Annotated in this window: 97 protein-coding genes and 3 pseudogenes (2 of these 100 running past the window's edge); 58 read left to right on the forward strand and 42 right to left on the reverse strand. The window is 49.0% G+C overall.

The window, feature by feature from the left end; all coding sequences use genetic code 11:
- The 4 genes from ACGHM3_RS18710 to ACGHM3_RS18725 all read left to right on the forward strand — a co-directional run.
- A protein-coding gene (locus tag ACGHM3_RS18710; RefSeq protein ID WP_345422272.1) for an ATP-binding protein crosses the window boundary here: on the forward strand, positions 1-838 show its 3' portion. Its footprint begins 617 nt before the window's first position; only the last 838 of its 1,455 coding nucleotides appear in the window; the start codon falls outside the window, past its left edge; its stop codon occupies positions 836-838.
- Complete coding sequence (locus ACGHM3_RS18715; RefSeq protein ID WP_345422269.1) at positions 831-1,298, forward strand: response regulator; 468 nt, start codon at positions 831-833, stop codon at positions 1,296-1,298. The genes ACGHM3_RS18710 and ACGHM3_RS18715 overlap by 8 nt, the downstream gene beginning before the upstream one ends.
- A complete protein-coding gene (locus ACGHM3_RS18720; RefSeq protein WP_345422267.1) occupies positions 1,295-3,211 on the forward strand; it encodes a response regulator in 1,917 nt (638 codons plus the stop codon). Before ACGHM3_RS18715 ends, ACGHM3_RS18720 begins: the two co-directional genes overlap by 4 nt.
- A 689-nt stretch (positions 3,212-3,900) precedes the next feature.
- Positions 3,901-4,143 (forward strand): hypothetical protein, encoded by a 243-nt coding sequence (locus ACGHM3_RS18725; protein ID WP_390517415.1) that lies wholly within the window; start codon positions 3,901-3,903, stop codon positions 4,141-4,143.
- A gap of 98 nt (positions 4,144-4,241) precedes the next feature.
- Here the strand turns inward: ACGHM3_RS18725 and ACGHM3_RS18730 are convergent, their stop codons facing one another.
- Both ACGHM3_RS18730 and ACGHM3_RS18735 read right to left on the reverse strand, forming a co-directional pair.
- Positions 4,242-4,664 carry a response regulator gene (locus ACGHM3_RS18730; RefSeq protein ID WP_345422264.1) on the reverse strand — a complete coding sequence of 141 codons (423 nt, stop codon included), beginning with the start codon at positions 4,662-4,664 and terminating at the stop codon, positions 4,242-4,244.
- 10 nt (positions 4,665-4,674) lie between these two features.
- Positions 4,675-6,807: an ATP-binding protein gene (locus ACGHM3_RS18735; RefSeq protein WP_345422261.1), complete on the reverse strand. Its 2,133-nt coding sequence runs from the start codon at positions 6,805-6,807 to the stop codon at positions 4,675-4,677.
- Positions 6,808-7,048: 241 nt separating this feature from the next.
- On the opposite strand from ACGHM3_RS18735, the gene ACGHM3_RS18740 reads away from it, so the two are divergent.
- The 4 genes from ACGHM3_RS18740 (at position 7,049) to ACGHM3_RS18755 (ending at position 14,564) form a co-directional block, all read left to right on the forward strand.
- Entirely contained in the window at positions 7,049-7,444 is a 396-nt protein-coding gene (locus ACGHM3_RS18740; RefSeq protein ID WP_345422258.1) for a hypothetical protein, read from the forward strand.
- Between the two features lie 138 nt (positions 7,445-7,582).
- Positions 7,583-10,240 (forward strand): EAL domain-containing protein, encoded by a 2,658-nt coding sequence (locus ACGHM3_RS18745; protein WP_345422256.1) that lies wholly within the window; start codon positions 7,583-7,585, stop codon positions 10,238-10,240.
- Between the two features lie 30 nt (positions 10,241-10,270).
- A complete protein-coding gene (locus ACGHM3_RS18750) occupies positions 10,271-13,375 on the forward strand; it encodes a CheR family methyltransferase (protein WP_345422254.1) in 3,105 nt (1,034 codons plus the stop codon).
- Between the two features lie 106 nt (positions 13,376-13,481).
- Complete coding sequence (locus ACGHM3_RS18755; protein WP_345422251.1) at positions 13,482-14,564, forward strand: substrate-binding domain-containing protein; 1,083 nt, start codon at positions 13,482-13,484, stop codon at positions 14,562-14,564.
- 29 nt (positions 14,565-14,593) lie between these two features.
- On the opposite strand, the pseudogene ACGHM3_RS18760 reads toward ACGHM3_RS18755, so the two are convergent.
- Together ACGHM3_RS18760 and ACGHM3_RS18765 are read right to left on the reverse strand one after the other, a co-directional pair.
- A pseudogene (locus ACGHM3_RS18760) lies at positions 14,594-14,818 on the reverse strand (hypothetical protein); the annotation flags it as partial.
- 205 nt (positions 14,819-15,023) lie between these two features.
- A complete protein-coding gene (locus ACGHM3_RS18765) occupies positions 15,024-15,242 on the reverse strand; it encodes a LysR family transcriptional regulator (RefSeq protein WP_345422248.1) in 219 nt (72 codons plus the stop codon).
- 252 nt (positions 15,243-15,494) lie between these two features.
- Here ACGHM3_RS18765 and ACGHM3_RS18770 point away from each other — a divergent pair, with 252 nt between their 5' ends.
- A complete protein-coding gene (locus ACGHM3_RS18770; RefSeq protein WP_390517419.1) occupies positions 15,495-15,617 on the forward strand; it encodes a heme-binding protein in 123 nt (40 codons plus the stop codon).
- Positions 15,557-15,751: a hypothetical protein gene (locus ACGHM3_RS18775; RefSeq protein WP_345422245.1), complete on the forward strand. Its 195-nt coding sequence runs from the start codon at positions 15,557-15,559 to the stop codon at positions 15,749-15,751. Before ACGHM3_RS18770 ends, ACGHM3_RS18775 begins: the two co-directional genes overlap by 61 nt.
- Before the next feature lie 57 nt (positions 15,752-15,808).
- Here ACGHM3_RS18775 and ACGHM3_RS18780 read toward each other — a convergent pair whose 3' ends face one another.
- The 3 genes from ACGHM3_RS18780 to ACGHM3_RS18790 form a co-directional block, all read right to left on the reverse strand.
- Positions 15,809-16,051 (reverse strand): DUF6316 family protein, encoded by a 243-nt coding sequence (locus ACGHM3_RS18780; protein WP_345422244.1) that lies wholly within the window; start codon positions 16,049-16,051, stop codon positions 15,809-15,811.
- Positions 16,052-16,548: 497 nt separating this feature from the next.
- On the reverse strand, positions 16,549-17,949 hold the full coding sequence (locus ACGHM3_RS18785) for an aromatic ring-hydroxylating dioxygenase subunit alpha (RefSeq protein WP_345422241.1): 1,401 nt from the start codon (positions 17,947-17,949) through the stop codon (positions 16,549-16,551).
- A 176-nt stretch (positions 17,950-18,125) separates the two neighbouring features.
- Complete coding sequence (locus tag ACGHM3_RS18790) at positions 18,126-18,764, reverse strand: flavin reductase (protein ID WP_345422238.1); 639 nt, start codon at positions 18,762-18,764, stop codon at positions 18,126-18,128.
- A 127-nt stretch (positions 18,765-18,891) separates the two neighbouring features.
- On the opposite strand from ACGHM3_RS18790, the gene ACGHM3_RS18795 reads away from it, so the two are divergent.
- Positions 18,892-19,281, forward strand: a complete 390-nt coding sequence (locus ACGHM3_RS18795; protein WP_345422235.1) for a DUF393 domain-containing protein — start codon at positions 18,892-18,894, stop codon at positions 19,279-19,281.
- A 44-nt stretch (positions 19,282-19,325) separates the two neighbouring features.
- On the opposite strand, the gene ACGHM3_RS18800 is transcribed toward ACGHM3_RS18795, so the two are convergent.
- From ACGHM3_RS18800 to ACGHM3_RS18900, 21 genes and pseudogenes are all read right to left on the reverse strand, one after another.
- Positions 19,326-19,796, reverse strand: coding sequence for a DUF2721 domain-containing protein (locus ACGHM3_RS18800; protein WP_345422232.1), 471 nt, complete (start codon positions 19,794-19,796; stop codon positions 19,326-19,328).
- Between the two features lie 180 nt (positions 19,797-19,976).
- Positions 19,977-22,580 (reverse strand): alpha/beta fold hydrolase, encoded by a 2,604-nt coding sequence (locus ACGHM3_RS18805; protein WP_345422229.1) that lies wholly within the window; start codon positions 22,578-22,580, stop codon positions 19,977-19,979.
- Between the two features lie 664 nt (positions 22,581-23,244).
- Entirely contained in the window at positions 23,245-23,646 is a 402-nt protein-coding gene (locus ACGHM3_RS18810; protein ID WP_345422226.1) for a response regulator, read from the reverse strand.
- 37 nt (positions 23,647-23,683) lie between these two features.
- On the reverse strand, positions 23,684-24,823 hold the full coding sequence (locus ACGHM3_RS18815) for a PAS domain-containing sensor histidine kinase (RefSeq protein ID WP_345422223.1): 1,140 nt from the start codon (positions 24,821-24,823) through the stop codon (positions 23,684-23,686).
- Between the two features lie 135 nt (positions 24,824-24,958).
- Positions 24,959-25,177: a hypothetical protein gene (locus tag ACGHM3_RS18820; protein ID WP_345422220.1), complete on the reverse strand. Its 219-nt coding sequence runs from the start codon at positions 25,175-25,177 to the stop codon at positions 24,959-24,961.
- Positions 25,178-25,189: 12 nt separating this feature from the next.
- A complete protein-coding gene (locus ACGHM3_RS18825) occupies positions 25,190-25,501 on the reverse strand; it encodes a hypothetical protein (protein WP_345422217.1) in 312 nt (103 codons plus the stop codon).
- Positions 25,502-25,770: 269 nt separating this feature from the next.
- Entirely contained in the window at positions 25,771-26,166 is a 396-nt protein-coding gene (locus ACGHM3_RS18830; protein ID WP_345422215.1) for a c-type cytochrome, read from the reverse strand.
- Positions 26,167-26,927: 761 nt separating this feature from the next.
- The gene (locus ACGHM3_RS18835) at positions 26,928-27,233 is read right to left on the reverse strand and encodes a transcriptional regulator (RefSeq protein ID WP_345422212.1); all 306 of its coding nucleotides are present in this window, start codon (positions 27,231-27,233) and stop codon (positions 26,928-26,930) included.
- Positions 27,226-27,599 (reverse strand): annotated as a pseudogene (locus tag ACGHM3_RS18840) (type II toxin-antitoxin system RelE/ParE family toxin). Before ACGHM3_RS18840 ends, ACGHM3_RS18835 begins: the two are co-directional and overlap by 8 nt.
- Positions 27,600-28,243: 644 nt before the next feature.
- Positions 28,244-28,636 (reverse strand): hypothetical protein, encoded by a 393-nt coding sequence (locus ACGHM3_RS18845; RefSeq protein ID WP_345422209.1) that lies wholly within the window; start codon positions 28,634-28,636, stop codon positions 28,244-28,246.
- Between the two features lie 23 nt (positions 28,637-28,659).
- Positions 28,660-29,817: an RHS repeat-associated core domain-containing protein gene (locus ACGHM3_RS18850; protein ID WP_345422206.1), complete on the reverse strand. Its 1,158-nt coding sequence runs from the start codon at positions 29,815-29,817 to the stop codon at positions 28,660-28,662.
- 518 nt (positions 29,818-30,335) lie between these two features.
- A complete protein-coding gene (locus ACGHM3_RS18855) occupies positions 30,336-30,851 on the reverse strand; it encodes a hypothetical protein (protein ID WP_345422203.1) in 516 nt (171 codons plus the stop codon).
- A 103-nt stretch (positions 30,852-30,954) separates the two neighbouring features.
- Positions 30,955-31,308, reverse strand: coding sequence for a hypothetical protein (locus ACGHM3_RS18860; protein ID WP_345422200.1), 354 nt, complete (start codon positions 31,306-31,308; stop codon positions 30,955-30,957).
- The gene (locus ACGHM3_RS18865; RefSeq protein WP_345422197.1) at positions 31,305-36,251 is read right to left on the reverse strand and encodes an RHS repeat-associated core domain-containing protein; all 4,947 of its coding nucleotides are present in this window, start codon (positions 36,249-36,251) and stop codon (positions 31,305-31,307) included. Before ACGHM3_RS18865 ends, ACGHM3_RS18860 begins: the two co-directional genes overlap by 4 nt.
- 56 nt (positions 36,252-36,307) lie before the next feature.
- Positions 36,308-37,033: a PP2C family serine/threonine-protein phosphatase gene (locus tag ACGHM3_RS18870; RefSeq protein ID WP_345422194.1), complete on the reverse strand. Its 726-nt coding sequence runs from the start codon at positions 37,031-37,033 to the stop codon at positions 36,308-36,310.
- Positions 37,034-37,084: 51 nt separating this feature from the next.
- Positions 37,085-37,807 carry a type VI secretion system-associated protein TagF gene (gene tagF / locus ACGHM3_RS18875; protein WP_345422191.1) on the reverse strand — a complete coding sequence of 241 codons (723 nt, stop codon included), beginning with the start codon at positions 37,805-37,807 and terminating at the stop codon, positions 37,085-37,087.
- Positions 37,807-41,334 carry a type VI secretion system membrane subunit TssM gene (gene tssM / locus ACGHM3_RS18880; RefSeq protein ID WP_345422188.1) on the reverse strand — a complete coding sequence of 1,176 codons (3,528 nt, stop codon included), beginning with the start codon at positions 41,332-41,334 and terminating at the stop codon, positions 37,807-37,809. Before tssM ends, tagF begins: the two co-directional genes overlap by 1 nt.
- Positions 41,335-41,336: 2 nt before the next feature.
- Positions 41,337-42,764: a type VI secretion system protein TssL, long form gene (gene tssL / locus ACGHM3_RS18885; protein ID WP_345422186.1), complete on the reverse strand. Its 1,428-nt coding sequence runs from the start codon at positions 42,762-42,764 to the stop codon at positions 41,337-41,339.
- 33 nt (positions 42,765-42,797) lie between these two features.
- Positions 42,798-44,135, reverse strand: a complete 1,338-nt coding sequence (tssK, locus tag ACGHM3_RS18890) for a type VI secretion system baseplate subunit TssK (RefSeq protein ID WP_345422183.1) — start codon at positions 44,133-44,135, stop codon at positions 42,798-42,800.
- A gap of 40 nt (positions 44,136-44,175) precedes the next feature.
- A complete protein-coding gene (gene tssJ, locus ACGHM3_RS18895) occupies positions 44,176-44,769 on the reverse strand; it encodes a type VI secretion system lipoprotein TssJ (protein WP_345422180.1) in 594 nt (197 codons plus the stop codon).
- Positions 44,756-46,090, reverse strand: a complete 1,335-nt coding sequence (locus ACGHM3_RS18900) for an FHA domain-containing protein (RefSeq protein WP_345422178.1) — start codon at positions 46,088-46,090, stop codon at positions 44,756-44,758. The genes tssJ and ACGHM3_RS18900 overlap by 14 nt, the downstream gene beginning before the upstream one ends.
- 698 nt (positions 46,091-46,788) lie before the next feature.
- Between ACGHM3_RS18900 and ACGHM3_RS18905 the strand changes: the two genes are divergently transcribed.
- The 14 genes from ACGHM3_RS18905 (at position 46,789) to ACGHM3_RS18970 (ending at position 65,209) form a co-directional block, all read left to right on the forward strand.
- Entirely contained in the window at positions 46,789-48,846 is a 2,058-nt protein-coding gene (locus tag ACGHM3_RS18905; protein WP_345422175.1) for a serine/threonine-protein kinase, read from the forward strand.
- 2 nt (positions 48,847-48,848) lie between these two features.
- Positions 48,849-49,982 (forward strand): type VI secretion system protein TssA, encoded by a 1,134-nt coding sequence (gene tssA / locus ACGHM3_RS18910; protein ID WP_345422173.1) that lies wholly within the window; start codon positions 48,849-48,851, stop codon positions 49,980-49,982.
- A 55-nt stretch (positions 49,983-50,037) separates the two neighbouring features.
- Complete coding sequence (gene tssB / locus ACGHM3_RS18915; protein ID WP_345422170.1) at positions 50,038-50,544, forward strand: type VI secretion system contractile sheath small subunit; 507 nt, start codon at positions 50,038-50,040, stop codon at positions 50,542-50,544.
- Position 50,545: 1 nt separating this feature from the next.
- Complete coding sequence (gene tssC, locus ACGHM3_RS18920; protein WP_345422168.1) at positions 50,546-52,018, forward strand: type VI secretion system contractile sheath large subunit; 1,473 nt, start codon at positions 50,546-50,548, stop codon at positions 52,016-52,018.
- Between the two features lie 82 nt (positions 52,019-52,100).
- Positions 52,101-53,627 carry a type VI secretion system contractile sheath large subunit gene (tssC, locus tag ACGHM3_RS18925; RefSeq protein ID WP_345422165.1) on the forward strand — a complete coding sequence of 509 codons (1,527 nt, stop codon included), beginning with the start codon at positions 52,101-52,103 and terminating at the stop codon, positions 53,625-53,627.
- A 43-nt stretch (positions 53,628-53,670) separates the two neighbouring features.
- Positions 53,671-54,447, forward strand: coding sequence for a type VI secretion system accessory protein TagJ (locus tag ACGHM3_RS18930; RefSeq protein ID WP_345422162.1), 777 nt, complete (start codon positions 53,671-53,673; stop codon positions 54,445-54,447).
- 11 nt (positions 54,448-54,458) lie between these two features.
- A complete protein-coding gene (gene tssE / locus ACGHM3_RS18935) occupies positions 54,459-54,956 on the forward strand; it encodes a type VI secretion system baseplate subunit TssE (RefSeq protein ID WP_345422159.1) in 498 nt (165 codons plus the stop codon).
- Entirely contained in the window at positions 54,949-56,781 is a 1,833-nt protein-coding gene (tssF, locus tag ACGHM3_RS18940; RefSeq protein ID WP_345422156.1) for a type VI secretion system baseplate subunit TssF, read from the forward strand. The genes tssE and tssF overlap by 8 nt, the downstream gene beginning before the upstream one ends.
- Positions 56,782-56,788: 7 nt before the next feature.
- A complete protein-coding gene (gene tssG, locus ACGHM3_RS18945) occupies positions 56,789-57,739 on the forward strand; it encodes a type VI secretion system baseplate subunit TssG (RefSeq protein WP_345422153.1) in 951 nt (316 codons plus the stop codon).
- 9 nt (positions 57,740-57,748) lie between these two features.
- A complete protein-coding gene (gene tssH / locus ACGHM3_RS18950; RefSeq protein WP_345422151.1) occupies positions 57,749-60,379 on the forward strand; it encodes a type VI secretion system ATPase TssH in 2,631 nt (876 codons plus the stop codon).
- A gap of 119 nt (positions 60,380-60,498) precedes the next feature.
- Entirely contained in the window at positions 60,499-60,987 is a 489-nt protein-coding gene (locus ACGHM3_RS18955; RefSeq protein WP_345422149.1) for a type VI secretion system tube protein Hcp, read from the forward strand.
- Positions 60,988-61,290: 303 nt separating this feature from the next.
- Positions 61,291-63,057 carry a type VI secretion system tip protein TssI/VgrG gene (locus tag ACGHM3_RS18960; RefSeq protein WP_345422146.1) on the forward strand — a complete coding sequence of 589 codons (1,767 nt, stop codon included), beginning with the start codon at positions 61,291-61,293 and terminating at the stop codon, positions 63,055-63,057.
- Between the two features lie 19 nt (positions 63,058-63,076).
- The gene (locus ACGHM3_RS18965) at positions 63,077-64,924 is read left to right on the forward strand and encodes an RNase A-like domain-containing protein (RefSeq protein WP_390517432.1); all 1,848 of its coding nucleotides are present in this window, start codon (positions 63,077-63,079) and stop codon (positions 64,922-64,924) included.
- A gap of 9 nt (positions 64,925-64,933) precedes the next feature.
- Positions 64,934-65,209: a contact-dependent growth inhibition system immunity protein gene (locus ACGHM3_RS18970; protein ID WP_345415918.1), complete on the forward strand. Its 276-nt coding sequence runs from the start codon at positions 64,934-64,936 to the stop codon at positions 65,207-65,209.
- A 410-nt stretch (positions 65,210-65,619) separates the two neighbouring features.
- Here the strand turns inward: ACGHM3_RS18970 and ACGHM3_RS18975 are convergent, their stop codons facing one another.
- Positions 65,620-65,823, reverse strand: a complete 204-nt coding sequence (locus ACGHM3_RS18975) for a hypothetical protein (protein ID WP_345415921.1) — start codon at positions 65,821-65,823, stop codon at positions 65,620-65,622.
- A 102-nt stretch (positions 65,824-65,925) separates the two neighbouring features.
- On the opposite strand from ACGHM3_RS18975, the gene ACGHM3_RS18980 reads away from it, so the two are divergent.
- From ACGHM3_RS18980 to ACGHM3_RS18990, 3 genes are all read left to right on the forward strand, one after another.
- On the forward strand, positions 65,926-67,047 hold the full coding sequence (locus ACGHM3_RS18980) for a hypothetical protein (protein ID WP_390517434.1): 1,122 nt from the start codon (positions 65,926-65,928) through the stop codon (positions 67,045-67,047).
- Positions 67,047-67,439 (forward strand): DUF6911 family protein, encoded by a 393-nt coding sequence (locus ACGHM3_RS18985; protein WP_345417011.1) that lies wholly within the window; start codon positions 67,047-67,049, stop codon positions 67,437-67,439. The genes ACGHM3_RS18980 and ACGHM3_RS18985 overlap by 1 nt, the downstream gene beginning before the upstream one ends.
- Before the next feature lie 73 nt (positions 67,440-67,512).
- Complete coding sequence (locus ACGHM3_RS18990) at positions 67,513-67,743, forward strand: hypothetical protein (protein WP_345417008.1); 231 nt, start codon at positions 67,513-67,515, stop codon at positions 67,741-67,743.
- Positions 67,744-68,093: 350 nt separating this feature from the next.
- Here ACGHM3_RS18990 and ACGHM3_RS18995 read toward each other — a convergent pair whose 3' ends face one another.
- Positions 68,094-68,297: a hypothetical protein gene (locus ACGHM3_RS18995; protein WP_345417005.1), complete on the reverse strand. Its 204-nt coding sequence runs from the start codon at positions 68,295-68,297 to the stop codon at positions 68,094-68,096.
- 90 nt (positions 68,298-68,387) lie between these two features.
- Between ACGHM3_RS18995 and ACGHM3_RS19000 the strand changes: the two genes are divergently transcribed.
- From ACGHM3_RS19000 to ACGHM3_RS19015, 4 genes are all read left to right on the forward strand, one after another.
- Positions 68,388-69,644 (forward strand): hypothetical protein, encoded by a 1,257-nt coding sequence (locus tag ACGHM3_RS19000; protein ID WP_390517437.1) that lies wholly within the window; start codon positions 68,388-68,390, stop codon positions 69,642-69,644.
- Positions 69,641-69,862 (forward strand): hypothetical protein, encoded by a 222-nt coding sequence (locus ACGHM3_RS19005; protein WP_345426155.1) that lies wholly within the window; start codon positions 69,641-69,643, stop codon positions 69,860-69,862. Before ACGHM3_RS19000 ends, ACGHM3_RS19005 begins: the two co-directional genes overlap by 4 nt.
- 315 nt (positions 69,863-70,177) lie before the next feature.
- Positions 70,178-71,253, forward strand: a protein-coding gene (locus tag ACGHM3_RS19010) for an IS3 family transposase (protein ID WP_390517440.1) whose coding sequence is annotated in 2 segments (ribosomal slippage) — positions 70,178-70,427 and positions 70,427-71,253 — 1,077 coding nt in all. Because the reading frame shifts where the segments join, the coding sequence is not laid out codon by codon here.
- 274 nt (positions 71,254-71,527) lie between these two features.
- Positions 71,528-72,550: an amidohydrolase family protein gene (locus tag ACGHM3_RS19015; RefSeq protein ID WP_345424095.1), complete on the forward strand. Its 1,023-nt coding sequence runs from the start codon at positions 71,528-71,530 to the stop codon at positions 72,548-72,550.
- A gap of 141 nt (positions 72,551-72,691) precedes the next feature.
- Here the strand turns inward: ACGHM3_RS19015 and ACGHM3_RS19020 are convergent, their stop codons facing one another.
- Positions 72,692-73,429, reverse strand: coding sequence for an AraC family transcriptional regulator (locus ACGHM3_RS19020; protein WP_345424092.1), 738 nt, complete (start codon positions 73,427-73,429; stop codon positions 72,692-72,694).
- A gap of 396 nt (positions 73,430-73,825) precedes the next feature.
- On the opposite strand from ACGHM3_RS19020, the gene ACGHM3_RS19025 reads away from it, so the two are divergent.
- The 8 genes and pseudogenes from ACGHM3_RS19025 to ACGHM3_RS19060 all read left to right on the forward strand — a co-directional run.
- On the forward strand, positions 73,826-74,572 hold the full coding sequence (locus ACGHM3_RS19025; RefSeq protein ID WP_345424089.1) for an SDR family oxidoreductase: 747 nt from the start codon (positions 73,826-73,828) through the stop codon (positions 74,570-74,572).
- Between the two features lie 66 nt (positions 74,573-74,638).
- The gene (locus ACGHM3_RS19030) at positions 74,639-75,895 is read left to right on the forward strand and encodes an acetyl-CoA C-acetyltransferase (RefSeq protein ID WP_345424086.1); all 1,257 of its coding nucleotides are present in this window, start codon (positions 74,639-74,641) and stop codon (positions 75,893-75,895) included.
- 10 nt (positions 75,896-75,905) lie between these two features.
- Positions 75,906-77,132, forward strand: coding sequence for a CoA transferase (locus tag ACGHM3_RS19035; RefSeq protein ID WP_345424084.1), 1,227 nt, complete (start codon positions 75,906-75,908; stop codon positions 77,130-77,132).
- The gene (locus ACGHM3_RS19040; protein ID WP_345424082.1) at positions 77,133-78,764 is read left to right on the forward strand and encodes a GMC family oxidoreductase N-terminal domain-containing protein; all 1,632 of its coding nucleotides are present in this window, start codon (positions 77,133-77,135) and stop codon (positions 78,762-78,764) included.
- Between the two features lie 148 nt (positions 78,765-78,912).
- Positions 78,913-80,043 (forward strand): sulfotransferase, encoded by a 1,131-nt coding sequence (locus ACGHM3_RS19045; RefSeq protein WP_345424080.1) that lies wholly within the window; start codon positions 78,913-78,915, stop codon positions 80,041-80,043.
- Positions 80,044-80,494: 451 nt separating this feature from the next.
- Entirely contained in the window at positions 80,495-80,902 is a 408-nt protein-coding gene (locus ACGHM3_RS19050) for a Rap1a/Tai family immunity protein (RefSeq protein WP_345424077.1), read from the forward strand.
- Positions 80,903-80,942: 40 nt separating this feature from the next.
- On the forward strand, positions 80,943-82,202 hold the full coding sequence (locus ACGHM3_RS19055) for an MFS transporter (protein WP_345424074.1): 1,260 nt from the start codon (positions 80,943-80,945) through the stop codon (positions 82,200-82,202).
- Positions 82,203-82,287: 85 nt separating this feature from the next.
- Positions 82,288-82,786: pseudogene (locus ACGHM3_RS19060) on the forward strand (hypothetical protein); the annotation flags it as partial.
- Positions 82,787-82,883: 97 nt separating this feature from the next.
- On the opposite strand, the gene ACGHM3_RS19065 reads toward ACGHM3_RS19060, so the two are convergent.
- Positions 82,884-83,651, reverse strand: coding sequence for a LexA family transcriptional regulator (locus tag ACGHM3_RS19065; protein ID WP_345424071.1), 768 nt, complete (start codon positions 83,649-83,651; stop codon positions 82,884-82,886).
- A gap of 295 nt (positions 83,652-83,946) precedes the next feature.
- On the opposite strand from ACGHM3_RS19065, the gene ACGHM3_RS19070 reads away from it, so the two are divergent.
- Positions 83,947-84,348, forward strand: coding sequence for a response regulator (locus ACGHM3_RS19070; protein WP_345424068.1), 402 nt, complete (start codon positions 83,947-83,949; stop codon positions 84,346-84,348).
- Between the two features lie 222 nt (positions 84,349-84,570).
- On the opposite strand, the gene ACGHM3_RS19075 is transcribed toward ACGHM3_RS19070, so the two are convergent.
- Entirely contained in the window at positions 84,571-84,981 is a 411-nt protein-coding gene (locus tag ACGHM3_RS19075; RefSeq protein ID WP_345424065.1) for a hypothetical protein, read from the reverse strand.
- Positions 84,982-85,190: 209 nt separating this feature from the next.
- On the opposite strand from ACGHM3_RS19075, the gene ACGHM3_RS19080 reads away from it, so the two are divergent.
- Positions 85,191-85,427 carry a hypothetical protein gene (locus ACGHM3_RS19080; RefSeq protein ID WP_345424062.1) on the forward strand — a complete coding sequence of 79 codons (237 nt, stop codon included), beginning with the start codon at positions 85,191-85,193 and terminating at the stop codon, positions 85,425-85,427.
- A 38-nt stretch (positions 85,428-85,465) separates the two neighbouring features.
- On the opposite strand, the gene ACGHM3_RS19085 is transcribed toward ACGHM3_RS19080, so the two are convergent.
- The 4 genes from ACGHM3_RS19085 to ACGHM3_RS19100 form a co-directional block, all read right to left on the reverse strand.
- Complete coding sequence (locus tag ACGHM3_RS19085) at positions 85,466-86,425, reverse strand: sulfotransferase (protein ID WP_345424059.1); 960 nt, start codon at positions 86,423-86,425, stop codon at positions 85,466-85,468.
- 173 nt (positions 86,426-86,598) lie between these two features.
- A complete protein-coding gene (locus tag ACGHM3_RS19090; protein ID WP_345424056.1) occupies positions 86,599-87,498 on the reverse strand; it encodes an alpha/beta hydrolase in 900 nt (299 codons plus the stop codon).
- Between the two features lie 41 nt (positions 87,499-87,539).
- A complete protein-coding gene (locus ACGHM3_RS19095; protein WP_345424053.1) occupies positions 87,540-88,139 on the reverse strand; it encodes a DNA-3-methyladenine glycosylase I in 600 nt (199 codons plus the stop codon).
- A gap of 24 nt (positions 88,140-88,163) precedes the next feature.
- Positions 88,164-89,459 (reverse strand): MFS transporter, encoded by a 1,296-nt coding sequence (locus tag ACGHM3_RS19100; RefSeq protein ID WP_345424049.1) that lies wholly within the window; start codon positions 89,457-89,459, stop codon positions 88,164-88,166.
- 472 nt (positions 89,460-89,931) lie between these two features.
- Here ACGHM3_RS19100 and ACGHM3_RS19105 point away from each other — a divergent pair, with 472 nt between their 5' ends.
- From ACGHM3_RS19105 to ACGHM3_RS19130, 6 genes are all read left to right on the forward strand, one after another.
- On the forward strand, positions 89,932-90,954 hold the full coding sequence (locus ACGHM3_RS19105) for a GGDEF domain-containing protein (RefSeq protein WP_345424046.1): 1,023 nt from the start codon (positions 89,932-89,934) through the stop codon (positions 90,952-90,954).
- Between the two features lie 249 nt (positions 90,955-91,203).
- Positions 91,204-91,686: an adenosylmethionine decarboxylase gene (speD, locus tag ACGHM3_RS19110; RefSeq protein ID WP_345424043.1), complete on the forward strand. Its 483-nt coding sequence runs from the start codon at positions 91,204-91,206 to the stop codon at positions 91,684-91,686.
- Positions 91,686-92,531 carry a polyamine aminopropyltransferase gene (speE, locus tag ACGHM3_RS19115; protein WP_345424040.1) on the forward strand — a complete coding sequence of 282 codons (846 nt, stop codon included), beginning with the start codon at positions 91,686-91,688 and terminating at the stop codon, positions 92,529-92,531. The genes speD and speE overlap by 1 nt, the downstream gene beginning before the upstream one ends.
- A 13-nt stretch (positions 92,532-92,544) precedes the next feature.
- Positions 92,545-93,705 carry a type III PLP-dependent enzyme gene (locus ACGHM3_RS19120; protein ID WP_345424037.1) on the forward strand — a complete coding sequence of 387 codons (1,161 nt, stop codon included), beginning with the start codon at positions 92,545-92,547 and terminating at the stop codon, positions 93,703-93,705.
- Between the two features lie 176 nt (positions 93,706-93,881).
- Positions 93,882-94,685 (forward strand): universal stress protein, encoded by an 804-nt coding sequence (locus tag ACGHM3_RS19125; protein ID WP_345424034.1) that lies wholly within the window; start codon positions 93,882-93,884, stop codon positions 94,683-94,685.
- Positions 94,686-94,870: 185 nt separating this feature from the next.
- Positions 94,871-98,386 (forward strand): PAS domain-containing hybrid sensor histidine kinase/response regulator, encoded by a 3,516-nt coding sequence (locus ACGHM3_RS19130; protein WP_345424032.1) that lies wholly within the window; start codon positions 94,871-94,873, stop codon positions 98,384-98,386.
- An 18-nt stretch (positions 98,387-98,404) separates the two neighbouring features.
- On the opposite strand, the gene ACGHM3_RS19135 is transcribed toward ACGHM3_RS19130, so the two are convergent.
- Complete coding sequence (locus ACGHM3_RS19135) at positions 98,405-99,079, reverse strand: response regulator transcription factor (protein WP_345424029.1); 675 nt, start codon at positions 99,077-99,079, stop codon at positions 98,405-98,407.
- Between the two features lie 346 nt (positions 99,080-99,425).
- The gene (gene acs, locus ACGHM3_RS19140) at positions 99,426-101,384 is read right to left on the reverse strand and encodes an acetate--CoA ligase (RefSeq protein WP_345424027.1); all 1,959 of its coding nucleotides are present in this window, start codon (positions 101,382-101,384) and stop codon (positions 99,426-99,428) included.
- A gap of 347 nt (positions 101,385-101,731) precedes the next feature.
- Between acs and ACGHM3_RS19145 the strand changes: the two genes are divergently transcribed.
- From ACGHM3_RS19145 to ubiG, 9 genes are all read left to right on the forward strand, one after another.
- Positions 101,732-103,069: a DcaP family trimeric outer membrane transporter gene (locus ACGHM3_RS19145; protein ID WP_345424024.1), complete on the forward strand. Its 1,338-nt coding sequence runs from the start codon at positions 101,732-101,734 to the stop codon at positions 103,067-103,069.
- A 198-nt stretch (positions 103,070-103,267) separates the two neighbouring features.
- Positions 103,268-103,534 carry a DUF4212 domain-containing protein gene (locus ACGHM3_RS19150; protein ID WP_345424021.1) on the forward strand — a complete coding sequence of 89 codons (267 nt, stop codon included), beginning with the start codon at positions 103,268-103,270 and terminating at the stop codon, positions 103,532-103,534.
- Between the two features lie 14 nt (positions 103,535-103,548).
- Positions 103,549-105,279, forward strand: coding sequence for a sodium:solute symporter family protein (locus ACGHM3_RS19155; RefSeq protein WP_390517450.1), 1,731 nt, complete (start codon positions 103,549-103,551; stop codon positions 105,277-105,279).
- Between the two features lie 290 nt (positions 105,280-105,569).
- Positions 105,570-106,067: a hypothetical protein gene (locus ACGHM3_RS19160; protein WP_345424018.1), complete on the forward strand. Its 498-nt coding sequence runs from the start codon at positions 105,570-105,572 to the stop codon at positions 106,065-106,067.
- Between the two features lie 4 nt (positions 106,068-106,071).
- Positions 106,072-107,931 carry a DUF294 nucleotidyltransferase-like domain-containing protein gene (locus tag ACGHM3_RS19165; protein WP_345424015.1) on the forward strand — a complete coding sequence of 620 codons (1,860 nt, stop codon included), beginning with the start codon at positions 106,072-106,074 and terminating at the stop codon, positions 107,929-107,931.
- A gap of 134 nt (positions 107,932-108,065) precedes the next feature.
- Positions 108,066-108,584, forward strand: a complete 519-nt coding sequence (locus ACGHM3_RS19170; protein ID WP_345424111.1) for a 3'-5' exonuclease — start codon at positions 108,066-108,068, stop codon at positions 108,582-108,584.
- Positions 108,585-108,655: 71 nt separating this feature from the next.
- A complete protein-coding gene (locus tag ACGHM3_RS19175; protein ID WP_345424012.1) occupies positions 108,656-109,189 on the forward strand; it encodes a chalcone isomerase family protein in 534 nt (177 codons plus the stop codon).
- Positions 109,189-109,758 (forward strand): DUF3833 family protein, encoded by a 570-nt coding sequence (locus ACGHM3_RS19180; RefSeq protein WP_345424009.1) that lies wholly within the window; start codon positions 109,189-109,191, stop codon positions 109,756-109,758. Before ACGHM3_RS19175 ends, ACGHM3_RS19180 begins: the two co-directional genes overlap by 1 nt.
- Before the next feature lie 30 nt (positions 109,759-109,788).
- Positions 109,789-110,514, forward strand: coding sequence for a bifunctional 2-polyprenyl-6-hydroxyphenol methylase/3-demethylubiquinol 3-O-methyltransferase UbiG (ubiG, locus tag ACGHM3_RS19185; protein ID WP_345424006.1), 726 nt, complete (start codon positions 109,789-109,791; stop codon positions 110,512-110,514).
- Here ubiG and ACGHM3_RS19190 read toward each other — a convergent pair.
- Complete coding sequence (locus ACGHM3_RS19190; protein ID WP_345424003.1) at positions 110,511-110,969, reverse strand: DUF3429 family protein; 459 nt, start codon at positions 110,967-110,969, stop codon at positions 110,511-110,513. The genes ubiG and ACGHM3_RS19190 overlap by 4 nt on opposite strands.
- 607 nt (positions 110,970-111,576) lie before the next feature.
- Here ACGHM3_RS19190 and ACGHM3_RS19195 point away from each other — a divergent pair.
- Positions 111,577-114,144, forward strand: coding sequence for a membrane-bound PQQ-dependent dehydrogenase, glucose/quinate/shikimate family (locus ACGHM3_RS19195; protein WP_345424000.1), 2,568 nt, complete (start codon positions 111,577-111,579; stop codon positions 114,142-114,144).
- 83 nt (positions 114,145-114,227) lie between these two features.
- Here the strand turns inward: ACGHM3_RS19195 and ACGHM3_RS19200 are convergent, their stop codons facing one another.
- On the reverse strand, positions 114,228-114,593 hold the full coding sequence (locus ACGHM3_RS19200; RefSeq protein WP_345423997.1) for a PH domain-containing protein: 366 nt from the start codon (positions 114,591-114,593) through the stop codon (positions 114,228-114,230).
- 16 nt (positions 114,594-114,609) lie between these two features.
- Positions 114,610-115,343, reverse strand: partial view of a Na+/H+ antiporter NhaC gene (gene nhaC, locus ACGHM3_RS19205; RefSeq protein WP_345423994.1) — the end only. It continues 736 nt past the right edge of the window; only the last 734 of its 1,470 coding nucleotides appear in the window; the start codon falls outside the window, past its right edge; it ends in the stop codon at positions 114,610-114,612.

Here is a 115,343-nt window from a genome sequence, read left to right on the forward strand (position 1 = left end):
GTACCGAGCGCTGGTTCGTCACCGGCAAGAAAACGATCGCCTGGAAAACATGGTGCAAACGCGTACTGAAGAACTACAACACTACTCCAACGAGCTACAGCGCAGTAACCGCGAACTGCAGGACTTTGCATTCGTGGCGTCCCATGATTTGCAAGAACCACTGCGTAAAATTCAGGCCTTTGGCGGGCGAATTAAAACCATTTATCAAGGCAAGCTGGGCGACAAAGAAGACTACATTGACCGTATGCAGGCTGCCGCCGAGCGCATGTCGCGTTTAATCGACGATCTGCTAGCCTTCTCCCGAGTCTCCACTCGTAAAGAACCTTTTATCGAGGTTGATTTAAATCAGGTACTGGCCGATGTTACAGAATTGCTGGAGCTGAAAATTCAAGAAACCCACACTGCGGTGAGTATTGATTCATTGCCAACTATTGATGCAGACCCCTCGCAGATGCGGCAGCTATTCCAAAATCTGCTGACCAATGCCATCAAGTTTGTTTCGCCAGGTCAAACACCGGCCATTAGCATTAGTTGCGACACTACCGACGACGAGCAAACCGTTATCCGCATTAAAGATAACGGGATTGGAATCGAGCCGCAGTATTTAGAAAAAATCTTCACGCCGTTTCAGCGTCTTCACGGCCGCGACCGCTACGAGGGTAACGGCATAGGCTTGGCGATTTGCCGCCGCATAGTAGAGCGGCACCAGGGTTCAATAGAAATCCACAGTGAGCCCAGCTTGGGCAGCACATTTGTGATTACACTGCCAACTAAAATCAAAGAACCGCTCTGGGGCAACGACGACGCGTTAACATTCCAGGAGAGTGAGGATGAATGAATCTATGCTGATACTCATGGCTGACGATGACAAAGACGACCAATTACTGGCCAGAGATGCCCTACTGGAAGGCAATGTGCGAAACGAAATTCGATTTGTACAAGACGGCGTAGAATTACTCGAATACCTGCGCGGAGAAGGCAAATTTGCCGGTGACAATCCATGGCCGGGCATAATCCTGCTGGATTTGAATATGCCGCGCATGGACGGTAGAGAAGTGCTGAATGAAATTAAAAAAGACCCTTGCCTAAGGCGCATACCCGTGGTGATACTAACCACATCTAAAGCTGAGGAAGATATGCTCAAAGGCTACGAGCTAGGTGCGGCATCCTACTTTACCAAACCGGTTACCTTTCAAGGGCTGGTGGAGTTAATGTCTGCACTGGGCAAATATTGGATTGAGTTCGTGGAAATCCCAAAACACAGCACCGCGCAAAACCTGCTAAGAGACTCACCATGAGCCCCGCCAACAAAAAGATCAACATTTTACTGATCGAAGACGATGAAGACGATTTTATCATCACCCGCGATCTGCTCGAGGACATCGAAGGTGGCGACTACGAGCTGCACTGGGCCCCAGACCTCGGCCTAGCCCGCAAAGCCCTGGCTCTAAACGAGCACGATATCTGTTTGATGGACTACTCCTTGGGCGCAGTTGATGGTGTGACGTTACTTAAGGAAGCCAAAACACTGGGCTTTACTGCGCCTGTTATTATGCTCACTGGCCAAGACGACACTCGCCTGGACACAGAAGCCTCTCAGGCTGGGGCCGTAGATTACCTTGTAAAGTCACAGTTGAGCGCCTCACGTTTAGCCCGCGCCGTACGTTACGCGGTAGCCCGCAAACAAATTGAAGCCGAGCGTGTTGAGCGCATGCGGGCTGAATCGGCCAACCAAGCCAAAAGTAAATTTTTAACGCATTTAAGCCACGAACTGAGAACACCCCTCACCGCCATCCTCGGCTATGCCGATTTACTTCTGCACGAAACCCAAACACCTTCCTCGGTGGAAAAGCTGGGTATTATTAAACGCAATGGGAATCACCTGTTAAGCCTACTCAATGACGTACTGGATTTATCCAAAATCGAAGCTGGCAAACTCGACGTAGACAAAACCGAGACCTATTTAACACCGCTGTTGACCAACTTAATAGAGCTGTTGCAGGTTAAGGCCAACGATAAAGACTTAACATTGGCGTTTGTTGCCACTGGCAAAATACCGGAGCAAATAACTACGGATCCACTGCGTTTACAACAAATACTGCTGAACCTACTAAGCAACGCCATTAAGTTTACCAATCAAGGCAGTGTTACTCTGCGCATAGACCCAAGCCCCGAAGAAGAAATCATTCGTTTTACCGTGATCGATACCGGCATTGGTATTGAAAAACGGCAGATCAATAAACTGTTCCAGCCGTTCTCTCAACTACACCCTAGCCAGGTTGGTCAGGAGTCTGGCTCGGGACTTGGTTTAGCCATCAGCGCACAATTAACGCAGAAGCTGAATGGCGACCTCAGCGTAGAAAGTGCCCTGGGAGAAGGCAGTCGATTTACCGTCAGCTTACCCATGCAAGCGAAGAACACCCATTGGGTGGATTTAAAGCTAAAACACAATACCAGCTATGAAGCACCAACCCCGGCACCACAATTACAAGGTCGAGTACTGGTAGCGGACGACATTCCGGAAATTCGGGCTCTGGTATCACAAATTATTCGCATGACCGGTGTGCATGTGGATTCGGCTGAAGATGGCCAAGCGGCCTGGGATATGATTCAACAGCACGGCCACGACAACCCCTACGATTTGATCTTTCTCGACGTACAAATGCCTCGCTTAACCGGCCCAGAACTGGCACAAAAGCTACGCGCTGCGGATTACCCCAACCCCGTGGTGGCACTCACAGCCCAGACCATGGATGACCAAAAACAACAGTGCTACGACGTAGGCTTCAATGCTCACCTGGGCAAGCCCATTGACCGGGACCTTGTTTGGCAGTTACTGAAACATTACTTAAAAGCCAAGTCCAACACCAAGCGAGTCTTAATCGTAGAAGACGATCGCGATGCGTTGGAAGTAACAAGCCAAATCTTGGAGTTATTGGGAGCCGAAGTAGACTGCGCCAGCAGTGCCCAAGAAGCCTTAAATAAGGTAAATGATAGCCTTGACGGCATACTCCTGGACATCAATCTACCAGACATGCGCGGCGACGAGCTGGCCCCTAAACTGCGCAGCAAGTTGCATGACTCAGCTAAGATTTTAGCCGTCAGTGGTGAACAACTCTCCAAGGCCGACCTGTTTAGTTGCGGCTTTAATGACAGTTTTATCAAACCACTGGACATGCAAAAAATTCAGGCCCTTATGGATGCACTATAGCCAAGCAGACGCCGCGTAGGTGAATGGATCCTGCATCGACAGAAGAACACACTACAGACAGGTGCACGCGTAAGAGGTGGCTGACAAGGGTCAGCCCCTGTACCCTACTCTGCTTTTTCATGCTCAGCTTTTCTCCGCTTTTCGCTCCTCTAGTCTCATTTGAAGTGCTCTTTCCTAACATGCCAAGACGGTGTCTATGTACCTTACGCAGTTGGTTCATTTTTTAAAAGCAGCCCGCCAGATTAACAGAATGTAATGTTTACAGCTGAAACCAGCGTTTTTTTCCTTTCTACTATCATTCAAATCGAAAATTTCAACCATACAAGCGGTAGGCCAGAGATAAAGCGCACTTTGATTGTTGGCACAGCATTCGCTTAGTAACACGGTAGGTTATTAGAAGTAACTAGATAGGCGACTATCAGACAATGAACACCAACCACGGTAGTGGTTGCAAAAAAAGGATTGATTGAATTGTGAGGTTTAGCTGGTCGATGATTTTTCTATCGTTAATCGCGTTCGGATTCCTATTCGCACAAACTGGAACTCCAAGCACGGTAATGATTGGAAAAATTATTTTCACGGCCGGGGTGCTGCTTTGGATAACGCAACTCTCGCAGCTAGTGCCCAAACCGAAACAACAGCCATAACACAATTTTTCAATTGCCAATTCCACCCATTAGGAGACGATCATGACAATGAATCAAAACAAAACCATTAAACGCGTATCTATGGCCGCAGCCGCAGTAGTTTTCACTGCCATGCTTGCAGCCTGTGACGACGGCCCAGCGGAGGACGCCGGCGAAAAAATCGACGATAGTGTTTCGGAGATGAAAGATAGCACCAAAGACGCCATGAACGACGCCGGTAACGCCATTGAAGACGCCTGTGAAGACGTTAAAGATGCAGCCGACGCCGAAAACTCTAATTGCTAACCTTAACAACTGGTAGCTACTAAAAGTCACCCAACGCAGCGCTTCTGGCGCTGCGTTGGGTTTGACTCCTTATAGTTACACGTCAAGTTCTCGCTTGATTATCGAGGCAGCACCACAGCCTCAAGCCAAAACTCTTGCACTCGCGCCATCAAATCACGGTACCCACTGGCGTTTGCCGGCTTGATCAAATAAGCATTAATACCGTTTTTGTATCCAGACATCACCTGGCTTTGTTTATCGTTTGCGGTTAAAAACACAACCGGTATATGGCGAAGTCGCTCACTTTGTCGTATTTTGGTGAGCGCTTCATCTCCAGTCATTATGGGCATGTTGACGTCCATAATAATCACGTCCGGCAACTCTGAGGTAGGGCTTTTCAGCAGATGTTCCAGTGCCTGAGCGCCATCCTCTGCTACGTCCAAAATGCTGCTTACTTGCAAGCTCCTCAGCGCTCTGCGCACGCTTTCACGGTCGGCTTTGTTGTCATCTACCAGCAATAATCTTTCCACATTACTCTTCATGCTAGCTCCACTATCGCTCTTTGGGTATCACCAGGGTAACGGTTGTACCCTCATTCAATTGTGACACCAGTTCGATGCTACCACCATGTTTTTCGATGACCTTAGCGACAACCGCCAAGCCAATACCTGAACCACCATAGCTTTCTTGGCTATGTAGCGTTTTAAACGGTTTGAACACCTCCGCTTGATGTTTTTCAGCAATGCCAATGCCGTTGTCGGAAATACCAAGTGCTATAGAGTCGCCTAAATCGGTACTAGTAATCGTTAATTGAGCTTGCCGCTCTGGGCTTTTGAATTTAATCGCATTCTGTAGGATATTTTGTACCGCTAATCCAAGCCGCGTACTATCGCCTTTTATTCGTCCCAAGGTATCAGCGACGGTGACCCGTGCCCCTTCATCTTCAACTAGGGTTTTTAGTCGCGCCACTGCATCATTAATAAGTTCATTTAAATCGATCTCCGTTTCATCGATTTCAGCCGCCCCCACTCTAGCCAAACGCAGTAAATCATCAATCATAACTGACATTCGTTCGCCAGCAGACTCGATAAAGTTTAAATCTTCTTTCACCAATTCATCATCGCCTGTGGCCAAATCGCTCTGCAAATGTTCGGCAAAGGTGCGCATGGTTCGCAACGGCTCTTTTAAATCATGGGACGCCTGAAACGCAAATTGTTCTAATTCCAGATTCGAGCGCTGCAACTCCTCCTGAAGCCTTTTTAGTGGGTTGATGTCAGAAATTGACCCCGCCAATTCATGCCTATTATCAACGCCCACGGTATAGCTTCGACCTCGAATCCGATACCAGCGAAACTCATTCGATGCGTGAAGTAACCTAACCTCTAAGTCGATATCTTGGCCGCGCTCTACGGCAGCTAACAATGCCGCTCTTGCAGCATCATAATCTTCGATATGCACTAGCTTTTCTAAGTGCTCGCAGCTAAAGTCAAAATCTTCACTGGTGTAACCCAGAAGTGCCAACGTCTGCTCGCTGCACTGAAAGGAAGACTCATCAGCCAGATTCATACTCCAAAAGCCATCGCTACTACCCTCAGTAACCCGAGACAGCTGATTTAACGCATCTTCTAGTTTAGCCTCTTGGACCAATGTCTCAGTGATATCTCGACACACCAATGAATAGTGGCTGACCGCATCCTTGTTATCACGGTGCACCATTAAAACTGCACGCAATGGAATCTCGCGCTTGCCATTGACTTTAAAGTCCCCGGACCAACTGCCATCTCGCAAAGCTATGGCAAATTGGGAAGCACCGAAATCTGAACTGCCTGGCGACAACCATTCTTCTTTGCTATAGGTATCCGTGAAGATGCCTTGATGTTCAAACGTTCGGTTGCTGTAAATGATCTTTTGCTCAGCATCAAACTGAAAAATGTACAGTAAGGGATGGTCGATAATGCTTAATAGCCGCGCTCTCTCTGTTTGCAATCGCATCTCGCGGTCTATGTCCAACAAAGATCCAACCACGCGCATCTTGCCGTGTTGGTCGCGCTGACTTGTGGCATTCATGGTAAACCAGCGATAATCTGAACCAGACCCTACCGCTATTCTCACACGCACTTCAGCCGCATGACCGTTGGCTCGCAATTGAGCCACGTTTTCGACCAAACCGGGCTTATCCTCTGGGTGAACGCGCGCCAATAATCGACTAAAACTCGCGGGCTCGGCATCCGGTGCTACGCCCAACATATGATAGAATCGTTGCGACCAATACATGTCATCGGCTTCGTTGCTCTCCAATTCCCAAACTCCGCCACCATAGGCCGATACGGCCAAATCGTAACGGCGCTCACTCTCAGACAGCGCTTGCCGTGTATTGTGGGATACTAAGAGAAGATAAACGGCAATGGCCACCGACAACACAGCGATAACAATTGCCACGGTTTGCCACAACAAGCCACCGCCAGAGCCATTTAACGCGACGCTCTCCAGTTCAGCAGCCACTAGCAGCGCGCCCACAACACCCGCAGTGACCATTGAGTACCACGCCGGCGGTAACCCTTTGGCTGAGCCAAGCTCAACCCTACATAAAAGTAGCAATACACCACTTAACATGATGAAGGCGGAGGCCGTGTGAATCGCCATGCCGGATAGATTCGGCAATACCCTGGCATACTCAAGTGACATCAAATATCCAAAAAAGGATGTCAGTGAAATAATCAGATTGACAGCGCCAAGATAGAGCACCAACAGCAGCAATGATCGTTGTTGTTTTCTCTGCCGACCTAAAATAAATAGGGCTGCGGCTGAGGCAATAAAACAGAATGCCGTTGTAATTCCCATTCGTCCAGGATAGGGCGTTAGCACAGCTACAAATGGCTTAATGAAAAACTGATCTAAAAATATTTCAACATTAAGCCAATAGCCTATGATTGCTGTGCAGGCAAGCCCAGCTATTAGCGCTGCAAAAAGGATGACTACCGGGCCTTGTCCAAAGCAAATCAATATTAATGCCAACGCCAGCAGAAAAAAACACAAAGCAGTATTGAATTGCATCGGCACTGAGTTGGGAATAACTTGTACTAAAAAATGGTTTTCTCGCAGCCAACCATACATAACGAGGAGAGATAGCAACACAATAGAACTGGATAAACCAATAGCCAATCGAAATTTATTTTTATTGTCGCCCAAATCCCGCCCGAACATTGCTTTCCTCTTTAAAATTGTTTACGTTGTATCTTTTTATACAGATACGAACATAAAGTTCTTTCCTGCGCCTCAATTGTGGTACCTCACAAGGCTGCATCTCAATCAAATACATTAACCCGATGTTTTTTTTACTTTTAACTTTAGTGAGACGCTCGAACGGAGATTTGGCCACTAAACAAGTTGATAAGTAAGTATTAAATAGCTATACCTGTATATTCATTGCAGCAGCAGACACCTCAAATAAGGAAGTCGCATGACCCGCCGATCCGATACCGCGTTACGGAAGTCTATTTCCCAAATCGAGGAGATGTTACTGGCTAACCCCAGCAAGGAAACCGTATTTTCGCGCTGCACGGCCCTACTGATGCAATTGTTCGACGCGCGCTACGGCTACACTTTTCGATGTCGTGATTCCGATAGCCAAGGCATCCCCTGGGAAATGGTGTCCTGCCAGGAATATAACGGCCATACTCTACACACGTTATCAGATATCAACACTAGCACTTACCTGCCCACGGCCGATAAAGAACTATTCAAAGCGGGCAAATGTTACTACGCTAATCTACAACCCTTTGACCATCTTATCTGCTTACCCCACGACCACCCTGAAATTAACAACCTGTTGTGCATACCCTTGAGCGATGCTCGTTACATACACGGTGTCATCTACTTATGTAATAAACCCGGTGGTTTTGATGAAAGCATGGTAAGCCGAATTCGTCCCTTCACCGCTGCAGCGAATTGCATACTACGCGCCACTCAACCGCAATGCCAGCAGACATTGCTCGCCAAGGCCGACATCTCCCCCGCCAGCATAAGCAGCCTGCCAACCTCCACATCACTGATTAATTGCCTGGAGGCTTTTTTTAACGCAGTCCTTTTTGTCGATGAAGATCACACTGTTGCCTCCTGTAACCAGGCCTCTGCAAAGATGATTGGGCTGCCGCGTCGTGAGATTATCGGAGTTCATATTGGTAAGTTCTTAGTAAAGGGCATACCGCAGTCCCACCGCGCTAAGCTCTTCGACGCTTCCACAATAAGCGACAACTTTAACTACAATTCTCTTTGGCGTGGCGTCTCAATCGTCACCGCTAAGGGCACCAACACCCTAGTGGATCTATCCACCTTTGATATCGTGGTGGGTAATCGCCGGCTCAAGGGCTTGGTGATGGACGACATCTCAGAGCGCTTAAAATCGGCCAACGATTACCAAGCATCCTTACAGCGGTTCGACGTGCTAACCAGCTTGGCCCCGGTAGGCATTGTCCAAATTAATCACCAATGGGAATGCACCTACGTCAACGATAAGTGGTGTGAATTTACCCAATCGACGCCGGATGAAAGCTTTGGCGTCACTTGGATGGACGGTATCCACCCCAGCGATGCAGAGCAGGTATTGCTAGAGCTGCGCGCCCAAACCACCAATAGTGGCGAATATGAAGGTGAATTTAGGCTGGTAACACCCCTGGGCAAGATCACCTGGGTTAAAGCCAATGGTATGAGTTTGTACGATTCTAAAGGCAAAATTGCTGGCCTAATTATGACCTTTAGCGATGTCTCTGCCCACCGGTTAAACGAACAGCGGTTGGAGCATATAGCCAGCACCGACCAACTCACAGGATTAGTCAACCGCACTTTTTTTAATGATCGCATAGATCAGGCTCTCAAGGGCGTACCACGCTACGGCAAGGTCGCAGTGATGTTTATTGACTTAGATGACTTTAAGCACATTAATGACTCACTCGGCCATGATTTTGGCGATACGTTGTTAGTAGAGGTGGCACAACGCCTAAAGCGAACACTACGCGACGTTGACACCATAGCCAGAATCGGCGGAGACGAATTTACCGTTATACTCACCCACGCCGACAGCGCCGCCGTAATATCCTCCGTGGCCGATAAACTGCTGAAAGCCCTGGCCAGACCATTTGAAATAGAACATCGGCGCTTATTTGTAACCTGCTCCATCGGTATTGCACTGGCCGAACAACCGGACACCGAAGCCAAGGCGCTATTAAAGCAAGCCGATATTGCTCTTTATAAGGCGAAAGAGGCGGGCCGCAACCAATACCGGCATTACACCAGCGACCTAGATAAAGAAGTTAATTACCACATTCATCTACGGCACAGCCTACGCGACCCTAAGCGCCACGATTTTTACATCCACTATCAACCCCAATATGACGCCGAAAGCCAAAAGCTTATTGGCTTCGAGGCCCTGTGCCGCTGGCGACACGAGGAAGTTCAACCCATCGGGCCAGATAAGTTTGTAGCAATGATTGAACAATTTGGGTTAATCAATGAATTTTCACAGTTGATTCTGCAGCAAATCTTTGCCGACTTAAAACTGTGGCACGCCGATTACCCTGAATTCCAGCAGCTCAAAATCTCAATTAACCTGTCCGCCAAGCAATTCAAAAACCGAGAGCTGGCCACCAGCATTAATAACCTTTGCATCACCCACGGCATACGACCACACAACATCACCTTGGAGATTACAGAAACTGCGTTGATTGAAGACCCCACTCTGGCACTTAAAACATTGTACAAACTGAAACAATGGGGCTTTGGATTGTCGCTAGACGATTTCGGCACAGGCTATTCTTCTTTGGCCTATATGCACAAGCTGCCGTTGGATTCGGTAAAAATTGATAAATCTTTTATTATTGACTTGGAAGACAACCCCGATGACGCCAAAATCGTCACCGCCATTATTCAACTGTCTAATTCACTAGGCTTAAGTGTTATTGCAGAGGGTGTTGAGAGCGAACAAACCAGCCGCTGGCTACAAAAAAACGGCTGTAACCTGCACCAAGGGTTTTATTTTGGTAAACCCATGGAATTAAAACGCGCACAAGAGCTTCACGTTTACTGCCAAGCAGGTGATAATACCGATGCCGCTCTAATGTAAAACAAAGCAGTCACCCTAAAGGAGTTAAACTTGGACAGCACAGAAGCGCACGACACTAACGATAACAATTTAGAAACCGCTTCCGCCTCCCCTGCGCAAACATCAGACAAACCCAAATATGTGGTTGCCATAGGCACGTCCGCCGGCGGCCTAGAGGCGATGATGGAGTTTTTCTCCAACCTCCCCAACAATACCGGGGCTGCTTACATCATCATCCAACACCTTTCACCCGATTTTAAAAGCCTACTGCCAGAGATTCTTAGCAACGCCACGGATATGCCAGTGATCACCGTGGGAGATGGCATGATTTTACAACCCGATAAAGTCTACGCTACTCCACCTCGTACCTCCTTAATGCTTGCCGAGGGCAAGCTTATACTTAACGAGCAAATCAACGACGGGCAACTGCACTTGCCGATCGACAGTTGTTTCCGATCCTTGGCAGAGGAACAGAATCACAAATCCATCTGTGTTGTGTTATCCGGCACCGGATCCGATGGATCACGCGGGGTGCGCTCGGTGAAGGAAGTGGGTGGTCTGGTCGCGGTCCAGGACCCAGAATCCGCAAAGTTTGACGGCATGCCTAAAAGCGCCATTAATACCGGCTTTGCGGATTGGGTGTTAACGCCTAAGGAAATCGCGTTACGATTGACTGAGTTTTTTAATCACCCGCTGGCCGCTGGGGGCGCATCCTCGATACAACAGGCCATTGCCAACGAAGACACCACGCTGGAGAAAATCTTTGCTGCCATTAAAGGCCATAGCTCACTGGATTTTTCACAGTATAAGGCGTCCACCATTGCTCGCAGAATAGAGCGGCGTATCAGTATTAACCAGCTGAGCAGCCTAGAGGAATATCACGATCTTCTGCTTAAATCACCAAGGGAGCTGCAACGCCTTAGCAAAGAGATGCTGATTGGCGTGACTAGTTTCTTCCGAGACTCAGAAGCCTTCGAGATACTGCGCAGCCAGATTATCCCGCAATTGGCAAAAGCGGCTGTAAAAGAAAAGGATTCGCTCCGTGTTTGGACTCCAGGCTGCTCTTCCGGCGAGGAAGCCTATTCAATGGCAATGCTGATCGCGGAATACACCAAACAGAATAATCTGAATTTGGATGCTAAGGTGTTTGCCACAGATATTGACCAGGATGCCATCACCCGAGCCAGTGCCGGGCGCTACAGCAAAGAAACTATCCAAGATATACCCGAACATTTAATTCAGACCTATTTTACTGAGCACGAAGACTATTACGAAATAGATACCGAAATAAGAAAGAAGGTTATTTTCGCTACTCATAACTTAATAGAAGACCCGCCCTTTTCCAATATCGACTTGGTGTCTTGCCGCAATGTTTTGATTTATTTCCAGCACGGAGCACAGAAAAAGGTACTGTCTTCGCTATTTTTTGCACTGCGCAAGGAGGGGGTACTATTCCTAGGTAGCTCAGAAAGCCTGGGCATTTTGAGTAACCACTTCGAAACGGTGGATGAGCGCAGCAAAATTTATCGCAAGGTTTCAAACCAACGTATCCCGCTTGGCGACAGAAAGTCTTTGGACAAATTGCACCCCGCCACCGCCTATGCCATGCCAAGCCTGCCGTTCAATACGATGATGGGCTCGCGCTCACATCGCCAGGGGCCGCAAAATCACTTCAGTGCTGTGCAGGAGCGGCTTATTAACGACTACGCCCCACCCACCATCGTAGTTAATGAAATATTCGATGCCATCCACGTTTACGGTAATGTTTCGGAGTATATTAACGGCTTTACCCCCGGCAAAATCACCAACAACGCTAAGGATATTGTCGTCCCGGATTTACGAGTGGCAGTGTCTACCGCCCTCTTCCGCTGCGAGCAAGAAAGCGAAGACATCTACTATAAAGACGTCACCTTTAAAGACAGTACCGGAGAGACAAAAACCATTGATCTCTCTATTGTTAATATCTTCCCGTCTGAGATAAGCCATAGCCCGCGCTTTATGGTGCTGCAATTTATTAACAAAAAGGTAATCGAAACCCAGGACAACTCTCCCACTGCAATTACCTTTGACGTCTCCAAGCAAAGCCAACAGCGCATCCAAGATTTGGAAAAAGAACTGTTGCGAAAGCAAGAGCATTTGCAGGTTACCGTTGAGGAATTAGAAACCACCAACGAAGAGCTACAATCGGCCAACGAAGAATTAATGTCTGCCAACGAAGAGCTGCAAAGCACTAACGAAGAGTTGCAGTCAGTAAACGAAGAGCTCTACACCGTTAATAGTGAGTACCAAGAGAAAATCATCCAACTCACCCAGGCTCACTCCGATCTAGATAGCGTAATCAACGCCACGGACATCGGCATTATATTCTTGGACCGTGAACTCACCATTCGTAAATACACACCTACGGCACGGGACTATATTAACCTACGTTTTGAAGATGTGAACCGCCCATTCCATCATATATCGCACGAACTCAATTACGATGAATTCCTCAGCGACATCGCTTTTGTTCTTAGTAATAACCAACCCAAAGAGAAAGAAATTTCCAGTAAAACAGATCAGTCACTATTGGTGCGTATCATCCCCTATACCAACAACGACACGCGCACCACCGAGGGCGTACTGATTACCATTACCAATGTTTCCAGGCTAAAATTTGTAGAGACCGCACTCCACCGTGCCCAAGAACAACTGCGCAATGCCCTGCTCGACCGGGCTGAACGGTTACAGAAACGATTAAAAACCAACCCCGAAATCAAGGTCGGCTTATTGGAAGACAACCCGGCAGACAGACGCAACATCACCCGTCTGCTAAACAATGTAACCGATCGTAAATTACATGTGGTTCCCTTTGCCACGGTGGAAGACGCACTACAAACTACAACCTCAGACGAGTATGATATTTTTTTAGTGGACTATAATCTTGGCGACGCCACCGCAAGAGATTTTGTTGAAGGTATGCGCGCCCAGAGAGTCGACATCCCGGTGGTACTGATGTCGGGCTACTCTGAAGCCGGTATCGACGTGGACTTTATTAATTCGGATATCTTTGACTTTCTCAATAAAGACGATTTAAGCAGTCAATTATTAGTGCGCAGTATTGATTACGTGCTAGAACGACGCGATATGAGCAAGGTTGTAGAAGCTATTCGCTAGATTAGATTCGCCACCACCCGGCTTACAGCGCCCCCCAATGAAGGCATAAACTCTGCTCTGAGACAAACAAGGCACGGTCTCGGAGCAGTCGTGACCGAGAAGCGATATGAAAAATACGAACTATCTCGTTGCTGTTCTGGCTTTTTTCCTCGTCAACTTTAGCGGCAATGTGGCTAAGGCAGCCAAGTCTGATAACACGCTCTACAATTACGTAAAAAGTGAGCACCAGTCTGGTAAGCGCGTTTACGGTATTGTGCCTAAACAAACAGGCGGGCCCTTTTTCAGCGAAATAGAAAAAGGCTGTATGGATGCAGCGGAGCAAATAGGCGTAACTTGTTTGTATTTTGGCGAACAGCAAAAAGATGCTCGGGCTCAACTAAAGGCCATTCAGGCTTTAATGGATGCGAACGTAGACGGTTTAGCCATCGCCGGCCTGCGCACCGACTGGATCCATAAAACCATTGGCAAACAACTGAAAGACTGGGGCAAGCCCATCATCGGCTTTGATTCACCGCTTTCCATGGAGCTCGCCCGCGCCTACGTCGGCACCCATAACTACTTGCTTGGCCGGGCACTTGGACGAGAGATTGTTAAATTAAAGCCCAACGGCGGTAGCTATTGCATTCACGCCGAGCGCCCGGACTCGCCCAACCACAACGATCGCATTCGCGGTGTAGAAGATATCTTTCGAGAATCCAACAACCCTGGACACTGGCAAGGCATCGCCGCCTGCCCAATTAGGCATTTTGGCCACGCAGAGTTAGGCGCGAAGCAGATGAAACGAATTTTAAATAAATTCGCTCCCGATATATTTATCTCCACCGGCGGCGGAGCACAATTCGTACCGCAGACATACCGCAAACTGGTTTCGCCCTGGCGGGATAAAATTGCCTCCGGGGAGCTAGTGATTGCGAGCATTGATACCACCCCAGGACAAGTGGAGCTGTTGAAAGAAGGGTTGGCCACCATCAACGTTGGCCAAAAGCCTTATGAGATGGGCTACTGGGCCGTAACCTTACTCAATATGCACGATAACGGCCAGCCCATTCCTCTAGTAGTCAATACCGGCTTGACTTTGTGCGACCAGCGGAATTACGCTACCTGTGCGCAGCAGAAACCCATCACGTTTAAGGTTAATGAAGTTAAACAAAACTTGACGATAGGCCAAATTCGCCGACCACAAAGTTAATTAACCGCCGTACTTTAGCCGGCAAAAATTCACGGTGCGGGTAGAGAATTTGTATCGGCCATCTCCTCATTGGCGTTCTTGAATAACCCAGTAGGATTTCCGCGCGATAGCAACAACGGCATCTCAGATAACTCTGCCAAGCATGTTGGCCGTTGGAACCGCCGCAACTGGCTAGGTGCCGCGCATACGATAAAGTTGGCCGTGAACAATGGTCTCGCAACCCAATCCGAGATCTTAACGTCCCCAATCCGGAAAGCGACATCGTTACCCTCTTCTTTTAAAGTTCAATTTTTTATTAGTCGAAACAATATCCAAATTAAAGTTCGTACGCTGTGCCATAAAGTCAAACAACACCGGCTTTAGTACATGCTAAGCCAAACTGATGGGTACGGTTACTCTGATACGCCCTGCGGGTGTTTGAAGGTCGCCCTCCAGCTGCTGTACTGCTGTTTTTAGCTCTTAATACAGCGGTAAACGACGATGATAAAAACGGGCCCCGGCTTCGCTTAGCGATAACTTACGGGCCGAGCGATACAGCAATTGATAGCCTAGTTGTTGTTCTAACTGCTGAATTCTTCGGCTCAGGGTAGAGGCTGGTACTGATAGCTCCTGCGCGGCATCGGTGTAACTGCCCCGGGACACTACCTTAACGAATAAATACGAATTGTGATAATCCATCACCGCATTCCATATTTGGGATCATTGTTTGCAAATTTAATCCTAAACTTAGTAGTACCACCACTTTAAACTCATGCATCTTTGGTACTTTCGCTACGCTGAACCCTCAACCAATACCCAGGAAAAAAATGCAAACTTCGGCGGAACGAGCACACACAACAGTTAATCACACGAGCTTTGCAAAAAACCGATCGGATTGGGGTGGCTGTGTGCATAGCCGTGGTAGACAGCGGCAGTAACTAAATCGCATTTTTGCCTATAGATGGCGCCTTTCTCGGGTCTGTAGACGTTGCGATTCGCAAGGCGAAGACGGCATGCCTATTCCCATTGCCTACACGGCAATTTGGCGAGCTCATAAGAAAGAGCATCTGTTAGGAATGGAATTGACTCAGGGTTTGATTGGTTTTGCGGGCGGGGAGCCCATGTTTGTAGGAGACGAGATGCAGGGGCCATTGGTATTTTTGGCGGCACTGCCGAGTAGGATGCCGCCATTGCTGAATGCACATTAACCGCTGTCTGAGGCCCGTGGCTGCCAAGCCACCGATACATGCACCCTCAGGCTTGCATCAGTGATAATTAGTCCAAGACCACGCACCATTTACGGCTACGCTAGCGGCGGACTCCACACTAGATTGCGGGTGCTGCATATTTTCAACAAAGAGCGATAACCCTTGGCTCGCGTTCTCACGGGATGTAAACGGCCCAACATCGATTTTTTCACGAGTAGAAAAATACCACTCGCCGTTAACCTTAAAAAACCGGTCTGAACGGTACCAAGCTCGTTCTTGTTCACCTTCACGTACATTCATAACACTCCCTCACAAAACGTGATGTACATCACTAAGTGTACGCAAATTATTCCAAAAGGTAATACCGCTTATCAATAAGCACCCCTTTTGTTTATATCAAATGGCGATAAAGAGCACTCTTTGGCGCTTGTTTTAATAACAATAATTCAAATTAGCAAAACGTCAATTTTCCCACGCTAATGCAACAGCGAACTTTGCTGCTTCTTCCTTCTAAATTAGAGTAAAAAATATTAGAGCACCCTACTTTAAGCAGGCCGTGATGTTCGGCCACACATACAGATTTAGGGAATGTGGTTGCAATGGCTTAACACCAAGAAAACAGACGAAATTGGAAATCCCACGAGCAATAAAAGCGGAATAAATAGGCTGGTAGAAATATCGATTAAAGAGAATGAAGAACAGATCCTAGCGGCTCCTGTCACTGCTGCCCTTTGCAGGGTAGCAATGACAGGTATCTTACCTAGAATTGAAGGATCTAGAATTGAGGGGCCTGATATCTAAGGAGATTGGACGTATTTATCCAGCTCTTGGTGCATATTTAATATCAGCTTCTCGTTGTGGCTGGCAAGCCATATTTGCCGCATGGATTTAGAACGGAGCCCTTTTTGGATACGCTCCAAATTACCCAAGTCTTGTCGAGGTATTAAATAAACTTGGTCAGGGCTGTTGGGCTCTGTAACCACCTCGCAGGTGGCGCGTTCCCTGGGTGCATCCTCTGGCAACGTACGAGTGGAGAATATCTCAAAGGTACCTTTGTTTGGGTCTTCTGGGTCTGGCATTGCTCTGTAGATCATGGCATTGCCGGCTTGCGGGAACACTAAAACATTCGGAAAAAGATAAATCATCCCGCCCCATTGGCTAAGAATTTCCGGTTTAGCCTCCGGCATAGGCCGATTCACTTTAGCAGCATCTGAATACAGTACTTTTACATATTCCGCGCCTAGGTTGTCATCTTCCCCCAACTTTCCTCGAAGACTACGTAACAGGTCGACGTCATGCTGCAACACCTGAGCATCCATACCGTCCACCAATAGTTGCAAGCGATCCGCCATAGCGTCAACCGGGTCTTTATCCGGGCCAAAACGTTTTACGTTACCCTGATAATTACTGGCTCGGCCGGCGTAGAAGCGTCCATGGCCATTGGCGAAGGATTCGTAATCAACGCTGTGATGACCATAGGCTTCGTACTCATCTTCGATAGTTTCGCCATAAATAAAATCAGCGGCAGCAGTTTCTAATTGAGGGTGGGTAGCCGGAACATGATAGCCCTCAAAAAAGGCCTCCTGCGCGGCTTTCCAATTGGAAGGTACTGGTATTTTTTTCCACCAATAGTGACGCATGTCTTTAATAATGCAGTCGTCTAATAATTTTTTTACCGGGGCTATGTATTCTTCAAAGGGGCCACAGTCGCGGTCGAAATTGATAAACACAAAGCCTGCGTATTCTTCGCAGGGGAGGGATTTTAACGCGACGTCACTATTGCATAGCTTGCCACCACGGAACTCGTGCCGCTCCAATACGTATTGATTCTCGCCCTCTGTGTTCCAGCGCCAACCGTGAAACGGGCAAATAATATTGCCGTGTTCAAATGAGCCCTGATCTAGGGTTAGGGCCGTGCCTCGGTGCGGACAGACATTGTGATAGGCCTTGATGCTATCTTCCGAGGTGCGCACCAAAAACACAGACTGATCGCCAATATCGTAAGTGATGAAATCATTAACGTCGGGAATGGCGTCCACCCGGGCAGCCACCTGCCAGGTTTTCGACCAGAGTTTTTCGAACTCCAAGTCGAGAAATTCTCGGTCAATATAACGGCCGACGCGGATGCCATGGTCCAAGGTTTTCCAGCGCTCGGGCCATTCACCCTGCTCTTGGGTGGTGGGAATAATCTTACTCACGGCTACCTCCTGCTCTAATTATTTTCTGGTTCGTGTACCGGTGCCATCGCAGTTAAGCACGGGGCGGTTCAACCCCCATCAAGATGAGCTAGGTACTTAGCCCATGCTAAACCTAATCAACAGTGTTGTCTATATAATGAGAAGGCGGGCTTGCCGTGGATCAGGTGAGCAACGTTTTATTCACCCAGTAATTCAACAGGCTGGCCCACTTTGGCGTATTTGAAACGGGCAATTGGCTGGAGCTCGTGGTAGGTGTCTAGTCCAGTTACCGCCACACTGCCATGCTCCGTAATGGCTAGGTGGCCGTCATCCGCTACGGCATCTTCCGGCAGGAGCACGGTTTGTATCTCTCCAATCACTAAATGCGTTTTGTTAACGGCTAACTCCTGATGGTGAACCAGTTTTAATCCAAGCTTTATAGCACTTTCGGCCACGAAAGGAGCCGGGATATTGGCAACAAATTGCGATGTAAGCCCGGTGGCACCGAACTCACTTTCGTCTTTATCGTAACGTGCGGATGTCTGGTGGGCTGCACTGAGAATATCTTGGTTGACGTGGTTTAGAGTGTAGTAACCGGTTTCCAATATATTATGCAAGGTGTGCCGAGGCACGGGATCGGGCCGGATAATCAACCCCATCAAAGGCGGCGTTGCGCCGACATGAAAAGCAGAGCTCATGATAGAGAGGTTGGTTCTGCCCTGCTTATCTTGCGTGCCGATTAAATTGGTTGCTTTTGCGCCGCTCAAGCAGTTAATAAACGCCGCCCTTTTGCGACTCTCCATATCTAAAATATCATCGATGCCGATCGACTGCATTGCCTCATCCTACCGCAAAAGCAAACCATACGGTGTTGCCACCAAAATAGATTAACGATAATCCAGTCCTTAGCCATCGGCGTAGTTTATTGGGCAGTCTAACGTCTTTTTAACTATCGGATACATTGTGACCAACTCCCCAGAACTAACCCTGTTTTACGACGGCGCCTGCCCTCTGTGCAGCCACGAAATCTCGTATTTACAGCGACACAACACGGCAGCCAAAGTTAGGTTTGTGGATTTGAACTCACCGGACATAAGGCAGGAATTTCCAGTGGTGGATATTAAAGACGCCCAGCAGGTGTTGCTGGCTATTGATCACAACGGGCTAATGTTACGCGGTATCGACGCTACCCACGCTGCCTGGCAAGGCGTGGGCAAAGGCGCCTGGGTGGCGCCGCTGAGGTGGCGCCTCTCACGACCTTTGGCGCTGCTCGGTTACGCTTTTTTTGCCCGTCACCGGCAGCGTATTTCGAGCTTGTTTAAACCACGCAAAGAGCGTTGCGATTGCAAGTAAATCCGAGGCCCAGCAGCAGACGGCGCGGCGGAGAAGCTCTGCGGTCAGTTACGGTTGTTATCTTGTTCCAAAAACTCAGCAGCCAAGCGCAAAGTCCGGGTGGCCAAGTGGGTTTCTTTCAGGAACAATAGCAAAGCAACGATGAGAGAACACATGGCCAATACAAAAGCCAAAACAATGACTTTGTCCACTGGCACAGTCCAATAGCTCCCAGAAAACAAAGTTACAACCAGCATACACACCAACAGCCCGCTTAAGGTACAAAACCCCACCGCCCAGTTAATCAGGCGAATGCGCCGTTGCAACACTTTAAGTTCGCGGTTGCTCTGCTCCAGCATGTAATCATCGGTAAGCACCAATATGCGCCGCTGCAACGTTCTGTGGCGATCCACAATTCGCCCAAGGCGGCCTGTCATCACATTTAAGAATCCAGCGATACCCGCCAGTAAAAATACAGGCGCGACTGCAATTTGGATTAGACGAGAAATTTCTGTGAGATGGGTTAATGGTTCCACAGCCGGGGGGCCTTCAAGCAGCTAAAACAAGCGCCCTAGCATACCAGAAAGTTGGCCGGCATAAAGACGATTAGCCGGGCGTTGTGTAGCTGGACCACAGTTACCACGAGCCTCACGTACCAGCAAATACACCGGTAAAAGCTGACCCCCACTGGCGCCGTTGGCTTACCGAAAGCCGGCCTAGGCCGGCTCGGGACTTGCCCCCTCTGGCAGAGACTCTGGCAAATGGCGGATCATTTCCTCGCAAACCTGGGGCGCATGCTGCTTGGTAATAAGGCCCAAATGATCGCAGGCGATGCGGCAGGTTTTAAATTCACCTCTGATGAGGTGCCACCACTGCTGATAATCCACGGTAACCGAACGCTCTGCCGTGGCTATTACCAACAGGGCTTTAGTCAGTTGCTGGGGCTGGGGTTTGTACTTGTAAACCGCTTTAGTCAGTATGCGGTTGAGGTGATCATGGCGGGAGAACACGGCGTTAAACTCATCTTGCCTGCCAACCACTTTTTTGTAGATAGCCTTAAGCGGCTCGCGCACGCTGTCGAGTAGGTATTTGCGTTTAATGGATTTAGGCGTGTAGCAGTCCAAAAGCACTAGGCTATCCACCGGCCTGCCCGCCTCGGCCAACCTACGACACAACTCAAAGCCAATAACACCCCCGAGGGAATAACACACCAGCACGATATCGCCCACCGGATACACATCTTGGATTTCGTCAAAGCATATTTGGACAACGTCTTCCAGGGTTTCCATGGGCCGGCCCAGCTTTTCAAAGCCCGGGTATTCCATGGCGTAAATCGGCATGTCATCCTGGAAGCGATCCACTACCGCCCGAAACGAAAACGCATCGCCAAACAAACCGGGCAGGCAAATCATGGCCTTGGGGCTTTTGCCGGGAGCATCATCTACGGCTTTTTTGTTGTGCAAGCTGGCAATGACGCCGCTGTGGCCCTGGTAAAGTAGCCCTTCAATGGCTTGTGTGAGCAGCTTGGGGGTTGGCGCCTCAATTAACACCGATATATTAACCGGTGCTGATATGGCGTTTTCCAGCTCCAGCGCTAGTTCAATGGCTTTAAAGGAGTCCCCACCCTCAACAAAGAAGTTACTGTTAACGTGCAGATCTTTCTTGAGTACATCGCGGAAGCAATTAAGAACACGCAGCTCTAACATGGATGCCGGGGTCTCGATTGCTCCGGATTCAGCCATGTTCGGGCTAAATTGCCATTCACTGAGCGCTTTGCGGTCTACCTTGCCAGAGGCGTTCAGCGGCAGCGCGTCCATGCACACAAAATGCGAAGGCACCATATAATGGGGTAAGCGTTGCGCCAGGAACTTGCGCAACTCGTCTGCGGTTAACGCAGTGGCTGCGAAGGCGATAATTTGAGCCGGCTCCAAGGAAGGGTTAAAGCTTACTGCGGCGTTGCCCACGCTGGGGTGTACTACCAGGGTGGCTTCAATCTCTGCTAACTCAATACGCTGGCCATTCAATTTTATCTGAGTGTCGCCGCGGCCGAGATACAACAGATTGCCATCGGCCAGCATTTGTGCCCTATCCCCCGTGTAATAAGCCACCGAGCCAGGCTGCTCGGGTACGGGCTTAAATTTCTCGGCGCTCAGCTTGGGCTGACCCCAGTAGCCCTGGGCGAAGTTGTCGCACATAACAACCAGTTCACCGGGCTCACCTTCGGCCACATCAGCGCCGGATTCATCGATAAGACGCAGGCTAACATCATCGTAGGGGCGGCCCACGGGAACCTGGGAGCCGGTCAGCTCAGTACCAGCATTAATTTGAAATCGCGTTAAACAGGCGGTTTCTGAGGTGCCTAAACCGTTGTGCACCGTAAAGTGCTGGCTAAAATTCTGTTGGTAAAGCGCGACGTCGGAGGTAAACAGAGGCTCCCCTACCACGTGGATATCACGCAGGCTGACCAGCTGCTCGACACACTCAGCAGTGTTAATGACCCGACGAAACAAGGTGGCGGTGCTGTACAGTAAACTCACCTGAGAGGATTCAATCCAGCGAATTAAATCGGTGGTGCTGCCGGCTTTGATGTCGAATACACACAGGGTAGCCCCGCTGTACAAAGCCCCAAAAATACAAAATACAGCGGGGGTATAACTGCAGGGCAAGGCCAGGGCGATTTTATCGCTCTGACTAATATTTAAGTCTGCAAGATAGTGCCCGGTTGAGCGCATCATACTGGCTCGGGAGTGTACAATAATCTTAGGCGTACCCGTTGTACCCGAGGTTGTCAGTGCGTAGGCAGGCAGATGTTTTTCAATTTGCTGTGGGGAGAACGGCGCTGTAGCCCGGGCGTCCCCCCCATTGGGCAACTCCACACTCAGCACAGCCATGACTACGCCACTGGCATGGGCCGCCAAGGCCAGTGCCTCGGCCCGCTGCTGGTTGGCAGCATCGGCGATGATTATGCCCGGCTGAAGAGACTCTGTAATGGCAAGTAATCGCGCTTCCGGCTGGCTTGGGTCTAGCGGCAGGTAGGCTTTGCCGGCCACCACGGCGGCAACAATACCGGTGATGACCTCTGCACTATGGTTGGCTAACACCGCTACAAACTGGGAAGGTTGACCGCTGGAGTTGGCGGACGCCCGAGATTGGATTAAAGCACTAAGGTTACCAATGGTTGCCCCAAGCTCGCCGTAGGAGATTTTACGGCTACCGTCCTCGATGGCCATGGCCAATGGAGTTTGCAACACCCATTGCCAAAACCCTTGGTTGAACGGGCAATAGTCATTGTTTTGAATGTTTTGACTTGCATTTACCATCCGATTCCCCTTCCCTTGAGCATCGTGCAGCTGCATTGAGTTTATGTTTGTGTGCCTACTCTGCGTTCGCTATATAAGGTATTCGCTATATAAGGTATTCGCTATTTAGACGCTTACAGTTTCTGCGCCTAGCGCCTACCCATCGAGACACTGATCAATCAAAATCGACTGCTGTAGATCACGTAAACCAAAGCTCGACAGGAGCAGCTTTACATTGACAGAGCCTAATTACTGGCGGTGCCTAGGTTACTGGCAGTGCCGAAGCAACTGGTTGCCTACGTACTTATACGGCGACGCCGAGTTTTGGTTTGTAAAATTTTATTAAGATATTGCGGGTCTTCTGACACGCCAATTTTGCAAAAATTGTGCAAGCAGAGGCTGATAGTATAAAGTTTTCACCGTCAGAGCAAGCGGCTGCGCCAACTTAACTTAAATTAAATAATTACTAAAACTGCTTAAATACTAGTATTTTTGGCAATGACAATGAGGGGAAAGTGCTAAAACGCCAACAACACGTGGCAAGTGCAATACAAAGACAACTGCATAAAAGCACCACAACTAACCAAACAGTCAATCCACGGCTCGCAAACCCGAGATCGTAAAATCAAGGTAATAAATTATAGTTAGGAGAGGATTCATTTGGAGTTTGGTTTGGCAGAGGAACTTAGCCTTCTAACAAGCCCTTTTGCCGCAAGAACTCTAAAAAGCGCTCGCTGGTGAGAGGCTTATATTGATAATCGACACCAAACTCCTCCGCTCGGGTTTTATCCCGTTCATTCAAAGATGACGTTAAGAAAATCACCACGCACTCTGCCTGGTTAGCTTCGTTTAAGGATTGGTATTGTTCTAAAAATCCAAAACCATCCATGGCAGGCATATTGATATCGAGAAAGATAACGTGGACAGTTTCCGTTTGACATCTCAACCAATCCAAGGCTTCTTCAGCCATAGTGAAATCACTCAAGACGCGACCAACGCCGGATTTCTCAACCACCCGGCGGTGGATGTAGTTATCAGCAAGGTTATCGTCGATTAACACTACGTTGATTAAATTCGCTTTATTCATAGCAGCACTTTAATTGATGATTTCTAAAACATCATACCTAAACCAAGACGGGGAACAATAGCTCGATACGCATACCCTGACCAACCTCGGAGCTAGCGGTAACCTTCCCGCCATGTAACGTCATCACTCGGCGTACAATGGCAAGGCCGAGCCCCGTTCCGGCGTACTGGGCCGAGTCATGGAATTTAGAAAAGTAATCAAACATTTTTTGGCAGTGTTCTTTGGCCAAACCTACTCCGTTGTCAGTAACTGACACCTGGTAACCCTCAGGCAGCTTACGGTTCTGCACGGTTATGGTCAGCGCTGTATCTGGCGAGGCGTACTTCATACTGTTTTGAAAAATATTCAGGAAACAGCGATATATCAAAACGCGATCCCCGCGCAAGTTTTGCTCTCCATTAAATTCCACGCGCCACGCTTGGTCGATCTCACTAAACTGCAAATCTTTTTTAACTTGGTCAACCACGGTGGCCAGATTGAATTCTTTTGCCACCACAGATTGGCTAGCGGACTCGATACTGGATAGGTCTTGCACCGAATCGAGTAACCGCTGCATATTCTCTAGCTGTTGATCTATCAGCGGAAATACCGCTTGGGTATCTGCGCTATGGTCAATGGCATACTCCTGTTTAAGTATGTCAATCAGCCCAACGAGGCTACGCAGAGGCGCTTTAAGATCGTGGGAAGCCGCATAGGACAGCGTGGTTAAATCTTCGTTAACTTGTTGCAGTTGCTTGGCCCAGCGCTCCGTCTCCCTGGCTTCCATGATCTCTGTTACATCCGTATGTGCACCCAGCATGCGTATTGGCTTGCCGCTGCCATCTCGTAGTACGATGCCCCGGCAACGAACCCAGACCCATTTTCCGGATACATGCTTATAGCGAACGTATTGATCGTAGGGGTGATTGGGGTCGGCACAATGTTTTTCAAAATTACTCAGTGCTGTTTCTAGATCTTGTGGGTGAATTAGATCTTGCCACTCGGCACTCAGATGTTGCTTGGTCGACGGATCTATGCCCATGGTGAGCCAGAACCTTGGGCTCATCCACTCGTGCTCAGGATTCTCTAAATCCCAATACCACAAACCATCCAATGAACCCTGCTCAATAAAATCCACCACGGTAGAATCTGTTTTAAACAGCTTATAAAGCTCTGTTTGCAGGTAGTTCGTTGCCATTATTGGGTGAACCTTTTCGATTATCAGGAGGCCACTATACTACGGAATCACCACTGTGTAGCCATAATGGGCGCCAATGGCCGACTATCCCTCAACTATGAATTTGGTCAGCACCAAGAGATTCTATAGGCGTTATCAGCGAATTTCTAACCGGGGGTAGCCACGATTATTCAGCTCTATGGGCTCAATATCGTATTCCTGGAAGGGAGGAACAGAAAGGTCATCAGGCGGCGCCGCAAGTTGGTTAAGATCTACCGCGCGAGCAACTCCACGAATCACCCCTTCTGATTGTGTCAATTCGTAGTAAATGCCGTTGCGGAAATTAGTCCCAAATTCTTTTGGCTTTTTGTACATAAACAGTAAGTCTTAGGATAACCACCGCAAATCATCGGCACTTATTCTACGCGGTTGTTCATAGGGGTATTTTAGATGGCACCAGAGCTCCGAGGACTCAAGGCACTTCATCTCTTTCATGGACAGAAAGTAATCTGTGAAACCCTCATAATCGATTGCAACCAAAAACTCTGCACTACTGCTATCGGCGGTAAAATTAACTTCGCCAATAGTAACTTGGCCGCCTGCGGTATCGATTAAATAAATCGTTTTTTTACCCGCTGGAACCTCAGCGCACACAAATTCAGGGAGCAAAAAATATAAAAGATTATCAACTTCCAGCAACAACTAACACCGATGCGGGATTTGGCAGTAGACATAAAGTGGATCTTTAGCTTGGGTTATTATTGTTGTCCTTAGTTTTTTAGCAAAGCCGCCCATAGTCGCGCGTTACACATGGCTATGAGCTTTATTGGCGCTTTTTTAGGCAAAATCTACGTGGCTTGCCAAAACGCCACGTAGATTAATGGCTCAAGTATTATTGCTACGACGAATGCCGAGCAACCTTGCACAATCAGTTTCGGTTTGAGCCAACCATACCGTGTATCTGAGCTCTAGTCAGCTAAGTGTAATATCCAACCTACCAATTGATCGGCTTGCTCCTCGTTAAGCACTGCGGAGTTGGGTGGCATAGCAACACCACTTACCTCGCCTTTCCAATGGCTCTGGTAGGGGCTGGAACCTTTTAAGACCGTTTGTGTTAACTCCTGCTTTGCCTCCGGACGGCCCCGGTATTTCTCGGCCACCTTTTGCCATGCAGGACCAATGGGTTTAAGACCATTAGGGCCCTTGCCGCCAGCGGCTATTGAATGACAAGTGACGCAGCCACTGCTTTGCGCCAAGTTAATCATTTCTACATCATTGCTTGTTTGCTCGGCGCCAACGCCAACCATAGGCACCCCAGCCAATGCAATGCCCAACAAACCGTAAAGCGGTACCAGAGACTTCATGTCACAACTCCTTAAGACTATTACTGGGTGGTCACGTACCACCAGTGAAAGCATAAGAAGTTTCTGGCCGGGTTACCTATCCTTCTAAAGTACTGATACCAGGCTTTGCTGACTTACATCAAACCGTGCGGGTAAGAGAGAGCAAGGCTCAGCACAAGCAATTACCGCACCGGCCAGCGCTGGCTTGGATGTAACCGCCACTGCGGATGTAGTCATTGTGCGCGGCGCGTCAGATCAACTGGATTCCGAAACCGTCACCGGCAGCGCAGTAACGGATGAAATTGAGTTCGATACAAATCCTAATCTTTACCTTTGTCATACTTGTCGGACATAAATTGAATCTTACAGAGTTTGATTTAAGCAACTGGTGTCAAACCACTGTGTTCTATGTCCTCTTAATTTCCTTTTTCATAGCGGTTTACTTCAACTGCTCATAGCTAATCCAAGGATGTTACGCAGACATAGGAAAATGGTTAATAAAGCTATCAAAAAAATCTGAATCAACACAACGAAACGGACTCAGGCGCCTATCGTTTCTACTTATTGCCATTATAAAAAAAGACTTATCCCATGCATTGAGTTCACAATTTTAGTATTCTTCTTTCAGGTTCTTTTAGCCACGGCCATCACGAGTGCAGTATATTCCGCCTACAGCAAACTAAACATGAATCCCTGAAACCTAAATTCAACTTAGGTCCGAAAACATCTAAGGGGTAGTTTGCAACAACTTCTATTTTCTCACAGACCGTCGATAATTGTAGTTAAGCCAACACATCCAACCCCTTATCAGCCACTAAATTAAGCAGCTTTAGCGATGACCTGTTGGTTTTTATAGCACCTTGCTCCCACTTCTGAACTGTAGATATACTGGTGTTTAAGTAAGCCGCAAACACGCCTTGACTGGCGTGATTTTTCAAGCGAATACGCTTAATTTGCACAGCGGTATATTCTTTTACCGGAGGCAAATATAAGGCGTCGAACTCACGCAACGTGGCATCTTTCATAACACCGGCAGCGTGCAGATCTTGAGCCGTTTCATGAACAGAATTCAATATCGATTTACCCATTTTTCTCTACCTCTATCAACGCGCCATTCTTAATGGCCTCAGTTAATGCTTTGTCACTATAACTCAGCAATTCTTTTGCCAAGCGCTTCAAGGCATTAAGTTCGTCGACACTAATATTGGCGCGAGCATACTTGGCAAAACCGTAGACAAAAACGCTTTGTCGCCTAAGCGATAAGTCAATAAAGTGCGCACACCGCCGCTTTTACCGCGGCCACCCACTGCCATAAGCTTTTTGACAACGTGGCCGCCCAGATCGGCATCAATTAGGCCCCGCTCGATTTCATCAACGGCGGCCCGCAATGCATCGTCACCCACACCCTCTTTAACCGCCCATTTGCTATACGTTTTGTTTTTAAGTATTCGCATGAGCTACCCTTTCTAACACCGGCAAAGTGTAGCGCCTGGTGTTATACTTTGCCACACCCTCCAAGAACACAAAAACCGGCGCCAACGGGCGCCCTGCCTTACCGTCCGCCGAGGAGTGGGCAGCTTGCCTGCCCACCCGCAGGGGGATACGCACGGCGGTTGGTGCTGATAAGAAAGCTGAACATTTCCCGTGCGTGAGTTGCTCACTTTGTGCGGAGTTAAGCCCCTGGGGGGCTGCGCGGAAGGCGTGGGGGAAAACAGCCAAGCAACCAGCCCGACTGCCCGCCTTTAGCTGCTGACGTTGGCACTGGGTTAACTACAAAGCACAAACATATTAGCCGGCAATGGGTTTACCCGAGACGGCGGGCAGTTTTACTCGGGCGGGGAATGAGCGCAGCGAATGGGGGAGGCTTGGCTAGAAGAGAGGCCGCTTGGACTGGCACGGGGGTTGCCTGGTGGACGGCGGTATAAAGCCTGAATTTATTTTAGCGGCTAAAAAGGGATGATAATTTCTCGGCCACTCCAGCAACACCCGTGACAGGCTTAGCAGCCGCATTATTCTACTGTGCAGTGCGAAGCACTGCCCGCAGGCGCGTAGCGCCGGAGGTCGAACTGTCCAGGTGGCACGATGCAAGACCTTACCCTCATGCCTGCATTGACAAAACTGAGTCGCAAAAGTCTTGGGGTGGACTGTAATTGTGCTCAAGAATATAGTGAATAATTAAATCCGGAGCTGCATATAGAGTGTCACTTCCCATTGAAGGAACTCTAAATTCCGCCGACCCCAAGTTGAAATTTTGCCCTAACTCATTAGTTACTTTTACCAAACCGGAGGTTTCACACAAATCGCAATAATGAAACCCCCGCGTTTTTACCACCCTTCCATGCCATTTTGACAATAATTTTTCAGCCAATTCTACATGGGGATTCTCCGAGACATTGTAATCTTCCCCCTTACAAAGCCAGCCTATATTTTTAACGTTTTCGCCCAAACCGTCCGGGTGATAAGAGTAATCACTTAAATCTTCAAAATACATTTAACAACTCCAAACTCCATACTTCAAAATTTTGACTTCTCGCTAAAACACCAGGCGCATATAGTAGTGTCTTTGTTATCAATGATGCTTTTAATTTGGGAATTCGACATCTTTGAAACATCGTGGACATTTACATTTGGAGCGCCACCCCATCGAGCAAAATCTTCATCATAGAAGGCAGGCTTGTATACTAAGTCGCCATCAGGGGTGCCGTGTGTACCTGTCAAAATATCAACTTGTCCAGAACTGTTATCCACTATACGAGCAAAATCATTTTGCGTAATAGCATCTGTGGACACGTGGACACGCCCACCCTCAACTGTTGATTTGGAATAAAACTTCGAGCCTTCGTAAGAGTCGGTTAAGGGGTCGTAATCTGGTGGAATTATCTCTTTAGGTCTTGATATTGCTCTTACTTGACGATTTGGATCTTCTTTAGCAGCGGTTAGTCCGAGGGGATCTGTCCACTGTACAGGATTGACTACGTATTTATAATTATTTATCCCCCCCAACAACCCAATAGGATCCTGTTGGGTAAACCGCCCCACCTCCGGATCATAGTACCGAAACCGGTTGTAATGCAGCCCGGTCTCTTCATCGAAGTACTGCCCCTGGAAACGCAGATTATTCTCTACTTGTGGGTTATCCGCAAGGGCGAGGCTGCCGTAGGCTTTGTAGTTGGCGCTCCATACCAGCTTGCCTTGGGCGTTGCTGATTTCTTGTGGGGTGCCTAGGTGGTCTAGGTGGTAGTGATAGATCTTGCCTTGTTCTACGAAGGCTAGAGGCTTGAAGGTACCCGGCTCGAATAGGTAGGTTTTATCTGCTAAGTAAGGCTCTTTATCCGGGCTGAATTCTTGCTGCTCTCGCCCGCCTTGCCCATCTTCCCCCACCTCCTGATCCGCGATGTATCGCTCCGATAGCAGTACGTCGTCGTTCCATAGGAACTCGGTGCGGGTTGGGCTATCGTCGATAGTGGAGGTTTTACTCACGCGCCGGCCAAGGGCGTCGTATTCGTAGCGGGTGGTAGCTTCGCCGTTGTCTACCTGTATTAATTGGTTGAGGCAGTCGTATTGATAGTGGGTGACCAGCTTGCCGCCCTTGCCTCGGCGCTCACACACTCGGTTGCCACGCTGGTCATATTCGTAGTGGCTGTCGCCGTAGAAGCCATTTAAGACTTCCAAGCGGCTATTTGGGCTGGGCCGGCACGTCTGAAAACAGCCAAGTATTTAGCTCGCACTTAATCGCTGACATGGCACAGCGTTAACTACGAAGCACGAATAAATTAGACGGCAATGGGTTTACCCGAGCCGGCGAGTAGTTTTACTTAAACGCGGAATGAGTACCGCGAATGAGGGAGGCTAAGCTAGAAGACAGGTCGCTAGGACTGGCGCGGGGGTCGCGATGTGTAGGGAAAGCACGAATGCCGCGGGGGCATGGATGCCCAGGAGCGGCCTGGTGGGCGGCGGTAAAAAGCCTAAATTTATTTTAGCGGCTAAAAGGGAATGATAATTTTTCGGCCACACCAGCAACACCCGTGACAGGCTTAGCAGCCGCATTACTTTACTGTGCAGTGCGAAGCACTGCCCCCAGCCACGCGTGGCTGGGCTGAACGGACGGTTTGCAGTTGGAATCTGGCGCGGTGTGAGCATGGCGGGCGGGTTGCGCTTTTTTGCAAGCCGTGTGACATGCGGATAGGTGGTTAGAAGTCCAACCTCTCCTGTAGGTCTCCACGAACGTATTCAGTGAAAGAACCTATATTGTGCATTACCGTTGCTCTAACATAGATAAGTGAACCACCGTTCTGTTCTTCAATCCCAATAACCACCGAGCAATGGGTGCTTCTGCAATTCAATTTATCCCGTTCAAACTCTTTACGCAGTAGGTAATCAACGTATTTTCCAGCGTTTTTATATGGGATATACATCTTACTACCAGACTCGGCGACCTGCGGTGCGCCGTCAATCGTCGCCGAAACATAGTTACTCTTTGCAACGACAGGATACTCCTCGGCCAGCTTAGTTAAATGCTCTTTTGTGTCACCCTCAACAAAGAACTCCATTTCGCGAACGGTCTTCTCAGCTGGCCCATCATCAACTATCACGTCACGATGCTCTACCAACCAATTATCAAGCTTTCTAACGCTGGAACATGAGCACAATAAGACAACACTTAAAACAAGAAGAAATACTGGCTTTTGATTCTTCTCATATTTCACAATGTACGCCCCCAGATTTTACTACAAGATGCTGTGCGCAGCGTCGAAGACTGAACTGTCCGGGTGGCACAAAGCAATACCTGCCCGCCACCGCTTTTCCATACTACTTATCTAGCTTCACTATCCCGACTATTTCAGACCAATCACTTCGAAGAAATAAAATTAAGGTTTTATCATCCAATTCATAACTGACTAATAATAATTTGTCTTTAGCCGTTACCAAATAATCCAATAATTCTTTTACACCTGAAAAACTCGAATTTATTTCTAGCAAATGTTGGTATCTTCTGGAGTAAATTGTTTCCAGTTGTTTTGGCTCAATAGGGTTTTGAGAAGCCGCTTTTAACTTCCCGCACGAGACGTCTTGAGACAATCCATTTGCCAAAGGTTTGCACTCACTACTAAAACAACCTTTTTGTACTAAGCTTTCAACCAAATTTTCAACATGACTGATCATCGCACTTTAGCCCCTGTCACAGGCCCTAATCTCAGAACCTCACTCTCAACAAAGTTATCTGGAGACCAAATCAAATCTTTTCGTTTAACTTGCTGCTCAAGAATAATCGACTCTGGTTCCGACTTAGCAAATCTTTCTGCGATAGATCTATCGGTTGTCCAAGAAGTAAAGTCGCTTTGATTATCACCAAGGTTATGCAATTCAACATCTCGATGACCTCCCCAAGGCACAGCATTACCTTCTATTGCGTTCACATAGTCTGGATGATTTGGATGGACACCACGGTACACAATTACTAATTCTTCTTGATTCCCGTCTGGAGATCTAAAACCATGTGGGCCGATATGCGTATCAGTTAAAGGATCGTAATTTTCAGGTATTTTTTTGTTTCTATCTGGACAATCTTTACTACTCAATCCATAAGGATCAATCCAGCTTATTGGATTCGGAGCATACTGATAGTTGTTTATACCCCCCAACAACCCAATCGGATCCTGTTGGGTAAACCGCCCCACCTCCGGATCATAGTACCGAAACCGATTGTAGTGCAGCCCGGTCTCTTCATCGAAGTACTGCCCCTGGAAACGCAGATTATTCTCTACTTGTGGGTTATCCGCAAGGGCGAGGCTGCCGTAGGCTTTGTAGTTGGCGCTCCATACCAGCTTGCCTTGGGCGTTGCTGATTTCTTGTGGGGTGCCTAGGTGGTCTAGGTGGTAGTGATAGATCTTGCCTTGTTCTACGAAGGCTAGCGGCTTGAAGGTACCCGGCTCGAATAGGTAGGTTTTATCTGCTGGGCTAGGTTCTTTGCCTGGGCTGAAATCTGGCTTTTCGTGCCTCTCTTGCTGCCCTCGCCCACCCTGCCCATCTTCCCCCGCCTCCTGATCCGCGATGCATCGCTCCGATAGCAGTACGTCATCGTTCCATAAGAATTCAGTATGGGTTGTGCTATCGTCGATGGTGGTGGTTTTGCTCACTCGCCGGCCCAGGGCGTCGTATTCGTAGCGGGTGGTAGCTTCGCCGTTGTCTACCTGTATTAATTGGTTGAGGCAGTCGTATTGGTAGTGGGTGACCAGCTTGCCGCCCTTACCTCGGCGCTCACACACTCGGTTGCCACGCTGGTCGTATTCGTAGTGGCTGTCGCCGTAGAAGTTGACGCGGTTACCCGTTACTTGTTGGCTGGTATTGGTGTTTGGCTCGGCGCTGCCCAAAAGGTTGCCGGCCGGGTCGTGAACGAAGGTCTCTGGCTGGGGCCCAGTGACTTGTACTAGCCGGTCTACGCTGTCGTAATGGTAGTGGCTGGTGCCTCGGCGTAAGTCGTCGATTTGGCTGAGTTGGCCGGCCGTGTTATAGCCATAGCGTCGCTCGTTTACGGTGCTCCCGTGCTCCCCGGTAGATGTTAGCTTAAGCAATTTCTGCCGCTGCAAACGGCCCTGCGGGTCATAGCCCTGCTCGGTTTTTAATTGGTTGCCGTGTAGGCGATTGGTTTCTCGGCCAAGTTCGTCTCGGTCTATGCCTGCCACCAGGTGGCCATCGAGCGAAACTTCACTGAGCAAGCCAGCATCGCTGTATTGGTAGGCTACACGGTTGCCATCCGGTAGCTTACTGGCGATGCGGCGGCCCAGGGCATCGTATTGATGATAAATAGATTGGCCGCCCTGGCTCACTTGCGTTGGCCGGCCTACGGCATCGTAAGCCCAGCTTAACGTCTGCGCTGGGTTATTGGCTGCGGTTAAGCGGCCAGACTTGTCGTAATAGAATTGCTTAAGTTTTCGCTTAGTGGCTTTACCGTTATCCACCTCCAACCATTGCTCTAGCAACTGGCCGCGGTTGTTGCGTAAATAACTCAGCCGCTGCAAGCATTGGCCGGTTACTGGGCAGGTCTCCTCGCTGGCCGCCAGCTCACCCGCGCGGGAGTATTGATAACGCTGGGTTCTGCCATCAAAACCAATTTCTTCTATTAAGCGCTCGTTGAGGTCGTATTTGAGTTGGTATTGCTCACCGTTTTGGTTGGTTAGCCCAATTAGGTTACGCTCGCCATCGTACTGGTAGGCTAAGGTGTGGCCCAGTGAATCCACTCGTTTTACAACTTGCGAAAGCCCGTTGTAACAATATTGCGTTACATTGCCATCCGTGCCGGTATGCTCGGTTAATAACCCTAAGCTGTTGTAGCGGTAGGCTTGGCTTGCGCCATCAGCCGTGGTGACCTGCGTACAGCGGCCGGTTTCATCATAACGGTAGCTGGTTCTGGATTTATCCGCCTGGATAACAGCTTCTACTAAGCCTTCGCTGTTGCGCTTGTAACGGGTGTGCTGGCCCAGTGGATTGCGGATGGCGGTGAGCAGGCCTTGGTTGTCCCACAGGTAATGCCAGGTTTGGCCTAGTGGGTTAGTAATGCTTCTCGGTAAGCCCAGCGCATTGTATGCGTATTGAAAGCACTCACCCGCGGGGTTGGTTTGGCTGGCCAATAGGCCATTTGCGGTATACGTTTTGCGCCAGGGCTGGCCTAATTGATCCGTGGTTTCCAGCACGTTACCTTGGGCATCCCGCCGAAATCTTACGATCTCGCCGTCCCGGCCAACGGTTTTTACCAATCGCTGTTGGGTGTCGTACTCAAATGACTGTGCTCGGCCAAGTGAATCTGTAATTTGTGTAATATTGCCCCAAAGGTCGTATCGGTACCGGGTTTCGCCACCTTCTTGATCGCGATGTACCAGAGGCTGACCAGCGTCGTTGAACTGGTAATATTCGATACCGCCTCGGGTATCGGTTATTTCAACGGCTTTGTTTTCTGTTAGCCAGCGGAAACGATAGTCGTAAGTGGGCTGGCCATCGATGCTGTCTCCCCAGTTGCGAATGCAGCGGCCACGGTTACTGTTTTGCGTCCACTTAAAGTGAAAACTGTAACCACTTTTGAGTGTTCTTTTTTGAATAACGTGATTACTGTACTGGTAACGTTCGGCATTGCCTTGCGCATCGTAGGCTGCTACTAGGTCGTTATCATCGTTATAGTGGTAGGTAGCCAGGGTTTTTCCTTGCCCCGCCGCTGAATACCACTGTATTTTTTCTATACGAGGCCCGTTATACGCCAGTTGCCAACGGGCACCTTGATCGGAAACTACCTGCTGCAATTGGCAGTTGGCGTTGTAGACTAAATCTACGCCATTACCCATGCCGTCCTGAACTCGGGTTGGGTAAATACGATTACCATCGGCCAGTATGAATTGCTTTACTAAACGGCCGTCGTCTTCTAATAGCGTGTAGCTGTCACGTTTATTGCGAATTAAGGTGAGTTTTTCAGTTTTATTGGTGGTAGAAGCACCAACGGCAAGCCGAGCAAAAGGTACAATGCGAGCTTCATTGGTGTGCAACGCCACACCAAAATTGGTGCGCACTAATTTTTCCGCAAATGGGTGCGTCCAACCGTGGCCCATACCACAATCGATGGTATTACTGCTTTTGTATTTTCTAAGCCAGGGAATTGAAAACACCCCGGAGATGGTAAAATCGGTTAAGCCAAGAATTTCTTCACCGGTTACCAAGCTGATGGGCTCACCGCCGGTGCAGGTTTGCGAATCTTTTCGGCAGGCCTCGCCATTTTGGTTCGTGGCCGAGCTGTGATTGTCAGTGTCTTGCGCATTTTCGTCGTTGGCACCATCATCCTTGCCCGAATGTTGGCTATCTCGCCGATTTTCAACATTGGCTTCGGGGGGGACGTCTAATTTGGACTGCGATCCACCACCGCCTTTTGTTGCCAACTTAGAATCCATAAGATGTGCTAAATCCGCCAACAGTGTCATGGCTTTTTCGCTAAACGGGCCAAACCGAGCTTTGGCTAGCTTGCTAGCTTTACTGCCGGCTTGCATTGCCCTTTTAGCCACCACGGCTGTGCCCATGGTGCACAGCCCCAACAGAACATCAATACCGATTTCAAACACTAATGTGGAGATGACCTTTAAGCCGGTGAGGCGGCTGTCGGTGTATTTTCGGCTTTGAGCTAGGCTATCGATGTAATCGTATAATAGTTCTCGGGTCAGGTGATCGCTCATTAAAAGTCGAAATAGCCGCTCCCCTTCCTTAAGCTTTTCAACCACTTTGCGAGCAATATTTTTAGCCGCTGTAGCCACGGCATTGGCACTGGCGTTAACCGCATTGATATACCCCACGCCCAGGGATTCTAGCTCGTCCAACAGTGCCTTCTTGTTCCCCTTTAGAGCGTCCAGTACCGCGGATTCCATGCGGTTTTGAAACTCTACCAAGCCACTCAAGCCGGCTTTAACGGTTTGCACTGCAGCGGTGGCGGCATCGCATGCGAACTCTACCACGAACATCGCGGCATCTTTTAGCCCTACTATGGCACCCCATGCAGCATCTCCGACTACGGCAACCGTCTCGGACCACTCCGCGTACTCGCGGTCGAAATAGGACAAATTAAAGTGTACGGCGTCCGCGGCAATTTTATCGCGCCAGCGAAATTGAATTTCTTGGCCAAGGCTTTCGCTGAGTTGTAACCGTTTTTTCGCAATTGGTTCGTCCATGGCTGCCACAGGCAAGCTAGAGGAAGAATAAAAACGATCTTCAGGCTCTGCCAAACGATTAATATACTGCTCGCCCAGCTTATAGACTTGCAGCCGCTGGCTTAATACCAACTCTTCGAAATGATCCCAAATGGAGAAGGGGTTCCAGTAGTCATTGGGCTGACCATGGTAAAAACTGAGGACTTTCTTGATACTGCCCAGGCCGAGGTCATCTTGAAACTCGCTCAGCTCGCCGCTGGTTCTGATTAAATCTCCAGCGAAGCCCTCTCGCTTCAACAGTAACCAAGTGGAAGGTACAAAACTTTCGCGGGCAAACATCCATACGCTGCCGGCCGCTCGAATGGCAATTAATTGGTGTTGTTGCTGGTGCGGTATTGCCACCAATTTTGATGGATCAAATTCCCACATCGAGCGTAATCCTCTTCCTTAAAGATTGACTAAAGTTAAAAATTGACTAAAGACTTTTAGAGATTAACTAAAATACTACTCAAGTTGTCTGGGGCTCCGGCATCCAATGCACCCGAGAGAAAATCAATATTTATTTGATCGATATTGGCAACTGCCACACGTTGCGATAAAGCACGATGATCAAAGACTTTTGTTAGACCATCAGAGCAAAGTAAAAATCGATCGCCTTCATAAATGTAACCACTGATACCATCGTATAGCAGTTGATCTTCTATACCAATGGCGTGTGTTAGAGCCTGGCCCGCTGGATCGTTTAGAATTTGGTATTCACTAAATGATCCTTCATCAATCATCGCCTGGGCACGAGTATGATCGCGGGTTATTAGCGTTAATTTTTCATCTCTGTATAAATAACAGCGACTGTCACCCGACCAGAAACAATGATACCGGTCGGCTTCTAAAATTAATGCGACCAAGGTTGTACCAATAATGCGATCAACACCACCTTTTAAAGACTCCGCCAAAATTTCTTGATTTGCCGCTTTTAAAGCATCCGGAAATTGACGGACTAAATCAGCACCTTTAACTTTTTTTGCCAATTGATATATATGGCTAATAACACAATGACTGGCGTAATCTCCGGCGTCGTGGCCACCCATACCATCGGCTACGGCCCATATGCCCGATTTAGGCAGCGCCAACAACGCATCTTCATTGCGCTTACGCACACACCCGGTGTGGGTGAAACTACTGGTCTCTATATTTCCGGTGACAATGGCCATGTTAATTACTACTGTGCCCTAACGTAAATTCGTATTCGGCCAGTATCGCTCTTATCGCACGACTTGGGAGTGATTCCATCCCCATTTCTGCCACTGGCCATCGATCATGGCGGAGAATTGACCACTATCTGGCATGCCAGAACACGTCAACAAACACGGCAGCACTGCATCCGAGCCTTCCGTCCACCACAAGCTGTAATTGCCCAGCATACGCTCAGCGTTGTAATGGAGCAATTGTAAGGCATGGGGGACCGGATCATCGGTGGGTGTTTGATCAAATGCCATGTTCTGGGTTCTGGCCATAAAAGATAACTCAGTTGCCATGGCTGGCCAGGGTTGTGCAGCCGGCACCGGTAGCTGCTCAAAAAACTCTATAAACCGGCTATAGGCCAATTCGTCTTCTAACGCGAGTAGCGCGGTTTTTTCGGCTTCTTGATACCATCTGCCACCCTCTAAATACGCCTGCCAGGGTACGTGATCTCCTATGTGGGCTATTGTTAACGGGAAATATCGGCCCACCTCATCGACACTAGGAATCACAACGCCAACCACGGCTTGCTGATGTACTACATCAGGCATGGCGGCAAAACGCCAAATTGGCGCATTGAGGTAATATTCTTGCCACTGCTCCGCCAGCTGCTCTTGACTGATACTTAAGCAGCTTTGCAACCAGGCGTGCCAATACTCGGTATAGGTTGTAGGCAAAAAGTGGCTGATAAAATCGCTCTGCATTGGCAGTTTACCAAATATGCCGCAGGTATCTTGCTGGGCCATTACAACCGCTCCGGCAAACTTAATTCGCTCATTAATGCTGGGTCGAACGGATGCACCCGGGTTGATGGGTGTAGCTCTTGTGTGGTTTCAATTCCATTAACGGCAAAGGTAAGCATTACTGTGCCCGGCTCTGCCCCGGCATCGAAACTGGCGTATTGATCCAATAGCCGAAACCAACCCCAGTCTCCATCACCACGCACACTGATGGGGGTACCACGGCTCACTAAACTAAAACTCAGTTGATTGTCCGAAGGATCTTCACCGGGCCATTGGAAGCTTTGGCTTTTGGGTGGGCCGTGATGGTAATTTAAATTGGCACCGCTGATGTCCAAGGATAAATTGCTGGCTATTCTGTCCAAGGTGTGAGGCTTAAGCGAAAAAGCAACATTGAGATTTTCACTACCGGCGAAAAACGCTTGACGTACGGAGTCTGCGCGCTGGAAAAACTCCAACACTTTTGCGCTCATGCCCGTGGGCTTCCTCCAACGCCAGGGCTGGCTGCGGGTATCGACGTAGGGCGCCAAATATTGCTTAAAGTAAGAATCTAACACACCACCTGGGCCAAAAAATGCCACAAAGTCTGTTAATTTAATGTCTTCTTGGCTGGTTTTATCGAGCGGGTATCGGCCCTGTAGATGTTGCTCGTAAAACGCCAGTACGTCACTTTGCCAAGAAGTATTAATATGGCTTTGCGTAGCCACCTGAGCAACTTTTTGGGTATTTTTTCCAAGGCTTTGGAACCAACCCTGCAATTGAGGTGGCGCCTCATCTACCGATATTTGTAATTGCATTAAGGCCTGCTTTTGCGTACCACCACTGGTACTGGCAAACGCGGCTTGGCCTAGGTCTTCGGCGTAGAGCAATTTTTGCAGATAATTATTTAGGCCGTAAATCGCCTCCTGTAAGCTTAGCAAAGCGGCACTGCCGTCTTCGGCGGTGTAACTGTTTAGCTCAGAAAAATACCGATCTATGTCTTGGCCAGGTAGTTTTGCTTTTTTGGCAATTAATTCTGTAGGCACTAAGCGCTCTAAACGACTCTTTTGACTACTAGCGACGTTTTCGGCAACCCGCCCCAGTGCCTGCACCGTTTCTTTATCCACTCCAGGTGCCTCGGCTAGTGCGGTATGCTTTCGAATCGCCTTAAGTAACATGATTAACGGTTCATCGGCACTGGCCAACAGGCGCACCACGGTTTTGCCCCGCGTAACAGTGCCAAACGGCAGCAGTGATAAATCGTTTAAAAAATAATCCCAGCGTGTTTGGTACTCATATAGATACTGTTGATACACACTGCTTTTAATTTCTTCTAAATCGGTATCGGAAATGGATTTAGCCAAGGTATCACCGTAAATCCATTGTTCGTCGGCGAGCTTCTTAGCTAAGTTAACACTGGCCACATTAAACCCAGCGTGGAAGCCTTCGTAGGTAAAAAATGCTGGCACTCCCTGCGACAAAGGTAAGCCACTGCGCCGAGTGAACAATTGCTTGGCCCGCTTGCCCAACACCCCTTGTACATTGAACTGCTCTGGATGATTGGCTAGGTGATCGTTTTTGATCCGTCGATAGGCGCGCATATCCAGCGGCGTAGCCACCAAGGCTTCCCGGGCAGTGGCCACCGCATGCTCATCAAAATCCGTCGGTAGCGCGCCCTGCTCTAGCGCGGTAATTAGATGCTCACCTAATTGGTCTCGTAGGGCTTGGTGATGCTCGCCGGGCAGACTCCTTTGCCACAGCACCTGGGCCCAGGCAAGAAGGCTATCTTGCTCCAAATGCTCTGGTTGATACAGCATTAAGTAAAACTTAAGCGCCTCATACAAGCGCTCATCGTCGTCAAACGACTCGGCGATCTGTTCTAAAAGCAGCCGACTAAAATCGTCCATAAAAAAGGCTGATAGCCCTTCGACGTAGGTCGTCTGGGCCTGAGCGCCAATCTTATCGCCTTGATAAAGACCAAAACCCTGCGGCCAAGTGTACAGGCTGTCTTTTTCCTCAAACCCTGTGGGTAAATGCTTGAGCAGGTTCAACCCCTCGTTTAGAACCGACCAACTATGGGGTTTATCGAGCCCACCGTTGGTAGACTCGTAATAAAGATCTATGGCTTGGTCGGACTGATCCAAGTACTGCTCGTTGAGATTTTTGCTATTGGTCCAAGCAAACAAGCCGCCGGCAAACCCACCCAAACTTGCCAACAGCAACGCCGAATAAGCGACCCTGAAACGCTGCGTGACTCGCTGGTTAACCGTTGCAACGTTAGACTCGGCAAAAATAAAATTTTTTAAAAGATTCTGCACAAAGTACGGCTTTGTATCTTGCCCTGTATGGTCCACCGGTGGTGCCATCAGCTCTACGGGCGCCAAACTGGTTACCCATTGCGATACCGTATCTGTTTGGGTACCACTGATAAAAAACACGCCCCGTAGCAGCAGTGGCGATTCGAATTGATTGGTGGAGAATATCGAGCTGACATATTCCTGCAGCAATCCCCGTAAGGCTTGCATTTGCCGTGGAAATTCACTTACCAAGCAGCGCTTTTGCTGGCTCGTTTCTCTATTAAGGCGATGATTGACTTGGCCATATAACTGCGCCACAAGCTGACTAAATTCTTGCTCAAACCACGCATCAATATCTGTACTGGGCCGAGCCGGCGCGGAAAACCCCCAAATCTGCGATCGATCTTGTTTTTCCATATCGCTGAAAAAACTGCCAAACCCAGCCACTTTGTCCATTTTGCTAAACAGGACATACACCGGCAACTGCATCTGCAAATGGTTATTCAGCTCCTGTATGCGCTGTTTAATGGCGGTGATTTGTAGGCTTTTTTGCGTTGCAGTTTTAGCCAGAACATCCTGCACGCTAATGGTAACGATGATGCCATTTAGCGGCCGCTTTGGCCGGGCTTTTTTTATTCGGCTGAGAAACCCTAACCAAGCTGACGATTCTACCTGCGCCGGGTTATCTTGAGTGGTATATCGCCCTGCTGTATCAATTAAGATAGCTTCATCAGTAAACCACCAATCACAATAGCGTGTGCCGCCTTCACCTTTGATAGGCTCATTGCCAATGGCATCGCTCAGCGGAAACTGCAGCCCGGAATTTTGAATGGCGGTGGTTTTGCCAGAGCCAGGGGCACCGATGATGATATACCAAGGTAACTTGTACAACTTGCCCTCGCGCTCAAAGGCGGAGCCTTTCAGCAACGCTAAGCTGTCTTGGAGGCGCTGATGTAACATCTGCTCATCCGGGTTAACCTTAGAGCGGGTCTCTGGTTGTGCGGCCGCGTCTGCCTGTAGCCCCTCGGTAAGCGCCTGACTGGCCTTGGTATCCTGCTGACGCAATCGTAGATTATTTAACCCCCAACACAGCAACGCCACCATTATTAGTAGTAATCGCGACTGGGCAGAGGCGAGAAGCACCTTATCGGCAATAGCCACCAATGGTCCTACAAACCAAATGACCAAAGACAACAAAACCAAGGCCAACAGCGACAGCAGCCATGGTTTTCTTAGGGCTTTGAATATTTTACCCATCCTTAAGACTCTTCCTTGATTGCAGACTGAGCAGCACCACGAGTGTGATAGATAGTGATGACCACACGGCGATTGGCAGCCCTACCTGCGGCGCTATCGTTGCTAGCCATGGGCTGCTCGGCACCCTTTCCTTGTGGGATAATTCGCGACGGCAACTGGGCTGCCGCCGACATATGCTTAACTACGGAGCTGGCTCTGGCCAGCGAAAGATGCCAATTCGACGGAAAGGCAGCGGTTCGAATCGCTCGGTTATCGGTGTGCCCTGAAACGGTTATCCGTCCTGGGATAGACTCCAAAGACTTGGCGATTTTATCCAATATCGGAAAAACAGCGTCGTTAATCTCGGCGCTGCCAGAGGAGAACATGCCATTGTTGGGCAGTGTTATGTCGGTGTGGGATGCGTAGTCGTTTATATGCACCGCCTCACGCTGTATTTCGTCAGCCAGCAAATCACGAAGTGCCAAAACATAGCCAGGGGTGTTGAGCGATGCCATAGCCGATTCCGACGACGCCGGAACAATGTCAGCTAATTTTTGCCGGGTGATATCGGATTGCTGGTTAAGCGTCATTGACCAATAGCTGTAACAGCCGAACGCAATTAATATAAGTACCGCGGAAAATATCCAATAGGGTAAAAACGAGTGCAGCCGCCCGCCAAAACCAACAATCGGTTCATGTTTAGTGGATAGGTCAAATGTGAGTTCTTCGCGGCTGCGGTGCAATAATTCGTACAATTGTGAACGGTATTGCTCCGCCTTAATGCCGCCATTGGATTCCACGCGCAATTTACCCATAAACCCCAAAGATAGCGCCAGGTAAAGAAGCTCAAGGATTTCTTGATTGCGAGATGCGGCTCCGCAGGCATGCTCAAGAATGTCGTATACTCGCTCACCACCGTACGTTTCGTTATGAAAGATACTGAGCATAGGTCGCTGGCTCCAATTGCTAGATTCACCCCAAGCGGTATTGAGCACCGCCTCATCGACAAGCGCACTAAGAATATAGCTAGCATCGATTCGCTTTTGAGAATCCTCACAAATCGAGAGCGCTTTCTGCTCAAAGTTATGGATTTGGGATTTACACAGGCCGTGCAATTGGCCAACGTTGATATTACCCGTGATCTGGCGTAGCTGAGAAACCACCGCTAACACATCACTTGCAGCGGAGACCAAATCACTGCAACTGGCTCGGGGGTATGATTTAAGCCCCTTAATCGCCACGGAGCCCTTGGTTTGGCGTTTTGGTCGCGGCGTAACCAGGGTTTCATTACCGCCGCTATTAGCTGCAGCGCCCTGTACCAGAGGAGACTCGCCCTCAGGTAGCTTTCTGCGAGGCGTAATGATGGTATGGTCGGCCAAAGACTGGCTGCTCTGGCGCTGTTGTTTGCGCCCCGGACGCGGTTTTATAACCGTATGATCCATTTCATTCATGGCAGATACCCAACAGCCCCAAGCGCCATCGACCTAGCTCTCTCGTATTGCCCAAAACTCGACCTCTAGCTGGGGTAACTCACCGGCCAAGTGAAATGCAAAGCCGCCGGATTTTTGCAGCGATCGCCATAGATCACCCTGCGCGTCTAGCTGGTAGTAAATACAACCGGCATGATAGGTAATTTCTCTGGGGGCTGTGGCAAGAGACGTAATGGTAATTCCGGTTAGTTGGTTGTTTACCAAGTCGCGAATCGTCTCTACTGAGCCAATTTTCAGATGGTTTGGAATGTAATTGCGCAGCTTGTCGGTTTGCAAACCGGATTTAAACGCCAGCACAAACCGAGCTTGAGTCAACAAGCTACGATCAGACAAACGCGCCACAAACACCCCAAACTGTCTTTTTTCAACCTTGATGGGGATTGCCGTCTGCTCTAACACGACACTGAGCTGCTTATTAATCGCAGCCATCACAGATGGAAAGCACAAGTGCAGGTTGTCATGCTGATAACGCACGTGGGCTGCCGGCCGCTTGCCTTTAGTGGTGAAAGTAGCCAGTTCACCAGAAAAGGTCTGCATTAATTCAAACAGCCGCTCTGGATGCAACTGCTTCAGTGATTTTAGGTGCTGCAGACTGGGCTCAAATCGGTTGAGCATTTGTAGCAGCATAAAGTCGACGATGGCGGAAGCACTCTTGTCTTTGTTGTCTTGGGTAAACCGCACTGCCAAGGCTTCTGCCCTTTGTTGCACCAGACCGATCACATCTTCTAGATAGGTCATCAACCGATTTTCGTTGGCAGCATTCAAGCAAGGGGGAACAAAATTGCGGTCCAAAATAATTGCACCCTCCTGAGTAACCTCCTGAATTCTGGCCACGGGAAGCGCAGTGTAGCCCCCCAGGCTGGCCGACTCTAAGACCAACTGAAATTGTAATTCAGCGGTTTCTATGGTTTCTTGGTTGGCGCTGTCGGAACTATAGTCATAAACATCCAACTGCCGTAGGATGTACCGAGACAAGCCCGAGGGTGAATCCTGTAAATTGATGTGGCGCGCTCCTGCCTGATAAATCGGCAGCGCCAAATAGACTAATTGCTGTTTTACTCCAGCGCTGATTTGCAACGGGGTAGGCAACTGCGCACTTACTGGCAACTCGAAAGGACAGCCGTCCGGCATCACCCCCCGAGCGAGGTTTAAACCAAGCTTACCCTCATGCAACGCACTTTCGTTGAGGTGAATTGAATCAAACCCCCAAATAAACGGCGCGATGGCCTTGGCCCTGGCCTCGATAAACGACTCAATGTATCGCTCCTGCTGCTGAAAGTGGTGCGGGAAGAGATATTGGCTTTCCATCCATGCTATTTTTGTCGTTTTCACAGTCCTTGTCTCATTTTTGGGGTTTAACAAAGTTGCTCACTTACTGCATTAACGCCTCTACCGATTGCACTCGAGATTCCGCTGCTGAAATGTCTGACTTTACGGCAGACGTCGTTTCTACAGAGCGATCAAACAGCTCTTTGTTCGCTAGGTTTCGACGATTACGTTTAACCGTGGCTACTTCTGCCGATCCGAATTGATACCAATGCGAGTAGTAATACTTATCTGAGACCTGAACCACTTGTCGCCACCGCGCTTCATCTATGTTTCGATAGGCTGCAAGCACAGCAACGAACTCAGTTCCCTTATCGACCGGCAATTTGGCCTTTATTTTTTGCTTTGGCTGCAGGGTGTAGGTTTTTTCTAGAATCAACTCGTCACTGAGTAAGTTTTTTGCGTTGTAAAAAACCTCATCGAAGGTGAGATTGTCAAACGTGGCCCTAGAGGACAAATGCAATACTTTAACGCGCAACGGAGAAGCCCTTCCGTTTACGTCTGGATTAAGATCATCACTGGCTACAAGTGCTATCTTCTCGAAGGGGCTGACGGCCATATTAGCTACCGTACAGCCGCTGACAAATACAACCAATACAAGATTGACTGACAATAGAATTGCAGCTCTATTTGGCCTCATCTCTGGCCCCCATTCGCCGAGCGTGGGACAACAAAAATCGAGTTTCGTTATCCTTTTTTATGGCCACGTTGGCATGAGCAAATATCCGCTGCCAGTTACGCTGAAAAAAGGCCCACTTCCGTGCAGCGCCTGAAAAACCATCGTTCAGCTTTGAGGGCGCCAGGTCGGAATGCGCGGACTCTTTATTATGCGATTGCACCAGAGCCTGGGAAATTGCATCAGGACATAACGACTTGTGCAATTTATCCAACATCAGCTGATGGGAATTTGCGATATCGGCCATGTCCTCGAGGATGTATTCGGCACTTTTGACGAGTTTTTCGTCCAGCTGCTGAGACGTCCCACTAGTAGTGTCCAAAATAGCCGACCAGAAATCACTTGCTGACTTTAGCCCACCTAACGGGTCCGACTCCTTTTGCCTTTCCCGGCTAATCTTGTCGAAGCTCAGTTTACTTTTAGCAGATTGAACTTCGTCTCGGGTACTCAATTGCGCATTGATAGCAGCATCAAAACATCGCCCCAATTTGCGCATTGTTTCAACAGTTAGATCATCAACGGAACAATCAGCCTGGCCGAGACCTTCCAGCAAGGCCTCTAGTAAGCGAGTGCTCTTGCTTGCAAAAGGCACTACAGAAGCCCCCGTTGAGGCCTCTTCTGCAGTCGTTAACGGCTCTGCAGGGGTGTGCGAACAGTCTGTATCCCAGTCTTCAGGGATGGAGAAAGACGGAGGGCTGAAGTTATCTTCCAAATCGCCAAAGTCGTTCTTAACCTTGGCATGGTCGGACCCCGATAAGGCCATTGGGTCTAGCTCAAAGGCCAATTCCTCAACCTCCGGCAAAAGGGGATGAGCAAAGTTGAGCACGGCGGGGGGCTCAGGCCCAACCGGCTCGGTGGCGAGTGCCGAGGCTGGAGCGACTGCTTCAACAAGATCATTAGCAGCTTGGCCGTCGTCCTGCAGGCCCAACGGAGAATCCTGCAGTTGACCTTCCGCAAGGCAACCGCTTAGCTCACTAACTTTCAGAGTGAAGGCTCCGAGAGCCAAGGTATCACCGCTCGCCAAACGATGCCTGTTGCCCGCACCTATTGGGGTGCTGGCGTTGTTAACGTAAACCCCATTAGCACTGTGATCGACTAGATAATACACGTCGCCCACACCAAGTATCTCCGCATGCTTGCGAGAAACCGCGCGGTCCGGGCAGGGCAAACACAACGAAGCATCAACTCCTCGGCCAATTATCGCACTTTCGTCTGCGCCAACGGTAAGCTGGGCATCGACTGAAATACCTCTCGGGCTACTTACTACCTCTATCACTAGAGACATAGTCTTCCATTCCTACCCTAATTGAGACGCACGCTGCGTGAAAATTCAACGCTGGGATGCGGGGGACTTAAAGCTCACGACTAACCCGTCTAAAGTGTTAAGCCCACCATTTGGAGTACATCAATTTAACGTCCCGGAAAGTAACACGGTTTTTTTAAACCAACCAACAGACGATATGACTAGGTGAGAACAAGGTCATAATTTTTGAAATTACGATCAAAAAACTCTGGTGAAAGAAAACAAAATTAGTAGACTCGCCGAGAAATAATTTGTGCGTTTCTAAATCCATTACACGATATGGATGAGCGATAGGGATGAGAATTAAAAAAGTATTAATGCTTTTTCAGAAAGACTTAATACTTCGGGGATTAAATCCACTTACCAGTATTAATACTTACACAGACAAACGATGCTTAACACCAAATGTACGCCGGCCTAACTAGTCTAGGCGTATGATTTAAAAAGCCTATGAATTAACAAGCCTGTGAACCTGTGGCCATATCGCAAACCTAGAGACACGCCGTGAAGCGTTTGTTAATTTTCGAAAACCAAAAACACGCACATGGTAGCAGCAACAACCGGTTTAACCCGTTCAGCACGCTGAACACCCAATTATTGCAAGGACTGGCAAGCTAGGTTTTTCTAGCATCAACTTCAGCGTTAGACAAACGTTGATCAACCAAAGGATCGGAGAGGGTATGGAAGCGACTACAACATCTAAAATACCTGCGCCAATACCAGATCAACCCACCGGCCAAGCAACGGCCAAATCTGGCAATGTTATCCAATGCGGCGACCAGCTCCTCAACCGCTTTATTTTAATGCGAAAAATTGGCTCCGGTGGCAACAGTGAAGTCTACCGAGCGAGAGATTTACTGGCCGTATTAGATGGCAATACCAGCACCAGCGATATTGCGATCAAACTAGCCTCGCCAAGTAAAGCCCCAAGCGCTCTAGCCAACAAATTGTTGCTGCGGGAGGCCCTGTGCACTCGCAACCTCTCTCACTCCAGCATTGCCCGAGTATACGATTACCATCAAGATGGCGAGCGAGTATTTCTCACCATGGAACTGATAGATGGTGAGCCACTCTCAGATTTACTGCAACGCCAGCCAAATCAGTTACTACACTACAAGCACGCCATAAAAATCATAGATAACGTGGCAAGCGCGATTCAGACCGCTCATCACGCAGGCATTATTCATTCCGACATTAAGCCGGCCAACATACTTCTCGGTATCGACGGAACGGTGAAGGTGATTGATTTCGGCACATCGAGACAAAAGCTACAACAACAAGCGCAGCTGGAAACCAGTAATAGCACTCAATCTGAATTCGTCGCGTACACGCTGGCATACGCCAGCCCACAACTGCTGATGGATGAGCCACCCGCCGTTGCAGACGATATTTACGCACTGGCTTGTGTGGTATACGAAATGCTTGGCGGCAAACAAGCCAATGCAAATTCTATAAAAAGTAAAGATGCTAAAGTTGCCTACCGGCCAACAAAAGAACGTATTAAACCTGCGGTTCTAAATCACCGTCAGTGGCAGCTACTGTCTCTCGCCATGTCGGCCAAAGGCTGCCAAAAGTTTGAATCCATCGAGGAGTTCTGGCACCAATTCAAGCGTGCTAGAACCCTTCCACTTAGAGCTGGAATAACTATTGGCACCGTCGCGCTGGCAGCGTCGCTACTATGGCTAGCAAGTACTATATCTATTAAAACCGAGCCGGAAACCCCGCACACCACACAGCCAGAGCCTGACCGAATATCGGCTTTATCTCAGGCAATAGCACTGCTTCCACTGGACGAAAAACTACAGCGTCTAGATCAATTACAACCGCTATCGCCTGATGATGCCAGCAGCAATAACTCAGTAACCGAGGTAGTAACAACTGGACCGCTACTAAAAGAAAGCGATGTGGTCAGTATCAAAGCCCTGGCAGCCGAGCCCATTATTGCTCAGCTGGAACAGTCCGTTGAGCAATTATTAGAACCGGCCTCCCAGGTCGATAGCGCCCAGAATTTTAACCAGGTTGAATCTTGGCTTAGCACCGCACAAGCAATCTACCCAGATTCTTTGGCCATCTATAGCCTAATAAACCAAGTGTATACCGAAGCACAGCACGCCCACTCAAGCCTGCTGCTCTCCTACGATGAAACCTGGCAACTGCAGAGCTACAGCTTGCCCAAGGCTGTTAAATTAAACGAAATAGCCCGCAGCATAGAGAGCACTCCCAACATTGCGTGGGAGCCGCCGACGCAATACGCGCGTGACTTAATTGAATCAATACGAAGCTCGGTCGAAAAAGCTGACTACCAGGCATTTTACGACAAAATGGTGTTTGCACAAACGGTGTCGCACCTCCCAACACTCACTCAAAGCCTCAGTGAGTTAGATCCAAAATTGTTCCAAGCAGCAGAGCACCTGGTTAACTACAATCCGGAAGAAGACCCGAGACAAGTCAGCTATCCAGAGAAATCTGCCTACCGCTGGATCGAACCGAGATTAGTCGATTTCAACAACCAACTAACGCAAGCCTGGAAAGACAAAGAAATAGTTTCCGCCCACAAAGAACTTATCCAACTGGCAGATGAATTTAAACTTAAGTTATCCAGCAATTTACTCAAAAAGACAACAACCATGCTGGACGAAAAATATCGATTAAAGCTGCAATTTCACTCTCAACGTAACTTTATTAAATCCCACGCTTTATTAAGCAGCCATCATCAATCTTTGAAAGAAGCAACGTAGTTATGTCTGTGCTAAACGAAAGTCATTCTGTAATTGCCGACAACGTCTGGCTAAAGATGCTGGCGCCCGTTTCCAATGATCTCCCCGCGGGCACAGACACTCGCGAGGACATTTCACCCACCTCACTGTATCAGGAGATCCGTGATGCCCGGGTGCTAGCGCGCAACAACGAGAGAGCCACGCTTTCCAGTGGCGATGCAAGCTACTTTAGCCTGCCGGAATGGAGCATCATCCTAGACAGGGCTCCGGACCTGATCGCCCATCAAAGTAAAGATTTGGAAATCGTGGCATGGTATATCGAAGCACTGGCTAGACATTATGGATTCGCTGGTATTGCGGCGGGCTTCACACTGGCGAAGGAACTTCTCAGCAATTACAGCGATAGCTTTTTCCCACGACCCGATGAAGACGGCATCTCAACCCAGCTAGCTGCACTCAGTGGGCTGAACGGCTTCGGTGCGGAAGGCACTCTGATAGGCCCAATTAAATCCATTCTTATTACTCAAGGTGACTATCCAGGCCCCCTGGCAACCTGGCAATGCGAGCAAGCCTTTGAGATTGCAAGAATAAAAGACGACGAGAGAAGAACCGCTAGGCTCAAGCAAGGCGGTGTATCTAAAGACGAGCTTGATGTCATCACTCTGCAAACTGACACTCATTTTTTACAGAGCACGTTGTACGACATCGATGCTGCTATCAGCGCCTTTGCTGATTACCAGTCAGTACTTGATGTATTCGCCGAAACTGAACCCCAGCCGACCGGAAAAATAAAAGAAGCGCTAGAGCACTGCAGACAAACCCTGGTGTACCTCGCAGGGCCGCGAATAAACACCGCAACAGAGCCGGAGCTAGAACAAGAGTCCACCGACGAGCAACAACAAACCCTATCGGAGCCAGGAGAAATCCAACGTCCTGGTGCTATAAACAGCCGAGCACAAGCGATTTTACAACTGAGCAAGATCGCAGATTACTTTAAAAAGACAGAGCCGCACTCACCTATTTCGTACTCCATCGAACAGGCCATACGGTGGAGCGAATTACCCCTTACGGAACTCATTAAAGAGCTTATTCCTGATGAGCCTGCCCGTAAGACCTTTAAACATCTCTCCGGCATCAGTGCTGAGAGCTCCACTTAAGTTAGGCCAACTTAGTTTTTAGTATTCCAAGCAATCGCAATAAAAGGAGTCTTATATGGAAAGCATCCATAAAACGCTAAACAGAGTAAGAAAGCCACGTGTCCATATAAGCTACGATGTGGAGACAGAAGGCGCTGTGCACAAAAAAGAGCTGCCCTTTGTGGTTGGCGTAATGGGCGACTTTTCTGGTGATCCCACCAGCGACTTAAAACCTTTGCGCGATCGCCGCTTTGTGCAAATCGACAAAGACAACTTTGACGATGTGCTGAAGAGCATGACACCGGGACTGAAGCTCAGCGTAAATAACACCCTGAGCGAAGAGGAGTCCACCATGGCGGTAGACCTTAAATTTGAATCTATGGCCGATTTCGAGCCAGAGGCCATTGTTAATCAGGTTGAGCCGCTGAAAAAACTGATGGAAGCGCGCAACAAGCTTCGTGATTTATCCACTAAAGCTGATCGCTCTGACGATCTGGAAGACATCATTGAAAAAGTTTTAAACAACGAAGCCGACCTTAACGATTTGGCTGCAGCCCTTGGCACAGAAAAAGTAGGTGAATAACATGACTGATCCCGTTTTAGAGCAACAATCTGGCAGCCAGCTTGAAACCGCTAGTTTGCTGGACCAAGCCATCCAAGCAACCAAGCAAACCGATGCAGAAGAGGCACAGGCTCTGCTAAAAAACTTGACAGAGCAAGCAATGAGTGGCGTCGTTACCTGGGATAAAAATCTCATGGTGACATTTAATAAAGCAATTTCAGCCATTGATGACGCTATCAGCGAGCAATTACGTGAGATTATGCACGAGGATAAATTTCGTGCACTGGAAGGTAGCTGGCGAGGTTTACATTACCTAATTAGCAACTCTGAGACTAGCACATCACTTAAGCTAAAAGTGATGAACGCCAGCAAGAAGGAAATCTCTAAAGATCTGTCCAAAGCCGTGGAGTTTGATCAAAGCCAAACCTTTAAAAAACTCTATGAAAACGAGTTTGGTACGCCGGGAGGCGAGCCCTATGGCGCTTTGGTTGGCGATTTTGAATTTTCAAATCACCCGGAAGACATCGAATTGCTACGCAACATGTCCAATGTTGCCGCCGCTGCATTTTGTCCATTCCTGAGTGCCGCTGACTCCGGTTTATTTGGCTTCGAGGATTGGAACGAATTATCCAAACCACGGGATCTCACCAAAATATTTGACTCGGCGGAATACACCAAATGGCGTTCTTTCAGAGAATCTGAAGATTCCCGCTTTGTAAACTTGGCTATGCCGCGTGTCCTATCGCGTTTACCTTACGGCTCTGAAACCAAGCCTGTTGAAGGCTTTAATTTTGAGGAAATGGTAGACGGCGCAAAACCCACCAACGATAACTACTGTTGGTCTAACGCAGCCTACGTTTTAGCCAGCCGGATCACTAGCGCGTTTGCTGAGTACGGCTGGTGCACGGCCATTCGTGGCGCAGAGGGCGGTGGCCGGGTAGACAACCTACCAGTGCATCTAACCACTTCGGATGATGGTGATATTGATATGACCTGCCCAACCGAGATCGCCATTACCGACCGCCGGGAAGCAGAATTAAGTGGCTTAGGATTTATGCCTCTTTCGCACTACAAAAATACCGATTATGCCGTATTTTTTGGCGGCCAATCCGTGCAAAAGCCGTTGATATACGATCAGCCCGAAGCCACCGCTAACGCGGCCATTTCGGCACGCTTGCCTTACATAATGGCGACCTCTCGTATCGCTCACTACTTGAAAGTTATGGCGCGGGATAAGATCGGTAGCTTCATGGAAGCAGAAGACATGCAAAACTGGCTCAACCGCTGGATCAACTCCTACGTGAATGCCAGTGAAGAAGGAGGCCAGGATATGCGTGCGCAATACCCACTGCGCGAGGCCAAAATCGAGGTGAAACCCATACCGGGTAAGCCGGGCTCCTACAATGCTGTTGCTTGGTTGCGACCATGGCTGCAAATGGAAGAGCTCACAACCTCCCTACGAATGGTGGCGCGCATCCCTGAAATGGGCAAATAAATATTGCGAATTAGCACCACCCTTTTGATCACCGGGCCCTCGGGCCCGGCTGTCGCTTACTTTGTCCCGAGCCTTGCATTTGATGAACTCGCTTACCACTACTAAAGGAATAGAAACGGATTCCTGGCAACAGACGCCATTGGAAACCTATTTCCTTAGTGATCAATATCAGAGCGATCTGGATGCGGTGCAAAGAGATAATCAGTTCGGCGCCCTACGCTGGATATACGAACGAATTCAAGTGGGAGCCATTGGCACGCGCCAACAATTGAGATTTTCATTAGAACTGGCGGTAATTGAGCTCACTAACATAATCAACAAGCAAATCAACCAGATATTGCACCAAGACCGATTTAAACAGCTTGAGTCTAGCTGGCAAGGGCTCAAGCACTTGGTGGACACTCGCACCGAGTATAGCAGCGATTTGCTGGTTAAAATTAAGGTACTGAATGTTAGTTGGCGCGAACTTAGCCGAGATGTCACTAAGGCTTTGGAGTTTGACCAGAGCCAGTTCTTCCAACGGGTTTATAGCGATGAGTTCGACACCCCAGGTGGTGAACCCTTTGGTATTATCCTAGGCGACTACTACATCAGCCATAAAGCACGCGCAAACGAACCCACCTCCGATGTAGACGCCCTTATCGAAATAGGGAACTCCTGTACAGCGGCGCTCTGCCCTTTTATTACCGGTGCCTCACCGAGGCTTCTGGGCATGGATTGCTTTACCGAACTTAATGTACCATTGGATTTAGACGCCTTATTTAGCCAACGAGAGTACACCCGCTGGCGCGCCATGCGCAACAGTGAAGCCAGCCGTTTTATCGGTTTGACCGTTCCCCATGCCTTGATGCGCTCGCCCTATTACGATGACGGCACTCGGGATGAACAGCATAAATTTCAAGAAGAGACCGATACATTAAAAGACTACGTTTGGGGCAACGCCTGCTACGCATTTGGCAGCGTAGTGATTCGAGCATTTGCTAACACCGGCTGGTTCGCCGACATTCGTGGTGGCGTGCATGAATTCGGCCAGGGGGGCGTGGTTGAGAATATGGTCTATGAATCGCTAGAAACAGATATCAGCCTTAATACCCCTCGGCCGGCGACGGATTTCCAAGTTGACGACAGTTTAGAGCGATCGTTAAGTCAACATGGGTTAATCCCTTTGTGCTCCTACCACAGCCAACAGCACTCAGTGTTTTACAGCAATTGCTCGTTGCATGATCCCAGCGAATTTACCAGTGACATTGCTACTGCCAACGCGCGAATGTCCTGCATGATCCAATACATGTTATGTGTTTCTCGGTTTGGGCATTATCTTAAGCTCATCGGCCGGGACCGTATCGGTAGCGTTATTAGCGCACAAGATTGCCAGAGGGTATTTCAGAATTGGCTCAATCAGTACACCGTATCCAGTGATGGCACAAACAGTACGATAAAAGCGAAATATCCGCTCTCAGAGAGCCGTGTAGAAATACGAGAGCAAGCCGGAAAAATTGGCAGCTTCACCTGCACCATTCACCTAAAACCACACTTTCAATTAGATCAATTAGTTTCCAGCATAAAATTAGTTACTGAGCTCTCACTCGGAAAAGTGGGATCAGACTAACCGTGCAAAATCATTTTCAGCATTCCACAGCTAGGATAAACCCATGAATCCGAAACAGGCCTATCAAGACGGTGACTTAAGCCAAGCCATGACCCTGGCAGCCGAGGTTGTTAAACAAAATCCCAGCGATGTGACAGCCCGCGTCTTTTTTGCTGAACTCTGTTGCATTGTCGGCGATCTGGAGCGTGCCGACAAACAGCTGCAAACGTTAATTACCTTAGCCCCAGAATTAGTCTTAACTGCCAGTAACTGGCGACAATTGATTCGCGCCGCCTACGCCCGCAATAGCGTATACCAAGAAGGCGCCACGCCTACGCTAGTCGCGCCACCAAGCCCAGATGTTGAGCGTGCACTGCATCAGCTCGTGGCATTACATAATAATTTTTTGGAGACTGAAACTACCGACTCAGACGAAAACAGCTCTCCAGCTAACGTCGTATTTACAGTAAACCAATCCTCTACTGCTGCCCTGCGTGATCTCGACGACCTCAACGCGGACATACTTGAATTTCTTGGCACCAATGGCAATTATTTTTGGGTGGAACTCAGTCAAATAGAAAGTCTGCACCTAGAAACCCCGGAGCGGCCCCTGGACTTACTTTGGCGCAAATGTCGGTTAATTACCAACGGCGGCAGTGACGGTGTTGTGTTTATGCCAACCATTTATCCGAACACCAGCGACGATACCCAACAACTACTTGGCCGTAGTACAGATTGGGTAAATAGAAACGGATTGGAGTTAGGCCTTGGTTTACGAGAGTTCTTAGTAGGCGATGAGGTATTGTCCATAATGGATCTGAAATCTCTGGTGCGTGCTTAACGGTTTACACAATGAGAAATGTTCGCAGCACAGCCCCCATCGTCCCGTCTCTGCTTGATCGACTTATTGACGACGATCCAAGCAATACAACGGACCTCGTTAAAACTCCGTCGCAGCAAATGAATGATATCAAAGAAGCCGTGCGTAGAGATTTGGAGAACTTACTAAACACTCGATTACGTAAAAATGATCACTTGCAAAAGTATGCAGAGCTAAAAACATCCTTAGCCAACTATGGGCTGTACGATTTCAGCCAAATCGCCATTGAATCCGAGGACGACCAGTATCTGTTCGCGGCCAAGATTAGAGATATTATCCAGCGATTTGAACCGAGATTTAAAAATGTACAAGTTGAGGTGGTTGAAAATGGCGAGAACTATCACCGGACTCTCTACATAAAAATAGCCGCCGTGTTGCTTATAGAGCCCGATCCAATCGCTGTGGTTTACGATTCAAGAGTCCAAAAAATCGATAAAAGTCTGCACCTGCGCGAGCAAAATCATGGATGAAAGACTACTGTCGTACTACAACCGAGAACTCGCTTATATTCGCAAAGCGGGGGCTGAATTCGCCGAAAAACACCCAAAGATCGCCAGCCGGCTTAGATTAGACCAGGACAACGTAGAAGACCCGCATGTTTCAAGATTGATTGAATCTTTTGCCTTTCTTACCGGTCGAATTCGACAAACCATAGACGATTCTTTTCCTGAACTCACGGAATCTCTATTAGGGCTTATGTACCCCTGTTACACGGCGCCCTTACCGTCGATGAGCGTTATAAAATGCCACGCCATTCCATCGGTGCCAGATTACCAATTTATCAACAAAGGCGTGGAGCTACTCGTCAAAACCGAAGAGTTCGGTAATTGTCGGTTCAAAACCTGTGATGACATACATGTGTTACCGGTGCAAGTCAGCGATGTCAGCTTTACTCCGGCGCCATTGATCGGGCCAGCTATTTCAGATTCTGTTCGCACCAACAATAACGCTAGGGCTGTGTTAAAAATTGGGGTTGCGCCAATTACCAATGCTAAACTTGAAAATTTAAACCACGGCCACCTAAGGTTTTTCATCAGCGCACAACCCCAAGTCGCCTATAGACTGCTCGACTACCTGGCTAACAAGTGCCTGGGAGGTTGTATCTCCGGCAGTAACATGGCAGTCAATTACAGTGACATTCGGGCTGAAGATATTACGTTCCCCAATATCAACATGCTAGCCGCTGGCGATTTAAACGAAGATGGCCGAGTAGATCTCGGCTACCAAGCGCTAACGGACTATTTCACGTTCCCACAGAAATACCTCTTTTTCGACGTCGCGATAACACCGCAGGCGTGGCAACTTGACGATGAAGGTATCTTTTTATTTCTTCATTTTGACGACTCTCATGCAGAACTTAGCCAGGCCGTTGACAAGCAAACACTGCACCTAGGTTGCACGCCTATCGTAAACCTCTACCGCGATAGAACCCAGGTATTTGATGCTTCTAACTGTATTGGTGAGCACAAACTGGTTGTCGATAAAACCCGTCACCGATTTTCAGATGTATACAGCATTGAGTCAGTGATCAGTTACAATGCCAAAGGGGATACCGAGAAACTGACACCCTTATACGGTGAGCACCAACGTACGGGCTCGGACAACAAGCAGATATTCTGGCATTGCCGGCGCGAAAACAGCGACGCCTATGAAGGCTTCGCATCCAAGGGAACAGACGCTTACCTTTCCTTAATAGATAAAGATTACAACGTTATCTATTCCGACCAGCGCTGGTTAGTAGAAGCCTCGGTGATCTGCACCAACCGAGACATCCCATCAAAGTTACCCTTTGGACCTGATCAACCTCTGTTTGATTTCCACGATGGAGGCGCGGGCCTGCGACTTAAATGCCTAGCACCACCGACCAGAACCTACCGCCCGCAATTGAACAAAGCCACTCGCTGGCAACTAATTTCACAACTAAGCTTGCAGTCTTTCAGCGGTGTAGACGCATTAACTAGCCTAAAAACCACACTCGAGCTATACGATCTCAAACAAGGCAAAGAAACCCGAGCCGCCATCGACGCCATTACAGATATCACCATTCGCCAATGTTCACAGCGAGTCATCATAGATGGACGCGCCAGCGTTTGTGTAGGCTCAAGGTGCACACTCGTAATAGACGATACCGCGTTTGCCGGCAATAGCGCATTTTTGTTCGGCAAGGTTTTACATCAATTCTTTACCAGTATTTGCGCAATCAATAGCTTTGTGATCACAGAGATGCACACTCATCACAGCGAAGAGCCTGTGCATCAATGGCCTGCGACTCTGGGCACACGAGATTTGTTGTAGGGCCAATATGAACTTCTTTGAAACAGTCAGACAACTGGAAAGAAAGCAAACCTATAACCTGCCAAAAGAAATGCGCTGGCAAGGCATTGTGGGGCTTGATGCTCTACCAGAAGTTGAAAAGCTGCGTTTCAAATCCAATTATCAGTTGTCCTTCACCCCAGTCTCACACGGCCAGCACTCCGGCGCAGACGACCTTACCACGGAAACACTGTGGGTAAACTTTTTGCAACTAATGGGCTCTGAGGGAGTACTCCCCCAACATTACACAAAACTGATTATTAGCCGTATTAAACAGCGTGATTACGCAATGGCCGATTTTATGGATATGTTCCACCATCGGCTGGTATCCCTATTTTACCGAGCTTGGGCTAAATATCGCATCGTGCCGCAATTGGACGCACACCAACAACAAAACAAACAAGACCCGTTCACTACACTTATCAGCGCCCTCGCAGATTATCGTCCGGCGGCAAACAACGCGCAACGCTACTACAGCGGCCATTTTGCTAAACAAGTAAGATCCGCCAGCGCGCTAGAAAGTCTTCTTGGTGATTATCTAAAACTTCCGATTAAGGTCGATCAACACATTGGTAGCTGGCTACCCTTAGCTAGTGAAGATCTCAGTCGATTGAAAACTAACGGGCCAAATCGCGTTCGATTAGGTCAAGGGGTGCTGATCGGACGTAGAGCCTGGAGCGTGCAATCAAAGATTGCTATTCATATTAAACAGCTCAACTTTAAACGCTATAGAAATCTCGTACCCGGCTCCCCTGAATATACAGCTCTTACTGAGTTGGTGCGCAGCTACACACCAGCCCATATCGAGATAGATCTATTTTTTTACGTCGATACCGAAAAAACGAAAACTGGCTTCCGCGACAGACCCCAACTGGCAAAAACAGCTTGGCTTTACTCCCAGCCCCAGCAAACCCTTGTCGCCAAAGCTACTATAAAATAGAGGCAACCCATGCAATTTGAAACCCTAGTAGATAAACTGGACCAAGAAGCTAAGCATATATTAGAGCAAAGCGTCGCTGAAGCTTCCTCACGCAGCCATTACGCCGTGGACGTGTTGCATTTTATCCATAAAATGGCCGACGACGAAAACCATGTCCTCCACCCTATTATTAACGATTGCGGGTGTAACACTGCGATTCTAGCCAATCAAGTACAAACGTCTTTAGCTCAGGTAAAAACGGGCAACGGCGGCTTTCCCAAGATCGCACCCGATATTGTACGCCTGCTATTCGACGCCTGGATTTTGGCAACTACCGAATACCAAAAAACAGAGCTCAGTTTAGGCTTTATTTTACTCGCCCTACTGGACAACCAAGCTCTTAGCATACAGGCCTTACAGAACTTGCCCGAGCTTTCTCGAATAGACCGAGACCGACTCAAAGAACATCTTGCCAGCATGGATCACTCTAATGCGGACACGGCCTCAAGCTCATCGTCAGGCCAGTCCAATCTAGCTCAGTATACGGTCAACCTTACCGACTTTGCGCGTAACGGAAAAATTGACAGTATCGTCGGCCGCGACCACGAAGTGCGACAAATCATAGACATTCTCAGCCGTAAGAAACAAAACAATCCCATCCTTACGGGCGAGGCTGGTGTCGGTAAAACCGCTGTTGTGGAAGGGCTGGCACTTAAAATAGCACAAGGTGAGGTGCCCTCTGTGCTCGCCAACGTTGAAATCCATACCTTAGACCTCGGCTTACTCCAGGCCGGAGCTGGGGTAAAAGGAGAATTCGAGAACCGGCTTAAAGGTGTCATTAAAGAAGTACAAAACAGTGCAAAGCCCATTGTTCTTTTTATTGACGAGGCCCATACATTGATTGGTGCGGGGCAACAATCCGGCGCCGGAGACGCAGCTAACCTATTAAAGCCCGCGCTAGCCCGAGGCGAGCTGCGCACCATAGCAGCAACAACCTGGGCAGAGTACAAACAATACTTCGAAAACGACGCAGCTTTAACACGGCGTTTTCAGGTGGTTAAAGTGCCAGAGCCCAGTGTGGAGCAAGCCATAGCCATGTTAAGGCACATCGCCCCCAGCTTTGAACGACACCACGATGTCATCATTCTTGACGCCGCAATTGAAGCCGCGGTGAACTTATCCCACAGGTACATAAGCGGCCGACAGCTACCGGACAAGTGCGTGAGCCTTTTAGACACCGCTTGCGCTCGGGTTAACCTAAGCCTCAGCTCCACACCCGCTGCCATTGAGCAGCGCCAAGCACAACTCAGCAACATCGAACAAGCCACCCTGCGCTTAACCACAGAGATGCAGTCAGGCTATCAGCACGGAGCAGCCATCGATGGATTGGCCGACCAAGCGCAGCGACTACAAACAGAAATAAAAGACTTAGAAACTCAGTGGCAAGAGGAAAAGGTTGCCGTAGAAAAGTTACTCAGCTTGCAAAGCCAACAACAAACTCAACCCCATTGCACAAACAACAATGGTATGCCACCAGCCCAGACCATTGCCGAACTGCGCTCAAAGCTCACTACACTACACCAAGATCAGCCTTTGTTGCACGAGTGTGTAACCGAGGAGATTATCGCCAGTATCGTCTCAGACTGGACCGGTATACCGGTGGGTAAGATGAACAAAGACGAAACCGACAACGTCATTGCCTTACAGTCTTTCATGGAGCAAAGGGTTATTGGCCAAAACCATGGGCTATCGCTCATCGCCAATGCCATTAAAACCTCCCGCGCCGGCCTTGCCGACCCCAACAGGCCCGTTGGCGTCTTTATGTTGGTAGGCCCCAGCGGCGTTGGCAAAACAGAAACTGCCCTGGCATTGGCTGAACAACTCTACGGCTCAGACAAGCTAATCAACGTTATCAATATGTCTGAGTTTAAAGAAGAACATAAGGTTTCTATGCTTCTGGGAGCTCCCCCCGGATACGTTGGCTATGGCCAGGGCGGCGTCCTTACTGAAGCCGTGCGTAGAAATCCCTACAGCGTCTTGTTATTGGACGAAATGGAAAAAGCCCATCCCGGCGTACACGATATTTTCTACCAGATCTTTGATAAAGGTATGGTCAAAGATGGCGAGGGGCGGGACATTGATTTTAAGAATACGGTCATTTTAATGACCAGTAACACCGCCAGCGAAGAAATAGCACAACTGTGTGAAGATATCGAAACAATGCCAGCACCGGATGCGTTATTAACCGCCATTAACCCAACTTTACGAAAAACCTATAAGCCCGCATTTTTAGGACGTATCAATCTTATTCCCTACTACCCCCTGGCGGAGGCGCAACTTGAGAAAATCATCCATCTTAAGCTATCTGCAATTCGCAAGCGTGTGATGGCCAACTATCAATCAGAAATCAACTTCCAAAACAATTTTTTCAACTGGATAGTTTCTCAATGCAGCCAGAGTGAAACCGGAGCTCGACAAATAGACTTAATACTTAATAAGACCGTATTACCCCAATTATCGGAAAAAATATTAAGCCAATTTTACGATGGTAGTACTTTCGTATTAATTGATATCGATGTTAATGAAGACAACAATTTATTAATAAATTTTGAAAATAAATCAGACACCCGCGCTTTGTCTTTAAAAGCGCAAACTGCGTAACAATTTTCGAATTTATAAGTAATTTTTTTTGCACTGTTGAGATACCATTCAAAACGCTTCTACGCACAGTAGACGGCAGTCTTCTCAATACGAACACTTAAACTCTAAAGGAAATAGACATGTCAATTTTTGTTAATTACGAAGGCATTACCGGCGAATCATCTGACTCTGGCCACGGCGGCTGGATGGACGTTGAATCCATCTCTTGGGGCGTTGGTCGTCAAGTCACGTCTAACAGTTCTACCGCCGGCGACCGAGAGTCTTCAAACGCAGTTATCAGTGACTTACAAATCGTTCGCTTGATGGATAGCGCCACCCCAAAAATTTTCATCGAATCTTGTTGTGGTGTTGGTAAGCAGGTAGTCATTAGCTTAACCAAAACCGGCAAAGGTTCTGGCGCCGATGTATTCATGGAATACACACTGAAAAACGCATTAATCAGCAACTATTCTGTGGACGCTAACGCTCAAACCACCAAGCGCCCAACCGAGACCATTACCATCTCTTTCGTAGACGTGGAAGTTAAATACACGCCATACGACGAAGATGGCAATGCACAAGGTGCTATCGCCGTTGGTTTCGATACCGCTTCGAACACCAAGCGTTAAGCGTATTTTTGGCGGCGCTGTGCGCCGCCTTTTTATATCGCTTACATGTAGTTGCTTTTTCGCAAGAAAATACTCTAGACAAGTACCTATCTAGACAAGCATCTATCTAGACAAGTACCCATTTAGACAGAAGACTCACTTAGGCAAAGACTCCATTTGAACATAGAAACAGTCTAAACAGAAAACCATCTAAATAGAGAAGTCTCCTAGCTAAATTCTGTGCCTAGATGTGATGCACGGTTATCTAACACCATTTACGGCTACGTTCATTCGATATCACCATAAAATGTAAAGGGAAGTTCAATGGCAGGCGGCCTGGTAACACAAGACAAACGTCTCATACGCTTAACCACGGTTCTGGCGCAGGATGAACTTATCCCAGCTCGTATGACCTACAATGAGACAATGGGCGACGGATTTACAATCAACGTCGATGCCTTCTCAGAAATCAATCACGACATACAAGCAAGAGACTTAGTTGGCACCGCAATCACACTAGCCATCGTCGACGCTGATAACAATTTACGTTATTTTAACGGGCTTATTCAGCACCTCAGGGCCGGGCCATCAACCACACGCAACAATCATACTAGCTACCATATAACGGTTGTATCCTGGCTGCAGCTACTGCTATCAAAGCGGAACAACTACCGCATATTTCAAGACACCCCCATACCCAGCGTTATCAAGCAAGTATTCGCAGATTACGGTGGTGCTGTTGAGTTTGATATAAAAACAACGCGGGGTTACAAAAATTGGCGATACCTAGTTCAGTACGATGAGACAGACCTAAATTTCGTATACCGATTACTCGCCCTAGAGGGGCTCAGCTTCTTTTTTGAACACGCCAACGGTCAACACACGCTGAAGGTTGTCGACGATTCCTCATCTCTTGCCAGCTTAGCACCGAAGAGTGTCATCGATTTACACCCTAACAATTACGCCGCAGATAGCTTTACTCAATGGACCAGAAACTCACACTTCGCCACAGGTAAACACGAGCTTGTAAGCTACAATTACAACAAGCCTTCCAAAAGTCTATTTATGAATCAACAGGTAGACGCCGACATTGCAGCCATACCAAACGTTGCCAATGTAACATCCTACTCATACAGCGGCGATTACACCGCCGAAGACGAAGGCTCATCAATATTAAAAGCGCGCGTGAAGCGCGAATCCGCCAAGGTAAATACTTGGTCTGGCAGCGGTAACGTCAGAACCATGGCCGTTGGCAAAAATTTCTCAATTATCCGAACCGACGGTACAGTCCACCCGGATAAAGACATCATTTTTTCGGCCACTAAGGTGAGCCTCATAGCCGACGATATAAATGGCGCCCTTACCAGCCACGTTACCGCCGTTAAAGAAGGCCATTTATACTACCCATCCGCCACAGCACCGAAAGTGCCATCTCTACAAACCGCACGCGTGGTTGGGAAAAAAGGTCAGGAGATTCAAACCGACGAACACGGGCGTATAAAAGTCCGCTTCCATTGGGACCGAAACGGTCGCCACGATGGCCAAAACACCTGCTTTTTAAGGGTGATGCAAGGCTTTGCGAGCTCTGGCTTTGGAATGCAATTTACACCACGAGTGGGCGATGAAGTGGTCATCGCCTTTGAAAATGGTAATCCGGATCGACCATTTGTTATTGGTTCACTATACAACTCTGAAAACAACCCGCCCTATGCGGATCAAAACGGCCTTCGCTCAGGGGTTCGCACAAGGTCCAGCCTCAACGGCGGTGAAGACAACTGCAACGAGCTCTACTTTCACGACGAAAAAGGCAAAGAAGAAGTCTACTTCCAGGCCGAAAAAGACCACAACGTTTTGGTGAAAAACAATCAGACAATCAAAATTGGTAATGACAAAAAACATCAGGTTGTGAACAACGAAACACACGATGTCGGCAACAATCTGACAATAATGGCCGGTAATAAAATTCTAGTTGATGCAGGTAATGAGCTTAAGCTGCAAGTGGGTAGCAGCACAATCACAATAACCAGCAGCAAAATAGAAATCAGTTCCAGCGCGGTAGCTGTTAACGGCAGCCTAGTGACCCTCAACTAAACCGGCGGGTAATACAGCAATGGGACTCCCCACCGATCAACCCGCCGCACGAATCACAGACATCGACACAGGGCATCCGCCCTCGTCGCCGACACCGATCATCAGTGGCAGCAGCAACGTTTTAACCAATAATTTGCCTGCCGCCAGGCACGGAGACTTACTGGTACCCCATCACCCTGGCATTCGTGAGATAAGCGAGGGTTCATCCAGTGTATTGATCAACAACAAGCCGGCCGCACGAGTGAGCGATGCCATAAACTGTGGTGGTTTAATCGTTACCGGCTCAGCCGATGTTTTAATTGGCGATTCTCCATCCCTGGTAACGGCAGATCGAATCCAACGTCTAAACATTCAATTCCCTTCGGAAAAAGGCAGCAAAAAGTCCACTAAGACTGCACCACAAGCCAAAACATCGGCCAGTAACTCATCCGGCAGTAGCTCACCCGCCAGTCAGAGCACCTCCAGCCCTGCCAGCGCCACAAGCAGTGCAGGCAACGCGCAAAGCCCTAGCAGCACCAGGAGCCTAACGCCCGCCATTCCCGAAGATCCACCAGAAGAAGTCACCATTTGGTTAGCCGCACCCAGCACCAAAGAGGCCGGCAATTGGAGTGACGGCTATATCCAGTCCATCTTAGAAATTGCCACCGAGATAGACGCCGAGACTGAAATCACAGCCGCTGAAGCCGATATCGCGATTGTGGAATACAGCAACGAATTACCCGACATGTTCCAGCCGATGTTTAAGCCGGCTGAAGATCTTGATAAAACACCGGCTAAGGTCACCATCAGCTTAATAGATGGCATTACACCCAATGGTGTAAAGCCCTTCACTGAAGCGGATTTACTCGAGGCCGCCGTAACCTTTGAAGAAATGGCGCCACTAATCGACGCTGCCATCAACGGCGACCCACTGGCCATCGCAGAACTCTCACCAGCCGTAGTAACCCGAAAGCCCATAACAGTAGAACAGCTCGCAAGCCTAAACGAAGAGCAGCCAAAACCGGTAGCACCTACCCCCATAGAACGGCTGAATATTGAATTCCCTAACCGCCGCAAAAGCAACCGCAGATCCGCCGTAGAAATGCCGCCACTCACCGAAAGGCAAAGTGCCACGGTTGATGAAATTCACGCGTCGCTGGTATCATCTGGCATCAAAGGGGTAGGCAAACCCGAGGTTGCCGAGTACGTAACCAAGCGAGAGGCGCTTACCAAACAAGCAACACTACTCGAAAGCGGCACCTGGTACCGAGGCAAAGCCCACGACCTCGCCGATAAAAATCGAGAAGTCGCCCGCCTCGACTATGAATTTGCAAGACGTTCAGATCAGGTAGGACTAGAAACCTCAACCCCTGTTCTGAATGTGTTAGGTTTAGGCGGGGTAACCAAAGCTGCAACTACACAGGCGGTGGGGAAAGTTGCGAAGAGTGTGACGGCTAAGCGGAGTGCTGTTCCAAAAAAAATCCCGTTGATCAAAACTGAAAGTGGCGGAACCCTCATTTTCCACGAAAATCTTGATGGGCACACCATTAGAAGGCATGTGGGAAAATCGGATCAACGGTTGTTGAAGCGTTTTGACAGCGAGCCTGATATCCTAGGGTCATCAACGTACCCAGACATCGAAACAGCTCAGAGAGTCGTAGGTAATGTACTTTCAAAAAATCAGGCTAAAGTCCGAGAGTGGCTATCAAATAGCGCCAAACGGAGGCTTACGTTAAACGAAACACTTGATTACGAAGTAGGTCGGGTAATTCCTCAAGGAGCCAAGACTTCTCAGCCCTCTAATAAGTCTTTTGTATTGCTGATTAAAGATCCTATTGCCCCTAAAGGCTATCGGGTTCATACATCGTTCCCAAAACCTAACAATTAGGAGAAATACATGAGTGAAGTATTAGATTATTTCTTTGATGCTTATTTCCATCAAGATTGGCGAGATGATTACGGTTCGTCTTTTGAAGCAGCCGAAGATTTTGCCAAAACTGAACCAGCTGAAGCAAAGACTCATTTAACCAGCGCTTTGAGTGGTTTATTGGAGCGAGAAAAGTTACCTCAAGATACGTTAAATGGGCTTGGGGGAAACTTTAAACCAGAGTCTGAAAATATGGAAGTTCGAGAATGGGTAATTAAAGTAATAGAGATTCTTAGTACATCGTAGTTAGTAGCTCTGCAACTGCCTCCCCTTGAGGCAGCGCTGAGACTGGTGCATCAAATGTAAGTTGTTCCAATCAAGCCTACTGTAACTGCAAGAGCTGAAGTTAAGGGCCCTGTCCTCAATGATGTGAACCTAACCTTTCGAATCAGAGCAAGAGCCGACAAATCGACTCTAAAACAACCTAAGGACAGGCCTGCCTAAAACCCCTTCAGATAACCTCAAGCACGACAAGAAACACCAAGGACATACAAGGCCTAAAACCAGGCGAATCCAACATTGAATTCGTGAAATACGGTGATGAACTGTCCGAAATCTTCCGTCCGATGCTTAAGCTGGAAGGCCACAATCAGCCTTATAAATGGCATAACCCCGAGGGCGCAAAGCATTTTACTCGAAACAGATTTAAAACTCCGTTACGGATGAAGTTTATTAACCAACTCCCGCAGTTGGTCTTTGAGCCCTTCTACTTCACGCTCAAGCTTGTCGATTTTTTGGTGAGATCGGGTTTCTAACGTGTTGAAGTCGGTGGTAATTTTGCCTTTTATGGCCCAGACATCTCTTACCCCAGTCAGCGCAATTGCATAGGGGCGATATTGGGAGCTGAATAAGACATTCACTTCAGTGGAATCAAGTCAACCCGTAAAGCAGACCTGGTATCTGCGGAATCTGAAATTAGAATTGTAGAGTGCAACGGTGAGCTATCTGAGATGTTCCAGCCGATGTTTAAGCCGGCTGAAGATCTTGATAAAACACCGGCTAAGGTCACCATCAGCTTAATAGATGGCATTACACCCAATGGTGTAAAGCCCTTCACTGAAGCGGATTTACTCGAGGCCGCCGTAACCTTTGAAGAAATGGCGCCACTAATCGACGCTGCCATCAACGGCGACCCACTGGCCATCGCAGAACTCTCACCAGCCGTAGTAACCCGAAAGCCCATAACAGTAGAACAGCTCGCAAGCCTAAACGAAGAGCAGCCAAAACCGGTAGCACCTACCCCCATAGAACGGCTGAATATTGAATTCCCCAACCGCCGCAAAAGCACTCCTAAAGCTGCCGCAGAAATGCCCCCTCTCACCGAGAGCCAACGCGCTACGGTTGATGAAATTCACGCGTCGCTGGTATCATCTGGCATCAAAGGGGTAGGCAAACCGGAGGTTGCCGAGTACGTAACCAAGCGAGAGGCGCTTACCAAACAAGCAACACTACTCGAAAACGGCACCTGGTACCGAGGCAAAGCCCACGACGTCGCCGATAAAAATCGAGAAGTCGCCCGCCTCGACTATGAATTTGCAAGACGTTCAGATCAGGTAGGACTAGAAACCTCAACCCCTGTTCTGAATGTGTTAGGTTTAGGCGGGGTAACCAGAGCTGCAACTACACAGGCGGTGGGGAAAGTTGCCAAGGGTGTGGCGGCTGGTAAGAGTGTTGTTCCAAACAGTGTTAAACCAGTAGTTACCGCAGAAGCCCGCGTAAATGGATCGGCTTTCAGCGACGTTAACCAGACCGCTCGTGTAGGTGCGAATGTTGACCAACCAACTTTAATTGCCGAACGAATCGTCGAGAAGAGCGCCCAATCAGGGAAGGCACTTCCCAATGGAAATATGGGTACGGCACATGCTGAAGTTGGGGCTATTCAACAAGCATTTGACGCTGGTGCAACTGCTGGTGCAGATATGACGCTAACGGTTACAGGGAAGGCGGTTTGTGGATTTTGCCGAGGTGATGTAGCAGCGATGGCGAAACAAGCTGAGTTGAAATCATTAGTAGTGTACGAAGAAGCAACTGGAAACACCCTGTATTGGCAACAGGGTATGAAATCTCTGAAAAAGGCGAAATAATGTTTTCATTTTCTTGGGTAATCGGATGTGGTGATAGCGCACAAGGCGGTAGCACTGACGATGTGCAGGTCGAGAATGTTTTAGAAAAAGTTGAGCTAATTTTAGATGGATCAGGCTCGGTCACTTTGGATGTGATTGATGGCGGCGAAATAGGTCCTGAAAGTTTACAGGTTGAAACTGAGGGGGGTAAGTCAGTTATATCGTTGGGTGAAAATACTAGTGATGATTATGTGATTCGTACATTTACCAGTAGATTAGCTCATGATGGAAAGGTTTCAATACTAGGGAATGAATGGGACACTAAGCTGGTTTGTGAAGATTCAGACTTAGTAAAAGCCTTAGTCAAGGAATTTCTTTCAACTGGTAATGTATCAGGGGATGTACTTACTTGAGTGGTTGTTCCAAACACTAAAGTAGCGACACCCAGCTACACAAAGCTTTCAAGTCAAGCCTTAAGGCGGGGCGATGAGCAAAATAAATGTTAAAAAGCTAGCCGAAGAGTTTCTGGCTAGCCAGGATATTGGGTTTGTTCCCCCAGGCATAATCGGCAGAAAGGAAGAAAGAAAAATCGAGGTTATGTTCCCTGCTCCTGAAACGCTTGACCCTAAAGTGGCAGTTGTCGAACCGCCTGACTTTCGAGTATGGGTGAATGCTGAGAGTGGAGTTGTGGAGCTGGAGCTGGTGCATCAAATGTAAGCTGTTCCAATCAAGCCTACTGTAACTGCAAAAGCTGAAGTTAAGGGCCCTGTCCTCAATGATGTGAACCTAACCTTTCGAATCAGAGCAAGAGCCGACAAATCGACTCTAAAACAACCTAAGGACAGGCCTGCCTAAAACCCCTTCAGATAACCTCAAGCACGACAAGAAACACCAAGGACATATAAGGCCTAAAACCAGGCGAATCCAACATTGAATTCGTGAAATACGGTGATGAACTGTCCGAAATCTTCCGTCCGATGCTTAAGCCGGAAGGCCACAATCAGCCTTATAAATGGCATAACCCCGAGGGCGCAAAGCCTTTTACTCGAAACAGATTTAAAACTCCGTTACGGATGAAGTTTATTAACCAACTCCCGCAGTTGGTCTTTGAGCCCTTCTACTTCACGCTCAAGCTTGTCGATTTTTTGGTGAGATCGGGTTTCTAACGTGTTGAAGTCGGTGGTAATTTTACCTTTTATGGCCCAGACATCTCTTACCTCAGTCAGCGCAATTGCATAGGGGCGATATTGGGAGCTGAATAAGACATTCACTTCAGTGGAATCAAGTCAACCCGTAAAGCAGACCTGGTATCTGCGGAATCTGAAATTAGAATTGTAGAGTGCAACGGTGAGCTATCTGAGATGTTCCAGCCGATCTTTAAGCCGGCTGAAGATCTTGATAAAACACCGGCTAAGGTCACCATCAGCTTAATAGATGGCATTACACCCAATGGTGTAAAGCCCTTCACTGAAGCGGATTTACTCGAGGCCGCCGTAACCTTTGAAGAAATGGCGCCACTAATCGACGCTGCCATCAACGGCGACCCACTGGCCATCGCAGAACTCTCACCAGCCGTAGTAACCCGAAAGCCCATAACAGTAGAACAGCTCGCAAGCCTAAACGAAGAGCAGCCAAAACCGGTAGCACCTACCCCCATAGAACGGCTGAATATTGAATTCCCCAACCGCCGCGAAAGCAACCGCAGATCCGCCGTAGAAATGCCGCCACTCACCGAAAGGCAAAGTGCCACGGTTGATGAAATTCACGCGTCGCTGGTATCATCTGGCATCAAAGGGGTAGGCAAACCGGAGGTTGCCGAGTACGTAACCAAGCGAGAGGCGCTTACCAAACAAGCAACACTACTCGAAAGCGGCACCTGGTACCGAGGCAAAGCCCACGACCTCGCCGATAAAAATCGAGAAGTCTCCCGCCTCGACTATGAATTTGCAAGACGATCAGATCAGGTGGGACTAGAAACCTCAACCCCTGTTCTGAATGTGCTAGGTTTAGGCGGGATAGCCAGAGCTGCAACTACACAGACGGCGGGGAAAGTTGCTAAGGGTGTGACGGCTGGTAAGAGGATTGTTCCAAACAACAATAACTTTGACATTCTTCATCAAACTGGAAAATTAGAAAAAGATATAAATGGATTTTATAGAACTTCTGACCTTGGAACACACACATCGATGTCCGAATTGATGCAGTCTGGGGCTTTACCTGGAACTCAAGGAGTAACTTTGACTGATCGAACAGTTAGGTTTGGAAATGTGTATGATCTCGGTAAGTTAGATGGTAGAAAAATAGAATTTTCTTTAACTACTGAGCGAGTTGACGGAAAACTTGTAAAAAGATTATACAGTGGTGATGACTATACTAGTCCGGTTCCGAAAGATTCTCGATTAATTGGCCATGTTCACCCGAATGAGACTAGCACTCAAATGTGGCCGTCACCTGAAGATATGAATGTTGTGAATGCTAGATATTTCAGAGAATTACAAGTTAATCCAGGGGCACAGGCTAGGCCAACTAGAATTTTCTGGGGTTCAGGAAATACTGATAACACCATTTTCTATCCTGGATTTGGTAAAGTGCCTGTTAATAAAGGTTGCCAAAAATGAATAAATTAGAGATGAATAGCATTGCAGATAAGTTTATTGCTGATCGGGGAATGCCGATGAGCAATTATTACATCGAAGTGACCCCTTATTCCGAGTTGATTTGTTTTAAAGGCGAGGATGGTAGGGAATATGATCTTCCTATTTCAGATGAAACTTTGGCCATAGCAGTGAAGAAAAGGTTGCGGGAGTTAGGCGTTAAGGTTGTAGAACTTAAATAGAGTTTTGTTCCAAACACATCAAATGGTCTTTCTACATTACATACTAGAGGGTATAAACCACTTCAAGGTGAGCGATCATTAACGCAGGCAGAATACAAAGAATTAAGTTCAGAGCTACGGGCGCTGGTATCACTAGAAAGTGTAGGAGGTCATGGCCATGCTAGGCACGGAGCGCATACAACATTGACTCAACAAGAAACTCGTATTCAGACAAAGATTGCTCCCGATGGAGCAAAAGTGACCTTTCCCCGAAAAATAGAACCATGACGTTGATGAGATTTCCAGTTAATCTACTCCCAAGGGGATCTCATTACTATGAAGAAACGATACACCGAAGAGCAAATCATCAAAGCGATCAAACAGCATGAAGCGGGTACCAAAGTGCCTGATATTTGTCGCGAGCTGGGGATATCTGAAGGTACTTTCTACAACTGGCGGTCCAAGTATGCTGGCATGGAAGTCAATGAAGCTAAGCGCATGAAGGATATGGAGGCGGAGAACGCCAGGTTGAAGAAGCTTCTTGCAGAAAAGCTACTTGAAGTGGAGGCCATGAAGGATGTCTTGTCAAAAAAGTGGTAAAGCCGGCTGAACGTAAGCCTGTCGCCAGTTATCTGGTCGAAACGTTTGGCTTGAGCGAGCGCCGTGCTTGCTGGCTTTCTGGTATTAGCCGAACAGGCTATCGCTATCGGGCTAAGGGCTACGACGACGATGTTCTTCGGAAGCGATTGAAAGAGCTAGCAGCACAATACAGTCGGTATGGCTACCTCTTGCTACACGGGTTACTGAAAGCCGAAGGGTTGGTGACTAACAAGAAGCGAACCTACCGTGTTTACACAGAGGAAGGACTGCAGGTTCGTACAAAAAAGCGTAAAAAGCTCACGCGCCCTGTGCCTGTGATGGACTTACCTAAGCAAATCAACGAGCGCTGGTCTATGGATTTTGTATCAGATCAACTGAGTAATGGTAGACGTTTCCGAATACTAAATGTAGTTGATGACTACAGTCGCGAACTGGTCGGACAGCTGGCAGAGTTTTCTATTAGTGGAAATCGCGTAGCCCGTTTCTTAGATCAACTAATCGAGACCCGTGGTAAGCCTGAAAGTATCACTTGTGACAACGGTACTGAATACACCAGCAAAGCCATGTTCTTCTGGAGTAAAGAAAATCAGGTCAAACTCAACTTTATTCAGCCTGGCAAGCCAACGCAAAACGCCTTCGTCGAAAGCCTAAATGGCAAGTTTAGAGACACCTGTCTGAATCAGCACTGGTTCCGAACAATAGAGGAAGCCCGCTACGAAATAGATCAATGGCGTGCGCACTATAACCATGAGCGGCCGCACAGCTCATTAAATTACATGACGCCAGTAGCCTACGCGGCACAGGCAGCATAAGGCAAATATCTCATCGAGGGAGTGGTATTAACTTAGGGGAAAGGTCACCAGACCTTGAACAAAGGCAACCCTCTTGAATAGCCTTCTATATTTAAATAATTATCTTGCGTTATTTAATAGGCTCAGAAAACCACTACCATAGACTGGAAATTTATCTTTAGAACAAAATCTGTATATTATGCGGTTCTGCCACAAACTCTTTTCGCACCAAGGATTTTGATGCAAAATCGCCCTATGGATTACGGCGGCATAAAACAATAAAGGCTAAACCGACATGCAAGACAAATCACCAAAACATGAAATCACCACACCCAACTATGATGATTATGTAATCGATCCTTATCAAGCAATCATAGATCCACACATACATCTTTGGAACTTTGGAAGTTCAGCTTCTATGCCGCCATTTTTATTAGAAGAATGCGCTAACACTATTTCCAAGAGCGGTCACAATATTACTAAAACGGTATTTGTTGAATGCAACACAATGTATCGTCACAAAGGGCCAGAACATTTTAAATCTGTCGGGGAAACTGAATTTGCAGTCGGAATGGCAGCCATGAGCGAAAGCGGGTTATATGGCAATTGCCAGATAGCTGCTGGCATTGTTGCGAATGTAGACCTGCAACTGGGGGAAAAAACCGACGAAGTCATAGCAGCACACTCTTCTGCAAGCAATGGCCGCCTACGCGGGATTCGCTGCCAAACTGCTTATGCCAAAGAAGGTCTATTTCAAAAATCCGCTGCACCCGAGCTAGCCAATAGAATGCTAACCACAAACTATGCTAAAGGCGTTAAGAAAGTTCACGCGCACGGATTATCGCTGGATGTATGGTGCGTATATTCACAATTAAATGATCTTATAGAAGTTGCCGATCGCTGCCCAAATGGGCTTATCATCCTCAACCACTTGGGATCACCCTTTAATTTTGAACAGCAAACAAAGAGAGAAGAGGTGCTTAATATTTGGCGTCATGGCATTGAAAAACTAGCTCAGAGACCAAATATATTTGTCAAACTCGGAGGTATTGGCATGAATGTCGGCAAGCAGTTTAAGCGCGGTGAAGGCACAATAAAAACCGAGGAACTTGCAGCCAACTGGAGACTTTTTATCGAGCACTGTATTGACAAGTTTGGCCCAGAGCGCTGTATGTTTGAAAGTAATTTCCCCGTTGATCGGGGAACCTGTAGTTATCGGACTCTCTGGAATACATTTAAGTTAATCAGCATCAACTATTCAAAAAAAGAAAAATCCGCTCTATTTTATGAAACAGCAAGGCGCGCCTACAAGCTTTAGCGCCGCTTTTGAACCCGGAGTATTCAAGAGCGTTTCGTCCTATACTCACCCTTTCTTTCAATATCTGCAATACAGTAATACAAAAACAACACTCAATAACACGCGAATAAAGCCAATCAGACAAAGGAGCTTTCCAGTTATTTATTGTGTTAAAAACCGCCCCCTATATTGTCCCGGAGTATATTGTGTAGCTTTTCGAAAAGAACAGCAGAAACTGGCCGATGAGTTGAAGCCAAGAGTAATTGCAATCGCCTTAATACTCATATTTGTGCGCAGAAGTTTTATAGCATTCTCAATCCGCACTTCAGTAATCTTCTCGCCGATAGTTGAACCTGTAGAAACCCGATACGCCCGGGTCAAGTGTCTCACGGACAAACCGCATAGTGATGCGAGTTCCTTTAGCGTTGGAGGACAATCCAGCTCTTGAATACGCTCAATAATTAGAGCAAGCTGCGCTCTAGTCAGACCTTTTTTTGACATTTCTGATGATGGAATTTCAACTTTGTAATATCGACTAAGCTCTATAGCGAGCAAGGCGGTCACATGCTCAATGACAACCTCACTGCCAAAAGAGGGGTCTTTGAGTTCTGCGACCAACCTAGTCAACAAGAAAGTAATACGGTTATCCAAAATATTCAGACTGGATGATAAATGACGGTAACTTATCAAACAATCTTGATCGAGCCATGCATGAAGACTCTCCGCACTTAACCGACAGACCAATGAAGTCTGCACCGGGCTTCCGTCACCGCGGGTATTCAGTAATTCCCCCCTCGGCAGGAGAAATAATTTTCCAAGTTCCTCGAAACGATTCGAATTCCAGTGATTTAGGTAGTTGGCCCTGGCATTAATAGGCCTGGGGGTCAACGTGAAGTCCAACCAGTACTCCTCACACGGATGCATGACTTGCGTGACCGGCCCTTTTGCGGGGTAATTAACCAACTGCACAGTTGCGGCCGGCACGCGTACCTCATGGACTATTGCGATTGGGCTTCGGAACTCACTCTCCATTCTTCTCGCCTCTTTCGGGGAATTTTCTACTTATATGCTGCGCGTTTAACTGAAAATGTCGTGCTAATTATCTCTCTCTCGCTACAGATATCCAACACACAAGGGCCAAAATACGATGAATTTGGCCCTAGCGCAATGCACCTCCTCATTGAGTACACCGCATAACGCTGGAAAAATACCCGACCCCACTACACCCGAATACAGTTATTTAAAAATAGGTATTTATAGCTATTCTACCTAGTCAGATAATTAAGAAAGGTTAACATGTCAAGTAAAGTCATTGTTGTTACTGGTGCAGGATCCGGCCTTGGCCGCTCATTAGCACGTCGCTTTGCATCAGAGGGTGAAGCCGTTGTATTAGTTGGGCGAAATATATCTAAGTTAGAAAAAGTTGCTAACGAAATAGGTGCTGAAGCACTCTGTTTGAGTTGCGATGTTGGCAACCCCAAATCAGTTAACCAAGCCTTTTCGAAACTGATGGAACATCACTCCACCATTGATGTATTGATCAACAATGCAGCGGTTTATGAACCTTTTCTCACCAAAGAGGCCCGCCCCCAACAAATAGTCGATAGCATTACCATCAATACCATAGGTCCTATTCTGTGCATCAATGCGGCGTTGCCCCTCATGGCAAAAGACGGCCACATTATTAATGTTAGCAGTGAGTCCGTAGGTATGCTGTTTCCTTATATGGTCACTTATCAAGCCGCTAAAGCTGGGCTGGAGCGTTTTACGGAGGGCCTGAAATATGAATTGGAAGCCGACTCAACCAACAATATTAGGGTCACCTGCCTGCGGGCTGGTGCCATGTATAGTGACGATATTAGTTTAAACACTGAGCCGGAAGTAGCAGCACGCTTTATGGCTGCAACAGCAGCAGTTGGGCTTGATCTCCGTAACCGAGGCATTTCTCATGTGGATTCAGTGACCACCGTGTTTCGGTCAATAATTGATTTACCCTCCGATGTCGATCTACCGGTTGTAACGGTCCAAGGTCGAAAACCCTAGAGTCTTATACCTAATTGCACCAGATATAACTCCGCTACATTGCTAATTTGAAGAATAGGAAAGGTTATGACTGTAGACGCTTACATTATTGATTCCGTTAGAACTCCTCGCGCTCTAGGCAAGCCCGGCAAAGGCGCTTTTTCTGGTATGCACCCTCAACATTTAGCCGCTACGACCTTATCTGCACTTAGGGACCGAAACGGACTTAATACAGCCGATATCGACGATATTATCTGGGGCACTAGCGCTCAGAAAGGCTTGCAAGGTGGTGACATGGGCCGCATGGCTGCGCTGGATGCCGGATTTGATGTTTTGGTGCCAGGTGTAACACTTGATCGCTTCTGTGGCAGCGGTCTTAGCGCTGTCAATATTGCTGCCGCTAACATCATGGCTGGCATAGATGACCTTCTTATCGCTGGCGGCACAGAAATGATGTCTATGCTGACCGTTCAAGGCACGAAAGAGCGTGAAGCAGGATTTCCCTCTTATGGGCTGGGCACAGGCAATGAGCGACTCAATAAACGCCATCCACAATCTAATCAGGGTGTTGCTGCGGATGCTATCGCCGCCTTAGAAAACATCACTCGTGAAGAACTGGACGCAATAGCACTGGTCAGTCAGCAGCGTGCCGCAACAGCGATTAAAAACGGCTGGTTTGATCGCTCGATCGTACCAGTACTGGACGATGACGGTAACGTCATTCTCGATAAAGATGAATACCCGAGACCCGACACTACCGCTGAAGGTCTGGCAGCTCTGAAACCCAGTTTTGCCGCTATTGCAGATATGCCAGCAGGCATGGATGGCCTAACCTTCCGCCAGCGGATTAATCTTCGTTACCCCGACGTAGATATTCAACCAATGCACCATGCAGGTAATTCATCAGGCGTAGTGGACGGTGCTGCAGCCCTGCTATTAGCGTCACCAAAATACGCAAAAGCCAACAAGTTAAAGCCGCGGGCTAAAGTGGTGGCGATGGCAACCATCGGTGACGACCCCACCCTGATGAATAACGCCCCCGTGCCGGCTGCCAAAAAAGCATTGGAGCGGGCGGGATTGACCGTAGCCGATATAGATTTATGGGAAGTCAACGAAGCCTTCGCTGTCGTTGTAGAAAAGTTTATTCGCGATTTAAAGCTGGATAGAGACCGCGTCAATGTTAACGGTGGTGCCATTGCACTCGGCCACCCAATCGGCGCTACGGGCGCCGTGTTGGTTGGCACCGTGCTGGATGAGCTGGAGAGGCGTGATATGCAACGCGGGCTTATTACCATGTGTGCTGCTGGCGGCATGGCACCCGCCATTATTATTGAGCGAGTTTGAGGATTTAGACATGACCCAAATTGCAAAAGGTGTAACTATTCTCGAAGTCGCACAGCACACTTTCGTTCCCGCAGCAGGAGCCGTTTTAGCTGACTGGGGAGCCAATGTCATCAAAATCGAGCACCCGGTGCGCGGAGATACCATGCGCGGTTTTCGCAGGACAGGCGATGCCACCCATAATCCCAATCGCCATTCTCTGGTAGAGCACGCTAACCGCGGCAAGCGCAGTGTCGGAATTGACATCTCAACAGAAGAAGGTCAAAAGCTGATCTATGAGATTGCGAAAACCGCCGATGTATTTCTGACTAACTACCTGCCCGCCCAGCGCCAAAAACTGAAACTGGATGTGGAACACATAAGGGCCGCCAACCCCGATATTATTTATGCTCGAGGCAGCGCCTTCGGTGATAAAGGGCCAGAGCGTGAAGCAGGCGGCTTTGACGGTACCGCGTTTTGGACCCGCAGCGGTATAGGTAACTCGATGTCACCACCTGAGCTGGAATCCCCTTTATCTCAGGGGATTCCAGCATTTGGTGATTGTATTGGTGGCATGAATATCGCCGGTGGTATTTTGGGTGCCCTTTATCACAGAGAAAAGACAGGCCATGCGGTCGAGCTAGATGTATCCTTAATGAGTAGCGCGTGGTGGGCAGCAGGCTCAGGCATGACCCAGACTATGGAGCTGGGCGTTATTCCTAAAACACGCATAGCGGCTGGGGGCGGCTCTCCAGGCAACCCGTTTATGGGCAACTTTACCACCTCCGATGGCGGCACCATTAATTTCTGTATTTTGACTCCTGGTCCCTACATTCAGGATACTTTCGAACATTTAGGCATCCCGGAAGCCGCCGAAGATCCACGCTTCTCAACGGTAGAAGAGCTGATGAAAAACTGGGCTGACGCTAGTGCGTTAATGGTTCAGGCCATCGCCAAACATCCGTTTAGTTACTGGTCCAAACATCTGAAAACCATGCGCGGCCAATGGGCTCCGTTCCAAAGCCTTGAAGATCTATCTAAAGACGAACAGGCATTGGCTAACGATATGATCATTGAAGTGGAGGCTGTCGAAGGTGATGAGCCAATGCGCCTGGTGCGCCCACCTGTGCAATACGATCACACCCCGATTACCACAACCCGCGCTCCAGTTGCCTCAGAGCACACTGAAATCTATCTCATGGAACTGGGGCTGGAGTGGGACCGCATCGAGACCCTAAAGGCAGAAGGTGTTATTGCCTAAATGCATACACAAACAGGAAGTAAGCTGCTAGGTAGCTTTGATTATGTTATTGTAGGTGGCGGTTCTGCTGGTTGTGTATTAGCCAATCGACTTTCTGCTGACCCTCGCGTGTCAGTTGCTCTACTGGAGGCTGGGGGCAAAGACAATTGGCTCTGGTTTCATATCCCCGTTGGCTACTTGTATTGTTTTGGCAACCCCAAAGCCGATTGGTGCTATGAAACAGCACAGGAACGCGGGCTTAGCGGTCGCAGCATTGCCTATTCGCGAGGCAAAGTACTTGGAGGCTGCTCTTCCATCAACGGCATGATCTATATGCGTGGCCAGTCCCAGGATTATGACCGCTGGGCAGATATCACGGGTGATCAATCTTGGCAATGGGAGTCTGTACTCCCATTGTTTCGAAAAAGTGAATCCAACTGGCGCGGAGCCAGCGCATACCACGGCGCGAAAGGCGAGCTTCGTGTTGAAAGGCAGCGGCTGCGCTGGGATGTGCTTGACACCTTTGCGTCCGCGGCAGAGCAAGCTGGAATCCATCCTATCGACGATTTCAATACTGGAGATAATTTTGGTTCCTCCCCCTTCGAGGTCACCCAGCGAAAAGGAGTGCGCTGTAGTGCAGCTACTGCTTTTCTCAAGCCTACCCTGAAACGGCGAAACCTAACGATAATTACTCATGCGGTGGCCAACAAGTTGACCCTGGAAGGTGGTCAGGTTACCGGTGTTGAGTACATTCACAAAGGCCAGACTTTTTGCGTAAAAGCCAATCGAGAAACTCTACTTACAGCTGGAGCTATCGGCTCTCCTACAATTCTCCAACGAACAGGGATTGGCCGAAAGGAGGATTTAGCAAGGGCAGGTGTTCAACTTCGCCATGAGCTTAGCGGTGTAGGTCATAACCTTCAGGATCATTTACAGCTTCGATCCGTTTATAAGATTGACGGCCTAAAAACCCTAAACACAATCGCAAACAATTGGATTGGCAAAATGGGCATGGGACTACAATACCTGCTCTATCGTGGCGGGCCATTAAGTATGGCCCCCAGCCAGTTAGGTGTCTTTGCTAAATCTGATCCAGGCCAGCCAAGTGCAAATCTGGAGTACCATGTGCAACCCTTGTCGCTTGCCAAGTTTGGAGATAATTTACATCCATTCCCCGGAATTACAGCCAGCGTTTGCAATTTACGACCCAAATCAATTGGCCAAGTCTCTATCAATTCTAACAGTCCAAACGATCCTCCATATATTGCACCAAATTACTTAAGTAATGATGACGATAAGCAGATTGCAATAGACTCCATAAAACTGACTCGCCGAATATTTTCTATGGACGCCTTTGCTAGCCACAACCCACGCGAGTATCTGCCTGGCACCCAATATCAGAGTGATGATGAGTTACTCCAAGCTGCTGGCAATATCGGCACGACCATTTTTCATCCTGTTGGGACCTGTAGAATGGGTAAAGTCGATGACAAGGAAGCAGTCGTCGATAACGAGCTGAAACTCCGAGGATTATCAAGAGTTCGCGTGGTAGACGCATCAATAATGCCCACAATAACCTCAGGAAATACTAACGCGCCAACCATTATGGTTGCAGAAAAAGCTGCGCAATTAATTGCGTGTACAGCCTACTGAAATCGCTAAGTGTAACCCGGAAAGCATATATAACGCATCACAAAGGCTTAGAGCTTTTTGAAGCGCCTGAAAGTTACGATGAATAATGCATGGCGACGCAACGCTAAATACAGAAATGTCATTGGAACCGCCAACACTGGAAACCGCTATGAAAGTCAAAGACATTATTATCGAAGCCGAAGCCATCACAGGACTGAAAGCCAACCTACCAGACGATGCTATTAATGGCTTAACGCAATTGGTAAAATCCATTGTGGATGAAGCTCCCTTAAGCGAGCAAGGCCTACAGAGCAGCAAAAAAATGATCTTAAATAACCTAGCCAATAGAATACGGGTAGATCATTATCTTGAACAACACCCCGAACTGCTACAACAAGCTATAGAAACACCAACTTTCGTCTTTGGGCTACCAAGAACAGGAACTACGCTGCTTATTAACTTATTAGCTGAAGACCCTGCTCGCAGGGCTTTTATCCGTTGGGAATCATTAAATTCGGTACCCCCGCCCAAAGCATCCGAGGTACGTACTGATCCACGCTACTTTGAAGCGCAAGCTTTGATCGAACAATCACTAAAATATGTACCTCATATTTCTGCCATTCACCACGAAAATGCCGACAGCCCAACTGAGTGTCAATTCTCAATGTCACAGACATTTTGTTCACAACTATTTGAGTCTATGATTGACATACCCAGTTATCGCAAATGGTTTTTATCGACAGATTACTTACCTGCATTTAAATACCACAAACGTTTATTGCAGCTTTTACAAACTCACGCGCCGGGACAGTGGACGTTAAAAAATCCATGGCACCCGCTTTATCTAACCGCCCTGAAAGAAGTATTCCCTGACGCACAGTTAATCATGACTCATAGGGATCCGGTCGAAGTAGTTGGCTCCGCATGCAGCCTCATCAAGCACGTGCGCTTACTGACACATGAACATGTAGATTTAGAAAAGATTGGCTCAACTACAATTGATATATTTCAGCGTATGATAGATAACATCATAAACTACAAAGTCAAGTACGGTGAAAATTCAATATATGACATTCAATATCAGGATATCATTAAAAATCCTACTGAAAGTATCCATAATATTTATCGACACTTTAACCAGCCACTTACAAATGAAGCAAAAAATGCCATGAAAAAATACCTTACTGACAACCCAAAAGGTAAGCACGGAAAACATGAATACATACTTGAAGAGTTTGGCTTAAACGAAGCCTATATTAGATCAATTTTTTCCGATTACTATGACAGATTTCTACTATAGCTTCCTACGCTAGGCTTCTAACGTCGAGATTAACCGCCTAGCCTCTCTGCTGGCTTTATAAACTGAGTTTACGCCGAAAAGCGCTGCTCAAGACACAGAGGCTTCTTTAGGGTTTTGAGGACATCATTCTTACATTGGCTACAATTAATTTCATTGTCCAAGCCGGTTTTTTCACCTATTTTAAGACTTCAGAAATCAGTGTTGGTATATCACATCAATAATTACTACTACCCAGCAAACGTATCCGCACAAAGCGGTTCCTTTCTCAATGCGATTAGGTGAGCCAGATGAATTTGGCTCCCTGGCACTAGAGTTAATTTACAACGATTATCATAGTGGCCAGCACTCTCGCATCGATATTGCAGTGTGAATGCCGCCAAATGAGCATGCCTCCTAATAAGCTCCTTTATCATTGCATCTCATCACTTTCCAACTAAGTCAAGGATTTTAAATGAAAACTGTAGTCATACTAGCTCTGTCATGCTCAGTTACCTTATTACAAATATCGGCACCGTCTTCCGCCAACGCCACTCAAATTTCTGATATGGGCGCGACAGGCCCCAGACTGCTAGAACAATGTGAAATTACAAAAACCTATATCCGCGACAGAGAAATGAAAGATGCCTTAAACACAGGTCTATGCACAGGCTTAATTCAAGGTACAGTTTTAACCATGAAATCGCAGAGTAAAGACGATAGATTGCCAAAATGCTTTGACAATCTGACTACAGAGAGCGTCGTAAAACTAGTTGTAGAATACCTTCACAAAAATCCTGATAAGCTAGCTCAAAATAACGCTGCAGAATTAATTATACAGTCCGTAACATCGTCCATCTGCGTTACCACTTTAAACGATTAAAGCCTTAACACCTCACAACTTGCCTAACAATGCGACTACTATGAAAATAACAAGATTTTACCCTGGATGGACTGTGCTGGCAGGAAGTTTTATTTCAGCGGCTATAGCCATTGGTTTCACATCTTATATTTATGGCATGTTCACGGTCCCTGTCACTGAAGAGCTTGGACTTAGCAGAGCAAATTACAACAATGGCTTTATTGCTCTTTCTGTAGGCATTGCACTGTTCTCCCCTTTTACAGGAAGATTGTTAGATCAGTTCTCACCTCGCTTACTTGTCGCTTTTGCAGGAACGTTATTTGGCTGCTCAATAGCTACTATCTCTATACTTAAATCTCCAATAATGATGCTGTTGCTACTACTTCTCCCTATTGCAGCAGGCGTTTCCACCTGTGGCGCGTTAGGAGCTAACACAATCACTGTCAAATGGTTTCAGTCACGACGCGGCCTTGCTTTAGGCATTTTGGCCTTGAGCACATCAGTTGGAGGACTTTTATCTCAACCCTTTACAGGCTGGCTTATTACAAACTTAGGTTGGCGACATACCCTACTTATTATTGGTATTTTGTGCTTTTTTGTATTTTTATTCTTGTCTATGTTTCTTATCAAAGATAAACCCGACCCAAGCATTTATAAATACGAAGATGAATTTGATAGCAATGTCGACTCCAAAGTAAGCGCCAAAGAATCAACGGCTGAACCCAGAGCAATTACCGAGCCGACTTTTTCTTATGTTGATATTTTACGCACTAAAAACTTCTGGCTACTAACATGTGCAATAGGAATATTCTTTGGCGTCGACCAATCCATATTAGTATCTCAAGTACCTTATTTTCTTGATCGCGGATACACCCTAGAAATTGCCGCCACCTTAGTTTCAATAAAAACCCTATCTGCAATAGGTGGAAAATTAATTGTGGGGTTTCTAGCAGACAAAGTTGACCTACGGTCACTTTTTACAGCCGTTGCTTTATGCAATATTTCGCTAATGAGCATTTATATCCTTCAACCTAGCTTTTGGATACTTGTTTTATTTTTAAGCTTGCTTGGCGTCGCAGTGGGAGGTGTCTTTCCTGTTTGGACAACATCAGTGGCCTGGCTATTTGGATCTCGCAGCTATGGCACTGCCATGGGCATGACAGCGATAGGAACACAAATTTTTACAATGCTAAACATACGCTTTGTCGGAGAGGTATATGATCGAACTGGAACGTATAAAATAGCGTTTGTAGTTTTTATTGGAATGGTAGCAATAGCGATATTGCTTTTTCGCTCTATAACACCACCCGCCAAGAATTGAAAAGTATTGATCAAATAGGCTGTATATAAGAATTCGCTCTCCACCAGCGAATAAATGTACAATCCCCGTTGAATCGATTTACATACTCTATACAGCCAAAACACCTATCACAGCTGTTGATGTACTGCACTGAATGACAAGGTGTTGCCGTTCCACAAGCCCCACAAACTCCCTACGCTGCGGATCCTGACCGATCACAGCACAGAGCACTGCGACCGAGTTGAACAAAATAACTACCCAAGCCATTAACGATACCAATCACACCTCGACTAACGCAGTTTCACCACAAACGAGCGGCATCTGCGAACGCCTCCATAAAATAATTATTAATGAATGTTACAAGGTCGCGTATCGCAAGCAGCTGTACAGCTCACTGGTCGAGTGGCAAAAAGATCTGGACGACTGGATGGATTACTATGACTGTTCGGCGACAATTAGGATGACCGAGCGGCCAACATAGTTGACGCCGAACATATGACAATGAGTGCTGGCATCAGGGCAAGATGTGTTGCAACAGAACGCCACTGGAAAATTTGATCGATGGCAATACAATTGGTGCTAAGAAGAACTTAACTCAGATATAGTCTGAGCTACTACACCTAAACTGGCCATTGCACTTCATTGGTTACGGGCAGACAGTAGCAACGCCAACGGCGTGATTTGATCAGCGCGACCACAGCATTACGACTGAAGCTTGTCGACCAACTCCCGCAGTTGGTCTTTGAGCCCTTCTACTTCGCGCTCAAGCTTGTCGATTTTTTGGTGAGATCGGGTTTCTAACGTGTTGAAGTCGGTGGTAATTTTGCCTTTTATGGCCCAAACCTCTCGAACATCCGCCAGCGCCAATGCGTAGGGTCGGTACTCGGTATTATCGCTTTTCAACAGTAGATGAGCATCTGAATGCTCATCCAGATAAATGCGCTTTGCAACTACCCCTTGTTCGGATGTCACCACGCCGATAAACCCTACTTGTAAGGCCTCGAAATTGGTGACTTTTTCAGTGATGACCACATCATTGTCGTTGAGGGTTGGCACCATGCTATCGCCGACGATTTCAAACAGCCGATAATCGCCGTCCTCAAAGCCGGGGACGCGGTAAATGTCCAGCGCGCTGATGTATTCGGGGTCTTCATGTTGTGAGATGTATCCGGCGTGGGCCTCCGCCGATACCAACGGGATTGTGCCATAGCCTATGTTAATAGGGGCGTCTGCTGGGAGCTCGTCTACATTAAAGATATCGCCGCTCCCTACCACCAGCCAATTACAGTTGACGTTGAAGGTTGCGTGAATTTTCTCCAGGGTGGCAACAGATAGGTTCGATTTGCCAGATTCTAACTGAGATAAGGCACCCTGAGTAATGCCTATCTCGTCAGAAAAGACTTTTTGCGACAGTTTCAACAGCTCTCTTAACTCGATCATCCTGGCTGAAAGTGGGGCCGGGTGTTTCATAGTGCTACCTTATTTGCGAGCTATTGCGACACAATTATTAGAATGCTAATATCCAGGAACTCTGGCATGTTGAAGAAGTGATCTTAATATTTGCCCGCGCTCAGGATTGATAGATGGCAAACTTCTTTATATTTGACTTACCTAACCTCTGAACTGCGCCGCCCTGCGGCTCTCAACAGAGTGGAAACTAAGCCAACCTCTGTCATTCGATACGAAGCACGCTTTAATCCACCAACATAGGGCTGTCATTATGCCTCATTCTACCTCCGTAGGAGACCTCCCCCGCAGGCGCTTCATGATAGCGGAAGATGACCCAGACGACCAATTGTTGATCGAGGATGCCTTGGTTGAAAATGGGGTATCCAGAGATGAAATTTCGTTCGTTGAAGACGGCCAATCACTTTTGACGGCCCTAGACTCTACACAGCATGTACCAGACATCATTTTGCTTGATTTAAACATGCCCCGTATTGATGGACGTCAAGCGCTGAAGAAAATAAAATCCAGCGAAAGCCTCAAGCACATTCCGGTGGTGATATTTACAACCTCCAGCAGTGATGAGGATGTAAAGTCATCCTATCAACATGGGTGTAATACGTTCTTTACCAAACCCGCTACTTTCAATGACCTGGTAGAAAACCTGGGCATCATCAAAACTTATTGGGCGGAACGCGCGATCCTGGTTGATAGCCTGTAGCGAAAACTGGAGATGTAATGGCTGCATACCAGCCTTTAGGCCGCTGCCCAATGGCTACCAATTCAACTTGCACAAACTTGATTAATTCCGACACTTGAGCCAGCCAAGCAGGCAGGCCTCAAACAAAGGCAGAAACCGTGCAGTCGCAACTAGGTGGCGAGCTGCTTCCAACCCAACCACCCAGTCACACTGCAGAACGGCTATTACCTAACCAATTACAGCTTATTCTGGGTCAACACCTTCGATATTTTTCTGTAAGGCGTTCATTTTTGCAGCAGCTTCAGCTTTTGCATCTTTCACGGAGCCTTCAGCGGAATCTTTCATATCACCGGCTTTGGCTTCAGCGTCAGACATAGCATCTTCAGCGCTGTCAGTCATTTCGTTGGTTTTGGCGCCAGCGCTGTCCATCATATCGCCAGCAGCATCTTTCGCATCGCTAGCCATTTCAGAGGCTTTGTCTTTTGCATCTTCAGCCATCTCAACAGCTTTGTCTTTGGCGGCAGCGGCAGAATCTTTAACGCCATCAACGCTTTTTTCTACTGCGTCACCCATTTTGTCCATGGCACTACCTGCAGAATCTGCAGCTTCTTCAGATTTTTCACACGCCATCAAAGCACAGAAAACAGCAGCCAATAGCGAGTACTTACCTAGTTTGATCATTTTTAGTCCTTCCTTCCTAATGGGTTTGCTTGCAGTAGACAGTCTCTGGCGGACATCTTACACAGCAAGCGATTGGGTTCGAGGGCCGATGATACCACACCAATTACTCAGCCGATGTTACAAAGCCGACGTAGAATCCACGACTAGCTCTGGTATTTCGTACCCAGACAAGATAGTACCCAATGAAAGCAGAAAGAGTAAATGAGTTTGCCGAAGCCGGAGCCGGCTGCGCTAGGCGATTTTTACAAACCGTGACCGGGGATTATTTCAATCACCCACCCCAGCCAAGCTTGTGGGCGAAATGTAAAGCGTTGAAATCCCTGGCGGTAACGGGTGCAGAATTGCACATACGGTGGCGATGGAACCTGCCCGCGAAGGAAACGGGCCAGGGTCCGTCGACCCGTGTTAAGAGTATGTAAAATATGGCCAAAGCGCCCCAACAGCGCTTTGTTGCTATTTATTTGAGGTGCTCGTTCTCTTTGGCATTAATGGTAGGCGCTATGTAACGGTGGAGCGCTTGGCTGCCGGTTTTGTTGGCAATAATCCGCAATAACCACCACTTGAATCCAATTTGCTGCCACTGATGGCGGCTACGGCCATACTTGTTGCGCAGCGCCAGCTGCAGCATAGCTAGCCCCCCGGTATCAATTGCTGGGTAGTCACTAACCTGATAACCCGATTCCACAATCAATGACTTGCCAACTCGAGTTTCAACCTCGGCGATTTCCCGTGGTTTGGATTTTTTCTCCCAAGAGGCGGCCTCAGACTTACTGGGCGGACGGTAGGTGGTATCAGAATCTATACCCAGCATCTCTGGAGTGTAGTCCACCCCCAAAAACTTACAGACTTTGCCCAATAGTGCCTCTGGCTCTGCCACCAAGTCCTCGAATCGCAACTCTAAACGCTGGCTCTCTGGTACCCGAGTGGATAGTTCCTGCCAATTGAGCTTGGCTCTTTGCCAAAACTCAGCGCCGTGCCACGCGGTGCCAGCCCAGCCCATATTGATGACCGAGCGCGCTACATCTCTCGGATCTCTATCCAAAAAGATGTATTTACAATTTGGCCAAACCTTAGCTAACAGCGCAAAATCGTTATGAATAGTACCGCCCAAAATGCGACGGCCATCGGCCTCGGACAACTGACGAAAGATATCCTCCGAAAGCGCTTGGTAAGTGCCCGCCTGGGGGATAGTGTAATCGTACAGCTGGAAAATGCGGTCGTATTCGAGAAAATCCCGAAACGCCTGGATTGGCCTGCCCTCTTCCATCATTTCAATGCCGGGGAGCAAATATTCCATTTCATCACAGCGGGCGATCTCTGGATGATGCCCCAGCATAAGCCTGAGCATGGTACTGCCGGTTCTTACCGAGCCAACGATGAAAAAATCTGGAGCGACGCCTGTACTGCTGTTGTCCATTCCGAGTATCCAATCCTTAAGGTAAAAAAAACGATAGCGCCACACCTCAGAAGCAGTGCGGCTACTCAATGGTAGAAGAGTCGATCTAAACTGTCAGGCACTTTACGGTAAAAGGCAGCAAAAATCTTCCGCACCATGCTCTTTTCTGGCACCCCGCTAACAACACCGGGGAACTAGCCGTTCTCCGAGCAAGACAACAAAGACGATATGGCGTCTTTTAGTACCAGCGGCTGATCCAACATGAGGTGATGGTAGCCTTGCTCTATGGTGATAAGCCGCCCGGGGTTGCCGAACAAAGCTAGGGTTTTTTCTGGCCGCTGCTGGCCTGCAAACATACTCTGCCCACCGTAAATACAATCCACACGAGGGGCAATGCGGCGCAATGGCGCAACATCCAAAATTTCACCGTAATTAATGCCTGCTGGGTCGAACTTCCAGCGCCAGCCTGCACCCTGCGGCCGGCAAGAATGGTAGGCAATGTGGTAGAGAATGGCCTCTTCAACCACTGGCTGCTCCGGCAATAACCTAAAGTCGGCGATGCAGTCTTCACGACTACTGCGTAAACGTTGCTGTTGCTTTGCTTCCAGCAGCCTAATAGAGTCTTCACCCGGCAAGCAAACTAGGCTATCCACCACAATAGCGCGTCGAAAACGCTCCGGCCGCAAACACAAGGCACGTATGGTTTGTGCCCCGCCAAAACTGTGGCCTATCACGGTAACGTCGCTTAACCGCTCGCTTTCCAACACCGCCAAAATGCCTTCGGCATAGGTGTCTTGGTGGTAGCTGAGAGCGGGGCCACTGTCCCCCATACCCGGCAGATCGATACTCAACACCCGATATCGATCGGTAAAAAAGGGCGCCAGCGCGTCCCACCACCGGGCATGAGCCCGAAAGCCATGCACCAAACACATTACCGGCAGCGGTTCTTGCCAATTCCAAGTCAGGTAGTGCACGTCACCATTGGGGCTGTTGGCCATTTTCGAATGCCCTGGCAGGCCGAGGTTATTCATCAGCCATGTCGGTGCCGTAGCCGGTATTTGATAATCATCGTTATTACTGTGAGTCTGGCTCATACCAATTGCCTGCATTTAACAAAAAGAGCCCGCCAAATTGATTATGGCCGGGTAAAGGCTCGCCTGGCACTGTCGACGGCGCCGCGAATTGAGCACTCAGGCAAATGGTCGTTAACCAGCCCCATCGCCTGCATAAAAGAATATACCGTGGTAGGGCCGACAAATTTCCAGCCACGCTTTTTCAAATCTTTGGAAATTTTTTCAGACACCGCTGAACTGGAAACCATCTCCGGCTGAGCCAGCTCTTCTGGCTCAAACTGCCAAAAATAGTGCGCTAGCGAACCGGCCTCTTTCTGCAGCTCGATTGCTCGCTTAGCGTTGTTGATCACTGCCTCAATTTTACCGCGGTGGCGGACGATACCGGGATCGTCGAGTAATCGCGCCACATCCTTGTCGATAAACTTGGCCACCTTGCTGATTTCAAAGTGCTTGAACGCAACCCTGAAATTATCCCGTTTGTTTAAGATAGTGCGCCAGCTTAGCCCAGATTGAAAACTCTCAAGGCAGAGCTTTTCAAATAGGCGGGTGTCATCATCTACCGGGAACCCCCACTCGGTATCGTGGTAGCCGAAAAACTCCTCGGCGATGCCACACCAGCCACAACGGGGTTGACCATCGGGGCCTGTTACGGTTGCTTGCATCAGCTTTGCTCCTTTATTAAGCCGTTACACCTCGGGTAATCGGGTGGCCAAGGCCGCTGCAGCAAGCGCCATTAGGGCGAACAGAATCAGCGCCCAAAATACCGATTGATTGGCCAACACAGCGGTCAAAACGCCCACGACTAGTAACAGTACACCAATGAGGGTGTTACCAACAGCGACGTAATCGGTCCTTTTCTGCCCTCCGGCCAAGTCCAAGACATAGGTTTTGCGCCCTACTCGAACGCCTTCGTGCACAATTGATAGACAGAAATAAAGCCCTAAAATAACGCTCAGCGCGGAGAGAGACAGCCACTCAAACAGCGCGGCAACCGCGCACAACACGGCAATCATCAAGGCCGTGGCAATGAGCACCTTGCGGCTACTGCTGTCGGAGAACCGCCCCCAAACCACACCACTGATCATACTGGCTAGGCCACCCACCAAAACGAACATACCCAGCCCGGCCAAGCCTTGGTCCTCGCCACTGGACTGCGCAATTAAGATAAAAAACGGCGCGCTGAGCCCAGAACACATCATTAACGCCCGCACGCTGATGAATAATCTAAAGTCGCTATCAGTGAGTAAAATACTGGCACTTTGCAAGGCGGCTTTAAGGGCATTGCCCCCTCCGTCCACCGCACCGGAGTATTCATTGACAAAGCCAAAGCACACCGCAGTAATGAAAGAAAAACAGGCCGCCGCAATTAATAGTGGGGCTAGGTTTTGCCACTGTTCGGTGAGCTGCAACGCCAGGGCAATGCCAAATAAAAGCGTTATTACTCCGGCAGCGCTGGCGCTGTAGCCGTTCAGTGAACCGCGCCGGGTTTTGGGAATGGTCTTGCCGATAACGTCCTTGGAGGCAACCGAGGAAAACCCGCGGGACAAACTGACAAACACCAGCACCGCCAATACCCCCCAGCCTGCCTGCGCGCCCTCCATATGCGTCGCCACCCAGGCCATGGCAATTAACCCCAAGCCCTGCCCGGTGTAACCAATCACCAAAAACCATTTGCGCTTGGGCCACTTGCGCATTACCCCGGCGATGGCCAGTTGAGGTAATAGAGATCCCGATTCCCGTATCGGCACTAATAGCCCACTGAAAAAAGCCGGCACACCAGCACTGGCAAACAGCCAAGGAATCACCAACTTAGCGCTGGAACAGGTATCCGCCAACTTATTGATAAATTGTGCTAACAAGATCAATAGAAAGTTGCCTGGCACCACACGGCAGGCGGCGTCTCCGATATCTTTACAAACGCGACTGTCTTCTTCATCCACCAAAAATTCATACACGCGGCCAAACCGTTGTGATTCGCTCATTTTAGACACACCCAATTAATAATCCTTATCCCAGGCAACAAGCCTATCGCCAAAAGCTCGTCAATAACCCGAAATGCAAATATACGTTAATTTCCGCGACAACCCATCGTTTGCAGACCAAAAACTCCATTAAAAATAGAATTATCATTAAAAAACGATATCAAGTTACCGGTTTTTCACCTCGATACCGTTTTACAATACAAGCTATAGGATGATAGTGATTGAACTTTATCCTTCTCAAATTCAATTAACGATGTTATCGAATTGAGTGGTCTGGAATCGGACTAGAGTAGAAATGCCGCCAGGCACGAATCACAGTAATTTAGGAACCACACTGGGTTACGTGAGGTTCCGAATAGAACGCAGTGGCTAGTAACCCACTGCAAGGTACTCAGTCATTGCAAGCGGCGAAAAGGATGTATCAGTTAGCGAAAGCACAGCAGTTTTATAATGGTATATACCGAGGCTGGCCGTGCAATTAAGAAAGTGGGCCACCTCAACTGCCAACGCTAACTATGCGCGAGCCATTCATTGGTTAGCATTTGTTATCTGCGTTACCTACGCCATCTACCATTGGCTTTGGGATATACCCGCAATAGGCACCCTCGCAGCCATTGCTGGTGTAATCGCCCTGGCCAGCACACTGGGCAGTTTTCATCGCCAGGCAGCCACCTGGTTATATATCGGTTTTTTCACCGCCCAACTCGGCGCACTAGCATTGACCTCCTACTACTACGGCATGCGCGGCGTGTTATTGGTTTTCCCCATCGTTAATGCACTATTTTTTATTTTTAATAACACATTCGCCAGTGTTTATTCGGTAGTGTTTATTGGCCTGTGTCTGGGGGCTGCCTATCAATCTTCTGGCGCAGACATTCTAATACGTTCCATTCCGGCGTTTGCGCTGTGTTTGTTATTTTCCGCCGCTTACACGCAAAGCCTTAATTCACACAATGAAAGGCTGTATTTTGTAGCCAACCACGACGCATTAACCAAAATTCATAATCGGCGCGGATTTCTTGCTTGGTTTTCTCGCACATTGAAACAAGCGCAAAAAAACAGAGAAGAAATTGCTCTGTTCTTTTTTGATTTAGATAAATTTAAACAGGTTAATGATCAATACGGCCACGAGGTTGGCGATCGGGTTTTGGTGTCTTTTAGCAAGCGGTTAATTGCTGCCTTGCGATCCAGCGAGATCATCACCGAAAGTGGCTCAATACAAAATATCGGCCGGTTATCTGGCGATGAATTTGTCTTCGCCCTGGTGGGAGCCGATAACACGTCCAATGTAGAAGCCATTGCCGCGCGCATGCTGGCGGCGCTGGATGAACCCATCGTGGTCGGCGAGGCCACCATCAAGTTATCCGCCAGTATTGGCGTTAGCTTTGCCTCGGACAACGGCTACGCCATTGAGCAACTGCTCAACGAAGCCGACCAGCAGATGTACCGCGCCAAACGGCAGAAGCTGACCTCTTCGGGTATGGCTGCTACCTAGCTCTTCACATGCACTTATACTCATAAATCCTTAACCAGAACTGCCATGAGGCAATACTGCGTAAATGAATCTTTTGTGGCGATTCTAATTTCCCCTTGCGTGAGCAACAAAAGTCGTTACAATCGCGGCTCCTTTAACCACTGAACCTATTTTATGCGAGTCCAATAAAGCACCATCGTGGCATCAGAATGATCGCCTAGGCGGTGGTGAGTGACAGACAAAACCACTGTTCCCCGGAGGATTGCCTTGATGCGAAGTGCTGTTGACGCCCTCGTACCAACCGCTTTTAGCGGATCGCCAAACGGCGTTGAACCCATCTCATCCCGTCAGGTGACCAGCGTCACCCAGAGTCAAGACGACAAAGACCATTTCATTACTCGAGAAGGTGTGACCTTTGCCGGCTCACATTTAATCATTGATCTGTGGGGCGCCAAGCACCTGGACGACATGGAACGCATGGAAACCGCCATGCGCCGCTGTGTTGAAGTGTGCGGCGCCACCTTGTTGCACATCCACTTGCATCACTTTGCTCCAGATGGTATTTCCGGCGTGGCTGTACTGGCTGAGTCCCATATCAGCGTACACACCTGGCCGGAACGTGAATACGCCGCTTTTGATGTCTTTATGTGTGGTGATGCCAAGCCCGAGCTGGCCATCATTGAGCTGAAACGTGCCTTCTTGCCCAGCCGAATTGAGGTTGGCGAGCACCTACGCGGGGTGCTAAGAGACTAATGAAACGCTACAACGAGACCCTCTACGATGCCTGGGGACAGTCTTTCGCCATGGACGAGATTCTGTTTGAAGCCCACACCGACCATCAACACTTGGTGATTTTTAAAAACGCCATGTGGGGCCGGGTCATGGCACTGGACGGAATCATTCAAACCACCGAAGGCGACGAGTTTATCTATCATGAGTCGCTCACCCACGTACCGCTGTTTGCACATGGCAATGCGCGCAAGGTACTGATCATCGGTGGTGGTGACGGCGGTATGCTGCGAGAAGTGTGTAAACACCAAAACGTGGAAGAAGTGGTGATGGTGGAAATTGACGAAGCCGTGGTAGACATGAGCCGAACTCACCTACCCAATCACAATGCTGGTGCTTTCGATGACCCACGCTTTCGCTTAGAAATTAACGACGGTGCCAAGTTTGTTCGAGAGACCAACGAAACCTTCGATGTGATTATCTCCGACAGCACTGACCCCATTGGCCCCGGTGAGGTACTGTTTACTCAGGACTTCTACGGTGCCTGTAAAAAAGCTCTGAACCCAGGCGGCGTATTGGTAACTCAAAACGGCGTACCCTTTGCGCAACCCGAGGAGTTAACCAATACCTACCGTCGTCAACAGGCCCATTTCCAGGATCACACCTTTTACAGCGCTGCGGTACCCACCTACGTAGGCGGTGTAATGGCGTTCGCCTGGGCCACCGATGACGAAGCCTTGCGTAAATTGGATTTGGAGACACTAAAGCAGCGCTACCAAGCCAGTGGCATAGCCACCCGCTACTACACCCCGGAAGTGCACCAGGGCGCCTTCGCGCTGCCCGGCTTTGTGGCCAACTTACTTAAGTAGCCACCAGTCACCTTTGGCCAGCATTCAGACACCACCCCCGGTTGCAATAAAGCAAGCAGCCGATGCCGTGTTCTATCGCACCTTGGTGCAGGAGCACGGCTCCCCCCTGCTGGTGTTAAATGCCAATGTAATCAACAACCAGTACCGGGCACTCACCGCAGCCCTGCCCGGCGTTGCACTCTATTTTGCGATTAAAGCCAACCCTTACCCAGGTGTTATTCAAACCCTGGCGGATATCGGCTGTAATTTCGACATTGCCACCTCCGGCGAAATCAAACTCCTGCAAGCGGCCAAGGTTGAGTCCACTCGCTGCATTCATACCCATCCCATCAAACGCGACCAAGACATTCGCGATGCCCTGCGCTTTGGCTGCACCACTTTCGTGGTGGATAATCTGCAAGAAATCGAAAAGTTTATTCCCTACCGGGCGCGTGTGGGCTTGTTATTGCGGGTAAGCTTCCCCAACCCGGCATCGCCGGTGGATTTGTCGAAAAAATTCGGCTGCACTCCAAACCAAGTGGATGAGCTGGTGCAAAGATCCCAGCAACATGGTCTGCACATAAAGGGGCTGTCTTTTCATGCCGGGTCTCAATGTTTGAGCCCCCATAACCACTTATTGGCCATAGAAAGCTGCGCACAATTAATGGCCGACCACAATCAACGCTACGAGCGTCCCATGTCGATTCTCGATATCGGTGGCGGCTTTCCGGTAAACTACGATGTCAATGCGCCCGCTATTGATGAATTCTGCCGACCACTACGCAAAGCCCTGGCGCAGCTGCCTCCCCACTTCTCGGTATTGGCAGAGCCCGGCCGCTACTTAGTAGCCGAGGCCGGCACGGCGATATGCTCCATTATTGGCCAAGCACCACGCAGCAATGGCCAGTGGTACTATCTGGACAATGGTGTTTACGACCTGTTCAGCGGTCGAATCTACGACCACGCTGCCTACCCCATTACGGTGTTCAGCGGCTGCTCAGAACGCCAAAGCGCGACCTTGGCCGGCCCCACCTGTGACAGCATCGACGTAATCGCCGAAGATATCGCCCTGCCACCCTTGGCCATCGGCGATATTGTGGTAGGCACCATGATGGGGGCTTACACCAACGCCTCCGCCACCGACTTTAATTTATTCCCCCGCGCCAAAGTTATCTGTACAAATATCCCCGCATAATTTGCATTTGCGAACAATAAAAATCTCCGTTTGCTGTGTTGGGCTTGGCTTGTTTAAAATCAAAGAGAGCGTCCACTATTTAGCCTATAACGCGGGAAGAAGTTAAGCCTTCCCAGCCGTTGCAGCACACCGATAAAGGTACGCGCATAACAAACAAAACAACGGAGAGAAACACCATGGCATTTGAGCGGAATATTATCGTCGCAGTTGACCCCACAAAAGATCATCAACCGGCATTGGAGCTGTCCGCCAATGTGATGTCTATTAAAATTCAAGACTATGACCCAACCATGTGCTTACTGGTAGGCATCGACCCCGCCAGCGACAACACCCGTCCAGATAACCCTAAGGTTTACCGAGACAGCGGCTATTTTCAGCAGATTATTCAACGCCTCAATGATGCCAACTTAAAATCAAAGGTAAGGATTTCCTGGACCAAAGACTGGGCCGACAGCCTGATTTATAACGCCCAGGAATTCGAAGCCAACTCGATTATGGTCTCTAACCCCGGGGTCGAGGGAAATCGCGAATTTAGCGATGAATTTTGGTATCTTTTACGCAACTCACCGGTGCCCGTTGGCCTCATCAGTAACGCCGATGCCCCCAACTGCCGAAACATCTTATTGGCCATTGATTTTCGTGATGAGAACCTCACAGAGCTTAACAAACGTATGCTCAATATGGGCCGCGTAATGGCTAAGGTGTACAACAGCGAATTACACATCGCCCACGCCTACGCCAATTCCATGCAGTACCCGGATCGAGGCCGACTGGGCAAGGCTTTGGACATTCCCAACGAGAATATCCACCTCGCCGAGGGCACGCCGGAAGAGGCCCTGCGCACCATCTCGGCGGAACTAAACCCGGACGCTATCATCCTTGGTGCCAGCCGCCGGACCGGATTGCGATCTGCCCTTCAAGGCCGAAAATTGTCTAAAATACTGCGCAATATGAAGCACAATATGTACATTGTTGTGTAACCACACTCCTTCCGATCCTGAAACGGCACCTTTGTCGTTTCAGGATCAATTGCTAACAACGCCTGCTTCTCGCAACCACTCGACACGCCCGCGGTCTTCCTCAAGCTAAACCCGCAAACGGTTAAATTCGCCTATAATGCTGAGTCACCAAGCATTACTGCGCTAAAACCATAAAGGCTTGCATTGTGACCAGTCAGATCTTTTTACTCTTTGTATTCGGCTATGGCGGCCTACTGTTTACCATTGCATGGTTGGCCGAGCGTTTTAGCCCGGCGTTGCAAAAAGGCTGGTGGCGGCCGGTGATATACGCCTTGTCCATTGGTGTCTACTGCAGCTCTTGGACCTTTATGGGTGCGGTGGGCACGGCCATCAACAACGGCTGGCTGTTTTTACCGATTTACCTGGGGCCAATTTTATTGTTCGTCTTTGGCTGGCAGTTAGTGCGACGCTTACTGGTGGTTGCCAGACGTAACCGGGTCACCTCCATCGCCGATTTTATTGGCTCGCGTTACGGAAAAAATCAGTGGCTGGCGGCAGCAGTAACACTGGTTATGATCATTGGCGCCCTGCCTTACATTGCGCTGCAACTGCGAGCCGTAGCCATCGCTTGGTCCACCATCCACTTTGACCTCAACGACCAACAACTCGGTGAATATTCCAGTTTCATTGTGGCCGTGGTTATGGCTTGGTTCACCATGCTGTTCGGCACCGGCTTGGCCAATCAATCCAAGGGCCTAAAAGGCGTTATTACTGCGGTAGCAACAGAATCTTTAGTAAAACTGGTGGCATTTTGTGTGGTAGCTGCACTGGCCTGGCAACTATTGCACAGCTCCACCGCAGAATTAGCAGGCCATTTTAAAAACTTTTCCGACACCCTTCCCGGCTTCACTACCCAACAATTTTTCACCCCGGCATTTATTACCCAAACCCTAGTGGGCGCCTGTGCATTTCTGTGTTTACCCCGCCAGTTTCACGTGATGGCCGTAGAATATCACCATAGCAGTGATCTGCGTTTTGCTCGCAAACTGGTACCACTGTACCTGGGTTTATTTGCAGTTTTAGTTTTACCCATTGCCCTGGCTGCCGCCAGTTTTTTAAATGGCTTAGGGTTTCCGGCCGATAGCTACGTGCTTATTTTACCGCAGTGGGCTGGCTCGCCTTGGATATTAGCGTTTACCTTTTTGGGTGCGCTGTCTGCGGCTACTGGCATGGTAGTGGTGGCCACCGTTGCGCTATCGATTATGGTGTCCAATGAACTAATTGTTCCAGCCTGGTTGTGGAGCAGCTCTAAAAGCATTTTAAAACCGCGTAATCTTGGACGGGCGTTGCAATTTATGCGGCGCATGGCCATTTTTATTATTTTGCTGCTGGCGTGGTTATTAGAGCAAAGCGTTTCCAGTTCCCGCGCACTTGCGTCGCTGGGATTAATTTCTTTCGCCGCGGTGTCGCTGGTTACGCCGGCCTTGGTGGGCGGCTTGTTTTGGTACCGAGCCAGCGCCAAAGCCGTTTTGATAGGCCTGGGTGCCGGCATGCTGTTGTGGGCCTATTGTCTTTTATTGCCCAATATTTTAACCGCGCAACACCCACTGGTGCTCGATGGCCCACTGAGTATCGGCTGGTTGTCGCCGCAAAATCTTTTCGGCCTTGGCTTTCTCGACCCACTCAGCCACGGCGTCTTGTGGAGCATGGGGCTCAATACACTGCTCTATGTTTGGCTGTCCTATCGCTCTAACCTCAGTATGTTGGAACAACGCCAGGCCGATATGTTTACTCGGCTGAAGGGCATTCGCCTGGGCCTGGGACGCAACCTAGAGCCCTCGGACATTGAAGTGCAACAACTGCACAGCTTGGCGGAGCCTTTATTGGGTGTGGAACGCTCTACAGAGTTGTGGCAACAACTGGAAAACCAAATGGGCCATCGGTTACTGCCCCACGATAAAGCCCCTCGCTTTGTGGTGCAAACCGTAGAATCCAACCTAGCATCGGTGATGGGCGCTATCTCTGCCCACCGCGCCTTGGGCTTATTGGCTCGCCAACAACCGCTGCACATTGAAGATTTGGTTTCCTTGGTGAGCGGCAGCTCGCGCCACATGCAATTTAGCCAATCGCTGCTGCAAACCACACTCGAGAATATTCCCCAGGGCATTGCCGTGGTGGATGAGCAATTGCGTTTGGTGGCCTGGAATCAAAAGTACCAAGAGCTCTTCAATTACCCCAAACGGCTACTGTATATCGGCTGTAAAATTGAGTCGATTTACCGATTCAATGCCGAACGCGGCTTTTTAAATTTACGCGGCGAGTCGCCAGAAGTAGTGATTAACCGCAGATTAGCCAGCCTGCGCAGCGAACAACCCTATAATTTAACCCGGATATTACCCGGTGGTTCGGTACTGGAAATTCGCGGCACCCCGCTCAGCACCGGCGGCTACGTGACCACCTACACCGACATCAGTGATCACCACCGCGTACTAGCACAGCTAGAAGAATCTAAGCAGCACCTGGAAGAGCGCGTGGCCAGCCGCACCGAGGCGCTGACCAAGCTCAACGAGACGCTGCAGAAAGAAAACCGCCTTCGGGCGAAAGTGGAAGAGGAGTTGCAAACGGTGCACGACAGCCGCAGTCGATTTATCGCCGCCGCCAGCCACGATTTATTGCAGCCGGTAAATGCCGCGCGCTTGTTTGTCACTTCCTCCGCGGAAAAATTGGCAAAATTACCCGCGCAAAATGATCCATCGCTGATTAACGACATTGAATACCTAGACTCTGCCCTGGCCGCTACCGAAGAGCTGATCAACAGCCTGCGAGAAATCTCGCGGCTCAGCTCTGGCCGTGAGCAAGCCCAACGCTGCCATTTTAATGTGGCTCAAATCCTTGAACCGCAAGCGCAGGAAGCAGAAGCCCTGGCCACGGAGTCCGGGCTTGAATTTCACTGGGTTGCCGCCGACGTTTGGCTTTATTCAGATCCGCAGATGTTGCGCCGAGTGGTACAAAACTTTATCAGCAACGCTTTGCGCTACACCCAAACCGGTAAAGTATTACTGGGCTGCCGCCGCAGGAACGATTGCCTAGTCATAGAAGTGTGGGACACAGGCCCCGGAATCGACCCAAAGGACCGCGCCCGCATTTTTCAGGAATTCGAGCGCTTACCGGGCAAAGCATCCAATGCCACCCAGGGCTTGGGGTTGGGCCTGGCCATCGCCAAGCATATGGCCGATCTATTGGGCCACCCAATTACCCTGCATTCGGAATTAGGCAAAGGCTCGGTATTTAAGATTTCCGTCCCCTATGGCCGAGAACAGAAAATCACCCCGCCGCCAAAACCTGTGGACCCTCGCCTGGCCAATGTGCCAGTGCTGTGTATTGATAACGAAGAGGCGATCAGAGCCGGCATGCGGTCTTTGTTGGAGCAATGGGGTTGCAGAGTGGAAACGGCAGCCAGCCTAGGCCAGTGTTTGAGCCGCTGGAGTGACCCGGAACCACCGGCGATTATCCTGGCGGATTATCATCTAGACACGGAAACCGGGGTTGAGGTACTGGAGGCCTTAAGCCTGCACTGGCAAACCAAGTTAAAGGCCATTGTTATTAGCGCCGATAACTCCGAGGGCTTACGCCAGCTGGTTACCGATGGCGGTTACACCTTTTTAGAAAAGCCGGTAAAACCGGCAGCTCTACGCAATTTAATGCGGCGCCTAATACGCTAGATCGACATAACGGGCGCCCTAGCGAAATGCCTCAACGCCCTGGGGTTTTACCGCCAACTGGCCCATGGCCAGTACCACTTGGGTGCGGGAGTTCAACCCAAGTTTACGGAAAATTTCGGTCATATGGGCTTTTACGGTGGCCTCGGTAATGTTGAGCTCGGCGGCAATTTGCTTATTGAGCAAGCCCTGATAAACCATACTGGCTACCCGGAACTGCTGCTGGGTAAGCTTGCTTAGGCCATCAGCCACAGCCTCCTCTGTAGCGCTGGCGCCAACCGCGGTGTCGGCACCCTCTGGCTGCCATAGGCCGCCATCAATAACCGTTTGTAACGCCTCCGACATAACCGCCAAATCGGCGCTCTTTGGCAAGAAGCCCGTGGCTCCGTGATCCATTGAACGCCGAATGATTTCCGGCTCGCTATGCGCCGACACCACCATAACTGGTATCTGCGGAAACTGAGCCACGGCGTACACCAAGGCACTAAAGCCTTCGCAGCCGGGCATTTGCAAATCCAATAGCAGAATATCGGCCTGTGGATTCTGCGCCAATAGGTGGGTTAATGAAGAAAAGTCTTCGGCTTCTAGGATACTGCAACTGGGAAAACTTTGCTGCAGGCTATTCTTTAGTGCTAAACGAAACAACGGGTGATCGTCAGCGATAATAATATTTATTGCTTGATTGTTATTGGGCATGGCCAGTCCCTAGTTTCACCCAATGTGCCGCGACATCTCACTATCGAATAGCGCTCTCTTTGATACCGACGAGATCGGGTGATGACTACTGATTTATTATAGTTTCGCATCTTTTAAGGTTGCTCTTAGCGTTAAACAAAAACGCGTAACAACGCAACCACCCGCTTACCGCCAGGAGGTTAGTCCATCGGTGTAGAAGTTTGGCGGCCAGCCACGGTTCCTGTGAAAACAAGGCCGCCTAACCGCGTAAGCAGCTAGTATAAAGATAGATGCGCGTAATCACCACAAGCGATGCCAAACGCGCTCAGCGCACCCGGCATCGTACTATTGAAGTACATTGCAGTTTTTAGACGGTACTCATCAATTCATTGTGCCCCTCTATAAGGTTTTTAACGACACCGGGGTCCATTAATGTGGAAATGTCTCCCAGATTATCGTACTCATCGGTGGCTATTTTACGCAAAATGCGACGCATGATTTTTCCTGAACGCGTTTTAGGTAAGGCCGGCGCCCACTGGATAATATCCGGCGTGGCGATTGGGCCAATATCATTGCGCACCCATTTCACCAGCTCTTTTTTCATGTCATCGCTGGGTTCTGTGCCAGTGTTGAGGGTTACATACACGTAAATGCCTTGGCCTTTGATGTCGTGTGGATAACCCACCACCGCTGCCTCGGCGACTTTATCATGGGCTACCAGAGCGCTTTCAATCTCCGCGGTTCCCAGTCGATGACCCGAAACATTCAGTACATCATCTACACGGCCGGTGATCCAGTAATCGCCGTCGACGTCTCTTTTGGCGCCATCACTGGTGAAGTAATAGCCATCAAATGAGGAGAAGTAGGTATCGATAAACCGCTGGTGGTCGCCGTAGATGGTACGCATTTGCGACGGCCAACTGTCTCCCACCACCAAGTTACCAGAGGCCTCGCCCTCTAACACATTGCCGTCGTTGTCCAAAATGGCTGGCTTGATGCCAAAGAACGGCTTATTCGCCGAGCCAGGCTTGAGCGTATTCACCCCAGGTAGCGCGGTTAGCATGACGCCACCGGTCTCAGTCTGCCACCAGGTATCCATAATCGGACATTGCTGCTGGCCGAATTTATCGTGGAACCAACGCCAAGCCTCGGGGTTAATTGGCTCCCCTGCCGTGGCCAAGGTTTTTAACGACGCCAAAGAAGCTCCTGCCACGGGCTTGTCGCCGTCAGCCATTAGAGCGCGTATCGCCGTGGGTGCTGTGTAAAGCACATTGATTTTGTATTTATCCACAATGCGTGCCAATCGGCCGCTGTCTGGGTAATTGGGTACGCCTTCGTACATAACACAGGTCGCGCCATTGCTTAGCGGGCCGTAGACCGCATAGCTATGGCCGGTGATCCAACCGATATCAGCCATACACCAGTAGGTTTGATCTTTGGTGTAGTTAAAGACCAGCTCGTGGGACAGCGAGGTGTAAACCAAGTAGCCGCCGGTAGTGTGCAAAACGCCTTTCGGCTTACCAGTGGAACCAGAGGTATACAGAATAAACAATGGGTCTTCCGCGCCCATCACCTCAGCATCACACTGACCGCTTTGGCCACCGGTAACGGCGGCATAGTCCTGGTCTCGGCTGTCTACCCAGTCGGTGGCTTCACCGGTATGCTTTAGAACCACAACATTTTTGACCTGGCCTTCAGGACAATGGCTGATTGCTTTATCGACGTTGGCTTTCAATGGCACCCGCTTGCCCGCCCGTAGACCGTAATCGGCGGTGACCACGATTTTGGATTCACCGTCTTCAATTCGACCGGCAATGGCCTCCGGCGAAAAACCGCCAAACACCACAGAATGCACCGCGCCAATACGGGCACAGGCGAGCATGGTGATGGTGAGCTCTGGCACCATAGGCAAGTACACGGTAACAACATCGCCCTTTTTAACGCCTAGGGATTTAAGGCCATTAGCCATTTTATTAACCGACTCGGACAACTCACGATAGGTGATCACACGGGTGGCACCGTCTTCTGCATCCGGCTCCCAGTAGATGGCGACGCGATCGCCGTCCTGCGCCAAGTGGCGATCTAGACAGCTTTCTGTAACGTTGAGTTCGCCATCGGCAAACCAACGAATATGCAGGTCTTCTTTATTAAACGAGGTGTCTTTGACTTGGGTAAAAGCCTTACGCCAAACAACTCTTTGGGCTTGCTCGCCCCAAAACTGTTCCGGCTGGTTGATGGATGCGCTGTACATGGCGTCGTATTGCTCAGGGCTAATTAGCGCACTTTCGCGGACGTGATCGGCAACGGGGTATAAATTGCTGCTCATGGTTTTCCCTCTATTTTTTAACTTATCTGTGTGGCGAGTGTTAGTTTACATTGCAGCCCCGAAGGCCCAGGAGGGTAGTTCATTCAGCGCGTTATAGTATTTTATGGGCAATCCGGTGGCTTTTACGCACGAAACCGAGTGTCGCCTAGCCCCTAGTGGTTGATAATTAGACCTTTGTCTAGATCGCAGAATTTATTGATTGAGTCGGCGTCAAAGTCGCTTGGCTCAACCAATTTTCTACGACTTTGGTCTAGCATCGACTAAGGGCTAATGGGAGGCTAAATCCAAACCCTGTAGAAATGTGTTCATCTCAGTACTCGATAATTAATAACAATAGGAGACATTTGATGAGCCACTCACTCACCTCAAATATAGGTAAATCGAACCAGAGATTGTTCACCCGCAAGTCACTTGCAAAAACACTCATGGCGTCCGCCCTGGCCACCGCCGGTGTCTTTGCTGCCACTTCCACCTCTGCGCAATCCAGTGTTTCAGATCGTATCGAAGAACTGGAAAAAGAAATCAAAACCCTCAAATCTCAGGTTGGTAGCGAGAAGACCACAACCGGGGTTGATATAAAGCCCGGAACAACCTTTGACTACGGTGGTTACATTAAGGCGGATTTTATCTTCAGTGATTATTCTGATGCCGAACGCGCCGGCAACATTGGCGACGACTTTGTTATCCCAGGTCTTATTCCGGTAGACCCTAACGACGACATCGATGATGGCGACGTGGTGTTTGATTCACACCAAAAGTCCAGCCGATTCTATTTTAAAACCACCACTAAAGTGGCCGGCGGCAGTGTAATGTCTTACATCGAGTTGGATTTCGTTGGCGGCGCCGACGAGCGTATTACCAACCGTGCCAACGACAGCTTGCGCCACGCCTTCTTAAAATATTCTTACAACGAAACCGACTCCATCCTCGCCGGCCAAACTTGGTCGACGTTACTCAATGCCGCCACCTTCCCTGAAACCGTGGACTTTGTTGGCCAACCCTCCGGCACTATCTTTATGCGCCAGCAAATGTTGCGTTGGACCAAAGGCCTCGAAGGAGGATCGAGCTTTAGTTTGGCAGCGGAAAACCCCTCCTCCGGTTTTTACGATGGCGGTGTGGGCTTCAACAGCAACAACTACGACAGCAATGGCATACCTGACTTAATTGCCCGTTACGACGGCAAAGCAGGCAACTTCTCCTACTCCTTCGCCGGTGTGCTCAGAGAGCTTGCCTACAGCGTTGGCGGCGTAGAAGACGAAGATCAAGGTGTCGGTTTTAGCTTCGCCGGGGTGTTGGCCATGGACAATGGCGACAAACTAAAAATGCAGCTCAACCACGGTAACCTTGGCCGCTACATTGCGCTGAACGCTTTCCGCGACGGTGCTATTGAAGCCGACGGCAGCATCGAAACCATGGACGTCACCGGCGGCTTCCTAGCCTACGAGCACAAGTGGACGGACAAACTGCGCAGCACCTTTGTTTACGCCTACTCCACCGCCGACAACCCAAGCTCTGCGGGTGAAGGCATTACCAAAGAAATCAGCGATATCCACGCCAACATACTCTACTCACCGGTTCCTAAGCTCACCTTCGGCGGAGAAATTTTGCGTGCCGAGCGTGAACTGGAAAGCGGCGACAGTGGCGATTTAACTCGCTTGCAGTTTATGGCCAAGTGGGTGTTCTAACACCAACTTTTAAGATTTTATGCCACAGGGACGTGGCGTGGCTGACCTCGCGGCCAGCGCCCTACCTTAAAAATACACTCTTTTTTGCCTGCTTGCAGTATGGGGTACTGTTTTTGAGGACGGCAATACAATAGTCAGGAAAATTATGGTATTGCCGGATTTAAAAATTCGAACAAAAAATAACTAGAGGAACAAACTATGGCTTTTAAATCTGAAGAAGACGCCAAAGCTTATTGGAAGGAAAACCTCAGCCTGGTAGTAAAACTATTTATTGTCTGGTTTGTGGTTTCTTTCGGTTGTGGAATTTTGTTAGTAGATTTACTCAATACTATTCCACTGGGCGGGTATAAACTTGGATTCTGGTTCGCACAGCAAGGGGCTATTTATACCTTCGTAGTGTTGATCTTTGTTTACACTATAAAAATGGGTCAACTCGACCGTAAATACGGCGTAGACGACGAGTAAGCGAGGTTAGCATTATGGACTTAAGAACTCTTACATACATCGTTGTAGGCGCAACTTTTGTGCTCTACATCGGTATCGCCATTTGGGCACGGGCCGGTTCCACCAAGGAATTTTATGTCGCTGGTGGCGGCGTACACCCTGTGGCCAATGGTATGGCAACCGCGGCCGACTGGATGTCTGCTGCATCGTTTATTTCCATGGCCGGCTTAATTGCCTTTATGGGCTACGGCGGCTCAGTATTTTTGATGGGCTGGACTGGCGGCTTTGTGATTTTAGCCATGCTGTTGGCACCTTACCTGCGTAAATATGGAAAGTTCACCGTGCCCGAGTTTATCGGCGATCGGTTCTACTCCCGCAAAGCGCGCGTTGTGGCAGTTATTTGCCTTATTATTTGCTCGGTAACCTATGTTATTGGCCAAATGAAAGGTGTTGGGGTGGCGTTTTCTCGCTTCCTAGAAGTAAGTTACGAGGTCGGCCTTTTGATTGGTATGGTGATTGTTTTCTTCTACGCCGTACTTGGCGGCATGAAGGGCATTACCTACACCCAAATTGCTCAGTACTGTGTGTTGATTTTGGCCTACACGATTCCGGCTATTTTCATCTCCTTCAACCTAACCGGTAATCCTCTGCCTCAGTTGGGATTGGGTAGTACGCTCTCTGGTACCGATGTTTTCCTCTTGGATAAACTCGACCAAGTGGTAACGGAATTGGGCTTCGCGGAGTACACCACCAATGTACGCGGCAGTACGCTAAACATGTTTGTGTACACCCTATCGTTGATGATTGGTACCGCGGGTTTACCCCACGTCATTATTCGCTTCTTTACTGTACCCAAGGTAAAAGATGCGCGTAGTTCTGCTGGCTGGGCCTTGGTATTTATCACCATCCTTTACACCACCGCGCCTGCCGTTGCCGGTATGGCTCGCTTGAACCTGATGCAAACCATTGAGCCAGAACCCGGCCAATATCTTGCCTACGACGAGCGTCCGCAGTGGTTTAAAAACTGGGAAAAAACCGGCCTACTGGGCTTTGAGGATAAAAACGGCGACGGTTTGATTCAGTACTCTGCCAACGCTGAAACCAACGAAATGGTGAAGATTGATAACGACATCATGGTGTTGGCAAACCCAGAGATCGCCAAACTGCCTAACTGGATCATCGCTCTAGTTGCCGCCGGTGGCCTGGCTGCTGCTTTATCTACCGCGGCGGGCTTGTTGCTAGCAATATCCTCGGCAATTTCCCACGATTTGTTAAAAGGGGTCTTTATGCCGAACATCTCGGAAAAAGCAGAGCTCAACGCCAGTAGGATCGCCATGGCCTTTGCCATCGCCGGGGCGGGGTATCTTGGCTTTAATCCACCGGGTTTCGCCGCCGGCACCGTGGCACTGGCCTTCGGTTTGGCAGCATCATCCATCTTCCCAGCATTGATGATGGGTATCTTCAGCAAGCGTGTTAACAAAGAAGGTGCTATCGCCGGTATGGTAGCGGGTATTACCGTAACCTTACTGTACGTGTTCCAGCACAAAGGCATTATGTTTATCCCTGGTACCGAATTCCTGGGTGGCATGAGCCCCAACTGGTTCCTGGGTATTGAGCCAAATGCCTTCGGTGCAATTGGCGCAGTCATTAATTTTGCGGTTGCCTACGGCGTGTCCAACGCGACTGAAGCTCCTCCGCAAGAAGTACAAGACCTAGTAGAACATATTCGTGTTCCAAGCGGCGTTGCCGAGGCTCACGATCACTAAGTGATAGAAAACAGTGGCACAGGACAGTGCCACTCAATTCGATTACCTAACTAAGTAAGAGAATTGGCGAGAGATAAAGCTAGACCATTTATCTCTCGCCTCGAAATAGCAAGGACGCCGTTTCGATACGAGAACTATTGTTCCCCCAAAGCAGCTTGCAGCGCCTTCGAATTCTCTCCGGGCGATACCCTTTGGTGTAACGTCTATATTCTGGGGCGCTGCTTTTTTCGGGTTCAAGCTTATATACTGGCTGACCCACGCCAATAATAAGAACCTGAGGCATTTATAGTATGATTCTTACCAACAAACACGTCGTCGCTGCATTTATCATTACCCCTATTTTGGCCATCCTTGGTTATTTTGCCGTGGATACTTTAGTCAGCGAAAAACCCCACGCCGCCGAAGATGGCGGGAGCTACCCGCTGGTAGCGAAATCCAACTGCCGTTACACCAGTGGCCAGTGTGAAATGAAAAACGGCGCACTGAACGTGCGCATCGCTCCCCAATTTAATGACAACGGCACCCTGACACTGACGCTAACGAGCAACCAGCCGTTGCAATCTGCTCAATTTGCTGTGGCCGATATGGACCAAGCCACCACCCAGCCCACTACTTGGTCTGCCACCGACGCCCAAGGCACCGAGTGGACCGCCACGATTCAAGTACCGCAACCTAAACAACAGCTACAACTGGTGGTCAACGCCAGCGACAGCTTGTTTTACGGTGCAACCGAGTTAACGTTTTTGAACTACCAAGCCACCTTCGACGAAGACTTCAGACGACAATAGCCTAATGCCTGCCATCTCTTCCAACGACTTGCGGCTCATCACCGACTTTTTGTCCGAAAGCCTGCCTTTCGATGAGCTGGAGTTTGAAGATTTAGACCGCCTAGCCACACAACTTGTCATTCAATATCACCGCCGTGGTGATCACCTAGATACCGACCACTGCACCCCCGGCCTGCGCATTTTGCGCAGCGGTGCGGTGGAGCTTGTGGATAATCAAAAAGAATTAATAGAACGCCTAGCGGAAAGCGAAAGCTTTAACCTGCACGGCATTAACGAAGAACGGCCCGGGGTTGGCGCAGAGTTTATCGAAGACTCCCTGGTGTACTTTCTGCCCATGGCAGACTACCAAGCACTGCGCCAGCAACACCGGCACATAGACCGCTACTTTCACTCCCAACGTGGCCGCCGGGTACGGCGAGCTGCCCGTCAAACCAGTGCACCATCCTATTTAACACGCCGGCTAAGCACGCTTATGTCCAGCAAATTGGTGAGTGTGCGGCCGGACAACACCATTCAAGAAACCGCCTTGGTCATGGGCCAAAGACGTGTTTCCTGCGCCCTGGTTATTGATGATGAAGAATTACTAGGCATCATCACCGATCGCGATCTGCGCTCTCGAGTGGTGGCCAGGAATTTTGCCTTTAATCGGTTGGTAAGCGAAGTTATGACGCCCTCGCCGCAATGCATGCTGGACTCTGACAATGTGTTTGATGCCACTTTATTTATGACCGAAAAAGGCATTCACCACATTCCCATCGAAAACAACCAGCAGCAATTGGTGGGGATTGTTACCGCATCGGATCTTATGCTTGTACGGCAAAACGACCCAGTGTACTTAGTGACCCACGTTAAACGTCAAAACAGCGTGCAAGGCTTGGCGCAAATTTGCCAACAATTGCCCCAGTTAATGAGCCAGTGGATCGGCTCGGGCGGCCGTGCTCATCAAGTCAGCCGAATTCTCACCGCCATCAGCGATGGTGTAACTCGCCGTTTAATCGACATGGCCATTGATGAGCTGGGGCCACCGCCGGTGTCATTCGCCTGGATGGGGTTTGGCTCACAGGGCCGGGGCGAACAATTGCTGGGGGCTGATCAAGACAACGGCTTATTGCTCAGTGACAGCGTAAAACCAGAACACGCCAGCTATTTTGAAACCCTGGCGCACCGTGTGTGCGATGGTTTGAATACCTGCGGTTACCCCTATTGCCACGGCAAGGTCATGGCCACCACCGACCAATGGCGCCAACCACTGCGGGGTTGGAAAGACACCGTTGATAGCTGGACCAAAGCCCCGACTAAAGACGCCGTCATGCGGGTCAGTATTTTTTTTGATGTGCGCTGTATCTATGGCGACCCCCATCTAGTAGACGAACTGCAAGACCATATGCTGGAGCGATCGCAAAGCAATAGCATTTTTATTGCCGCCCTGGCGGAAAATGTTCTGGATGCGCCGGCGCCACTGGGTTTATTCCGCCAATTTGTGGTGGAACGCAGCGGAGAACATCGATCACACCTTGACTTAAAAACCCGAGCTGTTGCTATTATTGTCGATATAGCCAGAATCCACGCCCTGGCCAATGGTATAAAAGCCATTAATACCCACGCTCGGTTGAAAGAACTTATGCAAACCAAAGTACTTGCCATCAGTGACGCTCGCAATCTGCAAGACGCCTGGAACGTGATAATGCAAATTCGCTGTGAACATCAGGCGGAGCAAGTTGAAAAAGGCGACGATGTGTCCAACTACATCAACCCCGACCGCATGTCTAAATTGGTAAAACGGCAGCTGCGTGATGCTTTCTCTGTGATATCCGATGCCGAACAAGGCGTTTCTCAACGCTATCGCCCCGGACTTGGCAGGTGACTTGGCAGAACGTTTATCTCCGCTTCGCCAGGCGTCTTTCACGCAGTAAACTCCAGGCCTCCAACCCTTGCACACCGCTGTTACGGCGGTGTTGGCAGAGCCTGCCCTCCCCTAATCAAAGCGCCTTTTTGGCGGTGGATCTCGAGACCTCTTCGCTCAGCACCGCCGATGGCGAAATACTCAGTGCCGGCTGGGTGGCGTTGGATAATCAGCAAATACTGTTACACACCGCCCAACATCACCTAATAGCGGCGGAAAATAGCGTTGGCCAAAGCGCCGCCATCCACCACCTGCGCGACTGCGATCTGCTGGCGGGCAAACACACACAAACCCTATTGGAAGCACTACTAGAGGCAGCCCAGGGCCGAGTATTACTCTTCCATAACGCCAGCCTGGATATGGCTTTTCTAAATCAACTTTGCCAAAACCTCTGTGGCACCGACTTGCTGTTGCCCTATGAGGACACGCTGGTAAACGAAAAGCAAAAGCTCACCCACCAAGGCAAAGTGATTGCACAAGGCGACCTGACCTTGGCCGAGTGTCGCAATCGGTACCACCTGCCCTACTATGCCGGCCACAACGCACTGAACGATGCCCTGGCCACGGCGGAGTTATACGCCGCGCAGCAAAGCCACGCCCGCAGCAACACATAATCACTGATCTACCCTGGCGGCCCTGTTCGTATCATTGGATTGATGCACCAATCAATACGAGCACTGAAACCATGAAGATGACGCTAATACGGTCGGTCACCCGCGCCGTCCTCCTATGCCTAATCCTTTGGCCCGTGCTCTCCACGGCGGAGACAGCACAGCAGCACGCTACGCCGCCAAACTTTAAGCCCATTGGCGCTGCCACGCTAAAGGTTGCGCTGTTTCGAATATACGACGCTCAATTGTCCTCGCCCAGTGGTGAGTACCTGCCCAAGGAAGAACCCCTGCTGCTGGAGTTGAAATACCGCCGGGAAATACACCGAGACAAACTAGTCGAAAAAACCAAGCAACAGCTAGCCGATCGTATTGAACCGGAGCTGCTTACCGACGTGACTGCCACGTTAAAAAGCTTGTGGCCCAGCGTCACGGATGGTGATGTGGTCGCATTTTTGCTTAACCCCAACGGTAACGGCATTTTTTACTACAACGGTCAGCACCTCGGTGCCCTGCCCCACCCTCAATTTAATCGGGCCTTTATGGACATTTGGCTGGGGCAGGATTCCAGTTACCCTAAATTGGCCAGCAAACTGCGCGGAGAGCGATAATGGGTAAACGGATTAACGGTGCAGCACTACTGCTAGTGATATTACTGGCCGGCTGCAGTACGTCGGTCTACGAATACCAAAACAACCAACCAGCTTTAATGCTGGAAGATTTTTTTAGCGGCCACTTAGTTGCCCATGGCTTATTAAAAAGCCGCACAGGCACTGTTAAACGACGTTTCACAGCCACCATCGATGCTCGCTGGGATGGCGACACCGGTTGGCTGGACGAATCATTTTTATTTGACGACGGTGAACAACAAACCCGCTGTTGGACGCTAACCAAAACCGACCAAGGATACCGAGGCACCGCGGGCGATGTCGTTGGCGTGGCAGACGGTGTGGTTGCCGGTAATACACTGCACTGGGTGTACCAGTTAAAAGTGCCGGTGGGCGGCAGAGAGTGGGTTCTGACCCTGGACGACTGGTTGGTGTTGGTGGATAACGATACGCTTATTAACACCACCGACTTAAAAAAATGGGGATTTAAAGTCGCGGAACTGGTGCTAAGTATTCGCCGAGAAGGTGATACACCGGTCGGTAATTTTGAAAACTGCCCCGCCAAGAATTAATTTTTTGCCCACGGATCACTATCAACCAACATGCCGATTAACACTGCAAGTATCGACCCTAAAGAGGTAGAACAATTTTCCAAAATTGCCGATCTTTGGTGGGATGACTCAGGGCCATTTTGGCCTCTGCATGTTCTGAACAACGTAAGGTTGAAATGGATTCGATCTGAGCTCAGCCTGCCAAATACGGCCAAGCCACTTGAAGGAATGTCGGTTTTAGATGTCGGCTGTGGTGGTGGTATTTTGAGTGAATCCTTGGCCAAGCTCGGCGCTTCGGTCACGGCCATCGATGTGGTGGAGCGGAATATTAACGTCGCCAAGCTCCACGCCCAACAAGCGCACCACACCATCGACTACCAACTGACCACCGCAGAAGACTTAGCCCAAACCGCAGCACAGTTCGATGTAGTATTTAATATGGAAGTGGTGGAACACGTGGCCGATTTAAAACAATTTATGGCCGCTGGCTGTACTTTAGTCAAACCCCAAGGCCATATGTTTGTGGCGACCATTAATCGCAATTGGCTGGCGTGGTTGGTCGCAATATTTGGTGCAGAGACGGTATTGAGGTGGTTACCCAAAGGCACCCATCGTTATTCACTGTTGAGAACGCCCGAGGAAATTAACCAACAATTGCTGCACAATAATTTAACCGTTACGAGCCGCACCGGCGTACGCGTCAACCCTCTTACTAAATCCATGGCGCTTACGCGGTTTACCGGCATTAATTACATGCTACATGCCCGTAAAGCCTAGTTCGTAAAGCTTAGTTCGTAAACACTCATTACCACTAGTACCACCACAACTATTGCCGTGACGATTTTGCGATGAAACCAATAATCGGCAGTAATTTTTCCATTCACGAACAGAGCCCTATCCAACCACAACACCCAGGCGAACAACGTTGCTAAAATTAAGTAGCGCAGTCCGCCGTCACTGGCGATAACACCCAGCCACAATAAAATAGCCTGTGCATTGGCCACCAGCGCAGTTTTGCGTTCGGATGAGTCATCATGCAATGAGCTTTGACTAAGATTACTCCCCCAGGAACTGCCCATCATAAATGCGGCGATCACCGTCGCGTAGAGGGTGAGAGCGTGATGGGTGCTACCCAACAACGGTAATTCACTCACCCCCAAAAAGATAAAGCCGGCCAAGCCCCAGAAGGGAATGGTGCCCGCGTAGGTGAGGCGCTTTTGCAAAGGATTCATAGCAAGAACCATGGTCAAATAGCCAGTTACGCCGTCGGCAAGTCCGCGGATTAACCCGCTACGAAAGCAATCAACGTGACCTAAAAGCTCTAGTTGTTAACGCCAACCCTTGAATGGTATCCGCCCTCATTGAATGCCCCAAGCATTCATGCCTTTCAAAAATATTTGAAAATTGTGAACTTTATCACACAAAAGTTGATCTCAATCACATGACGCGAAGAGTCCCACGATTTCGTCATAAGCAAACGATGTGCAACCCGCGTAACCGAACTCAACGGGGTTAACTTGCCCGACATTCGGTAACGCAAGGCAAAGGAACATTGCTCTCGCTCACAGCAGACGATGTAACTGCGGCAGTCGGTTCAGCGCCCGATATCCCACGGCGTACCATGCTGCTCACCAATGCCATACCAACCCACCCGCAAGACGTATTTTCATTCACGCCGATAACAGTCGTTGATGGCGACGGTTTATGACGGGCATGCAAAAGCGCCAGGCCGAGTTGTGCCCATCGTTTGCTGCCGCGTGTTTAGCGCGGCCAGTGAATGACGGCATTCACCACTGCGGATTCTTCGCCCTACCCCCTTTTTAATCTTGGAGAATCGTCGTGGATGAAACGCAAAACGTGAACAAGCCCTCCGGCTGGCTACCTTTGCTCGTTGGGGCTCTGGTGGTTTTGGTGGGCCTGGCCTTTATCGTTGGTGGCTTTTGGCTAATAGCTGTTGGAGGCTCATGGTATTACGGCATTGCCGGGTTAACGCTGCTGGCTGCAGGGGTTTTATTGATGCAGCGAAAACGCAGTGGCGCCTACGTGTTTGGCGTGGTTCTGCTGGCCAGCTTTATTTGGTCGGCGTGGGAATCAGGTTTGGATTACTGGCGCTGGGTACCCAGGTTCGATGTTATTTTAATACTCGCCATTCTGGTGGCGCTGTGCCTGCCGCGCCTGCGCAACCCCTTTAATAAAGGCACAGCCTATGGTTTTTTCGGCGCTGGCGTGGCCGGTTTTTTAGTGGCCTTTGGTTTGGCCTTTGTGCCACACGGCGTTACCCACGCTGTGGCTGGCCTCGCTTCGCCTAGCACAGCAGGCTTCCAAACTAATATTCAATCACCGCAGCAAGCCTCCCTCTCCGGTGATCAAATTGCCGATGGCGATTGGCCCAGCTACGGCCGAGGTGGCGATGCTTTGCGTTATTCACCGTTAACTCAAATCAACAAAGACAACGTGGCATCGTTGACCAAGGCTTGGACCTTTCGCACAGGCGATCTTCCCAGCGAACGATGGGGAGCCGAAACCACACCGCTCAAGGTGGGCAATCAACTGTATTTGTGCAGTTCGCGCAATATTATGATGTCCTTGGACGCCAACTCCGGCGAAGAGATTTGGCGCTACGATCCGAAGGTTGACGATACCACCATTCCCTACACCGCCGCCTGCCGAGGCGTAACCTATCTCGATGTGAGCCAGCTGCCCAATTCAACCGACAGCAACGATGAAACTGTGCTGACCGAGGTTGCCAATGCCACCATCCAAGGCACACAGACCAGTGCCACCAAATTGGAAGTAGAAACCTTCGCCGAAGATACCGTAATCACAGCGGATAGTTTCTGCCAACAGCGCATTATTGAAGGCACCTTGGATAGCCGCATCATTGCGGTGGACGCCGCCACGGGCAAACCCTGCACCGACTTTGGTGATAACGGTGAGGTTGATATTACCCAGGGCATGGGCGTACCAGACGGCCAAAGTTATATGGTGGCGATTAACTCGGCGCCAGTGATCGTTAACGGCGTTATTATTACCGGCCACCAGGTAACCGACGGCCAATATCGCTGGGGTCCTTCCGGTGTTATTCAGGGCTTTGATGCTGTTACCGGCGAGTTGAAATGGGCCTGGGATGTGGGCGCGCCTGAGCGATCCGGTGCACCGGCCGCGGGAGAAACCTACACCAAGGGCCCCCCCAATATGTGGACCTCTGCCACCGGCGATGAACAACTGGGCTTAGTGTATTTGCCCATGGGCAATTCCTCGGCCGACTACTGGAGCAGCTCTCGACGCGATTTCGAAACGCCCTACACCACTGCACTGGTGGCGTTGAATGTAAAAACCGGCAAGCCAGAGTGGAAATTCCAAACCGTGCATATGGACGTTTGGGACTACGATTTAGGCTCGCAGGTGAGCTTAATTGACTACCCCGATAAAAACGGTCACTCTGTGCCGGCTGTGGTATTACCCAGCAAACAAGGCGACATTTATATTTTAGACCGTCGCACCGGCAAACCCTTAACCGGTGTGGCCAACCTACCTGCCCCACCAGGCGGCGTGGAACCGCAGATGCGCGCAGCCACCCAGCCGCATTCACTGTACCACACGTTGCGTAAACCAGATTTAACCGAAAGAGATATGTGGGGCATTACGCCGTTTGACCAAATGTACTGCCGCATTAACTTTAAGCGAGCCTCCTATAAAGGTTTTTACACCCCACCCACCAGCGAAACCCATTGGATTGAATACCCCGGCTACAATGGCGGCTCAGACTGGGGCAGCGTTGCCATTGATCCTAACAGAGGCATTATGGTCGCCAATTACAACGATATGCCCAACTACAACCAGCTGGTACCGCGCGACGAAGCCAATAAATTGGGTTGGTTACCTAGGGATCAGCAAACACAATCCGACGGCAACACCGCGGAAGGTGCCGGTGACCCGCAGGAAGGCGTGCCCTACGCCATCGATGTCAACGCAGGCTGGCGAGTAAAACTGACTGGCATGCTATGCAAAGAGCCACCCTACGGCGGCATCCGCGCCATTGAGTTGGCGTCCGGCCGCACCCTGTGGGACCGACCAATTGGCACCGCGCGCAAAAATGGCCCCTTCGGAATATCCTCTCACCTGCCCATCAACATTGGCACGCCCAATAATGGCGGCTCGGTGATTTCCGCCAGCGGTTTAATATTTATCGCCGCCGCCACCGACGATTTAATCCGAGCCATTGATATCAACACCGGAGAAACGGTTTGGCAGGACACTCTGCCAGCCGGCGGCCAAGCAACACCGATGATCTACCAACAGGACGGCAAGGAATATTTAGTGATTGTGGCGGCCGGCCATCACTTTATGGAAACTAAAGAGGGAGATTACGTGATTGCCTACGCTCTGCCGGGCAACAAAGCGTAAACCACCCTTTGCACCCCACCCAACGCAAAAGCCCCGTCCAGGACGGGGCTTTTGCATCTTTAGAGCTTAGAAGTTCTAACGTGCTAGTGCGCTTTTACTAATTTGCGCAAACGGTCTGGGTCTGGCAGGCCTTCCACTTTTACTTCGGGTTCGTCGCCGGCGGTAAACACCGATATTTTACCGACGTTGAAGATTCGGTCGAACACCGATTGGTGCACCTTGATAGAGCGGATGTTGTCCAGGCTGATTTCGGTGCGATCTTTGCTTAAAAAGCCCTGCACTAAAACCAAGTCTTTTTCATCGACCTCCACCACGGTGGATCGGTTTTTGAGATACCAAATCAACAAAATAACAGCGCCAACCACCACAGGTATCAACACCACCGCCAGGATAAAACCGAACGGATGGGCTTTAAACATGGCTGGGCTTTCTGAGTACTTCGCTTGCAAAATTCCCCCTTAAGACTTACGCCTGCGCGGCAGCGGGTTGCTCCGGCTCGATGCGGTCTATTTTGATATGCATGTAAGCAAATAGAATACTCATAAACGGGCTGATTAAACAGAAAAAGGTAAACGGTAAATAACTGAGGGTGGCCACCCCCAAAACACCAGCATGGAATGCACCGCAGGTGTTCCAAGGGACCAAAACCGAGGTTACCGTACCCGAATCTTCCAGGGTGCGGCTCAACACTTGGGGCGCCAGGCCTCGTTTGCGGTAGCTCTCGGCAAACATACGGCCGGGCACCAGTACCGCCAAGTATTGATCGGACGCCGATACGTTGGTGAACAAGCAGGTACCCACCGTGGCGGTGACCAAACTGCCTACGGATTTAACCCGGCGAATAAGTGACTCGGTAATTAACCGCAGAAAGCCACTGGCTTCCATGGTGCCACCAAAAATCATGGCCGATAGAATTAGCCAAATGGTGGTCAACATACCGGCCATACCACCGGAAGATAGCAATTCATCCAAGGTGGCGTTGCCGGTTTCCAATTGGGTATCACCAAACGCGGTTTGCATAATGCCAATATAATTGGCGAATTCACCATCCCCCACGCTGGCACCCACCGCGTTTACGATAGGTAATTGAAAGATAAACGCAAACACACCGCCCAGCACCGTACCCACAAACAGCGCTGGCAGTGGTGGTATTTTTTTAATAATCATCAGCAGAACGCATAGCGGCACCAACAGCACCC

Origin of the sequence: Halioxenophilus aromaticivorans, from assembly GCF_042850945.1 — a bacterium.
Classification (GTDB): domain Bacteria; phylum Pseudomonadota; class Gammaproteobacteria; order Pseudomonadales; family Cellvibrionaceae; genus Halioxenophilus; species Halioxenophilus aromaticivorans.

Bases quoted from the DNA above. Each gene is read 5' to 3' on its own strand.
- ACGHM3_RS18715 (WP_345422269.1), top strand. From the start codon at position 831: ATGAATGAATCTATGCTGATACTCATGGCTGACGATGACAAAGACGAC.
- ACGHM3_RS18720 (WP_345422267.1), top strand. From the start codon at position 1,295: ATGAGCCCCGCCAACAAAAAGATCAACATTTTACTGATCGAAGACGAT.
- ACGHM3_RS18725 (WP_390517415.1), top strand. From the start codon at position 3,901: ATGACAATGAATCAAAACAAAACCATTAAACGCGTATCTATGGCCGCA.
- ACGHM3_RS18730 (WP_345422264.1), bottom strand. From the start codon at position 4,664: ATGAAGAGTAATGTGGAAAGATTATTGCTGGTAGATGACAACAAAGCC.
- ACGHM3_RS18735 (WP_345422261.1), bottom strand. From the start codon at position 6,807: ATGTCACTTGAGTATGCCAGGGTATTGCCGAATCTATCCGGCATGGCG.
- ACGHM3_RS18740 (WP_345422258.1), top strand. From the start codon at position 7,049: ATGATTGCTGTGCAGGCAAGCCCAGCTATTAGCGCTGCAAAAAGGATG.
- ACGHM3_RS18745 (WP_345422256.1), top strand. From the start codon at position 7,583: ATGACCCGCCGATCCGATACCGCGTTACGGAAGTCTATTTCCCAAATC.
- ACGHM3_RS18755 (WP_345422251.1), top strand. From the start codon at position 13,482: ATGAAAAATACGAACTATCTCGTTGCTGTTCTGGCTTTTTTCCTCGTC.
- ACGHM3_RS18765 (WP_345422248.1), bottom strand. From the start codon at position 15,242: ATGGATTATCACAATTCGTATTTATTCGTTAAGGTAGTGTCCCGGGGC.
- ACGHM3_RS18775 (WP_345422245.1), top strand. From the start codon at position 15,557: ATGCCTATTCCCATTGCCTACACGGCAATTTGGCGAGCTCATAAGAAA.
- ACGHM3_RS18780 (WP_345422244.1), bottom strand. From the start codon at position 16,051: ATGAATGTACGTGAAGGTGAACAAGAACGAGCTTGGTACCGTTCAGAC.
- ACGHM3_RS18790 (WP_345422238.1), bottom strand. From the start codon at position 18,764: ATGCAGTCGATCGGCATCGATGATATTTTAGATATGGAGAGTCGCAAA.
- ACGHM3_RS18805 (WP_345422229.1), bottom strand. From the start codon at position 22,580: ATGGTAAATGCAAGTCAAAACATTCAAAACAATGACTATTGCCCGTTC.
- ACGHM3_RS18810 (WP_345422226.1), bottom strand. From the start codon at position 23,646: ATGAATAAAGCGAATTTAATCAACGTAGTGTTAATCGACGATAACCTT.
- ACGHM3_RS18815 (WP_345422223.1), bottom strand. From the start codon at position 24,823: ATGGCAACGAACTACCTGCAAACAGAGCTTTATAAGCTGTTTAAAACA.
- ACGHM3_RS18820 (WP_345422220.1), bottom strand. From the start codon at position 25,177: ATGTACAAAAAGCCAAAAGAATTTGGGACTAATTTCCGCAACGGCATT.
- ACGHM3_RS18830 (WP_345422215.1), bottom strand. From the start codon at position 26,166: ATGAAGTCTCTGGTACCGCTTTACGGTTTGTTGGGCATTGCATTGGCT.
- ACGHM3_RS18835 (WP_345422212.1), bottom strand. From the start codon at position 27,233: ATGGGTAAATCGATATTGAATTCTGTTCATGAAACGGCTCAAGATCTG.
- ACGHM3_RS18845 (WP_345422209.1), bottom strand. From the start codon at position 28,636: ATGTATTTTGAAGATTTAAGTGATTACTCTTATCACCCGGACGGTTTG.
- ACGHM3_RS18860 (WP_345422200.1), bottom strand. From the start codon at position 31,308: ATGATCAGTCATGTTGAAAATTTGGTTGAAAGCTTAGTACAAAAAGGT.
- ACGHM3_RS18865 (WP_345422197.1), bottom strand. From the start codon at position 36,251: ATGTGGGAATTTGATCCATCAAAATTGGTGGCAATACCGCACCAGCAA.
- ACGHM3_RS18870 (WP_345422194.1), bottom strand. From the start codon at position 37,033: ATGGCCATTGTCACCGGAAATATAGAGACCAGTAGTTTCACCCACACC.
- tagF (WP_345422191.1), bottom strand. From the start codon at position 37,807: ATGGCCCAGCAAGATACCTGCGGCATATTTGGTAAACTGCCAATGCAG.
- tssM (WP_345422188.1), bottom strand. From the start codon at position 41,334: ATGGGTAAAATATTCAAAGCCCTAAGAAAACCATGGCTGCTGTCGCTG.
- tssL (WP_345422186.1), bottom strand. From the start codon at position 42,764: ATGAATGAAATGGATCATACGGTTATAAAACCGCGTCCGGGGCGCAAA.
- tssJ (WP_345422180.1), bottom strand. From the start codon at position 44,769: ATGAGGCCAAATAGAGCTGCAATTCTATTGTCAGTCAATCTTGTATTG.
- ACGHM3_RS18900 (WP_345422178.1), bottom strand. From the start codon at position 46,090: ATGTCTCTAGTGATAGAGGTAGTAAGTAGCCCGAGAGGTATTTCAGTC.
- ACGHM3_RS18905 (WP_345422175.1), top strand. From the start codon at position 46,789: ATGGAAGCGACTACAACATCTAAAATACCTGCGCCAATACCAGATCAA.
- tssA (WP_345422173.1), top strand. From the start codon at position 48,849: ATGTCTGTGCTAAACGAAAGTCATTCTGTAATTGCCGACAACGTCTGG.
- tssB (WP_345422170.1), top strand. From the start codon at position 50,038: ATGGAAAGCATCCATAAAACGCTAAACAGAGTAAGAAAGCCACGTGTC.
- tssC (WP_345422168.1), top strand. From the start codon at position 50,546: ATGACTGATCCCGTTTTAGAGCAACAATCTGGCAGCCAGCTTGAAACC.
- tssC (WP_345422165.1), top strand. From the start codon at position 52,101: ATGAACTCGCTTACCACTACTAAAGGAATAGAAACGGATTCCTGGCAA.
- ACGHM3_RS18930 (WP_345422162.1), top strand. From the start codon at position 53,671: ATGAATCCGAAACAGGCCTATCAAGACGGTGACTTAAGCCAAGCCATG.
- tssE (WP_345422159.1), top strand. From the start codon at position 54,459: ATGAGAAATGTTCGCAGCACAGCCCCCATCGTCCCGTCTCTGCTTGAT.
- tssF (WP_345422156.1), top strand. From the start codon at position 54,949: ATGGATGAAAGACTACTGTCGTACTACAACCGAGAACTCGCTTATATT.
- tssG (WP_345422153.1), top strand. From the start codon at position 56,789: ATGAACTTCTTTGAAACAGTCAGACAACTGGAAAGAAAGCAAACCTAT.
- tssH (WP_345422151.1), top strand. From the start codon at position 57,749: ATGCAATTTGAAACCCTAGTAGATAAACTGGACCAAGAAGCTAAGCAT.
- ACGHM3_RS18955 (WP_345422149.1), top strand. From the start codon at position 60,499: ATGTCAATTTTTGTTAATTACGAAGGCATTACCGGCGAATCATCTGAC.
- ACGHM3_RS18960 (WP_345422146.1), top strand. From the start codon at position 61,291: ATGGCAGGCGGCCTGGTAACACAAGACAAACGTCTCATACGCTTAACC.
- ACGHM3_RS18965 (WP_390517432.1), top strand. From the start codon at position 63,077: ATGGGACTCCCCACCGATCAACCCGCCGCACGAATCACAGACATCGAC.
- ACGHM3_RS18970 (WP_345415918.1), top strand. From the start codon at position 64,934: ATGAGTGAAGTATTAGATTATTTCTTTGATGCTTATTTCCATCAAGAT.
- ACGHM3_RS18980 (WP_390517434.1), top strand. From the start codon at position 65,926: ATGTTTAAGCCGGCTGAAGATCTTGATAAAACACCGGCTAAGGTCACC.
- ACGHM3_RS18985 (WP_345417011.1), top strand. From the start codon at position 67,047: ATGTTTTCATTTTCTTGGGTAATCGGATGTGGTGATAGCGCACAAGGC.
- ACGHM3_RS18990 (WP_345417008.1), top strand. From the start codon at position 67,513: ATGAGCAAAATAAATGTTAAAAAGCTAGCCGAAGAGTTTCTGGCTAGC.
- ACGHM3_RS19000 (WP_390517437.1), top strand. From the start codon at position 68,388: ATGTTCCAGCCGATCTTTAAGCCGGCTGAAGATCTTGATAAAACACCG.
- ACGHM3_RS19005 (WP_345426155.1), top strand. From the start codon at position 69,641: ATGAATAAATTAGAGATGAATAGCATTGCAGATAAGTTTATTGCTGAT.
- ACGHM3_RS19015 (WP_345424095.1), top strand. From the start codon at position 71,528: ATGCAAGACAAATCACCAAAACATGAAATCACCACACCCAACTATGAT.
- ACGHM3_RS19025 (WP_345424089.1), top strand. From the start codon at position 73,826: ATGTCAAGTAAAGTCATTGTTGTTACTGGTGCAGGATCCGGCCTTGGC.
- ACGHM3_RS19030 (WP_345424086.1), top strand. From the start codon at position 74,639: ATGACTGTAGACGCTTACATTATTGATTCCGTTAGAACTCCTCGCGCT.
- ACGHM3_RS19035 (WP_345424084.1), top strand. From the start codon at position 75,906: ATGACCCAAATTGCAAAAGGTGTAACTATTCTCGAAGTCGCACAGCAC.
- ACGHM3_RS19040 (WP_345424082.1), top strand. From the start codon at position 77,133: ATGCATACACAAACAGGAAGTAAGCTGCTAGGTAGCTTTGATTATGTT.
- ACGHM3_RS19045 (WP_345424080.1), top strand. From the start codon at position 78,913: ATGAAAGTCAAAGACATTATTATCGAAGCCGAAGCCATCACAGGACTG.
- ACGHM3_RS19050 (WP_345424077.1), top strand. From the start codon at position 80,495: ATGAAAACTGTAGTCATACTAGCTCTGTCATGCTCAGTTACCTTATTA.
- ACGHM3_RS19055 (WP_345424074.1), top strand. From the start codon at position 80,943: ATGAAAATAACAAGATTTTACCCTGGATGGACTGTGCTGGCAGGAAGT.
- ACGHM3_RS19065 (WP_345424071.1), bottom strand. From the start codon at position 83,651: ATGAAACACCCGGCCCCACTTTCAGCCAGGATGATCGAGTTAAGAGAG.
- ACGHM3_RS19070 (WP_345424068.1), top strand. From the start codon at position 83,947: ATGATAGCGGAAGATGACCCAGACGACCAATTGTTGATCGAGGATGCC.
- ACGHM3_RS19080 (WP_345424062.1), top strand. From the start codon at position 85,191: ATGAAAGCAGAAAGAGTAAATGAGTTTGCCGAAGCCGGAGCCGGCTGC.
- ACGHM3_RS19085 (WP_345424059.1), bottom strand. From the start codon at position 86,425: ATGGACAACAGCAGTACAGGCGTCGCTCCAGATTTTTTCATCGTTGGC.
- ACGHM3_RS19090 (WP_345424056.1), bottom strand. From the start codon at position 87,498: ATGAGCCAGACTCACAGTAATAACGATGATTATCAAATACCGGCTACG.
- ACGHM3_RS19095 (WP_345424053.1), bottom strand. From the start codon at position 88,139: ATGCAAGCAACCGTAACAGGCCCCGATGGTCAACCCCGTTGTGGCTGG.
- ACGHM3_RS19100 (WP_345424049.1), bottom strand. From the start codon at position 89,459: ATGAGCGAATCACAACGGTTTGGCCGCGTGTATGAATTTTTGGTGGAT.
- speD (WP_345424043.1), top strand. From the start codon at position 91,204: ATGCGAAGTGCTGTTGACGCCCTCGTACCAACCGCTTTTAGCGGATCG.
- speE (WP_345424040.1), top strand. From the start codon at position 91,686: ATGAAACGCTACAACGAGACCCTCTACGATGCCTGGGGACAGTCTTTC.
- ACGHM3_RS19125 (WP_345424034.1), top strand. From the start codon at position 93,882: ATGGCATTTGAGCGGAATATTATCGTCGCAGTTGACCCCACAAAAGAT.
- ACGHM3_RS19135 (WP_345424029.1), bottom strand. From the start codon at position 99,079: ATGCCCAATAACAATCAAGCAATAAATATTATTATCGCTGACGATCAC.
- acs (WP_345424027.1), bottom strand. From the start codon at position 101,384: ATGAGCAGCAATTTATACCCCGTTGCCGATCACGTCCGCGAAAGTGCG.
- ACGHM3_RS19145 (WP_345424024.1), top strand. From the start codon at position 101,732: ATGAGCCACTCACTCACCTCAAATATAGGTAAATCGAACCAGAGATTG.
- ACGHM3_RS19150 (WP_345424021.1), top strand. From the start codon at position 103,268: ATGGCTTTTAAATCTGAAGAAGACGCCAAAGCTTATTGGAAGGAAAAC.
- ACGHM3_RS19155 (WP_390517450.1), top strand. From the start codon at position 103,549: ATGGACTTAAGAACTCTTACATACATCGTTGTAGGCGCAACTTTTGTG.
- ACGHM3_RS19160 (WP_345424018.1), top strand. From the start codon at position 105,570: ATGATTCTTACCAACAAACACGTCGTCGCTGCATTTATCATTACCCCT.
- ACGHM3_RS19165 (WP_345424015.1), top strand. From the start codon at position 106,072: ATGCCTGCCATCTCTTCCAACGACTTGCGGCTCATCACCGACTTTTTG.
- ACGHM3_RS19175 (WP_345424012.1), top strand. From the start codon at position 108,656: ATGAAGATGACGCTAATACGGTCGGTCACCCGCGCCGTCCTCCTATGC.
- ACGHM3_RS19180 (WP_345424009.1), top strand. From the start codon at position 109,189: ATGGGTAAACGGATTAACGGTGCAGCACTACTGCTAGTGATATTACTG.
- ubiG (WP_345424006.1), top strand. From the start codon at position 109,789: ATGCCGATTAACACTGCAAGTATCGACCCTAAAGAGGTAGAACAATTT.
- ACGHM3_RS19190 (WP_345424003.1), bottom strand. From the start codon at position 110,969: ATGAATCCTTTGCAAAAGCGCCTCACCTACGCGGGCACCATTCCCTTC.